A 91,838-nucleotide genomic window follows, 5' to 3' on the forward strand; every position below is an offset into this window, starting at 1 on the left:
ATCGTGGTCCAGAACGATGCCACCGGGGGGTTGTCCGACTCCTGAAGTGCCTCGCCCAGACGCATGAAGGTTGCCTCGAAATCCTGCGCCCCCTTCACCGGATCGACCCTCGTGGGATCCACCGACATCGCCGCGCCGACCCAGTGCTGCGCGGGCGCGACGCGAGTCTGCACCTGAACTGGTTGATCGTAAGAGCTGAGAATTTCCATACCGCGTTCTACGGCCGAATCTTGGCGGGCCCGCAGAATGTTGAGGTCGTCAATGAACCGGGTGAGGTGCTCAGCAGCGCGGTCCGGGTTGTCGACCACCTCTCGCACCTGCGCCAAGGACATCCCCATCTGACGCAATACCTTGATCATCGCGGCCCGGCGAAGCTGCCCGCCGCTGTAGCGCCGATAGCCGGTCTCTGGGTCAACGCTGCGCGGCTCGAGCAGGCCGTTCTCGTCATAGAAACGCAACGCTTTGATGGTGAGTCCGCTGGCATGTGCGAACCGGCCGATCGTCATCAAGAAAGGTCCTCCTGTCACTTAAGCCGACCAGAGCTCCAGCCGACCTCATCCCACGATCGGCGCTCCCGCAACAGGAGGGTCAAGCATTTCAGCCGTCAGTCAGATCCTCGATGGCCAGATCCGTTGGCATCAGGGTGTCGGCCAGCGAGGCTGCGTCGCAGCGCAGCGTCGGAAACGTCGACCTGGGGTCGGCTCGGCCTGGGCGCTACTTACACCCGTAGCCTGCTGTAGCGCCAGCCCGCACCCGGCGGATACAGCGGCGGCACCCGGTGGAAGGTCCGCACCAGCTCGGCCGGCTCGACCCACTGGGCCAGGTCGATCATGGGATAGTCGTGCCAGTGACCGATGCCCGAGGTGTGGGTCAGCAGGTGGTGCAGCGTGATGTCCCGCCACTCCCGCGGGCAGCCGTCGATCCACCGGCTCACGGGATCGTCGAGGGCCAGCGTGCCGGCCTCGACGAGCAGGAGCGCGGCGGCCGCGGTGAACTGCTTGCTCACGGAGGCGAGCTGATACCGCGTATCCGTGACGTCGTCCACGATGACGTCCGTGCCCTGCCGCACCAGCGTCTCGGCTCGCATCATGACATCGACGCTAGTCCCTCCCGATACTCTTGGCACTCCTGATGTCCCCCCGGCGGAAGTGGTCCTATGAGCGACGTGGAGGCCTCCGCGCTGGCCGCGGTCGACGAAGCGGCCATCGCGCGGATGCTGCTCGACCTTCTCGCCGTGCCGAGCGTCACCGGCACCGCGGCGGAGTCGGAGCTTCAGCACAGCCTCGCCCGGCACCTCGCGGTCGCCGATCTGGACGTCGACCTCTGGTCCATGGATCTGGCGGCACTGCGGGCACATCCCCAGTTCCCGGGTCTCGAGGCCCCGCGCACGGAGGCCTGGGGTCTCGTGGGCGCCACCACGGGCCGGGGCGACGGGCCGACGCTGATCCTGCAGGGGCACGTCGACGTCGTCCCGCCCGGCGACCCGGTGCGCTGGGCGGGTGACCCGTTCCGGCCGAGGATCGTAGGGGACGTGGTGCACGCCCGGGGCGCGTGCGACATGAAGGCCGGCGTGGTGGCGATCGTCGCGGCCCTGGCGGCGGTACGCGAGGCGGGCGCGCGGCTGCGTGGCCGGGTGGCGGTGCACTTCGTCGTCAGCGAGGAGGACGGCGGGCTGGGCGCGTTCGGCACCCTCGCCCGCGGCCACACCGGCGACGCCTGCATCATCACCGAACCGACCAGCGGCGCGGTCATGACCGCCAACGCCGGCGCCCTGACGTTCCGCATCGAGGTGCCCGGGCAGGCGACCCACGGCAGCACCCGGTACGCGGGCGTCAGCGCGATCGACGCGTACCTGCCGATCCACCGGGCGCTCGCCGCGCTCGAAACGCGCCGGAACGCCGACGCCCACCCGCTCATGTCCGACTACCAGATCCCGTACCCGCTGTCGGTCGGCACGGTCCGCTCCGGCGACTGGGCCAGCAGCGTCCCCGACCTGCTGGTGGCCGAGGGTCGACTGGGCGTGCGGCTGGGCGAAGAGCCGGCAGCGGCCCGGGCGGACCTCGAGGAGTGCGTGGCGGCGGCGTGCGCGGACGACCCGTGGCTGCGCTCCCACCCGGCCACGGTCACCTGGCCCGGCGGCCAGTTCGCGAGCGGCCAACTGCCGGCCGGGCATCCGCTGGCCGCCGTCGTCGGCACCGCGCACGCGGACGTCACCCGCGGCCCGCGACCGGCCGAGCGCGGCGCACCGTACGGCAGCGACCTGCGCCTCTACGCGGGCGCGGGCATCCCGACGCTGCAGTACGGACCGGGCGACGTGCGCCTGGCCCACGGCCCGCGCGAACAGGTCCGCGTCAGCGACATCGTCACCGTCGCCCGCACGCTGGTGCTCGCCACCTTGCGCACGGTGGGCGCGGAATAGCGACAGGGCCGGCCCCGCCCAGCGGGACCGGCCCCTCGGCGCCGGCTATCGGTGGACGATGACGGCGATACTCATGTAACTGGTGCTGATGATGTCGGCTCGGCCGTCACCGCTGACGTCCGCGACGGCGACGCCGTCCACGCTCCGCGCCACGTTGTCCATCTCGACCAGCCCGTACGCACCGAGCGTGCCGTCGGACCGCTGCGGGCTCACACTGACGGCCTGCCAGCTGTGGTGGGCCACCGCGAGGTCGGCGCGTCCGTCGCCGGTGAGGTCACCGATCGCCATCCCGGCCGGGATGTCATGGACCGGATACACCGACGGTACGGCCGTCGGCCCGCCGGAGCGGCCGGCGAAGACGTTCACGGCGCTGTTGGGGACGTTCGCGTCCGTCGCCATGACGAGGTCGACGCGCCCGTCCCCGGTCACGTCACCGACGGCGGCGCTGGCGGTCGGCCACCGGTAGCCGTCGGCGTCCGGCGCGACCAGATGGTGCGAGGCCGGCGCGAACGTGCCGTCCGCCCGCTGGAGCCGAACCCAGGTGCCCTTGCCGTAGAACTGGGCGACGTCCGGTCGCGCGTCGCCGTTGAGATCGGCGACGAACACCTGCTCGCCCGGTGCGCCCGTGTCGAACGGTCCGGTCAGGGTGACCGGGGCCGCGAACACGCCGCGCGACGCCTGCCGGTGGATCGTGACGGTGCCCGGCAGGACCGAGACGACGAGGTCGGTGCGCCGGTCGCCGTCCATGTCCGCCAACGCGACGTCGGCCGCGCCGCTGCCGCTCGCGGCGAGGACCGGCGCCGTCAGGTTTCCGGACCGTTGGTAGAAGAGGTCCACGCCGGCCCGGGTCGACAGCGCGGCGTCGGTGCGGCCGTCACCGTCGAGGTCGCCGACCGCCACCCGCACCTCACCACCGGCCTCGCCGTGCGCGACGATTCGCCGCGGGGCGCCGTAGCCGCGGTCGGGCTGCTGCGCGTAGACCAGCAGCGCGTTCACGTCGCCGTTGCCGAACGCGGATACGCCGACCAGGATGTCGGGCCGGCGGTCGCCGGTGACGTCGGCGACGGCGACACTGTCGGTGTTCGGTGCCCCGGTGGACAGATACCGTGGCGGAAGGAAGTCGGCGACCCCGTCCGCGCTCGCCATGGCGGGAAGCGCGGCGACCCCCGTCACCGCTGCCGCGACCACCGCGGTCACGCGCCATGCCCCGTAACGATTCACGTCGTCTCCTATCGACAGTGGACCTGAGGCCGGCTCCACTGCCCGGAAAGGATCGACGCGAAACGGCGGTATGCGCGAATCTTCGCTGGGTGCCGCGAATGATCAGAAAGCTAGACCGAGGCCACCGCCGCGAGGATGGCGTCGATCGTCACCTGCGGGCGCGAGACCATCGAGACGTGGGAGGCGTCCACGTCGGTGACCGTGGCGCCGGCGCGTTCGGCCATGCGGCGTTGGGTCGCCGCCGGGATCACGTGGTCGTCGTTGCCGACCACCGTCCAACTCGGCAGCGACTTCCAGGCCGGTACGCCGGACGGGGTGTTGTTGGCGCTCAGCGTGATCGGGCGCTGGCTCTGCACGATCAGCCAGCGGTCGGCCTCCGGCAGGTCCTGGGCGAAGACGTTGTGGACCGAGTCGGGCTTGAGGAACGCGTCGAGGTCGCCCTCCGGTGCGCCCGGGTAGCCGACCAGGTCCAGGACCGTGGTCGGGTCGGGGACCGCGAGGGCCGAACCCGAGTCGCCCAGGATCTGGAACACGGTCTCGCCCTCGTCGGGGGCGAAGGCGTCGATGTAGACCAGCGCCCGCACGTCGCCGCCGGCCTTCGCGGCGTTGGTGACCACGAAGCCGCCGTACGAGTGGCCGACCAGCACCACCGGCCCGCTCGTCCGCTGCTCCAGGCACGACGCGACGTAGGCGGCGTCGGTGGTGGGCCCGCGGAGCAGGTTCGGCAGCGTCAGGACGGTGTAGCCCTGCGTCCGCAGCGACGTCGCGACGGCGTTCCAACTGGACCCGTCGGCCCACGCGCCGTGCACCAGGACGATGGTGGGCCGGGCCATGGCGATCTCCCTCGCGTCGGCGGTAGCGGTCCGTTTCCGATCGTGCCACCGCACACCGGCGCCCGCGCTGGATCGGGGAACTACAGCCCGGCGGGGAAGGTGAAGGTCGACGGCGGAGACGCCTGCTGGGTAGACACCTGCCACTCCGTGCAGAATTGTCCCAGGCCGAACTCGGCCAGGACCGTGTGCTGGTTGAGGGCCAGCGGGCACGGTCGCCCGCGCCCGCCGGCGTGGTTTCAGGGCAGGTCGATCGGGCGCAGCACCCGGTCGATGCCATGGGCGATCTGCCGGTTGCCTTTGTTGACGTCGAACCTGTTGACGCGCGGGTCGCGGTCGCCGCGGTCGGCGTCGACCAGCCTGACCCGCTTCCACCAGTGGCCGTACACGTCGACCTTGATCGTGGATCCCGCGGCCGTCGTCAACCGCGCGCCGTCCGACTTCAGTGCCGCCGCACGGTTGATCGTGGCGCCCGGGACCACGTGGTAGAGCAGCACCGACTCGACGGTGTCGATGCCCAGCCCGGCCACCGCGGTGAACGACGCGCGCTCGCCCGGCAGCCGACCGGTGTGCTTCAGGTCGGCGACCAGCCGCTGGAAGGCGCGGTCGTTGGGGATGAACGCGGTCAGCGCCGTCTTTCCGTCGGCGAGCACACCGACGGCGCTGCCCGGCTTGGCCGCCAGCACGGCCCGCACCGCGGCGGCCAGGATGTCGTAGTCGCCGCCGTTGCGGTCGAAGCCGCTCGTGTCCGCGGTCAGCACCGCGGCGAGCGACCTGGTGCCCAACGGCTTGCCCTTGCCGTGCGCGTCGGCGGGGGCGGCGGCGAGCGCGGAGGTGACGAGCGCGACGGACGCGATGGCCGCGGCGCGCTTGCCGAGTCCGATGAACCTCATCGTCAGGGTGTCCCTTCCGAGTACGGGGGTGATGGCTGCGGTGCCACCACCCCGTACTTCGGACGTGCCGCCGATGGCGGATGCACCTAGGAGGTGAGGGTTCCGCGCAGGAGGCTGCGGCCCGAGTGCGCGGCGTCGCCGTCGTGGGGCTCGTCGCTGACGTCGACCAGGCGGTAGCGGTTCAGGTCGACGCCGGGCGGCACGGTCAGCACGGCGTCGGGCCGGTCCGACAGGTTGCCGACCGCGACCATGCGCGTGGGATCGTCGGGGTCGATCAGCCACACCTCGTGGAACCCGGTCGTCAGCGGCAGGTTCCGCACCTCGACGCGCATCTGGCCGGCGGACAGCACGCGTACGCTGCCGCCCGCGGTCGCCGGCACGGTCGGCAACGGGGACAGCGTCGCCCGCGCCGCCACCGTCTCGGCCGGGGCGCGGTGCAGCCACCGGTCGACCGCGACCGTTCCGGCGACCGCGAGCACCGCGGCCGCCGCCGCGGCGAGCACGGGCACCAGCCAGCGTGGGCGGCGCCGCCGCTCGGCCGGCGCGACGACAGCGGCGGGCGCGCCGGCCAGGTCGGCCTCGACGCGCTGCCAGATCCGCTCGGGCGGCGGCGGCAGGTCGCGTACCTCCTGGCTTTCCGCGCCCAGGCCGGCGACCGTACGCAACGTGTCGAGCTCGTGCCGGCAGGCCGTGCACCCCGTCAGGTGGTCGGCCTCCGTGGCCACCTCGGTCTCCTCAGAGAGCGCGAGAAGAACCAGCCGATCGGGATCGAGATGCCGCACCGTCCACCTCCCAACGGCGTCGCAGGTTCGCCAGCCCACGGCGGATGTGGCTTTTCACCGTACCGAGGGGGAGCCCGGTGACGGCCGCTATCTGCGGGTGGGTGAGGTCGTCGAAGAACGCCAGCTCCAGCGTGCGCCGCTGCTCGGCGGGCAGCCGGCCCAGCTCGTCGGCCACGACCAGCCGGTCGACGATGCGCTCGGGGAGCTCCGGCTGGTCCGCCGGGGCGACCTGCGCGCCGATGCTGCGGGCGACCCGGTCGTCGCGTACGGCCGACCGGATCCGGTCGATCGCCTTGCGCCGGGCGATCCCCAGCAGCCAGCCCAGGATCGTGCCCCGCTGCGGGTCGAACGAGTCCCGCCCCGACCAGGCCGCCACGAACGTGAGCTGCGTGACGTCCTCGGCGTCGGCGCGGTTGCCCAGCAGGCGCTGCGCGAGGTAGAGCACGGCGGCGCCGTGTCGCTCGTACGCGGTGCGCAGCGCCTTCTCGTCGCCGGCGCGCAGCCGCTCGGCGAGCTCGTCGTCGGTAATGGTCAACCTCCTCCCGGGCAGCCGTTCTCTGTTCCATTCGCTCCGCGGGCACCGGATGGACGCACCTTTCTTACCCATGCGCGTCGCATCCGCCACCGGTCGATCCTCCCTAGGATCAGACAGGACGGAGAGGCGGCCCCACGATGGCGAAGCGGTCGATGCTCCTAAGGCGGATCACCGGCAATGTCCCGCGGCGGATGGACACCCCAGGCGGCGCCCTCGGGTCGTCCGTGGACCCGGGCGCCACGGCGGTGGTCGTCGGCGGCGGGATCGCGGGCGTCACGGCCGCGCTGACGCTGGCCGAGCGCGGTGTGGCGGTGACGCTGCTCGAACGCGGGAGCCGCCTCGGTGGGCGGCTGACGACGTGGCCGATGCGCCTGCGCGACGGCACGCCCCAGGTGGTCGAGCACGGCTTCCACGGGTTCTTCCGCCAGTACTACAACCTGCGGGCCTTGCTGCGCCGCATCGACCCGGAGCTCGGCTTCCTGCGACCGCTCGGCCGCTATCCGGTCGTGTCCCGGCAGTGGCCGCCGGAGGAGTTCGCCGGCCTGTTCGGCCTGCCGCCGGTCAACCTGCTGTCGCTGCTCGCCCGCTCGCCGAGCCTGCGGCTGCGCGACCTGCGGCACGCGGACAGCCGGGCCGCCCTGCCGATGCTCGCGTTCGACATGGCGGAGACCTACCGCGAGTTCGACACGGTCTCCGCGGCCGCCTTCCTGGACAGCCTCGGCCTGACGACCCGCGCCCGCGCCATGCTGTTCGACGTCTTCGCCCACTCGTTCTTCAACCTCGAGGCGGAGATGTCGGCGGCGGAGATGCTCATGCAGTTCCACTTCTTCTTCGTACGCAATCCCGAGGGTCTCGACATGGACGCCCCGGACGCCGACTACGAGAGCGCGATCTGGTCACCGCTGGCGGAGCGGCTGGCCGCCCTGGGCGTGAAGGTCAACACGGACACGACGGTCGACCGGATCGAGCCGGGGTGGACGGTCAGCGTCACCGGTGGCGCCCGGGTCTCGGCCGACCACGTCGTGCTGGCGGTCGATCCGGCCGCGGCCCGCGAGATCGTCGGCGCGTCGCCGGAGGTCGTACGCGCCCACCCGGACTTCGGCGCCCGCGTCGCCGCGCTGCGCACGGCCCCGCCGTACGCGGTCGACCGCATCTGGCTCGACGGCGACGTCAACGCCGACCGGGCGACGTTCACCAGCGTCTCGGCGGAAGCCACGCTCGACTCCGTCACGCTCTACCACCGGGCCGAGCGGGAAGCACGCCAGTGGGCGGCCCGCACGGGTGGCAGCGTGCTGGAGCTCCACGCGTACGCGGCCCCGCGCGACGTGGACGCGTCCACCCTGGCCCGTCGCATGCGCGCGGAGCTCAACGCCATCTGGCCCGAGACGCGGGCGCTGTCCGTGTTGGACAGTGACCACCGGGTGGGGCACAACGCCCCGGCCTTCGACCTCGGCGGCGACGCGACCCGCCCGAGCACCCGGACGGGCCTGGACGGCCTCTACGTCGCCGGCGACTGGGTGCGGATGCCGTTTCCCTGCGCGCTCATGGAACGCGCCGCCGCCTCGGGCCTCCTCGCCGCCAACGCGATCCTCGACCACCACGGCGTACGCCCGGCGCCGGTCCTGTCGGTGCCGCCACGCGGATTCCTCGCCAAGCGCCGCGGCGGCTCATGAACGGTTACGTGCTCGTGGGTGGGTGGCCCGGGTCCGGCAAGACCACTTAATCGGTCAGGGCCGCAGGGCGACCGCCCGCATCGCGACGTCGACCGAGGCCTGGAGCTCTTCCCGGCTCGCGCCGGCCGCCGCGTGGACGGCGTGGCCCTCGCTCAGCGCCATCACGAACCGGGCCAGCGCGCGGGCGTCCACGCCCTCCGGGAGGTCGCCTTCCTCCGCCGCCCGGGAGAGGCGCTCCACGATCGCGGACTCGGTGGCCGCCCTGCCGGTGGCCAGGATCTCGGCGATCCGGTTGTTCTCCGGCGAGCAGGCCAGGCCACCCTGGATCGACAGGCAGCCGGCCGGGTGGTCGTCGGCGGTGAGGCCGTCGGCGCTGGCGCGCAGGAAGCCCTCGATGGCCGCGTACGCGGTGGGTGCGGCCAGTGTGGCGCGGGCCCGGGCCACCTGGCCCTCGTGGTAGCGGGCGAAGGCGCGCTCGAACAGCTGCTCCTTGCTGCCGAACGTGGCGTACAGGCTCGGCCTGTTGATGCCCATCGCGCTGGTCAGGGCGCTCAGGGAGGCGCCCTCGTAGCCGTGCCGCCAGAAGACGTCGGTGGCGCGTTCGAGGACCGTCTCCTCGTCGAAGGCCCGCGGTCGTCCGATGGCTGAAGTGCTCATGGCGTTCAGTCTACCGCTCGGTACAAAAGGTGATCGGGCTCACTACCGATCGGTACAGAAATTGCTACGGTGGTCGTGCAACCGACCGGTACAAAAATCCTCCCGGAGGAACCAGATGACCATCACCCTGATCACCGGCGCCAACAAGGGCATCGGCTTCGAGACCGCCAGGCAGCTTCTCGAACGAGGCCACACCGTGTGGCTCGGCGCCCGCGACGTCGAGCGGGGCGAGCGGGCCGCGGCGGCGCTGGGCGCGCGGTTCGTGCAACTCGACGTCACCGACGACGCCTCGGTGCGCGCGGCGCTCGCGACCGTCGACGCGGTCGAGGGCCGGCTCGACGTCCTGGTGAACAACGCGGGCGTGCTCGGCGCCGACGCCACCGACGGGCCGTCGGCGCTGCGCGTGTTCGACATCAACGCGGTCGGGGTCGTCCGGGTCACGGAGGCCGCCCTGCCGCTGTTGCGCAGGTCCGCGAACCCCAGGGTGGTCAACGTCTCCAGCAGCATGGGGTCGTTCTGGGCGGTCACCAACCCCGAGCGGCCGGAGTACGGCATGCCGCTCCCGCTCTACGCGGCGTCCAAGGCGGCGGCCACGATGCTCACCGTCCAGTACGCCAAGTCCCAGCCGGGCATCAAGTTCAACGCCCTCGAGCCCGGCACCACCGCGACCGACATGACGGCCGCGTTCGGGATCGGGCGGTCGGTGACGGAAAGCGCGAAGACCGTCGTACGCCTGGCCACGCTCGACCCGGACGGCCCGACGGGCACCTTCACGGACGAGTACGGCCACCTGAGCTGGTAGGGGCTACGCGGTCCAGTCGAGCCAGGCATCGCCGGCCGAGAGGACCGCGAGCCCAGATCGCGACGGCGGCGACGGGCACGGCCGGCGTCCAGAGTGGACGGGCGCGTAGCAGGGTGATCGCGAGCGCCAGCAGGGCGGCCCAGATGACGAGCAGGACACCCACCGCCCAGGCGGGGACGGCGAGCCCGCTGACCACGTAGAGGAACAGCACCGCGATGTGCCCGGCGATGCCGGTCCAGCCCACGACCCGGCCGACCGGGCTCGGCCGGACGGCTGATCCGGAGGAGTTCGTCATCCGCCCAGGATGACAGCGATCGTGTGACGAGCTGCCACGCAATGTCGACCAGCTCGACGGAGCACGAACGCATGATCTCGCTGAGCACCGGTTCACCGGCACTCTCGCCGATGCTCTGGTGACGCGATCAGTACTGGCCGCGGCCCACGACGGTGGCCGACGCCCGCAGCAGTGCCTCGGCCGTATGGCGTCCGTCGCCGGCGGCCCAGCGTACGACGACGGATCTGTGGAGCCGTGCGGCCAGTACTCGTTCGCCGGACGCGGTCAGGGCCGCGGTCGCGGTCCAAGATGGAGCGCCCACGCCGACGGCGAGCCACCGGCCGGGCTCGAGCGGCGGGACGACTCGGGTCGTGCCCGGACCGCCTACCACGACGGGCACGTCTTGTCCGATATGGAGTGCGCGGACGGCGCCCTGCACCGCGGTACCGATCTCGGCGTCCGTCCGGTCGCCGCCGGTGACGTCGACCGCCGTCTCGATCAACCCGTCCTCGGGCCGGCCGGGCTGCGCGGGCCGGGCGCTGCTGGACGGCGCGGGGCCGGCCGCGGCGAGCGTGGCGAGGACGTCGGCCAGCGTGACTCGGCCGCCTACACCGGTGCCCGCGATTGCCGACGGCTCGAACGCGTGCAACCGGGCTAGCGCGCGAACCGCGGGAGACAGGTAGCCGGTTGGCTGGGCGAGCGTCATTTCCCCTCCGCCAGCCGGTTGGGGTGTGACGCGAGCACCTCCACGGTGGCCGTGATCCAGGGCCACATGGGCAACGACGTGAGCGCCTCGTGCAGCGCGGTGGCCCCGGAGACCGACCACAGGCTCCACGACGCACGCCGCCCGGGTGCTCGCCAAAGCTCGCGCAGCATGCCCGAGCGCTGCAGCTCGTGCGCGCGCTCACGTTCCGCACGCCGCAGCGCCGACAGCTCGTCTTGGGAGACCTCGGCCGGCTCGGCGTACTCCAACCGCACCAGGTACTGCTCGGTGCTCACCAGGTGACCAGCTTCCGGACCTCGGACACGATCCGCGACACCGATGGGAGCCAGGCGTCCTCCAGCCCGGGGCTGTAGGGCACCGGCGTCTCGTCGGCACCGATCACGAGCGGCGGTGCGTCGAAAAGAGTGAAGTTGTCCGCGGTCATCCGAGCCACCAGCGACGCGCCCCAGGAGCCGCCGTGCGGCGCTTCCTGAACGACGGCGAGCCGGTGCGTGCGCCGCAGGCTGTCCGCCACCGCCTCGTCGTCGAACGGTACGAGCGTGCGCGGGTCGATCACGGTGGCGGAAATACCCTCCGCGGCCAGCTGGTCCGCTGCCTCCGCGGCGCGGTGGCGCATCTGCTGGATGGCGACGATCGTGACGTCCGTGCCCTCGCGCACGACGGTGGCCTTGCCAAGTGGGATCGCGAGGGTGTCTGCGGAGACCTCGCCCTTGAGCGCGAACAGGTTCTTGTGCTCGAACACCAGCACCGGGTCGTCGTCGGCGATCGCGGTGCGCAGCAGCCCGTACAGGTCTTCGACAGTGCCTGGTACCGCGATCTTCAGGCCGGGAATGTTGAGGAACCAGTTCTCCGCCGGCTGGCTGTGCTGTGCCGCGAACCCGGCTCCGGCGCCGTTGGCCATCCGTACGGTGACTGGCAGCCGCACCTGCCCGCCGGTCATGTACCGGTATTTGGCCAGCTGGTTGGCGAGCTGGTCGAAGCAAACGCCGGCGAAGTCGGCGAACATGATCTCGGCGATCGGACGCAGGCCGGTCATGGCCGCGCCGATCGCGGTGCCGACGATGGCTTGCTCGGAGATGGGTGTGTCGCGCACCCGCCGCGGACCGAACTCTTCGAACAGTCCGGCCGTCGTCTTGAAGGCCCCCCCGGCAGCGCCGACGTCTTCGCCGATCAGGAAGACGTCGGGGTCGGCGCGCATCGCGTCCGCGATGGCCACTGCGATGACCTTGCGGTAATTGATCTGAGTCATGCCGCCGCCCCATACACGTCCCGCAGCCGGCTCGCCGGGTCAGGCTCGGGCATGTCCATGGCCCGGCGTAGCGCCGCGTCGACCTCGGCGGCGGCCTCCCGCTCGACGTCCTCCGGTGGCGGATGGGCGCCGCCGGCCCGCATCGCGTCGCTCAGCAGCGTGATCGGGTCGCGGGCCAGCCACCGGTCGAGCTCGCCAGCCGGCCGGTACGTCGCCGGGTCGCTGCGTGAATGCCCGACCTGGCGATAGGTGTCGGCCTCGATCAGGGTCGGGCCCTGCCCGACCCGGGCCCGTGCCACGGCAGCCTCCATCACCGCATGGACGGCGACCACGTCGTTGCCGTCGACGTACTCGCCAGGCATGCCGTAGCCGGCGGCGCGGTCGGCGAGCCGGTCGATCGGGGTGGTCGAGCGCAGCGGGCTGTACTCGCCGTACTGGTTGTTCTCGATGAGGAAGACCACCGGGAGCCGCCAGACGGACGCCATGTTGAGCGACTCGTGGAAGGCGCCGATGTTGGTGGCGCCGTCACCGAAGATGGCCACCGATACGTCGCCTCGACCGTGGTAGGATGAGGTCAGTGCCGCGCCTACGCTGATGGGCAGGTGGGCGCCGACGATGGCGTTGCTGCCCAGTGCACCGACCGACACGTCGGTCAGGTGCATCGACCCGCCCTTGCCGCCACAGAGACCGCCCGCCCTGCCCAGGATCTCGCCGAAGCACGCGTCGAGCGGCGCGCCCTTGGCGATCACCGCACCGTGCCCGCGGTACGTGCAGGTCATCGTGTCGGAGGGCCGGAGCGCGGCGCAGGCACCCACTGAGACAGCCTCCTGACCCTGGCACAGGTGCGTGCTGCCGCGTACCAGGCCTCGGGTGAACAGGTCCATGACGGTGTTCTCGAACAGCCGGATCCGCCACATCTGGCGGAGGAGGTCGGCGGCGCCTTCGGGGGCGCCGCCGGCCAGCGATGCGGTGGCGGGGGACAGCTCGACGGGCATGGTTCCTCTTCGCTCTTCCTAGGAGGTCAGCCGTGCGGGGGGAGCGCACGAACCGGCGGGCCGGAACCCGGTCGGCAGGACCTCGATGCGTGGTGGTTGGCCATCGATGAGGTCGAGAAGCAGTCCGGCCGCGGCCCGGCCGATCGCGGCCGTATCGCGCGAGATGGTGGCCAGCGCCGGCGTGAGGAAGCCGGCGAGCGTCAGATCGTCACAGGTGACGAGGCTGACGTCGTGCGGAACGTGGACGCCGAGCTCGCGGGCCGCGTGCAGCACGCCGACCAGGATCTGGTTGCTGCCGGCGATGATCGCGGTTGGGGGTTCCTTGCCGCTGAGCAGCTCCATGGTGCTCTTGTATCCGTGCTCCGGGCTGAACGTGCCGTGCCGCACGGTCGCGTTGACCCCGGACCCGCGACAGGCCCGACGCAGCGCCTGCTGCCGCTCGCGGCTGGGGCGCACGGCGGCGCTGCCGTTGATGAGCGCGATCCTCTGGTGGCCTAGCGAGATCAGGTGGGCGACCGCCTCGCCGATGCCCCGCGCGTGGTCGGAGAGGACCGCGGACCGGACCGCCGGCAGCTCACGGTCGATGAGGACGACCCGCAGCTTCAGGCTCGACAGCGCCTCCGTGATGCCAGGATGGCCTTCGTCCGATACAGAGATGAGCATGCCGTCGACCCTGCGGCGAGAGAGCATGCGGATGCGATCCGCCTCCGTGCTCGGATCGCGGAACGCGTTGGTGATGAGGAGGCTGAAACCGCGGTCCTGCAGCCGGGTCTCCGCTGCCAATGCGATCTCGGCGAACAGGGGGTTGGAGATGTCCGAGACGATGAAGCCGATCGACATCGTCGCGCCTCGTCGCAGGCTCTGCGCCAGCATGTCCGGCTCGTAGCCGAGCGCGCTGACCGCATCGAGAACGCGGTTGCGCATGACCGCCGAGACGTCGGGATGGCCGGACAGCACGCGCGATACCGACGAGGGGGCGACGCCGGCCCGGTCGGCGACCTGCCGGATCCCCGTGCGACTGGCAGGGGAGGTGTCGGCCGCGGCGCCAAGGGGGGCGGCCGTCATCGCGTCCCCGCCGCCGGCGTCGACGTGTCGTCCTGGCAGGCGGACAGAGCGGCGCGCAACCTGTCCCGGAGGCAGACGGTCTCGGTGAGGTTGTCGACCTTGTCGCAGTCGCGCCATGACGCCCAGACATACTCCGTGGTGAGCCACCCGTCGTAGCCGACGTGGGTGAGCGCCCTGACCATCCGGGCCCAGTCGATCGTGTTCTCCGCGGCAGAGGCCTGCAGCAGGCCCGGTGCGCCACCGCGGGCCTGCACGTGCCGCACGTGCGGCAGCAGCGGCTCGATGTCGTCTTCGGTGGCGCCTGCGCAGACGAAGTGCGCGTAGTCGATGGTCAGCCCGAGGCCCGGACAGGCCGCGACCAGCGCGGCGGTCCGCCCGGGCGTGTCGATGATGCTCTCCACGTGTGGCTCGACCGACAGCCGGAGCCCGCGTGCCTCCGCCGCGCGTAGCATGGCGCCCAACGTCCCTGCCGCGCGGTTGATGCTCTCGTGCCACGGCTCGTCCGGGTGCGCGATGCCGGGGAGCACAGTCACGCCGCCGCTGCCCACCGCAGCGGCGAAGTCGAGGGCGGGCTCGAGCAGCCGCACCGCTTCGGCGCGGACGCCCTCGTCGGGGTGGCTCGGCGCGTACCGGGCGAAGTCGTCGGCAAGCTGGACGAAGACGTCGGCGACCACGAGCCCGCGCGTCTCGACCCGCTCGCGCACCTGTCCGGCCAGCCGCTCGACGCCAATGGTGGCCAGATGCTCCGGCCGGAGGTGGCTGCCCCCGGCGAAGAGACCGACATCGACTCCGGCAAAGCCCAGCCTGGCGATGAGGTCGAGCGCCGCCCGGTGGTCGACGGCTGGCCAGGTGTAGTCGGCGCAGGCAAGTCGCACCTTCAACTCCTCCCGTAAGGGCTTCTTGACACGCACACCTGGATGCGGTTGATTGGTGACCGTAGCAGGCTGGAAACGGTTCCGGAAGGGGTTGAGGATGAGGCGGGCATGCTTCACCTTCCTTTTACGACCAGGGTGCGAGTCGGAGTACGAACGTCGGCACCGGGAGGTGTGGCCGGAGTTGCAGGACGTGCTGCGCGCCTCGGGCGTACGCAACTACACGCTCTTCCGGCACGGCCGCACGGTCATCGCCTACTGCGAGTGCGAGCCGGACGCACCGACCGCTTTCGGCCTGGCGGGCGCCAGCGAGGTGAACGCCCGCTGGTCGGCCTGGTTCGAAGACGTCATCGAGGAGCTCACCGACTCCGACGGCAACCTCCGTTACGCCGCCGAGGTATGGCATCTGGATTAGCGTCCGAGCATTGGTCGGCCTTGCCGATCGCTCAGTAGGCCAGCCAGCCGCCGCTGACGTTGAGGATCGTGCCGGTGACGAAGGCGGACTCGGGGGAGGCGAGGAAGAGCGTGGGGCCGACGAGGTCTTCCGGCTGGCCGACGCGGCCCAGTGGGGTCGCCGCGACGATCGCGTCGATCGCCGCGCCGCTCAGCATCGGTGTGTCCACAATGCCGGGAGCGATGCCGTTGACCCGCACGCCGTAGGGGCCGTAGGTGCGCGCCAGGCCGCGCACCATCGTCGCTACGCCTCCCTTCGTGGTGGCGTAGACGACGCTCGCGCCGTAACCGCCGGTCCAGAACGACTGCGACGTGTACAGCACGATCGAGCCACCGCCCTGCTCCCGTTGTTGCTCGGCGACGGCGCGGGCGAGGAAGAAGGTCGCCTTGAGGTTGACGTCGTGCTGGTGGTCCCAGTCGGCTTCGGTCACGTCGGGCACCTCCTGGCGGCGCAGCACCGCCGCGGTGTGCACCAGCACGTCGAGCCCGCCGAGCCGGGCAGCGCACCCTTCGGCCAATGCCTGGGCGCCGTCCGCGCCGGACAGGCGGACCGGCAGCGTTGTGTGCCCGCCTCCGGGCAGGGATTCGGCCAGCGCGTCGAGCGCGTCGCCATCCACATCGGAGAGCGCCAGCCTGGCCCCGGCCCGGGCGAGTCCGTTGGCGAGCGCGTAGGCGATGCCACCGCAAGCGCCGGTCAGCAGGACCCGTCGCCCCGCGAGCGAGTGGGCGCCACGGTCGGGCTCGGTGGTCACCGCGCCACCGTCCAGCGCTCGACGAAGTCGGGGTCGAGCTCCCAGCCAAGACCGGGGGCATCGGTCAACACCAGCTCGCCGTTCTCCAGCGGGGGACGGTTCGCCACGAGGTTCCACCAGAACGGGTCCCGCTCGGGGTGGAAGCACTCGGCGTACGTGCCGTGCGGCACGCTCGCGAGCAGGTGGGTGGAGACCTGCGGCTCCTCGTGATGCCCCATCTGAACGTCGTACGCCGTGGCGATCGCGGCGGCGCGGCGCCACGCCGTAGGCCCGCCGCTCCAGGAGGCGTCGAAGTTGCAGACGTCGACCGCGCCTGACTCCATGAGGTCGCGGCAGCCGGACGGGGAGAGCTCGCTCTGCCCGGCGCAGACCGGGATGCCGCCGCGCATGCGTACGTCGCGCAGCGCGCGGCGGTCGTTGGCCCATTGCACCGGTTCCTCGAACCAGCGGATGTCCAGGTCGGCGACCCGCCGGCACAGGTCGAGCGCCTCGCCGGTGGAGTAGCCCTGGTTGGCGTCGATGGCGATGACAAAGCCGGGCCCGGCGGCCTCTCGCGCCGCTTGGATCCGCGCCGCGTCGACGGCGGGTGTCCGGCCGCCGACCTTGAACTTGATGCCGGCCAGCCCCACCTCCTGGTAGTAGGCGATCTCGTCGGCGATGCTGCCGAGCGGCTCGCCGTAGTAGCCGCCGATGGCGATGAGCGGGATCCGGTCGCGGTAGCCGCCCCAGAGGCGCCACAGCGGCTGCTCCAGCGCCTTGCCGACGGCGTCCCACACGGCCGTGTCGACACCGGCGACCGCGACCAGGCCGAGTCGGCGGTCGCGCAGGATGTTGAAGGTCGCCGGGTACGCCGCCTTCCACACCTGTTCTGTACGCATCGCGTCCATGCCCAGCAGGCGTGGGGCGATCTCCTGCTGGACGATCGCCTCGATGTCCAGCAGGGACTTGTCCTCGTCGCCGACGTACGCCTCGCCGGTGACTCCGGCGCTCGTGCGGATCCGGATGATCAAGGTGGCACGGTGGGTCATCCGGTAGTAGCTGCCCCGAAACTCACGGGCCAGCGGGGCGATCAGCGGGATCGTCTCGATGGACGCGATCGGAAGGCGGGCAGCGGGGCGCGCGGTCGTGGCTCCCTGGACGGGCGAGATCGATGACACCGAGGGGGCCTCCTGAACGCCCTGTAACGGCCAGTCCTGGAAACCATTCCAGGACCTCGTACGCCGGACGGTAGACCTGGCCAAAGGTTTCCCGCAAGCCCCCTGCGCTCCAAGAAGGCTGCCTATACCAGCCAGTATGTAACGATCACGTCGTCCTCGGTGTTCACACCCTTGACATCTGGTTAGCGCGCGGTCTACCAATAGCCAACTTGCGCTGGAATCATTTCCAGCGAATCCGTAAGGAGGCAGCCAGATGAGGCCGAGTCACCATCGGCGGCGAGTCAGAGGTGTCTCGCTGTCCTTGGCACTGGTCGCCGCGCTAGGCGTGGTCAGCGCCTGCGGCGGCGGGACGAACGATTCACCCTCCGCGACGCAGCAGACCGGCGCGAGCAGCGCCGCCGCGGGGGACAGCGGGCCACAGTTCGTCGACTTCCGGACCGTCGAGCCAGGGAGCGGCGCCGGCCTGAAGTTGGGCTACATCTCCCTGTCCGAGGCGGTGCCGTTCATCAAGCTGGTCAGCGACTCGATAAAGAAGCAGGCCGAGGCGGCCGGCGCTGAGCTGGTCTTCTGCGACAGCCAGGGCGATGCGGCCAAGGCCCTCGAGTGCGCCCGAAACTTCAAGACCCAGGGTGTGCAGGGCTACCTGAACTTCCAGCAGGACGCCAAGGCCGCCGCGGCCATCTGTCAGGCCGGTCCGCAGGTCCCGGTCGTGGCGATCGACATCCAGCAGGATCCCTGTCAGAAGGCGTTCATGGGCGCCAACAACGACCGGGCCGGCTTCATCGCCGGCGAGGCGGTCGGAAACCACGCGAAGAGCCAGTGGGACTGCCAGTACGACGGCTTCGTCTCGCTGGAGCAACCGGAGGCCGGCGCGGTCAACGAGGCTCGAATGGGTGGCTACCGCAAGGGTTTCGAGAGCGTCTGCGGGCCCGGCTCGGTCAAGAACCTCAAGAAGGTGAACGCGTTCCGGGTCGACATGGCGCGGACCGCGGTGGCCGATGTGTTGACCTCGCTGCCCGGCGCCAAAAAGATCATCGTGGTGGGGATCAACGACGACTCCATCCTCGGCGCGCTCGCCGCCGCTCGCACGGTGGGCCGCCAAGGCGATGTCTTCGTCGCGGCCCAGGGCGCGGACCCATCCTCGTGGTGCGAGATCAAGTCCAACCCCAACTGGATCGCGGACACGGCCTACTTCCCGGAGCGATACGGCGAGATCGGTATCCCCTACCTCATCGACCTGGTCAAGAACAAGTCTGTCCCGGCGAACCTGCTGGTCAACCACCAGGCCGTGACGAAGGACAACGTCGAGCAGCTGTACCAGCCGAGCTGCTGACCACGGAACCGAGGTGGAGGCGCCAGTGAGTGGAAGCAAGGCCCCGGTGCTCACCGCGCAGGGCGTACGCAAGTCGTTCGCGAGCGTGGAGGTCCTGCACGGGGTCGACCTGGAGCTGCATTCCGGCTCCATCACGGCCCTGCTGGGCGAAAACGGAGCCGGAAAGTCGACGCTGGTCAAGGTCCTCGCGGGAGACCACCAGCCGGACGCGGGCACGCTCGCGGTCGATGGCGTCACCGTCGACCGGTTGGATCCGCTCAAGGCTCGCCGCCTCGGTATCAGGATGATCTTCCAGGAGATGATCGACGCGCCGACCCTCACAGTCGCGGAGAACATCTCGCTCGGGCGGTGGGCCGGCTCGTGGGGACTCGTCTCGTGGCCGGCCATGCGTCGGCGGGCCCGCGAAGCCCTCGCGTTGCTGGGTGTCGCCCTCGACGTCGACCGTTTGGTCGGCTCGCTGTCCGTGGGGGAGCGGCAGATCGTGGAGATCGCCCGGGCTTTGTCCGACAAGGCCCGGGTGCTCATCCTCGACGAGCCGACCGCCGCGCTGTCGGCCACCGAGGTCGAGCGGCTGTTCACAGTCCTGCGCCGGCTCCGCGTCGAGGGCGTCGCGATGGTGTACATCACCCACCGCCTCGACGAGGTTTACACCATCGCGGATCGGGTGCAGGTGCTGCGCGACGGCCAGCACGTGCTCACCGAGGCCGTGGCCGACACCAACCGCGGCGAGCTGGTCAGCGCCATGGTTGGCCGGGACCTAGGCGCGGTCACCCGCCCAGGAAGAAGCGCGGTCTCCGCGGGGAAGCCCTTGCTCGCGTTCGCCGATGCCGGGGCGGGGAGGGCTTTCGAAGGTGTCACCTTCCACGTGCGGCCGGGCGAGGTGCTCGCGGTGTACGGGAAGCTCGGCTCCGGCATGGCCGAGGTCGCGGAGACGGTGTTCGGGCTCCGCCGCCTCTCCTCGGGCACCCTCACCCTGCCCGGCGGGAGGCAGGCGGTGCGTGGTCCCCGCCAGGCGATCGCCGCGGGCGTCGGCTACCTGCCGCCGGATCGGCAGCGGGAAGGCGCCTTCATGGCCCGTGGCGCTGGGGAAAACCTCGCCGCACCTTCCTGGCGGCGGATGTCCCGGGCCGGTTTCATCGGTCGCGGTGGCGAGCAGCGAGCGTATGACCACTGGCGAACCGCGCTCACCATCCGCGGCAGCGGCGGGGCGGCACAGACGATCGCCACGCTGTCCGGGGGCAACCAGCAGAAGGTCCTCCTCGCCCGATGGCTGGAACGCGGCGCCCGACTGCTGGTCCTCGCCGAGCCCACCCGTGGCGTCGACGTCGGCGCGCGGCAGGACATCTACGACACCGTCCGCACGGCCGCACGCGAGCGGGACATCGGCGTGCTCGTCGTCACCTCCGACTACGAGGAGGTCGTACAGCTGGCCGACCGGGCCCTGGTCATGGCACGGGGCCGCCTGGTGCGCGAGCTGGACGGCGACGAGATCACCACCTCCACCCTCATCGCCGCCGCCGGCGGCTGACTGCCGGGAGATCCCCACATGACCCAGCTGACGTCCGATCCGCAGGCCGCCGGGCCGCCGCCGGTCGAGACCACTGCCGTCCTGACCGCCACACGCCCAGGCCGGTCCCTGCCCGAACTGGCGGGCCTGCTGGTCGTACTGGTGGTGCTGATCGGATTCTTCGCCTGGCGCAGTCCCTACTTCTTCAACGTGGACAACTTCCTCAACATCCTCACCGCCATCGCGGTAACCGGGATCATCGCGATGCCGGGCACGATGCTGCTGGTGTCCGCCCAGGTCGACCTGTCGGTAGGCTCGGCGGCGGCGTTCTGCGGGGTCGTGCTGGCGGTGGTCGCGGAGAGCAGCGGCCTGGCCGCCGGCGTTCTCGTCGCGCTCCTGGCCGGGCTGGCGCTGGGCGTCGCCAACGGCTTCCTGGTCACGGTGGTCAAGGTCAACGCGCTGATCACGACGCTCGGTACGCTCGCCGTGCTGCGCGGCTTCACCCAGCTCACCGCCGACGGCCAGACCGTACTGCTGGGGATCGGGTTCGGCTGGCTCGGCACCGCCCGCCCGCTGGGCATTCCGCTGCCGGTCATCCTGCTGGCCGTGGTCGTCGCCGCGTCGTTCGTGGCCATGCGCTACACCGTCTTCGGCCGGTCGCTCTACGCCATCGGTGCCAACGCCGCAGCCGCGCGGCTCGTCGGCATCCGCAACCGGGCGGTCATCTTCGCCGCGTTCGTGCTCTCGGGCCTGGCCGCCTGCCTTGCGGGCCTCATCCTTACAAGCCAGCTCTCCGCGGCGTCGCCGATCGCCGCAAGCGGCCTGGAACTCAGCGTGATCACCGCGATCGTCCTGGGCGGAGCAAGCCTCTCCGGTGGGCGGGGCAGCGTCGGTGGCACGATCGTCGGCCTCGTCATCATCGGCGTCCTCAACAACGGGCTGATCCTGTTGAATGTCAACACCTTCTGGCAGGACATCGCGCGCGGAAGCCTACTCATCCTCGCGGTCTCCTTCGACCAGCTGCGCCAGCGCCTCCAACCCAACACACGCGGCTAGGGGAATCCTCATGACGCTTCGGCTTGGCGTTATCGGCGCCGGCTCCTGGGCCAACGCGGCACACCTGCCAGCCCTCGCGGCCCGCAAGGAGGTGGAGTTCGTGGCCGTGTCACGCAAGGGCGAGCCGGCACTGCGGCGGATACGCGAGCGGTACGGCTTCACCGAGGCGAGCGAGGACTACCGGGTCGTGGTGGACGCCGGCTGCGACATCGTCGTCGTGGCCAGCCCGGCGGCGTTCCACCACGAACACGCCAAGGCCGCCCTCATGGCCGGCGCTCACGTGTTGTGCGAAAAGCCTTTCACCATCGAACCGGACCACGCCCGGGACCTTGTCGAGACCGCCCGCCGTCACGACCGACAGCTGCTGGTCAGCTTCGGGTGGAACTACATGCCCATCGTGCGGCGGGCCAAGGAGCTGGTCGCGATCGGCGGCATCGGGCACCTGGAGCAGATGGCCATCACGATGTCCTCCCAGACCCGCGAGCTGCTCGCCGACCGGGGCGCCTACCCCGACGCCAGCGCCGACTCGGCACCAGAGCCAGCCACCTGGACCGACCCGGCGCTCTCCGGCGGCGGGTACGGACAGGCTCAGCTGGCACACGCGCTCGGCCTCGCCCTGCACCTCGTACCGGCCCGGGTGACCGAGGCGTTCGCCTGGATGTCGCCGTCTCCCAGCGCGGGTGTCGAGCTGCACGACGCGATCGCGCTGCGGTTCGACGGCGGCGGTGTCGGCACACTCGCCGGGGGCTCGGCCCACCTGGGCGCCGGCGGCAACAAGCACGCGCTCGCGCTACGGGCCATCGGCGACGAGGGCCAGCTACTGGTCGACGTCGAGCGGGAATGCGTCTGGCTGTACCGCAACGACGGAACCGACGAGCGTCTGGAGCTCGCCGCCGGCGACGGCGCATACGCGTTCGCCGGACCGGCCGACGCGCTCGTCGACGTCGCCCTCGGCCGCGTCGAGGAGAACCGGGCGCCGGGCGAGCTCGGCCAGCTCACCGTCGAGGCGCTCGACGCAGCGTACCGCTCGGCGGCCAGCGGCAAGCCGGAGGCGGTGCGGTGACCGGCTCGCGGATCGCCCGAGTCGAGGCATGGCCAGTCGCATACACCGAACCAAACGACCACGATGGACAGCGCTTCGTCACGATCGTGCGGCTGACGGCCGACGACGGGACCACCGGCTGGGGCGAGGCCGTGACGTTGTTTCGCGAGGCAGCGCTCGCCACGGCGGTGCTGGTGGACGGTCTGGCCGAGGTGGTCGTCGGCGCTGACGCCGGCCGGCCGGCCGCGCTGTGGCATGCGGTGAAGGAGCAGACCTGGTGGTACGGCGAGGGTGGCATCGCCACGTTCGCGCTGTCCGCCATCGACATCGCGGCCTGGGACCTGACCGGCCGGCTGCGCGGCGTGCCCGTCGTCGACCTGCTCGGTGGCGCGGTGCATGAGAGCCTACCGATCTGTGTCACCTCCCACGCCACCATGGCCGACCTGGGCGAGGAGGCCGAGCGGTTCGCCGGCTGGATCGACGAGCTGCGGGCGATCGGCTGCAAGGTCGGCTTCGGCAAGCGCGGCGAGGCCAACCTCGGCTTCGACCACGACCGGGACATCGCGTTCGTCCGCCGGCTCCGCGGCGCGATCGGCGACGAGCGGCAGATCATGATCGACCTCGGGGTGCGGGTGCGGTGGAGCGTCGCCGACGCTGTCCGCCGGGTACGCGGCTTCGAGGAGGAACGCGTCCACTGGGTCGAGGAGCCGCTGGGTGCGGACAACCCAGCGGGTTACGCGACCCTGAGGGCGAAAACGAACACGTTGATCGCGTACGGCGAGCGGGAGTGGACGGTGAGCGGCTACCGACGGATCGTCGACACCGGCACCGTCGACGTCGTCGGCATCGACGCCGGACGGGCGGAAGGGCTGACCGGCTTCATGCGGGCCAGCCAGTATGCCTCCTCGGCACAGCGGCAGGTCAACGCGCACGCGTTCGCTGGGCCGCTGTCATATGCGGCGGGCCTCGCCGCTTCCCTGGTATCCCCGACCTGCCACCAGATGGAGGTCGCGCCGCTGGTCAACTCAGCGGTCCGCGACCTCGCACCAACCTTGCCTCGCCCGAGCCACGGCCGGGTCACCGCCCTGCCCGGAGCCGGGCTCGGCGTCGAGATCGATGAAAGCGCTTTGGGTGCGATGCGCCTCGAGCCATAGAGAGGTAGGGCCATCACGGCCAATCTGACGCGTGAAGGCAAATTGTAAGCCGCGGCGGTGAAGCTGGTGGGCAACCGATCCGGTCCCGAGAAGGACCTGTAGCGCACAACACTGTGGACGGACGCGACACGGAGCCCGGGCGGCGCCGCACCTAGGCGTAGGCCTCGGTTGGGCAGCGGTCCAATGTGGCGTCACGCGATCCCACGGCTGGCCGTGCCACTGTCCGCATCCGCATCCCTCTGACCCCCACAGGAAGTGAGTCAGTGAATCTCTCTCCACCCAGAACGGGCACCCACCCCCGACGTGCGGCCCTGGTCAAGTCGACCGCCTTCGTACTCGGGCTCACCGTGATTCTCGGCACCGCATCGACCGGAGTCGGCTGGGCGGCCGACCCGCGCGTGGCGGTGACACCCAACGCCGGCCGACTGGCCGATGACATCCTTGATCCCACCGCCCATGCCCGCATCACCTATGAGGGTTCGGTCAACATCGCCAGCTTCCAGCAGGACGGGCTGTTGACCCACGGCAACTACCAGTACGTCGCCTGGTACCGGTCCGATGGCCGGGCGACCGTGTCCCGCCGCAGCTTGCCCGGTGGCAACTGGCAGAGTCTCGAGCTCGACGGGTTCCTCGACGCCAACGACTCGCACAACACGATATCGATGGCGGTAACGCCCAGCGACAACCGACTCCATATCGCGCTCGGCACCCACGCTGCGGCCCAGCTCTACATCCGCAGCGTTCCTGGCTTGGCCACCGGTAACGCGACCTGGTCGTCGCGTTCTTTCGAGGGGCTCCGCCGGGCACTGCCCGGCGCCAGCGGCGCGCCGACTACCTGGACCTACCCCCAGTTCGAGCTGGTCGGGGGCCGGATGCTGCTCACCTTCCGCGAGGGCGGCAGCAACAACGGGCGCCAAGCGCTCCTCCGCTACAACGACGACCCGGGCGGAACCTGGACTTTTCTAGGTCTTTTCACTGACTCCACCGGGTCCTACACGAGCCCGTTCGGCGCCAGTCCCAGCCGGAACATGTACCCGCACGGGTTCACGCGGAACCCGGTGAACGGCGACCTCGTCATGACCTTCACCTGGCGCGAGCAGAGCAGCGCATGGTGCCATCCGGGTGGGCTCGGCAACCACGACATCGGCTACGCCCGCAGCTCGGACGGCGGCCGGACCTGGGTCAACAACGGGGGCACCACAATCGGTACCACCGGCTCGGCCGACCGGATCGCGCTGTCCGACCCGCACGTCGTGGTGCCGATTCCGATCAATCAGGGCATGATCAACTCCGAGGCGCAGGCCTTCGACAGCACCGGCCGGATTCACGTGATGACGTCCCAGTTCAACGCTGCGGACCTTGCCAGGCTGGGCGGTTGCCACACGTCGACCTACACCCAACGCAAGCAGTACGCCAAGCCGTTCCACCACTGGCGTGAGGCCAACGGCACCTGGCGCACGATGGAGCTGCCTTTCTACAACAACAGCGCGGGGCGGACGAAGATCCTGTTCGATGCCCACGACACCGCCTACGTCGTGTTGCCGGACGGCCGCATCGTGGCCGCCACCGCGGCCACGAACTGGCAGGACTGGCGAGTCGTCTTCCAGGACTCCGCGGTGCGCCCGATCGCCGAACTGACCGTCGACCGGCAGCGACTGCGGCGGGACGGCGTTCTCAGCGTCGCCTACATCGAGCAGAGTGTTAACCACGCGCCGTCCGCGTTCCGGGTGGCGGACTTCCAGACCGCGCCGGGTCAGGGGAACCTGCCCCGGTCCACGGTCCCGGAAGCGGCTCCCGTTCCCTATCAGGGAAGCGCGCCTACCTTCCCGACCGCGACCGCCTCCAGCGCACAGCCGAACTACCCGGCCCCGCTGGCCGTCGACGGCTCCACCAGCTCCTTCTGGGTCAGCGCGGGCACCACCGAGGGTGCGGGTCCGCAGCCCTCTCGGCCGGAGACCCTGACCGTCAACTACGGGAGCGCACGCCGGATCACGGCGGTCACCGTGGTGCCGCGGGTGCCGTTCGGCCCAAGGGCGCTGACCTTGGAAGCCAGGGTCAACGGAGCGTGGCGAAGCCTGGGCGCGTTCAACCAGCCGGACGCGACCGCTACCTTCGACGTGGCAGACGTTGACGCCGACCAGCTCCGTCTCGTGATCACCGCGTCCTATGACGGAACCAAGCCGCCAGAACGAACCCGCAACGTACAGGTAGCGGAGGTGACGGCCAGGTAACCCGGAGGAGAGACGCGGATGTGACCGCCGAATGCGGGTCTGTAGGAACAACGGTGCAACTCCTGATCAAGGAGTTGCACCGTTGTCCTACCGTCTGAGTGAGGCCGAGGTCGCGGCCATTCTGGGCCGGCTCCCAGATGCGGCCTCCGCTAGATCCATACAATCTTGCGCCCCCATTCCCGGTGGAATGTGAAGGTAGGCCCTCGGCGAGGAACATGGACGTTGTCTTCGATCTCCCACGTCAGGCATACGGCCGCCGTCGACAGACGGGATCACGCGGATTCGCGACCGCGGCCGGAGCCGTCGCTGCCGAAGAGATCGCCCGCTGCCACAACAGCGGCGAGATCCCTCCAGCGGGCTCGGTCGCGGCGAGTTGCTGCCGCAGGACCAACGAACGGGACCTTCGCTGGCGGCCTCGTCGCCAGTTCACAGCGGGCCTCCCCAGCGGCTGAGGAAGGGAACGCAGAGAAAAACAACTACGATTACTGTCAGGATGATCGCAAGCACGGCCCTCACCGCTCACCGCCGAGGAGGACGCTTGACGGTAGCGCCGTCACACCAAATCGCCCGTCAAGAAAAGCGTCGCCATGGCGCACACCAGTGGCACCGACACCACAGCCAAGCCCATCACGACTCCGGTTCGAAGGTGTCGCATCAGCAGCACGAGCGGCAACATCAGTGTGTGAGACCGATATTGAGACAAGTTTGCGCCCACCACTAAAGGCACAATGAGTAGCAGCGGGCCGTATACCATTGCCAACGTCCTATCAAGTGTCGTGACCTGTGCGCGCGAAGCCGGTCTAACTACGGCGATGAGGGCGAGCCCCACCATGCTGGCGCTAAAAAGCAGCTCGGCGGAGACTATGTGCGGAGATCGGTCGAGGAGCGCCAGTACGGTGCGCACTGGATTATTTACGCCGTGCCCGTAGTTACCCTGGATCGACAGGTAAGCAGTAAACCGTCCAGTAGTAAAGAACAACAAGCCAAAGACGGCAAATGTTCCAACGCTAACCGAGCCTGCAACGTATGCCGCAGGGATGATCTGTCGCCAGGTCCTGTTCGGTGCGAGAAAGAAGAACGCAGCAGCGGCGGGCGCAAGAACCGCTGCGAGCGGGTACGCCATAGCCGCCGCGCCGCCTGCCAATCCTGCGATTGCCCAGTGGCCGCGTGTCAGCAGTGTGAAGGTGATCATTGTGAGCAGTACAGTCAGCGACATGGGAAATGTGGCATGGAAATACACACTGCTCGGCAATGCTGCCGCAACCGTCAGACAACCGAGATTTGCTGCGTTGACCCTAGCGTCAAGCAGCCGCCAAACAGCAACAAGAACCCCCAACGCGCACACCTCGGCCAGCAGCACGCCAGTAACGTCCAGGCCAAGCCCGGTGATTCTGGAAAGTCCATTGAGGACATAAGGAAAGAGGGGGAACCACCCTGCATTGCCACAGAGAGAACCTGCCGTTCCCACTGAGGGATTGATTTCTGAACAGGGCGCCGCATAGTAGCCATTGTGTGCGATGTCGAGATAAATACCGCCGTCCCACCGAATTCGAGACGCGGTGTCCAGCCAGTCGAAATCAGCCCTGGTTGCAGCCAACGCAAATACCAGATGCCTCGCCAGATAGGCGCCCACCGGAAGCAAGAACCAAGAACGAAGAAATCTGGAAACTTCTTGTGATTGTCTTGGAGTTGGTTGGGTCTCACTTAAGTAGATCGGACAGTTCGCCAAACCTGGTTCGCTGCGATCGGTACGCACGGACGGTCCAGCGCGCAATTGATTTCCTCCGGAAAGCTGAGAACGCTGCGACGTGCCCGTTCGACGGACTTCTTCCCGCGGATTTGCACCTTCAGGAAGGGGTGCTGATGGCGGGCTCGGGATCGCTATTCGTTGGTCGTCCCTCATCGTCAATGGGTGCCTGCACCCGGCCACCCAACCGTGAGAGTTCCTCCCCCACGACGGGGCCCTTGCTGGTAGCCGTTCCCAGCACGTTGCCGCCGGCAGCGTACGCCGTAACGGTGATTGACCCAGGCCCGGAGTAACCGTGGGCCGTCAGGTATGCCTCTTGCGGAAGAGGTTTACCGTCGCGTACGACCCAGAACAGAGTCCAGCCTGTCTCCCCATTTGCAATGATGGCGGCGTCGGATGTTTTTCCCTCCGATCCGACAGTGATGCGCTGCGCCGAGCCGCTGAATACCCCAACATCGAGCAGTTTGCCCGGTCCGAGGGGGAGTTGGGAGCTATCGAACCGATGACTCGAATGATCAGGACGCTTGCCGCTGATGTTGCCGTCGGCCGCGCGGGAGAGAACCGTCGTATCCCAGGAAACGACCATGGAGGTGGCCGAGTCACGAAACGCCACGGTCAGCGCAGGGTTCTCTCGTGTGCCTGCAAGGCCGAAGACGACCGCGTATTCGTTGCGCCCCGCTGTAAGTACAGCGCCGGTATCGACGCTTTCGCCTAGGAACGCGGGGCCATCAGTCGGTGAGATGGCCGTCACCGACCCGCCGACCCGCCCTACCTCCATGATTACGGATACAACGGGGAAGGCCAGGGCGCACACTGCCAACACGACTGACGCGGCCACTGCACGTCGTCGCCGCTGAATCTGACGGCCTCGCTGGCGAACGGCCGTTAGATCAATTGAACCCGCGACTATTACGGACCCCTCATTAAGCGCGTCCCGCAGGTCTTGGATCTCTCTCATCTTCCCTCCCGTTGGCTCGCGGAGACCGTCATGTCATCGGTTTTGAACTCGTGCGAAACACGCAGTTTGGCTAAGGCGCGTGCGTTGGTGCTCTTGACCGTTCCGAGTGAAATGCCGAGTTCACGGGCCGTTTCTTGTTCAGTCAGGTCGGCAAAATAGCGCAATATTACGACGCCGCGCTCACGACGAGTTAGCTCGCGTAACGCACGAGTTACGGTGTCACGATCCAAGACGTGGCTGTCATGGTCAGGAAGACCTATCTCCGGCAGCCGCTCGGCGGGTATCTCCGGTCGCCGCTTGCGTCTGCGCCACCAATCTGTGTGCAAGTTGACGATCGTTCGCCGCGCGTAACCGAATGCGTCGTCCGTGCGCACGCGGCCCCATGCCACATAAAGCCGTGCAACTCCCTCGGAAACGAGGTCATCGGCGGCCGACTGGTCACCGCCGCACAGCAGGGTGGCGAACTGCACCAGGCGGTAACCGTTGCCGCGGACGAACTCATCGAACCCGTCGTCGTCTCGCACAGACCCACCGTCCTTCCTTCTCCTTTAGTACGACGGCAGCGGTGCGGATGGTTGTGCGAGCGGGGGCACGCGACCAGAAAACCTTTCAGCGGGAGCCGGCGAACCGTCGTCCCGCGTCACGCAGACGGCTGCCGTCGACAGATGAGGCGACGCGGATTCGCGACCACGGCCGAGGCCCTCGCCGCCGAAGAAATCGCCCGCGGTGACAGCACCCCTCCAGCGGGCTCGGTCGCCGGTGAACGGGTGCTGCCGGTCGCCGCGTACTGGCGCACGAACGTGACGGTGCGACCGATCGGCCTGCTGCGCGAGGTCTCGCACTCGGCCGCGCACCGGGTCATCGACACCCTCGGCCCGCTGCTCGCCCTCGCACCCGTCCGCCGCCGGCCAGTCACCTACATGACGAGCTGGAAGGGGTTCATTGCTCAGCTGCAGTGCCAGACGACCGGTGCGGTGCCGCCGGGCCTGTGCCGATGCCGCGTTGCCGGCGATGATCTGTCCGTCGAGGCTGATCCCGTAGAGAGGCGTGTCAAGGGAAGCGGTGTTGTCGTCGAGACGGCGCAGTGTCAGCGTCTGCGGTCCGCCGAGCAGCACTGCACGTCGACCGTGACCCTTGGCGGTGATCTGGCCGTCGGTGCTGACCGAGGCGCCGCACGGCTGTGGTGAAGGGCGGCGACTGCCGGTCAGTTGGGGGGCGCCGAGAAGAGCTGTTCGACGTTGACGACTCCGGTGTGGGAGTGGGGCGGCACCTCGCGCTTCGCCTCCACACCGTGTCGTCGCGTTCCGGTGCTGCGTCTCACGTCTCCAGGGTGACGCTCACCCGCACCACGGCCGAGGTCGTCCGCACCACGATCAGGCGCCCGTTGCCGGCGGCGATGTGGCCCGCCGAGTCCTAGATGGCCCCGGACGGCGTGACGTCCGGGTCGTGGCCGGCGTCGCGGATGACGACCATCGACCGACGGACCGATGTCAGGCCACGAACGGCGGCCGGCGCCATTCCGTCCACGCGCGCAGGAGCCACTCGACCGGGCCGTACCGGAATCTGGCCATCCAGGCCCGGCTCACCACCAACTGTCCGCAGTAGACGACGATCGCGATGCCGATGGCGGCAGTGGGGCTGACCGTGCCGGCCAGGCCGAGCCCGACGCCGCTGAAGATCAGCACGGCGACCATGGACTGGCCCAGGTAGTTGGACAGCGCCATCCGGCCGGCGGGCGCGAGGGCGGCCACGATCCGGGCACCGCGCGGACCGTGGAAGAACCGCAGAGCGGTCGCCACGTACGCCGCGGCGAGCAGGGGAGCGGTGAGGATGCTGATGAGCAGCCCGGTCACGTTGTGGGTGCCGCCGCCGGCGGCGAAGACGATGCCACCGGCGATGCCGATCGGGTAGCCGACACGCTGGATGAGCCGAAGCTGCCGCTGGTAGGCGGTGGTGTCGGCGAGCGCCCGCCGCCGCCCGGCCGCCAGCCCCACCAGGAAGGCGAACAGGGCGAGCGGGCCTTGCACCGCCAGCGCCGACAGCATCGCCGGCATCGACCGCAGGTGCTCGCCGACGAGCGAGCCCAGGCCGCCGCGCAGTGCTTCGGTCGAGGCCGCGCCCGCCGCCTGGGCCGCGGCCGGGTCGGGGACCAGGTCGACGCCGCCGACGGCGGTCAGCGCGATCGCGAAGGCCACGACGCCGGTGATCACCGCGCCCGTGACCAGGGCCGTGCGCTCCCGTGTCCGGCGCATACCGAGCAGCACCAGGCCGAGCAACGCGTACGTGGTGAGAATGTCGCCCTGGAACAGCAGGACGGCGTGGACGAGGCCGATGGCGAACAGCCCCGCGAGCCGGCGGAGGAACCGCGGCGTGAACTCGACGCCGCGGCGCGCGGCGGAGTCCATCTGCAGGGTGAAGCTGTAGCCGAACAGGAAGGAGAAGACGAGGTACGCCTTCATGGTGACGAGGACGTCGACCAGCCGGGGGAGCAGCATCTCCAGCCCGGAGGCGTACTGGGGATCCGGCACCAGATGGAACGGGTAGCCCGACGCGAAGTAGGCGATGTTCACCACGAAGATGCCGAGCAGGGCGAGCCCGCGCAGGGCGTCGACGCCGGCGATCCGGTTGTCGGCCGGCGAGGCGCTAGCCACCCGGACGTTCTGCTGCGCGCGCTGCGGAAAGTTCGGCACGCTCCACACGCTAGGCAGCGCCGGTGCGGGTGGACAGCCGGTTGGCAGGCCGGTCGCGGGTACCGCTGGCCCTACCTCGTCAGTCCTCCGGTGCGGCCGGGGAACGTTCGGGCCGCTGTATCGGGGTCACCCGCACCGAGCGCGATGATCCCCGTCCGACTGCGGCACAGCGCGCGCACCCAGGCCCGGTGGGTGCCTTCACTCAGGCGCCGGGACTCCGCCTGCAGCGCGGCGGCCCGGTCGGGCGCACCGTGGCGCAGGGCGATCGCGCCCAGGATGCCCGCGGCGAGTGCCCGGTCGCCGTCGTCGCCGCGTTCCCCCAACAGCGACCGGGCCCAGGTGAGCGCGGCCTCCGCGCGTTCCAGGTCACCGCTCACGAACGCGGTGGCGCCGGTGCCGAGCGCCAGGTGCGCCGCCGCCCCGTCACCGAGGTCGGTCGCGTGCGCGGCGATCCGGTCCAGGTAGCGCGCGCTCTCCTCGAGGTCGCCGTTGCACCACCAGAACACCCAGATGGCCCAGGCGAGGCGGACGGCGTCGGCCCACTGGCGTTCGTCGACGAACCAGTTCATCGTCGCGTGCAGGTTCTCGTGTTCGGTCTCCAACCGCGCGAGGGCCGACGGTTCGCCGCCCAGCAGCGGTTCCAGCCGTTCGGCGAGCCCGAGGAAGTAGCGCGCGTGCGCCTGGTGCGCCGCGCGCCAGCCGCCGCTGTCGCGGAGCCGGTCCAGCGCGTACCCCCGGATGCTGCCGAGCATCCGGAACCGCCGCTCGCCGTGATGCTCCACCTGCTTGACCAGGCTGCTCTCGATCAAACCGTCGAGTGTGTCGACGGCGTCGATCCCGAAGATTGACTCGACCGCCGCCAGGTCGAAGCCGCCCGCGAACGCCCCGAGGTGGCAGAACAGGTGCTGTCCGGGCGGGTCCAGCAGGTGGTGGCTCCAGTCGATGGTGTCGCGTAGGGTGCGCTGCCGCACCGGGAGGTCGCGGGCCCCGCCCCGCAGGCAGCCGAAATCACCGCGCACCCGGTCGAGCAGGGCGGACGGCTGCAGCACGCGGACCTTCGCCGCCGCGAGCTCGATGGCCAACGGCAGGCCGTCGAGGCGCCGGCAGATCTCGGTCACGGCCGCGACGTTCTCCGGTGTCAGCGCGAAGTCCCGCCGGGCGGCCCGGGCGCGGTCGACGAAGAGCCGGACCGCATCCGTCGGTGCGTCCAGGGAGTCGGCGCCCGTCGCGGGCAGCGGCAGCGGGGCGACCTCCACCGCGTGCTCGCCGGTCAGCCGCAGCGGGGCCCGGCTGGTCACCAGCGCCGTGACCCCGGGCGCCGACCGGAGCAGGTCACTGACCACCGGGGCGGCATCGGCGACGTGCTCGAAGTTGTCGATCACGAGCAGCAGTGCACGGTCGCGCAGGTGAGCCTTGACGTCGTCGACCGGAGGCCGGCTCGTGCTGGTGTGCACGCCCAGCACCTGCGCCAGCGCCGCGCCGACGAGCTCGGGTGTGGTCACAGTGGACAGTTCGACGAACCGGACGCCGTCCGGGAACGCCTGGGTCAGCTGCCCGGCCAGCTCCGCGGCGAGCCGGGTCTTGCCGACCCCGCCCGGCCCGGTCAGCGTCACGAGCCGTACCTCGGCGGCGTTGAGCAGGTCTCCGAGCCGGCGCACCTCGGCGCCGCGGCCGACGATCGGGCTCGCCGGCGCGGGCACGGCCGCCAGCCGCGGATCGGGCTCCGGCGGCACCGCGGGCGCGTCGAACCGCTCGCTGAGCAGCCGGGCGAGGTCGTCGCGGACCAGGCGGTCCAGGTCCCCGGCGGCGCCGAAGACCCGGTACGACACGCGGGCGTCCCGCCGGATCCGCGCGAGCAGATCCGCGAGCCGCGGGTCGCGGTCCGGCGCGGGCTCCCTGACGTACACGAGCTTGGGCAGGTCGGCGGCGAGCGCGAACTCGCCGTCGGCGGCGTCGCCGTGGGCCTGCCAGTAGACGCCCACGAACACCTGACTCTGGGCGAGATAGGCGCGGTGGATGTCGCGGACCGGGTGAGGCCGCGCGCCACTCTCGGCCAGCACGGGGATCAGCCGGAGGCCTAGCACCGCGTCCTTGACGGCCGCGCGTTCGACGGCGAGTTCGTCGAGAGTGGAGCTGACGTAGACGCGGAGCCGGTTGTCGGGCGTTCGGATGGGAAGTGCGTCAGCCACTGCACTCGGCCGCCGCGTCGAGGATGAACCGGGCGACCGCCTCCGGCTCGGAGACCGGCAGCGCGTGCGAGGCACAGGGCACCTCGACCGTGGCGCGGGCGCCGGCGCGCTCCGCCATCAACCGCGCGGCCGCCGCGGGGATGGCACGGTCGAACTCGGGATGGATGAACCAGGACGGGATCGTCCGCCAGGCGGGCTCGCCCGACCCCTCGGTCAACGCGCGCGTGTTGAGCGGCCGCTGCGCGGCGGCCTCGACGGCGGCCTGTTCGGGGGACAGGTCGGCGGCGAAGTGCTCGTGGTACTCGTCCCGCTCCACGTACATGTCGGACGTGCCGTCGGGCAGCGGCACCTCGAGCAGGTGCTCCCCGAGCGTGGCCCCGCCGAACTTCAGGGTGAGGTCCGGGACGTTCTCGCCCTTCTCCGGCGCGAGCCCGGCCACGAAGACCAGCGCCTTGACGTCGTCGTTGCCGACGGCGGCATTGGAGATCACCGCGCCGCCGTACGAGTGCCCGACGAGCACGATCGGGCCGTCGACGGTGGCCAGCAGGGCACGGACGCTCGCGGCGTCACCCGTGAGGCTGCGGAGGGGGTTGGGTGCGGCGATCACGGTGTGACCGGCGCTCAGCAGGCGGGTGATCACCCCGCTCCAGCTCGCGGACTCGGCGAACGCGCCATGGACGAGAACGACGGTGGGTTTCACGATGCTGCTCCTCACGCCTCGGCGTGCACCATCCAGCATGCAATATATTGCGTGCTGACAGAGAGCGACAACGTGTGTACGACCACAAGCCCAGGGGCTAGGTCCGCAAGGTCTCCATCACCGGGCGGCGGGCGGCGACCAGTGCGGGCACCGCGGTCAGCGCGGCCACGGCCGACAGCACGCCGAGCGCGGTGGCGAGCAGCCACGCGACCGGTGGGTACGCGATCTCGTCCCGGCTGACCAGCGTGAGCAGCCCGAGGCCGGCCGGCACGCCCAGGGCGGCACCGGGAACGGCGGGGAGCACCTGGGCCACCGCGAGGCCCACGCTCGCCTGCGCGGGCGTGGCACCCAGCGTCCGCGCCACCGCCAGCGGCTGCCGGGCGTCGAGCACCGCGGTCCAGGTGCTGACGATCGCGTTGACGAGCGCGAGCCCGCACAGCGCGACCATGACGACGACCACGGCCTGGTCCTGCCGCTCGCCGCGAGGGTTGGCGAGCGCGGTGTAGCCGAGGTCGAAGTGCTCCACCCGGCCCCGGAGCACCAGCAGGCCCACGAGCGCGGTCGTCGTGATCAGGGTGTTGACCATGACCAGCCGGGCGCGGCGCGGGCGGCGGGCGTTGATCCGCACTCCGATCAACAGCGCGGTGGGCAGCCGCCGGGACAGCCAGATCCGCCACCGCCGGCGGCGGGGTGGCGTCGCCGCGTCGGCCAGCGCGTGCACCGTGCTGGTGGCCGCGGCCCGCACCACCGGCACGAGGGTCGCCGCCACCGCGATCGCGAGGGCGAGGACCGTCACGGCGATCACCGTACGCAGCGCCGGCGGTTGGGTGTTGATGGTGCCGATGAGCCCGGCGCTCGGGCGGATCAGCACCGGAGCGGCGAACCAGCCGGCGGCCAGGCCCGTGGCGGCGGCGGTCAGCCCGATCGCGAGGTACTCGGCGAGGTGGACGGCGGCGATCATCGCCGGTCCGGCGCCGACGGCCTTGAGCAGGCCCACCCGGCGGCGCTGGGCCATGATCCGGCCCGCGACGACACCGGCGACGCCGGCCAGCGCCAGGCCGCTGAGCAACCAACCGCCGACGAGCAACGTCAGCCGCGCGTCGCCGTACAACCGGCCGTTGAGGTCGCCGATCGACTGCCAGGTCCTGAGGTCGGGGCCGAGGCGGTAGGCCGCGCTGGCCGCCGGGTCGGCCAGCGTGAGGTTCAGCGTGTAGGACAGCGGCCGTCCGTCCGCGAGTCCGGCGATGTCCCGCTGGTCGACCCAGATCAGCCCGCCGCGCTCGACCAGGACGCTGCCGGGATGATGCCACCCGGCGTACGGATACGTCGGCCGCGCCGCGGTGACGGCTGTCCCCGTCACCCGCATCGGACGGCCCTCGACGCTGACCGTGTCGCCGGTGCTGATCCGCAGCGCGTCGGCGAAGGCCCGCTCGACGACGACACCGCCGGGGCGGACCCAGACGCCGTCGGTCACCGCGGGCCGGTCGACCGCCGCGGGCGCGGCGTCCCGGCCCTCGACGACGACGTGCGCGGTCGCGTCGTGCGCGGTCATCGTCAGGTAGGCGACCGGGAACGGTCCACTGTGGTTGGTGACGCCTGCCTCCGCCGGCCACGGTGCGAGGTCGTCCAACGCCGCCCGGCCGGTGGACAGCGGTGTCCCGACCACGTCCGGGCCCGCGGTGGCGGCCCGGGTCTGCGCGTACGGCCGGTCGGCGACCTCGCTCAGCGTCAGGCCCAGCGTCAGCGTGGCGGTGGCGGCGGTGATGGCGACGAGCAGCAGCAGGGTCTCGGTCCGCCGGCGGCGCAGGTCCCGCAGCAGCAGCCGGCAGACCAGCAGGAGGCGACCGGCCATCTCAGCGGCGTCCACCGTAGACGGTGCCGGCCAGCCGCGTGTCGTCGGCGAACGCGCCGTCGCGCATGGCGACCACCCGGTCGGCGACCGCGGCGATGCGGGCGTCATGGGTGACCACCACGAGCGTCTGGCCCGCCGCGCGCAGGTCCTCGAACAGTCGCAGCACCTCCAGCGTCGCGGCGCTGTCGAGGTTGCCGGTGGGTTCGTCGGCCAGCACCACCTGCGGCTCGTTGCTGAGCGCGCGGGCGATCGCGACACGCTGGCGCTGGCCGCCGGACAACGCCGACGGCAGGTGTGTGGCCCGGTCGGCGAGCCCGACCCGGTCGAGCAGGTGCAGCGCCCGCTGCCGGGCCCGGCGCGGCGGCCGGCCGGCCAGCAGCGCCGCCAACTCGACGTTCTCCACCGCGGTGAGCTCGTCCATGAGGTGGAACGACTGGAAGACGAAGCCGAGGCTGTCGCGGCGCAACCGGGCCAGGGCGCGCTCGCTCATCGTGTCGATCCGGTTGCCGGCCAGCCACACCTCGCCGGCGGTGGGGCGCTGCAACCCGCCCAGCAGGTGCAGCAACGTGGACTTGCCGCAGCCGCTCGGCCCCATCACCGCCAAGGTCTGCCCGGCCGGCACGTCGAGGTCGACGTCGTCGACCGCGCGCACCAGCCCGCTGTCCCGGCCGTACCGCCTGGTCAGTCCGCGTGTTCGCAACACCGTCGGGTCAGTCACGCCTGGTCCACACCCTCTCGCACGCTTCCAGCCAGTCCAGGTCGGCCCGCAGCCGGAGCACCACGCCCTCGAGCAGCAGGCCGGCGACCGGGTCGACCGACCGGTCGAGGGCGGCCCGCTGCGCGTCGCGCAGGCGGCGCAGCACCTCGCGCCGCTGCGTGTCGACCAGTGCCACGGGATCGGCCAGCCCGGCGGCCGCGGCGGACACGAGCTTGAGGTGGAACTCCGTGAGGTCCGGCTTCGGCCAGCTCACCTCGGTCAGCCAGGCGGTGACGCGCTGCTGCCCCGCGGGGGTGAGCGTGTGGACCCGGCGGTCCGGCCGGTCGGGCAGACCCGCGGACCGCTCCGCCGTCACCAGCCCCGCCCTGGCCAGTCGGCCGAGCGTCACGTAGATCTGCCCGGCGTTCATCGCCTCGCCGAGCGGACCGAGGGCGGCACGCAGGCGCGTACGCAGGTCGTACCCGTGTGCCGGCTCCTTCGCCAGCATCGCCAGCACCACGTCCTGCATCGGCACCCCCTCCGTGATCATCTATAGATAACGGCTAGCTATGCGCGCTGTCAACCGCGTCGGTTCGAGTAAGTTCCGCGCCACGGGGTAGGCCGGACGCATGGCGGAGAAGACCCGAGTGGTGGTCGTGACCGGTGCGTCCAGCGGGATCGGCCGGGCCACCGCGCTGGCGTTCGCCGCGCGTGGCGACGAGCTCGTCCTGGCGGCGCGGTCCTCGGTGGCGCTGCAGCGCATCGCGCGTGACTGCCGGGCGTTGGGCGCGCGCGTACGGGTCGAGCCGGTCGACGTCAACGACGCCGCGAGCCTGCGTGCCCTCGCGGCCGCGCCGGAACGGATCGACGTCTGGGTGCACACCGCCGCGGTGATGGCGTACGGGCGGTTCGAGGACCTGCCCCCGGACGTCTTCGAGCAGGTCGTGCGGACCGACCTCCTCGGTGCCGCGTCCACCGCGCGCGAGGCCCTGCGGCGGTTCCGCGCCCAGGGATCCGGGGTGCTCGTCCTCGGCGGCTCGGTCCTCAGCTTCGTCGCCGCGCCCTACATGAGCGCGTACGTCACCAGCAAGTGGGGACTGCGTGGGCTGGCGCGGGTGCTGCAGCAGGAGACCCGCGACGCCCCGGCCATCCACGTCTGCCTGATCGACCCGGGTGGCGTCGACACGCCGATCTACCGCAGCGCCGCGAACTACACCGGCTGGATCGGTCGGCCGCCACCGCCCGTCGACCCGCCCGAGAAGGTCGCCGCGGCGATCGTCGGCCTGGCCGACCGGCCGCGCCGCGCACGGTCCGTCGGGCTGGCCAACCGCTTCATGCGCATCGGGTTCGCCGCCATGCCTCCGGTGTACGACCGGCTCGTCGGCCCCCTGATGCGGCGCGCCGGCCTCTCCCGCGATCCCGTCGAGGCGCACACGGGCAACGTCTTCACGCCCCTGCCGAACCTCGACGACACCACCGCCGGGTGGGGTCGGCACTGGCTCCGGCCGGCCGGGGTGGCCGCCGTGACCGCGGTCGCCGCGGCCGTCGGCTGGCGGACGGTCGCGTCCCGCCGGTCGTCCTAACCGGACCGGGCCGCCTGCTCCCGTCCCCACCACTCGCCGAGGCGGCGGCGAAGCCGACCCCGGCGGTATCCACCGTGGACGGTGCCGGCCGGCGGGGAGTCGAAGAGCGCTCCGGAGCCGTGCGCGGCTCGGGTCGGGCGGATGAGCCCGATCGCCGCCCACCAGCCGACCAGCGACTCCGTGAGGCGCGGCGCCACCCGGTGGGAGGCCAGGATCGCGTACGAGACCACCCCGACCGTCGTCTGCCGGCGCGGGCTGCGGGCCTGGGCGAGGATCGCGGCCGCGAGGCGTTCCGGCGCGTACGCCGGCGGGATCGCGCGCAGCTCGTGGCCGGCGTGGTTGGCGGCCCGCACGAAGAACGGCGTGTCGACCGGCCCCGGCAACACCAGGCACACGTGGATGTCGCGCTCGCCGGCGACGGCCTGCCGCAGGTTCAGCGCCAACCCGCGGACGGCGAACTTGCTCATCGAGTAGAGCGGGATCATCGGGTTGAAAAACACGACAGCAACGATCCGACGATGACGAGTACGCCGCTTCCCTGGCGCCGGAACGCGTTCAGCGCGGCGCGGGCGCACAAGGTGGTGCCGAGGACGTTGACGTCCACGAGGCGGCGGATCTCGTCCACGGATTCCGAGCCGAACGGTCCCGCGATGCCGACGGACGCCGCCTCGACCCAGACGTCGACCCGCCCGTAGTGCTCCTCCGCCCGCGCCGCCAGCCGGTCCACGGCCGCCGGATCGGCGATGTCGGTGGGCACGACCAGCACCTGCCCACCCCGGCCCCGGCACTCACGGTCCACGTCGGCGAGCGCGTCCGCGTCGCGCGACACGAGCACGAGCCGCGCGCCGGCGGCCGCGAAGGCCCGCGCGGTCGCCCGGCCGATGCCGCTGGACGCGCCGGTGATCACGACAACGGCGTCCTGGATGGTCCTGCGCCTACGCATCACAACGGGTACCCGCGTCGACCCACGGAAAACTCGACACCATCGATCCCGTTCGGCACTGCCGGTGCGTACGACCGCAGGGGTCCCAGCGGTGTCGGACAGCGCGCTGACCAGCCGGTAACGTCGGTCAGGCACGATCCACCTGCGGGGGTGCGGTATGGGAGCAGTGGTCGGCGCGGGGGGCATCGACGCGATCCTGGCTGGCCGGGCGGTGTCGAGCGTCTACCAGCCCATCGTGGACCTGGCCCGCGCCGAGGTCGTGGCCTACGAGGCGCTGGCCCGCGGGCCCGCGGAGACCCCCTGGCACAGCCCGCAGACGCTGCTCGACACCGCGCGATCCGTCGGCCGGCTCGGTGAGCTCGACTGGGTCTGCCGGGCCGCCGCGTTCCACGGCGCGTTCGCCGCCGGGATCCCGCGCGCCCTGCCGCTGTTCGTCAACATCGAGCCCGTCTCGGCGCGGGTCGACTGCCCGGCGGACCTCCAGCCCGTCGTCGACCGGGCGACCGACGAGTTGCAGGTCGTCGTCGAGGTGACCGAGCGGTCGGTGACCGACGACGTCGCCGGCCTGCTCGCGGCGCTGGACGAGTGGCGGTCCGGCGAGAACCGGGTGGCGCTCGACGACGTCGGCGCCGACGCGGACAGCCAGGCGATGATGCCGCTGCTGGAACCGGACATCATCAAGCTCGACAAGGCGGTCACCCACGACCTGACCACCCCGCAGGCGGTACGGGTGGTCGACGCCGCGCGCGCGGAGGCCGCCCGGACGGGTGCGCTGATCCTGGCCGAGGGCATCGAGACGGCCGGCCAGCTCACCGCGGTCCGGGCGGCCGGCGCGACGCTCGGGCAGGGGTGGCTGCTGGGCCGGCCCGGCCCGCTGCCGGCCACGTTGCGCCCGCCCACCGTGCCGCTGCCGCCCGGCCGTCCGATGCGACCGGTGCGGGGCACGACGCCGTACGAGGTGGCCTCGGCCGGGCAGCGGACCGAACGCGCGTCGCGCCGCGACATGCTCAGCCTGAGCCGGACGCTGGAGGAGCGCGGCATCGCCGCGACCGAGCCGACCGTCCTGCTGACGTCGTTCCAGGAGGCGCGGCGGTTCGACGACGCCACCCGGCGCCGCTACGAGGCGATCGCGCGGGAGGGCATCTTCACCGCCGCCTTCGCCCTGGACATGCCGGCCCGGCCGGCCGGGCGGGTACGCGGCTGCGACATCCCGCGCGGCGACCCCCTCGCGGGCGAGTGGACGGTCATCGTGGTCGGCAGCCGGTTCGCGGGCGGACTCTTCGGCCGCCAGCACGGCGCCGACAGCTTCGACCTCGTCACCTCCACCGACCGCGAGGTCGTCCTCGCGGCCGCCGCGACCCTCACCCGCCGGCTGCGCCCCGCCTAGGCCTGGCCGTTCACGGCGAGTCGGGGCGTTTCGGAACTAACCTGACCATGTGCCGATGTCACGCTCGCGCCGCGGCGCCGCCGCTGCCGCCCTGGTCTGGCTGGTCGTCGCCGCGCTGACGGTGCTGCCGGGCGGTGCGGCCCGGGCCGACCAGCCGCTGCGGCTCAACGAGCAGCTCACCGACCGGTCGGACGTGCTCGGCGGCCGGGCGGGCGAGGCGGCCGGCGCCCTGCAGCGGCTGCGGACCACGACCGGCCTGCAGCTCTTCGTCGTCTTCGTGCACACCTTCAGCGGCCGCGGCGCGCAGCAGTGGGCCGACGACACGGCGATCCGCAGCGGCCTCGGCGATCGCGACGCGCTGCTCGCGGTGGCCACGCACGACCGCGAGTTCGCGTACTCGTTCCCCCGGAACTTCCCGCTCAGCGACGCCGAGCTGGCGTCCGTGGCGGCGACCGCCATCGAGCCGCCGCTCGCCGCGAACGACTGGGCGGGCGCGGTCGTCGGGGCGTCCGACGGCTACGCGGCGGCGCTGGCCGGCCAGCCCATCCCGACACCCGCGATCCAGCCCGGCCAGCCCGACCCGACGGGCGGCGGGGGCGGGCGGGGCGCGCTCATCGGCGGGCTCGTCGCCGCGGGCCTCGTGGTCCTGGGCATCGGCGCGTTCGCCCTCTACCGGCGCCGCCGCCGGACCGCCGGCCGCCGCCCGGCCGCGGAACCGGCCGGCACACCGACGCCGGCGCTGCACGAGCGGGCCAACTCGCTGCTGGTCGAGCTCGACGACGAGCTGCGCTCCAGCGAGCAGGAGCTGGCGATCGCCCAGGGACAGTACGGCGCGGAGGCCACCGCCGGGTTCACGGCCGCGCTGGAGCGCGCCCGCGCCGAGGTGGCGGAGGCGTTCCGGCTGCGGCTGACCCTCGACGAGCACACCGGCGACGACGCCGCCACCCGGACCGTCCTCACCGAGATCATCCGGCGCTGCGAGGAGGCCGACCGGCGCCTCGACGCGGAGGCCGACGCGTTCGACCGGCTCCGCGAGATCGAGCCCAACGTGGAATCGCTGTCGGCCGGGCTCGGCCGCCGCGCCACCGCGCTGTCCGCCCGGCTGTCCGCCGCCGAGGGCGCGGTCGCGGACCTGGGTCGCCGCTACACCGGCCCGGCGGTGACGACGGTCGCCGCCAACCCCACGCAGGCCCGGGAACGGCTCGGCTTCGTGACCACGGCGCTGGCCCGGGCCGACGCCTCGGCCGCCGCGGGTCGCCGCCCGGAGGCCGCCCTGGCGGTCCGGGCCGCCGAGGAGGCGGTACGCCAGGCCGAGACGCTGCTGGACGGGGTCGACGAGGCGGGCACCAACCTGGCGGCCGCCCGGGCCGCCGCCGACGCCCTGCTGACGGAGATCGACGCGGAGGTCGTCGAGGCCCGCGCCGCCCGCCCGGATCCCGACGGCGCCCTCACCACCGCGGCCACGGCCGCCACCGCGGTGACGACGTCCGTGCGGGCCGGCCTCGGCGCGGACCGGACGGACCCCGCAGCGGACCTGCGCCGGCTGCAGGAGGCCGACGCCCAGCTCGACCGGGCCCTGGCCGCCTCGCGGGACCAGGCGCAGCGGGCGGCCCGGGCCCGGACGCAGCTCGGCCAGGCCCTCCCGGTCGCGCGCGCTGAGGTCGCGGCGGCCGACCAGTACCTGACGACGCGCCGTGCCGCGCTCGGGCCCCAGCCGCGCACGCTGCTGGCCGAGGCGCACCGCCAGCTCGCCCGCGCCGAGGCGCTCGCCACCGACGACCCCGGTGCGGCGCTGGCGGCGGCCCAGGAGGCCGGCCGGTTCGCGAGCGCGGCCAGCCAGGCCGCGTACGCGGAGGTCGAGTCCTGGCAACCGGGCCCGTGGGGCCAACCCCGCTACGGCCGCGGCGGCGTCGGCGGCGAGGCGCTACTTGGCGCGATGCTCGGCGGCATCCTCGCGGGCGGCGGCGGCCGCTACCGCTCCCGCTCCGCGGGCTGGGGCGGCGGCTTCGGCGGCAGCGCGACCCGCTCCCGCCGCACGGGCGGCGGCGGCTTCGGCGGCGGCCGCCGCGGCGGCGGCGGCCGCTTCTGACGAGACCCGACACGCACGGCCCCGACGTCGGGCGAACAACCTGGCCCGAACCCGGACCAGCGTCCTGCCGACCCGGTCCTGCCGACGGTCCCGGAAGCCGCGCGGTAGAGCCGATCCGGCGAGGCCGCCGCGTCGGTCGCCCCCGGCGGGCAGCTCCTGGTCCTGCCGACCGTTCCGGAAGCCGCGCGGTAAAGCCGATCCGGCGGGGCCGCCGCGGTCTGTCGCCCCCCGGCGGGCAGTGCGGTCGGCGTCGCGCCGCGACCTCCTCGACGCCGGCCGTCCGAGCACTCAGCCCGTGGGCTGGCGGTCGCGGAGCGCGTTGAGGAGGGCCGCCGGCACGCGGGGGTCGCGGACCGTGACCGCGAAGCGGTGGCCGTTGGTCTGCTCGACGACCAGGCCCGGCCCGGAGCGGGTGACGAACGCCGAGCGCCCCGGGACCATGACGCGGTAGCCCCAGCCGCCCCAGCGCAGCGGGTCGATGTCCTCCACCGTGGCGTGGGCGATGCGGTCCAGCGCGATGACCTTGAACGGCAGGCGGAGCAGGCCCGCCGTGAGGCGCAGGCCGCGGCGGTCGACGCAGACCCGCACCTCGGCCAGCACGAGCAGTGCCGCGAGCGGCACCAGCAGCACCGTCCACATCCACGGCCGCGGCGCGCTCGTCGCCAGCGCGACCGCACCCACCAGGAACGCGACCGCGGTGGCGCCGACCAGCAGCCGGGAGCGCAGCACCGTCACCCAAGCGGCCTGCTGCGTGGGGCCGAGCGTCATCGGCGGTGGCGTGCCGTCCGCGGACCGGTCCCGGGGCGGCCGCCGCAGCGGGCCGGCCAGCGCGTAGAGCGCCACGCCGTAGGCGAGGCCGACGAAGAACCACGACAGCCGCCAACTGAGACGCGCGTCGTCCGGCGACCCCGCGGCGGCCGTCGAGGCCGCGGTCGCGAGCCAGAGCCCGGCCGACGCGCCGCCCACGCCACCGGCCGTGCCGAGCATGAACCGGGACCCGGGGCCGAACCGGCCGGCGGTGGCCGCCGCGCCCGTGCCCAGCGCGCCGGCGAGCAGGGCGAAGAGCAGCGTCACCGTCCACATCGTCGTCGCCGTGGTGAAGCCGTCCGGCCGGCCCGACGGACCCCAGTGCGTCGCCAGCGTCGACGGCAGGTCGGGCCAGCGCCCGGGTGAGGACGCCAGCACCACCGCGGCGGGCGCCCAACTCGCGATCGCGGCCAGCACGGGCCGGAAACGTCGTGTCATGGTCGTACCTCCTTGAGCATCGCGGTGATGTCGTCGTCGCCCAGGCCGAGCCGGCGGGCCTCGGCCACGAACGCCCGGGCCAGCTCCGCCAGCCGCATCCGGTCGGCGCTGACGTGGCCGCTGACCACCGCACCGCGCCCCCGGCGCAGGTCGATGAGGCCCTCGTCGCGCAACTGGGCGTAGGCGCGCAGGACGGTGTGCATGTTGACGCCGAGCGCGGCGGCCAGGTCACGGGCGGGCGGCAACCGCTCGCCCGCGGTCAGCTCGCCGCGGGCGAGGCCGCCCCGCACCTGGCCGGCGATCTGGTCGGCCAGCGGCAGGGGGGAGGCCGGGTCAACGGTGAACAACATGTTCGCATAGTAATAGAACAAGTGGCTCTACGCCAACCGAGCGGGTCGCAGCCACCACTGCGTACAGTGTGTCGGTGGCGGATTTACGGCAGCGGATCCTCGCGGACCTCGGCGTCCGGGCGACGATCGTTCCCAAGGTCGAGATCCGGCAGCGGGTCACCTTCCTCAAGGACTACCTGCGGTCGACCCCGGCCCGGGGCTTCGTGCTCGGGGTCAGCGGCGGCCAGGACAGCACCTTGACGGGCCGGCTCTGCCAGCTCGCCGCCGAGGAGGTGCGCGCGGAGGGCGGCGACGCCGTGTTCGTCGCGGTGCGGCTGCCCTACGGCGTGCAGGCCGACGAGGACGACGCGCAGACCGCGCTGGGGTTCATCCGGCCCGATCGCGCGGTCGTGGCCAACGTCAAGCCGGCCACCGACGACGTCGCGACCGAGGCGGCGCGGGCGCTGGGCCAGGCCGGGCTGCGGGACCTCGTCCGCGGCAACGTCAAGGCCCGCGAGCGCATGGTCGTCCAGTACGCCATCGCCGGGGAGCTGAACCTGCTCGTCGTCGGCACCGACCACGCGGCCGAGGCGGTGACGGGCTTCTTCACCAAGTACGGCGACGGCGGCGTCGACCTGACCCCGCTGACCGGCCTGACCAAGCGCCAGGGCGCGGCCCTGCTCCAGGAGCTCGGCGCCCCGCCCAGCGCCTGGGAGAAGGTGCCCACCGCCGACCTCGAGGACGACCGGCCCGCCCTGCCCGACGAGGTGGCGCTCGGGCTGACCTACGCCCAGATCGACGACTACCTCGAGGGTGTCGAGGTCGCGCCGGAGATAGCGGCGAAGGTCGAGTCGGTCTACCTGGCGACCCGGCACAAGCGCGCGGTCCCCGCGACCCCGCTCGACGACTGGTGGCGCTGACCCGGGCCGTCAGCGGGCGATGCCGAGGTCCGTCAACGTACGCGAGCGCAGGCTGTCGGCCTCGCGCAGGAACGCGCCGAAGTCCGCGCCCGGCAGGTAGGCGTCGGTCCAGCGGTTGCGCGCCACCGTGTCACCCCAGGCCGGTGCCGCCCGCAGGCCGTCGGCGATGCCCAGCAGCGCTCGCTCGTCGGCATCACCCAGCCCCGGCGGCGCCACCAGCCCGCGCCAGTTGAGGAACACGACGTCGACGCCCGCCTCCCGCAGCGTCGGCGCGTCCACCCCGGGCGTACGGGCGGCGCCCGTCACCGCGAGGACCCGCAGCTGGCCCGAGACGATCTGCTGGACGTACTCGCCGAGGCTGGACACCGCGACCGCCACCCGGCCCGCGAGCGCCGCCGCCAGCAGGGTCCCGCCGCCGTCGTACCGGACGTAGCGGACCGACCGCGGCGGGATCCCGAGCGCCCGCGCGACCAGCATCGGCGCGAGGTGGTCCGGCCCGCCGGTGGTGGAGCCGCCGCCCACGGCCAGCGTCGACGGCGCCGCGCGCCAGGCGGCCACGAGGTCGGCGAGCGTCCGCAGTGGAGAGTCGCGGGTCACCACGAACGCCTCGGGCTCCTCGACCAGCCGGGCGACCGGCGTGACGTCCGCGAGCGTCGGCGCGCCGGGCAGGGTGTGCTGGGCACCGACGAGCCCGAGCCCCATCAGCATGAGCATCGCGCCGTTGCCCCGCTCGTACACGAGCCGCTGGAGGCCCACCGCGCCGCCGGCGCCGGGCAGGTGGAAGATCTCGATGCCCCGCGCCACCCCGCTGACCTCGAGCGCGGTGCCGACCGCCCGCGCCGTCACGTCGTAGCCGCTGCCGGGCGCGTTGGGCACCATGAGCCGCAACGGCGGCGGAGCCGCCCGGTCGCACCCGGCCAGGGCGGCTACCGAGGCGGCGAGGAGCGTCCGGCGGCGCACGCCCACCATCCTCAGTCCTCGCCCGTGACCACCGCCAGCCGGTCCGCCCGCCGACCGCGGAACAGCTTGGGCAGGTGCGGCAGGGCGAGCGCGGCCACGGCGAGCAGCAGCAGCGCGAGCGTCAGCGGCCGGGTCACGAAGATCGACAGGTCGCCGTCGGCGAGCAGCAGCGCGCGCCGGAACTGGGTCTCCATCAGCGGTCCCAGGATCAGCCCGAGGATGGCGGGCGCGATCGGGAAGTCCAGGTGCCGCATGAGCATGGCGACCAGGCCGATGCCGTACGCGAGCAGCACGTCGACGATGTTCCCGGACACCGCGTACACGCCCAGCGTGGCGAACACGAGGATGCCGGCGTAGAGCAGCGGCCGCGGCACCTGCAGCACCTTCACCCACAGCCGGATGAGCGGGAGGTTGAGCGCGAGCAGCAGCACGTTGCCGACGAACAGCGACGCGATCAGCGCCCAGACCAGACTGCTCTGGGTCTGGAAGAGCTGCGGGCCCGGGGAGAGGTTGAAGTAGCTGAACGCGGCCAGCATGACCGCGGCGGTGGCGGAGGTCGGAATGCCGAGGGTCAGCAGCGGTACGAGCACCCCGGAGAACGACGCGTTGTTGGCCGCCTCGGGGCCGGCGACGCCCTCGATCGCGCCCCGGCCGAACTCGTCCTTGTTCTTGGCGCGCCGCTTCTCGTACATGTAGGACAGGAACGTGGGCAGTTCCGCGCCGCCCGACGGCAGCGCGCCGAACGGGAAACCGAGCGCGGTGCCGCGCAGCCACGGGCGCCAGGACCGGGCCCAGTCGGCGCGGGAGAGCCAGGCGAAGCCCGTCGCCGGCTCCAGCGGCACCGGCTTCTCGGGCAGGTCCCGCAGGCGCGAGGCGATGAACAGCGCCTCGCCGACCGCGAACAGGCCGACGATCACGACCACCACGTCGATGCCGTCGAGCATCGACGCGACGCCGAAGGTGAAGCGGGCCTGGCCCGTCAGCGCGTCGATCCCGACGACACCGAGGAACAGCCCGAACGTCAGCGACATCAGGCCGCGGACGAGCGACGCACCGACCACCGCGGTGACGGTGACCATCGCGAGCAGCGCCAGCGCGAAGTAGTCCGAGGCGCGGAACGACACCGCCAGCCGGGCCATCGGCTCGGTCACGAACGTGAGCAGGACGGTCGTGATGATCGCGGCGACGAACGAGCCGATCGCGGCCGTGGCGAGCGCGGCGCGGGCCCGGCCGCGCCGGGCCATCTGGTAGCCCTCGATCGAGGTCGCCACCGAGGCGGACTCGCCGGGCGTGTTGAGCAGGATCGAGGTGGTGGAGCCGCCGTACATGGCGCCGTAGTAGATGCCGGCGAACATGATCAGGGTGCCGGTCGGGTCGTCCAACTCGAGCGCGACGGGCAGCAGCAGCGCGATGGTCAGGGCCGGGCCGATGCCGGGCAGCATGCCGACCAGGGTGCCGACGGTGACACCGATGGCCGCGTACAACAGGTTCTGCGGCGTCAGCACCGTGCCGAAGCCGTCGACGAGGTCGGCGAACGCGTTCACAGCGGCAGCACCCCCGCCGGAAGCACGATGCCGAGCAGCTTGGTGAAGGCGAGGTAGACGGTCAGGGAGAGCGCGAGACCGACGATCGCGTCACGGGCGATCACCTCGCGGAACGGACGGGTGGAGAGCAACTGTGCCGCTCCGATGTAGAACGCGAGGGTGGCGAGCACGTAGCCGACCGCCGTGTACTTCAGGACGAACGCGTACGTGACGAGCAGCGCCAGCAACAGGAGCGGCGCCCGCCAGGCGGGGCGGGGTCCGTCGTCGGTCGCCGGGGTCCGGCGGCGCCAGGCGACGACCTGGGTGCCGAGATAGAGGCCGGCCACGACCACCCACAGCCCGGTGACCACGAGCGGTGCGAACGTCGGCCCGCCCAGCGTGACGCCGCGGTCGGCGCCGACGACCAGCGCCCGCGCGAACAGCGCCAGCCCGGCCGCGACGAGGACCACGCCGGCGGCGAGCCCGGCCAGCGGGCTCGCCTCCGGCCGACCTGGTTCGGTCACTGGCCAAGCCCGATCTCGGCGAGAACCGAGGTGATCCGGGTGCTCTCGGACTCGAAGTACGCCTTCGCCTCGTCGCCGGACTTGTAGAAGTCCTGCCACTTCTTCTCGGCGAGCGCCTGCTTCCACGCGTCGGAGGCGTGCAGCTTGTCGACCAGCCCGATCACCGCGGTCCGGTCGGCGTCGCTGATCCCGGGCGGTGCCACGACGCCGCGCCAGTTCAGCAGTTCCACCTCGTACCCGGCGTCCTTGATCGTCGGGGTGGGCGTGCCGGCCCCGACGTCCTCCGGCGCCGCGCCGGAGACGGCCAGCGCCCGCAGGTCGCCGGCCTTGACCAGGTCGGCGAACTCGCTGGCACCGGAGACCCCGACCGAGATGTCGCCGGAGAGCAGCGCGGCCTTGGCCTCACCGCCGCCCGAGTAGGCCACGTACTGCTTCGCCACCGTCTTCGCGTCGGCGCCGGCCGCCTTGGCCAGCAGCCCGACGAGGATGTGGTCGGTGCCGCCGGCCGAGCCGCCGCCCCATTTCACCGCGGTCGGGTCGGCCTTGGCGGCGTCCAGGAGATCCTTCAGGCTCTGGTACGGCGAGTCGGCGCGCACGACGACGACCTCGGACTCGGAGGTCAGCGTCGCGATCGGCGTCGTCCCGGTCAGGTTCACCTGCGACTTGTTGGTGACGACGCCACCGATCATCACGAGGCCGGTGATCATGAGCTGGTGGGCGTTGCCGGAGTGGCTGCTGACGAGCTCGGCCAGGCCGATCGTGCCGGCGGCACCGTTGACGTTGCGCACCTCCGCCGACTGTCCGTTGAGGAGGCTCGCGTCCTGCAACGCCTTCTGCATCGAGCGGGCGGTGGTGTCCCACCCGCCACCGGCGGCCGCCGGCGCCATGATCTGCAACGTCTTGCTCGGGTACGCCGCGGCGGCCGGCTCCTCCTTCCCACCGACCGACTGCTCCGCGCAACCGGCCGCGCCGAGGACGAGCGCGGACACCGCTATGCCGAGGAACCTTCTGCGCATCATGGGGGTGACGCTCCTGTCGCGGAGGGATGGCGGGCGTGCTACCGCGCACCATGCCCGAGCCCGCGGCGGCGGGTCACGCTTGTGGCCGCACAGGAACTTCTGGTCGTTTCGGTCGCGGCCGACGGAGCCCGCCTTTCGCCGGAACGGCCGGCGAGTACCCTCGGTCGACACACCGGCCGCGAGGAGCAGGCGTATGCGCTGGCAGCTCACCCTCACCCGGCAGCTCCTGCTGTTCCAGCTCGGCATCGTGCTGCTGGTCGTGGCCGCGGTCGCCGCGGTGTCATTGGCCGGGTCCGCCGCCGCGTTCCGGCGCGAGGAGGGCGGCCGGTTGCGGTCGATCGCGGCGAACCTCGCCGCCAACGAGACGGTCCGACAAGGTGTCGGCGACCCGCTCTGGCAGGAGCCGCTGGCGGGAGTGGCCGAGACCGCGCGCAGCGTCTCCGGATCCTCCTTCGTCGTGCTGACCGACGCGGGCGGGACCCTGCTGACCGGCCCGGACAGCGGTCGCCGGGCTCCGTTGGGCGACAGCTACGGGCTCGCCGGCCGCGGCTGGCTCGGGGTCGTGGACGACGGGTCCCGGTTCCTCGTCGCGCACGAGCCGATCCTGGACCCGGGCGACGCCCGCGTGCTGGGCCTGGTGATCGCCGGCAAGGCGTACCCGTCGTGGCCCGAGCTGATCGCGGCCGCCACCCCGGACCTGCTGACCTACCTGCTGCTCGGGTCCGTGCTCGGCGTCGGCGGCTCCCTGCTGCTGGCCCGCCGCGTGAAGCGGCAGACGCTCGGGCTCGAGCCGCGCGAGATCGCCGGGCTCGTCGAGCACCGCGAGGCCATGCTGCACGGCATCAAGGAGGGCCTGATGGGCCTGGACACCGCCGGCCGGGTGACGCTGGCCAACGACGAGGCGGTCCGGCTGCTCGGGCTGCCACCCGACGCCACGGGCCGCCCGCTGCGGGCGATCGTCGGCGCGCCGCTGGCCGACCTGCTGACCGGCGGCATCGACGAGCCCGACGCGGTCGTCGTGCAGGACGCCCGGGTGCTGGTGCTCAACCGGATGCCGGTGGTCGTGCGCGGCACCGCGGTCGGGTCGGTGACGACGCTGCGCGACCAGACCGAGCTGTCCTCGCTGGAGCGTGAGCTGGCCCTGAGCCGCACGGCGACCGACACCCTGCGGGCGCAGGCCCACGAGTTCACGAACCGGCTCCACACGATCTCCGGGCTGCTCCAGCTCGGCCAGCACGAGGAGGCGGTCACCTTCATCATCAGCGCCGGTGAGGCCCAGGAGGCCCTGAGCAACGAGGTGCAGTCGCGGATCGCCGACCCGGCCCTGGCCGCGTTGATCATCGCCAAGGCGAGCGTCGCCGCCGAGTTGCGGGTGAAGCTGGCCGTCCGGGCCGACAGCGGCATCCCCACGCCGCTGGACGACCAGCTCTCGGCCGACCTCGTCACGGTCACCGGCAACCTCGTCGACAACGCCATCGACGCGGTGTCGCCGGGCGGGCGCGTCGAGGTGGGTGTCCGCCACGACGGCACGGACCTGGTCGTCACGGTCTGGGACTCGGGCGCCGGCGTCGGCGGCGACCTCGCCGACCAGGTGGTCCGCAGCGGGTTCACCACCAAGGGCGGCGACGGTCACCGCGGCCTCGGCCTCGCGCTGGTGAGCCGGGTCTGCGCGGCCCGCGGGGGAGCGGTCACGGTCGACGGGCCGACGTTCACGGCGCGGCTGCGCGCATGATCCGGGTGCTGGTCGTCGACGACGACTTCATGGTGGCCCGGGTGCACACCGGGCTCGTCGAACGCGTGCCCGGGTTCACGGTCGTCGGGGTCGCGCACACGGGCGAGGACGCGCTCGCCGCGGTCGACCGGCTCGGTCCCGACCTCGTGCTGCTCGACATCTACCTGCCGGACGTCTCCGGGCTGGAGGTGCTGCGCCGGCTGCGGGAGAAGGCCAGCCCCGTCGACGTGCTGGTGGTGACCGCCTCGCGCGACGCGCAGACCGTCCGCGACGCCCTGCGGGGCGGGGTCGTGCACTACGTGGTCAAGCCGTTCTCGTTCGACACCCTGCGGGCGAGCCTGGAACGCTACGAGGCGGCGCTGCAAAGGTTCGCCGCGGCGGGCCCGGACACCACGGCGCAGACCGATGTGGACAAGCTGTTCGGCGCGCTGCGGGTGACCGACGTGACGCTGCCCAAGGGGCTCAACCCGACCACCGCGGACCTGGTGGTCTCCGTCCTGCGGGACAGCGAGACCGACCTGTCCGCGGCGGAGTGCGCGGAGCGGGCCGGGCTGTCCCGGGTCAGCACCCGCCGCTATCTCGAATACCTGGCCGGCACGGGCCGCGCGGAGGTGCGGCGGCGGTACGGCGGAACGGGCCGGCCGGAGCACCGCTACCGCTGGATCCGCTGACGGGTCCGTCGATATGGGCCGGGTGGCGCGCGGTCTCGGGCCAGAATCGGTCATATGGCGCGTACGGTGGCCCAGGCGATGGTCGGCACGCTCAAGGCGTCCGGCGTGCGGCGCGTCTACGGCATCCCCGGTGACTCCCTCAACGGCTTCACCGACGCCCTGCGCCGCGACGGCGGCCTGGCCTGGGAGCACGTCCGGCACGAGGAGGCGGGCGCGTTCGCCGCGGCCGGCGAGGCGGCGATCACCGGCGAGCTGGCCGTCTGCGCCGGCAGCTGCGGGCCGGGCAACCTGCACCTGATCAACGGCCTGTACGACGCCAACCGCAGCGGCGTGCCCGTCCTGGCGATCGCGGCCCACATCCCGGCCGAGGAGATCGGCAGCGACTACTTCCAGGAGACCCACCCGCAGAACCTGTTCGCCGAGTGCAGCGTCTACTGCGAGCTGGCCAGCATCCCGGAGCAGGTGCCGCGGCTGCTGGAGATGGCGATGCGGGCCGCGCTGCAGCGTCGGGGTGTGGCCGTGCTGGTCGTACCCGGTGAGATCTTCCTCGACGACGCCGTCGGTCGCTGGCCGACCGCCGTGCGCCGGGCACTCGCCGTCGTGCGGCCGGACGACGCGTCGCTGGCCGCGGCCGCCGAGGTGCTCAACCGGGCGCAGCGGCCGACCATCCTGGCCGGCGCGGGCTGTGCCGGCGCGCACGAGCAGGTCATCGCCGTCGCCGGCGCGCTGAAGGCACCGGTGCTGCACGCGATGCGGGGCAAGGAGCACGTCGAGCACGACAACCCGTACGACGTCGGCATGACCGGGCTCATCGGGTTCAGCTCCGGCTACCGGGCGATGGAGCACTGCGACGCCCTGCTCATGCTCGGCACCGACTTCCCGTACCGGCCGTTCTATCCGGAGGACGTGCCCGTGGTCCAGGTCGACGTGCGCGGCGAGCGCATCGGCCGCCGCGTGCCCGTCCGGGTGCCGCTGGTCGGCACGGTCCGCGACACCGTCGACGCGCTGCTCCCGCTGCTCACCCCGAAGGCGGACACGGCCCACCTGGACCGGATGACCGCCCACTACCGCCGCGCCCGGGCGCGCCTCGACCGCCTGGCCGAGCCCAGCCGCGGCGACCGCCCGCTGCACCCGCAGCACGTCGCCGCGACGATCGACCGGCTGGCCGCCGACGACGCGGTGTTCACCACCGACGTCGGCACCCCGTGCATCTGGGCCGCGCGCTACCTGCACATGAACGGCCGGCGCCGGCTGATCGGCTCGTTCAACCACGGCAGCATGGCCAACGCGCTTCCACAGGCGATGGGCGCCCAGGCCGTCGACCGCGGCCGGCAGGTGGTCGCCCTCTCCGGCGACGGCGGGCTCGCGATGCTCCTCGGCGAGTTGCTGACGCTGCGCCAGCAACGGCTCCCGGTCAAGGTCGTGGTGTTCAACAACGGCGCGCTGTCGTTCGTGGAGCTGGAGATGAAGGCGGCGGGCATCGTCACGTACGCGACGGAGCTCTCGGACCCGGACTTCGGCGCGATCGCCGCGGCGGCCGGCCTGTTCGGGGCGCGGGTCGAGCGGGCAGACCAGCTCGAGTCCGCGCTGTCGGAGGCGTTCGCGTTCGACGGGCCGGCGCTGGTCGAGGTGCGCACGGCGCGGCAGGAGCTGTCGCTGCCGCCCAAGCTCACCTATGGACAGATCAAGGGCTTCACGCTGTACGCGACGCGCACCATCCTGTCCGGCAACGCCGACGAGATCGTCGAACTGGCCCACACGAACCTGCGCCAGCTCGACCTGGAATAGTCGTTCACCCCGGACGCCTTAATTGTCGTATGACAAGAAATGGTTTCGATTGATCCATGTCCACCCCTAGACTCACGGGCCTGAGATCACGGGGGAGGGCGCCATGCTCGGACGTCGATCGGTTGTGCTCGCGTTGCTCGTGGCGCTGGGGGTGGTCCCGGCCACCGGGGCCGCGGCGGCCCCGCGCCGGGCCGACCTCACGGTCGCCGCCACCGTCGCACCGGCGACGGTCTCCACCGCGGGCGGCTCGGCCCAGCTCCGGGTCCCCGTGCGCAACATCGGCGGCGCCCCGGCCGCGGACGCCACCGTGCGGATCACGCTGCCGGCGGGCATCGGGCTCGAGGGCGACTCGGTCGCGTTCGCCGACTGGACCTGTGCCGTCGCCGGCCCCGTGTGGACCTGCACCCACCCCGGCCTTGTCGCAGGTGCCGCGGCCGAGACGCTCACCTTCCCGCTGACGGTGGCGCCCGGGTCCGACGGCGTCGTGCGCACCATCCCGGTCACCGTCGCGACCTCCACCCGGGAGGCCAGCACGCGCAACAACCGGGCGACCGCGGCCGTCCGCCTCGCCACGCCGGTCCCCGGTGACATCACCGTCGGGTTGACGGCCGTGCCCGCCGAGGTGGTGGTCGGCGACCGGATCGAACTGCGCGTCCAGGTGCGCAACTCCGGTGCCGGCGACGGCTGGGCCTACGTCAACGTCCCGTTGCCCGACGGCGTCGACTTCGTCTCGCCCAGCGGCACCGACGGCTGGGACTGCAACTTCGGCCGCGACGTGGAGACGGGCGTCCGCTCGTGGGGCTGCTCGTACACGAGCGGGTTGGCTCCCGGCGAGGCCGCCCTGCCCCTGCTGCTGTTCGCCACTCTCACCACGGGCACGCCGGGCAGCGTCCTGCCGTTCTCGGTGACCGCCCGCCCGCAGGAGGGCGAGCCGGACCTCGACGACAACGTCGCCCGCACGCAGGTCACCGTGGTCGAGCCGGCGGTCGTCAGCGGCGTCGTCTGGGCCGACCACGACGGCGACGGCCGGCGGGCGGCCGACGAGTCCGGCAGCGGCTACCGCGTCGGCGTGTGGCTCGTCCCGCTCGCGCCCGCCGACGGCGAACCCGCCGAGATCCCGGCCACCGTCGCGGCCGACGGCACCTACCGGGCGGCGGTCAAGCCCGGCGCCTACCGCGTGCAGGTGCGTCTGGACAACTGGGTGTGGGCGGACTTCACCGCGGCCGACGCCGGCGATTCCGACATCGTCACGGTGGACCACCAGACCTACCAGGTGGTGGGCGACAGCGCGGCGCTCGACCTGCGCGGCGGCACGGAGACGGTCGTCGACGCCGGCGCCCGCTACGTGAGTTGACGTAACGGGTTTCGACCCCGCGACGCTTTCCCACGGGGGGAGGCGCCATGTCCGCGGCAATCGACGTCAACGGCCTGATCGCGCTGGCCGATCAGGTACGCGCCGCGCCGGCGCGACGCCTGGAGCTGACCGCCGCCTGCGACGGCGTGGCGTGGCTCGCCCACGTCCCGGCCGCCACCGAGTCGTGCGTCAACCTCCTCGCCCAGAGCGACCCGCGGGCCCGCGAGATGCCCTGCGAGCTCGGCAGCAGCTCGATGGAGGTGCCCAGTGCCGTGGCGACCTTCCGCCGGTGGTGGCCCAAGGCGGTCATCGCCATGGGCGACCCGGGGCAGCCCGACCCGCGCGAGCCGTTGCGACCCGGCGTCGTGCTCTGGCGGTTCGACGGTGTCACCGCGTCGCCGGCGATCGGGCCGCCGAGCGCCACCGGGTCCGCCGCGATCGCGGCTCTCTTCGCCGGCCTGCCGTGGGAGCCACCGTCGCTGATGGTCGAGGCGGCCGCGCCGCTCGCCGACGTCGAGGTCGAGGACCTGCTGGCCAGCCTGGTGCATCCGCTGCGGCTGCCGTCCGGCCGGTGGGAGCGCTCGCCCGGTTCGTGGGAACGCTACCTGCAGGCGTGGTGCTGCCTGGGCCTCCTGCACCACCGGCCGGAGCAGCCGTGGCCGACCTCGGCCCGGCGGCGGCTGCTGGTCGAGCTCGCCTACGGTGTCGAGGACTGGGTCACCGAAGCGGCTCTCTACGCCCTGGTCGCGGCCGCCTGGGCCGACCCCGCCTGCCGCGCGGACGTCGCCGAGCTGGTCCGGACCCGATACAGCCTGATGCGCGCGGCGGCCGAGACCAGACCCCTGACGATCGGGGCCTCGGTCGCCCAACTGGTCGCCATCACCCCGGAAGCGCCGCCGCGACGACGGTCTCTGTTGGACAAGGTCAGGCGGCGGCCCACTTCCGGACAGCGGTGAAGCCGTCGGCCTGCTTCATCCAGAAGTAGCCGTAGGTCGGGACGCTGCCCAGGTAGCGACCGACCTGGTCGAGCAGGACCCTGGTGCCGGCCCGGTCGTGGTCGGCCAGGTAGTTGGCGAGCGCCAGCCAGTGCCGCAGCGTGGTGCCCCGGCCGGTCAGCCGGGGCTCGCCGGCGCCGCGCCACTTGGCGGCGCACCACTCGATCTCGGCGATCACCTCGGGCCGGCGGAAGTAGTCCATCTTGGCCCCCAGCGACTCCGGCCGCGCGTTGAAGCCGTGCTCCGTCAGCGCGTACTCGAAGTGGGCCAGCAGCGGCAGCATCGCCACCGAGGAGCCCACGGGTGCGGCGGTGGCGGGCTGCCGGGCCGCCGCGAACATCTGCTCGTGCGAGCCGTACCACTTCCGGCACAGGTAGGTGACGGCCACCAGGTGGGCCGCGAAGTTGAACGGGTCACGCTTGACCGCCTCGGCGGCCGCGGCCGCGAACTCGTCCTGCCGGCCGTGCCCGTCGGCGAGCATCGAGGTCATCAGGACCATCCACGGGTACGGGTCGTCCGGGTTGAGCTCCACCGCGCGCCGGCTGGCGTGCGCCGCCAGCGTGGAGAGGCGGTCGAACTCGTGGAACTGCTCGGCCGTGGTCTCGCGGGCGGACCCGGAGCCGCGCGCGTCGCCGGCGAGCTCGAGCAGGGCCTCGGCGCGCAGGATGGCGACGGTCGGATCGGCGGGTGCGGCGGCCTCCCAGGCGTCGAGCCACTGTGGCTGGTGCCCGGCGGCCTTGCCCAGCACCCAGAGCCGGCGGTCACGCAGCTCCCAGTCACGGCCGGTGACCGCGATCAGGTCGCGGGCGGCCGCCCAGTCACCGCCGAGCACGCGGTCACGCACAGCGCGTAGCTCGACATCGGCCTGGCTGTAGTCCAGATCCGGTTTGGGCATCCTGCGCAGCAGTCCGAACATGCGGGCGATCCTAGGGATCGACGCCGGTGCGCGCTGCCCCGCTGGCGCGTACCGGTCATGCTGAACTGGTGCGACTCATCCTGAACGTGCTCTGGTTCATCTTCGGCAGCGGCCTCCTGCTCGGCCTCGCCTACGGCGTGGCGGCCCTGATCTGCTTCGCGCTCGTCGTCACGATCCCCTTCGGCATCGCGTCGCTGCGGCTGGCGGTCTACTCGCTGTGGCCGTTCGGCCGCACGATCGTCACCCGCCCGGGCGCCGGCGTCCCGTCGGGCATCGCGAACATCCTCTGGGTGGTGCTGGCCGGCTGGTGGCTGGCGCTGGCCCACATCGTCGCGGGAGTCGCCCAGTGCGTGACGATCATCGGCATCCCGTTCGGCATCGCCAACTTCAAGCTGGTGCCGGCGGCCTTCTGGCCCCTCGGCCGCGAGATCGTCGACCTCGACTGACGGGGCTGTGACCCGGACCGCGCGGGCGGCCCGGGTCACGTCGCCTACCAGCCCACGGCGACCAGGAGCCACCGCGGGTCGGCGTGGGAGATGAACGAGGACTGTTCGGCGTAGTCGTCGTACGGGAAGCCGTAGGACAGGTTGTCGATCGCGCGGTCGTGCCAGAACTTCGCGTAGTAGTTCGCCGGCGGCGCCTGGTAGAAGGTCGCCGGGTTCGACCACTGTGACTGCGGCAGGTGCGCCACGTGGCGGTTGAGGGCCGCGCATCCCGCCGCGTTGTTCGCCAGCGGACCCGCGCACCCGAGTATGTCCGATGTGGACGCCGGCAGGCCGTTCGCCGCCGCGTACGCGGTCAGGTAGTTCTGATAGGCGCCACCGGCGCGGAACTGGGGTGAGTTGCCCGGCGACGGGATCCGGTACGGCGCCTGGATCGTCGCCAGGTGCTTGAACTCCGCCGGCACCGCGTCGGAGAAGCGCTGGAACGTGACCGCGCGGTCCTCGGCGAACGTCGCCTCCGTCTCACCGACCGCCGCGTCGTAGCCGTCGTCCGCGCGCAGCCGCATCGCCAGCTTCAGCGCGAACGCGTCGACCCGGGTCGTGTTGCCGTTGAACACGTTCGGCCCGACCGTGAACTCGATGAAGTCACTGTATTCGCTGGTCGGTGAGCCGAGGTGGAAGTACATCCGCCCGGCCGTGTTGGCCGGCATGTCGAAGTAGGGCTGCTCGGCGATCGAGTGCACCTGCCCGTTGTAGCTCCAGTAGACCTGGCTGTCGGGGTAGCGGCCGTTGGTCCGGTTCAGGATCTTGACCATGACCACGTTCTGCGCGGGCGGGATGGCGCTGGTGTCGCCCCAGAAGCCACCGGTCGGCGGCGGGTTCGTGGGCGGCGGCGTCGGACCGCTTTCGGTGGTACGCACGACGAACTCCCACAACGAATAGCCGTACGGCGTGGCCCGCAAGGTGCCGTTCATCCGCACGTAGCGACCCGAGCCACTCACGGCCAGGGTCTGCGTGCCGCCGGCGCCGGTCGTGGTCGAGTAGACCGTCTGCCACGGACCGTCCGGCCCGCCGGACACCTGGATCTGGAAGGCCCGCGCGAACGCCGGCTCCCACTGCAGGACGACCTGACAGAGCGTCCGGGTGCTGCCGAGATCAACGCGGATCCACTGTGGATCGGCGAAGGTGCTCGACCAGCGGGTCGCACCGTTGCCGTCGAATGCCGCCGACGCGGGCATGGTCGCGTTCTCGACCGTGGACGCCGCGGCCGGCCGGTTGAGCGCGGCGTTGCCCGAGCAGGTCGGCCCGGTGTCGATCAGGCCGTACACCTGGAACTCCCAGAGCGAGTACCCGTACGGCGTGCCGCGCGCGGTGGCGTTCATCCGCACGTACCGGCCGGCTCCCGTGACGGTCAACGCCTGGGTGCCGCCGGTCCCGGTGGTGGTCGAGTAGATCGTGGTCCACGGCCCGCCGGCGGCGGTCGCCACCTGGATCTGGAAGGCCCGCGCGTAGGCGGCCTCCCACTGCAGGACCACCTGGGAGACCTGGGTGATCGAGCCGAGGTCGACCTGGAGCCATTGCGGGTCGCCGAACGCGCTCGACCAGCGGGTGCCGGCGTTGCCGTCGACGGCGGCAGACGCGGGCGAGGCGGCGTTCTCGGTGGATGACGCGGTGGCCGGCTTGCCCTGGGAGACCAGGACGAGGGCGGCGTCGGCGGGCGACCGGGTGGTCGCGACGAGCAGCCCGGTGAGCAGGGTGGCCGCGGCGACCACGGCGAGCGCGGCGCGGCGGGATCGGGAAAGAGCCAGAGGCATGCGAAGACTCCTGCGGGGACGGAAGCAGGGGTGAGAGAGCGCTCTCAGGCGCAGACGCTCGTCCCCGAGGGGTGGCCTTGTCAAGAGGCAATTCGACAACGCCGAATATTCGTCCCCTTGACTGGCGAGCCGCGAGTCGTGAACCTGTTGGAGAGCGCTCTCCAAGTTCGTCCGTCCCCGAATAGGAGTGCACATGCCAGCCCCACCCCGCCGCCGGCTGCTCGTCGCCGGCGCGATCCTCGCCATGCTCGCCACCGGGGTCCCCGCGACCCCGGCCGTAGCCGCCGGCCCCCTGATCTCCCAGGGCAAGCCGGCCACGGCCTCGTCCACCGAGAACGCCGGCACCCCCGCCTCCGCCGCCGTCGACGGCAACCCCGGCACCCGCTGGTCCAGCGCCTTCAGCGATCCCCAGTGGCTCCAGGTCGACCTCGGCGCCACCGCCGCGATCGACCAGGTCGAACTCGTCTGGGAGTCGGCCGCCGCGTCCGCGTTCCAGATCCAGGTCGCCGCCTCCGCGACGGGCCCGTGGCAGACCGTCTACTCCACCACCACCGCGACCGGCGGCACCCAGACCCTCGCGGTCACGGGATCCGGCCGCTACGTCCGCATGTACGGCACCGCCCGCACCAGCGGCTGGGGCTACTCGCTCTGGGAGTTCCGTGTCTTCGGCACCACCGGTGGCGGCGGCCCCACCGACCCGCCACCTGCCGGCGGCACCCCGATCTCCGCCTTCAAGACCGTCAACGCGTCCTCGTACGAGGGCGGCAACGCCCCCGCCGCGGCCGTCGACGGCCGGACCACCACCCGCTGGTCGAGCCAGTACAGCGATCCACAGTGGATCAGCGTCGACTTCGGCGGCACCGCCAGCATCAACCAGGTCGTCCTCACCTGGGAGAGCGCCTACGCCTCCGCGTACCGCCTGGAGACCTCGACCAACGGCACCACCTGGACCAGCGTCTACAGCACCACCGCCGGCCGCGGCGGCACGGAACGGCTCGCGGTCACGGCGAGCGGCCGCTTCCTGCGCCTCTACGGCACCGCCCGCGCCACCGGCTACGGCTACTCGCTGTGGGAGTTCCAGGTCTTCGGCACCGTGGACACCAGCGCGACCAGCCCGCCGCTGCTCTCCGGACCGACCCGCCCGCCGGCGACCACCGGCCAGTTCGCGCTCAGCGCACCCGCCGACGGCGCGATGGTCACCACCACCCGCCGCCCGGCAATGTCCTGGGCCGCGGTCGGCGGCGCCACCCGCTACCAGGTCTGGATCAACGTCAGCCGCACCGACTACGACTTCGCCGCGACCGGCAACCTGATCGACCTCTACACCCGCGTCGCCGAGGTCACCGGGACGTCGTACACGCCGACCTGGGATCTATCGGATCGTTGGACCTACAAGTGGTACGTCACCGCCGGCAGCACGACCAGCGCCATCCGCCGGTTCAGCGTCTACGTGCCCACCCTCGAAACGGTCGCGGACGGCATCAACGTCGTGGCCGGCGCCCGCGACCTCGACCGCAACGGCACGATCGCGCCGTACGAGGACTGGCGCCAGCCGATCGAGACCCGGGTCAACGACCTCCTGGGCCGGATGACGGCCGAGGAGAAGGCGTACCAGATGTTCTACAACGCCCAGGCGTTCCCGCGCGCGGGCTGGCACTTCGGCCCGGCCGGCGCGGCCGACCTGCACGCCGCGCTGCTCGGCTCCTCGGGCACCCGGCTCGGCATCCCGTTCGTCTCGGCCGGCGACACCATCCACGGCTACCAGACCACCTACCCGACGCAGAGCGCGCTGGCCGCGGCCCGCAACTACCCGCTGCAGTACAAGCTCGGCGACATGCAGCGCCGCGAGCAGCTCGAGGTCGGCACCCGCGGTGTGCTCGGCCCGCTGGCCGAGGTCGGCACCAAGGTGCTCTACCCGCGCATCCAGGAGGGCAACGGCGAGAACGCGGTCGTGGCCGCGGCCCAGGTGCGGGCGCTCGTCGCGGGCCTGCAGGGCGGCCCGGAGCTCAACCCGCGCTCGGTGCTCGCCACGGTCAAGCACTGGCCGGGCGAGGGCGCGGGTGGCGAGGCGCTGATCGTCTACGACGGGGTCACCATCAAGTACCACCTGATCCCGTTCCGGGCGGCGATGGAGGCGGGCGCCGTCAACATCATGCCCGGGTACGCGGGATCGTCCTTCCTGGACCCCGGTGGCCCCGGGGCCGGTGACAGCGCGCCGATCCTCGCGTACCTGCGACAGAATCTGGGTTATCAAGGCCTGATCACCACCGACTGGCTGCCCTGGGGCGCGTGGGTCGGCGCGGCGCGGGCCGGCTCCGACGTGATGGGCGGCGCCGACCCGGGCGCGACCGGCTTCTCGATGGGCACCTTCATCAGTTCCGTGGGCGCGGCGCGGATCGACGACGCCGTGCGCCGGGTGCTGCGGATCAAGTTCCAGCTCGGCCTCTTCGAGAACCCGTACGGCGACCCGGTCAACGGCCCGTACCGGATGCACCAGCCGTCCTACACCGCCCTCGCCAACCAGGCGTCGCGTGAGGCCATGACGCTGCTGAAGAACGACGGTGCGGTGCTGCCGCTGCGACTGGCGGCCGGCGACACGGTCGTGGTCGCCGGGCCGCGCGCCACGGACACGTCCGCGTGCTGCATCTGGACCAGCTACTTCCACCAGGAGTACGGGTCGCTGACGATGCTGGACGCGATCCGGGCCAGGGGCGCGCAGGCCGGCGTGAACGTGGTCTCCGGCGACGCGCCGAACCCGAAGCTGGCGATCGTCGCGGTGGGGGAGGGTTCCTACACGCACGGGACGCAGTGGGTGAAGGAGCAGCCGTACCTGCCGCCGGACCAGCTCGCCCTGATCCGCAACTTCCGCGCCCGGGGGATCCCGGTGGTGGTCGCGCTGGTCATGCCCCGCCCGTACGTGATCACGGAGTGGCACGACCAGGCGAACGCGATCGTCGTCACCTACCGCGGTGGCGAGGAGATGGGGCCGGCGCTGGCCAGCCTGCTCTTCGGTGACTACGCGCCGACCGGCAAGCTGCCCTGGCAACTGCCACGCAGCCTGACCGACGTGCTCCGCCCGGGCGGCAGCGACGTGCTGGCGGACGCGACCGAGGCCTGGGACCTGCCCTACGACCTCGGCGCCACGGCCGCCCAGCGCACGACGCTGCGGTCCCAGATCGACGCCGGCCAGCAGCCGACGCCGACGGGCAACCCGCTCTACCAGTACGGAGCGGGGCGCACCGGCTTCTAGCCCGGTCGGGTCTCGGTCAGGGCGAGGTTGTGGCCGTCCGGGTCACGGAAGAACGTCATCCACAGCTCACCCGTGTCGTCCCGGTGCACCAGGTGCGGCTCGTCGAGGAAGGAGACCCCCTCCTTGGCGAGCCGCTCCCGCTCGGCGACCAGGTCGTCGACGGTGAAGTAGAGCGTCACCTTGCTGGCGAACGCCTCGGACTCGGGCACGCCGAGGTAGAGGCGGACGTCGCCGCTCTGGAAGAACGCCATCGACTGCCCCGGCACGTCGAAGAGGAACGGGATGCCGAGCACGTCCCGGTAGAACCGGACCGACCGCTCGAGCTCGCTCACGCTGACGTGGATCTGGGAAACCGCACCAACCGACATGCCTCTCAGCTCACCAGTCGTCGCTCAGCGTCGCAAGCGGACACCCGCGCGGACCGCGCCCACGCTCGCGGCGATGACGAGCGCGATGGCCAGCGCGTCGGTCAGGCCGAGCCGCTGGTGCAGCACGAGCCAGCCCGCGAGCGCCGCGAGGGCGGGCCCGAGGCTCGTCAGGACGGCGAAGGTCGCGGTGGGCATGCGGCGCAGGGCGGTCAGTTCCAACGTGTACGGCAGCAGCGAGGAGAGCACCGCGACCGCCGTGCCGAGGGCCAGCACGTGCGGGTGGAGCAGGGCCGCCCCGCCGTCGGTGACGCCCAGCGGCAGGGTCAGCACCGCGGCGGCGGCCATGGCGAGGGCCAGGCCGTCGAGCTTCGCGAAACGGGCGCCGACGCGGGCACTGAGCAGGATGTACGCGGCCCACATGGCGGCGGCGCCCAGGGCGAAGGCGACGCCGGCGAGGTCCAGCCGGCCGAGGCCGGTGCGGCCGAGGAGGGCGACGCCGGCGAGGGCGATGCCGGCCCAGGCCCAGCTCGCCGCCTTCCGGGCCGTGACGACCGAGAGCCCCAGTGGCCCGAGCACCTCGAGGGTCACCGCGAGGCCGAGCGGGATGCGGTCGATCGCGTGGTAGAAGAGCGTGTTCATGCCAGCCAGGGCGACGCCGAAGCCGCCGGCCAGGGCCCAGTCGGCGGCGCCGCGGCCGCGCAGCCGGGGCCGGCAGACGGCGAGCAGGACCACGGCGGCGATGGTCAGGCGCAGGGTGACGACGCCGCCGACGCCCGCCTGGGGGAAGAGCAGGGCCGCGACCGCGCTGCCGAACTGGACGGACAGGGCGCCGGCGAGGACGAGGGCCACCCCGCCGTCGGCGCGAGTCCGGGTCGCGGTCGGCGGGGTCAGCACGGCGGTCACGAAACGACGGTAAGGTCGGCCGCCGTACGCCCGGAAATGCCGATTTCCCTGGGCTTATGCTTCTAGGTTATGACCGTCGACCTCCGGCATCTGCGGGCCTTCCTGGCGATCGCGGACGAGGGCTCGATCACCCGCGCCGCGGCCCGGCTGCACGTGACCCAGCCGGCGCTGTCGCGGACGCTGCGCCAACTCGAGGAGCACCTGGGCGCCCGGCTGGTCGACCGGTCCACCCACCACCTGCGGCTGACCGCCGCCGGGCAGGCCTTCCGGGACCGCGCGGCGGCCGCGGTCGCCGCGGTCGACGACGTGCTCGACCCGGCCCGGGTGGGCAACGCGCCGCTGCGCCTCGGGCATGCCTGGTCGGCGCTCGGCGCGCTCACCACGCCGCTGCTGCGCCGCTGGCGGGAGCGTCATCCGGAAACGCCGCTGGAGCTGATGCGCATCGACGACCGCACCGCCGGCCTGGCCCGGGGCCGGGTCGACGTGGCGATCCTGCGGGGACCGGTGGACCTGCCCGGGGTGGCCGTCACGCCGCTGCTGCGCGAGGGCCGGGTGGCCGCGGTCCCGGCCGACAGCGCCCTGGCCGCGGCGGCCGCCCTCGGTCTCGACGATCTGGCGGACCAGCCGATCGCGGTCAACAGCCGCAGCGGCACGACGACACTGGAACTCTGGCCGCCGTCCCGCACCCCGGCCGCGACGGTCGAGGTGGCCAACACCGACGACTGGCTGGCGGCCATCGCCGCCGGCCGCGCCGTGGGCGTCTCCACCACGGCCACGGCCGCGATGTACCCGAACCCGGCGGTGGCGTACGTGCCGCTGGTCGACGCCCCGGAGATCACCGTCCACCTGGCCTGGCGCTCGCCACCGACGCACCCGGCGGTGGCCGACCTGGTCGCCCTCGCCCGGGAGGTCGCCGCAGCCTGATATGCGCGGAATTACGGCGCAAAGCCCACAGAATGGAGCGGTGAGCGCCGCGGGGGAGCTGGGCACGATCCGCACCAACGTGCCCGCCCGGCTCGACCGGCTGCCCTGGGCGCGCTGGCACTGGCTGATCGTGATCGGACTCGGCACCGTCTGGATCCTCGACGGGCTCGAGGTCACCATGGTCGGCAACCTCTCGGGCCAACTCGCCAAGCCCGACAGCGGCATCGACATCTCGCAGTCGCAGATCACGGGCCTCGCCGCCGCCCTCTACGTCGCGGGCGCCTGCACGGGCGCGCTCTTCTTCGGCTGGCTCACGGACCGCTACGGCCGCAAGAAGCTGTTCATCATCACGCTGGCCGTCTACCTGGTGGCCACGGGCCTGACCGCCCTGTCCTTCGAGGCGGTGGTTCTTCCTGTTCCGGTTCCTGACCGGCTTCGGCATCGGCGGCGAGTACGCGGCGATCAACTCGGCCATCGACGAGCTGATCCCGTCACGCCACCGCGGCCGGATCGACATCATCATCAACGGCACCTACTGGGCCGGCGCGGCCGCGGGCGCCCTGATCACCATCCCTTTGATCAACTTCCTGCCCACCGAACTCGGCTGGCGGCTCGCCTTCGCGGTCGGCGTCGCGCTCGGCCTGGTGATCCTGCTGGTCCGCCGCAACGTGCCGGAGAGCCCACGCTGGCTGTTCATCCACGGCCGCGACCAGGAGGCCGACACCCTCGTCGAGGGCATCGAGCAGGAGGTCGAGCGGGAGACCGGCGCCCGGCTCGATCAGCCCGACCAGTACCTGACGATCCGCCAGCGGCACTCGATCGGCTTCGGGACGATCGCCCGGACCATGGTCCGCAGCTATCCGAAACGGACAGTGCTCGGCTTCTCGCTCTTCGTCGGCCAGGCGTTCCTCTACAACGCGATCACGTTCGGCTTCGCGCAGATCCTGGAGACGTTCTTCGGTACGCCGTCCGGCAGCACCGGCTACTACTTCGCGGTGATCGCCGTCGGGAACCTGCTCGGGCCGCTGCTGCTCGGGCCGCTCTTCGACACCGTGGGGCGCAAGCCGATGATCGCCGGTACGTACCGTACCTGATCTCCTCTGTCTCGCTCCTGATCACCGCCTGGCTGTTCAACGAGGGCCATCTCAACGCCGTGACCATGACGGCCGCGTGGTCGTTCGTGCTGTTCTTCGCCTCCGCCGGCGCGAGTTCCGCCTACCTCACCGTCAGCGAGGTGTTCCCGATGGAGACGCGGGCGCTGGCGATCGCGTTCTTCTACGCCATCGGTACGGCTGCCGGCGGGATCACCGGACCCTTGCTCTTCTCGAAGCTGGTCTCGACCGGCGTCGTCACCGACACCGCCTGGGCGTTCACGATCGGCGCGATCCTGATGGGCCTCGCCGGCATCGTCGCGGCGTTCCTCGGGGTCAAGGCCGAACGCCGCGGGCTGGAAAGCATCGCGACACCGCTCACCGCCCAGGAGGCCTGAGAATGCCGTTCGACGCCCGGACCACCGCGGAAGAGGTGCTCGCCGGCGTCTCGCTGGCCGGGCGGCGGGCGCTCGTGACCGGCGGCGGGTCCGGCATCGGGCTCGCGACCGCGCGGGCGCTGGCCGGCGCCGGCGCCGACGTCACGATCGCCGTCCGCGATCCGGCGCAGGGGCGGGCCGCCGGGGTCCGGTGGGAGCTGCTCGACCTGTCCGACCTCGGCTCGGTGCGGGCGTTCGCCAACCGCTGGGTGGGGCCGCTGCACATCCTGGTCAACAACGCCGGGATCATGCGTACGCCCGAGGCGCACACCGCGGACGGCTGGGAGTCGCAGTTCGCCACCAACCATCTCGGACACTTCGCGCTGACCGTCGCCCTGCATCCGTGGCTGCTGGCGGCCGACGGCGCGCGGGTCGTCGCGGTCACCTCGGCGTCGCACCTGCGGGCGCCGGTCGACTTCGACGACATCAACTTCCGGCGTCGGCCCTACGACCCGACCGTCGCGTACGACCAGTCCAAGACCGCGAACATCCTGTTCGTGGTCGAGGCGGCGCGGCGCTGGCTGCACGACGGCGTGACCGTCAACGCGGTCAACCCCGGCGGCGTGCGGGGCAAGCTGCAACGGCACCTCTCCGAGACCGAACTGGCCGAGCTGGACTCGCGTGCGGCGGCGGGACCAGGGTGGAAGACCCCGTCGCAGGGGGCGGCGACCTCGGTCTACGTGGCCAGCGCGGTCTCGCTCGCCGGCGTGTCGGGCCGCTACTTCGAGGACTGCCACGAGGCCGGCCTCAACCAGCCCGGCACCTTCACCGGCGTGGCGCCGTACGCGATGGATCCGGCGAACGCGGCCCGGCTGTGGGAGATCTCCGCGGCGGCGGTCGGGATGGGGTAGCGCCTAAGCTGCCCGTCATGCACATCGTCCGATACCGCCTGGAGCACGACGACACCGCCCGGATCGGGGTGCGGTCCGACGGGGTGCTGCGCGCGCTGCCCGCCGTGCCGTCCATGGCCGCCCTGCTGCGCCTGCCGCTCGCCGACCTCCGTGGGGCGCTCGCCGCGCCGGGTGAGGTGGTCGAGGGAGCGGCCCTGCTCGCGCCCGTCGACGGCGGCACGGAGGTCTGGGCCGCCGGCGTCACCTACCTGCGCTCGCGCGAGGCGCGGATGGAGGAGAGCACGGAGGCCGACATCTACGGCAGGGTGTACGACGCGGCCCGGCCCGAGCTGTTCTTCAAGTCGGCGGCCTGGCGGGTGGTGGTCGACGGCGACCCGGTCGCCATCCGCGCGGACTCGGGCCTCGACGTGCCCGAGCCGGAGTTGGCGCTGGTGGTCAACGCTCTCGGCGAGATCGTCGGCTACCTGGTCTGCAACGACATGAGCTCCCGGTCGATCGAGGGGGAGAACCCCCTGTACCTGCCACAGGCCAAGGTGTACGCGGGCGCGTGCGCGCTGTCGGCCGGCATCCGCCCGGCCTGGGAGGTGGCCGGCGACGACCTGCCGGTCGCGGTGCGGGTCACCAGGGACGGCGTCGCGGTCTGGTCGGGCACGACCTCGACGGCCCGGATCAAGCGGCCGCTGGCGGAACTGGTCTCCTACCTGTTCGCGGCCGACAACTTCCCGGACGGCGCGGTCCTCTCGACGGGCACGGGCCTGGCCCCGGCGATGGACTTCACGCTGCGCCCGGACGACGTCGTCACGATCACGATCGACGGCGTGGGCGAGCTGACCAACCCGGTCGTGATGGGCAAGGAGCACTTCGCCCACCTGCGTCCCTGACCCGGTTCGACCGACGGCTCGGGCACCCGGATGAGGTGCCCGAGCCGTCGCCGCGCCCGCTCAGCCCCGCAGGCTCCACTGCTGGTTGGTGCCGCCGTGGCACGACCAGAGATGGAGCTTCGTGCCGTTGGCGGTGCCGTTGCCGCTGGCGTCGAGGCACAGCCCCGACAGCGCGCTGGTGATGGTGCCGTTCGTGTTGACGTTCCATTGCTGGTTGGACTGACCGTTGCAGTCCCAGATGATCGCGGCGGTGCCGTTCGCCGTTCCCCGGTTCGAGGCGTCCAGGCACTTGTCGCCGTACACGGTGAGCTGTCTGCCCGCGGTGTGGGTCCACCGTTGGTTGGCCCCACCGTTGCAGTCCCAGAGCTGAGCCTGGGTGCCGTTGGCCGTCGTGGTGCCGGGGATGTCGACGCAGCGCTGCGAGGCAACGCCGACCACCGTGACGCTGCCCGGACTGGTCGTACCCCGCGGCCCGGCCGCGGCCATCACGGACTGCGCGCCCGACGGCCAGTTGCCGTTGGTCACGGTGACGTTGCCGGAGACGACGTTGCCGCGGTCACCGTTGGTCACGTTCGTGCTGCCGTTGGTGGACCAGTTGCCGGTGACCGTGAAGTTGCCCATGTTCTCGGCGAACCAGTAGTTGGCGGTCGCCCAGGTGCCGGTCGACGAGAACACGTTGGTGCGGGCGGTGTAGTAGCGGGAGCCCTCGTCGAAGTAGACGCCGAAGTAGCCGTTGGTCCGTAGGCAGTAGTTGTCGCTGATCAGCCCGCCGGGGTTGGCCGACAGCGTGTAAACGCATCCGCCGTCGTTCATCTGCTGCATCACGTCGTGCACGTAGTTGCCGACCAACCGGTTGTTGGCCGCCGTCGTCGCCGTCGAGTAGCGCGGCTGGTAGTTGTAGAGACCACGGTCGGCGTAGTGGTTGCTGCCGCCGGCGTCGTTCGAGCCCCAGCCGTACCCGATGGACATTCCGGTGTAGGGCATGTTGTAGACCTCGTTGTGCAAGATCGTGGCCGTGTTGACGTACGTGGTGAGCACCGAGACGATGCCGCGGTACTCGATGCCCAGGTCGTGCAGGCGATTGTCGCTGATCGTGATGTCGCGGTTGACCATCCGTTGGTCGCTCGGGTGGTGGGCGTCGGCGCGGACGCCGCCGACCACGATGCCGCCGGCCGCGTTGCGGGCGACCTCCGAGCGGGTGACGGTGATGTTGCTGGCGCCGAGGCCGACGCCGCTCGTGTGACCGTTGGCGTCGTTGCCGATGCCGATGGCGGTCTGCCCGAGGTTGACGAACCGGGAGTCGCTGAAGGTGATGGTGTTGGCCGCGGAGACCTGCACGGCAGCCGGCATCTGCTGCCAGTTGGGCCGGGTCGCCTCGAACTGCGGGCAGCCGTTGTGGCAGGAGCTGAAGCTCGGCCAGCTCCAGTTGCCGGCGATGTAGGCGCCGGTCTGCTGGTCGACGTAACCCTGGTTGCTGCTCGCGCCCAGCCAGGTGGTGCCGGTGAAGGTGATACCGCGCAAGGCGAGGTGGTGGGCCGGGGCGGCGTAGGTGCCCCCGACGTTCACCAGGGACTGCAGCGTCGGCAGCTCGACGGCGACGCTGCCCATGTTCTGCCCGCCCAGCGGAATGTACGACAGCGCACCGGTGCCGGGGTCGAGATGCCACTCACCCGGCGCGTCCAGGAACTCGTACGCGTTGCTGAGATAAAGCGGGCCGGCCCGGTGCGGGCTGGTGAAGGTGTCGTACCCGAAGTTGTTGTTGCTCCACCCCGGTTGCTGCATCGTGATCATGTTGCCGCTGATGCTCTGCACCGAGACGTAACGGTCCGTGAACGAGTTGACGCTCTCCATCTGGACGCGGCTCTTGGCGGCCAGGTTGTTGAGATAGCCGAGCGCCGGGTTGGTGAAGCTGAGACCGGAGCTGGAGGCGGTGAAGTCAGCCCGGTTGACCTGGGTGCGGGCCCGGGTGGCGAGCGCGCCGTCGACGTAGAGCTGCCGGCTGTCGATCCCGGCACCGACGTTGGCGCGCCAGATGTTCCGCCCCTGGTCGGCGAGCGTCCACCCGGTGACGGCGCGCGCGCCGCTGATCACCGGTTGGGCGGCCGGGGCCGCCTGCCAGGTCACGGTGTAGCCGTTGGATCCGGAATCGGCGGCCGAGAACCGCAACGGCGTGGCGAGCCGGTAGGTGCCGCCGGCGAGCTGCACCACGATGTCGCCGGTCATCGCGCCGGCCAGCGACCGGACGCGGGACTGCGCCGCGGGCAGCGAGCACGGTTGCGCGGACGTGCAAGCCGTGTCACCCCCCGACGGTGCGGCGTACAGGGTGGTGGTCGCCGCGCGGGCGGGGGCGGCCGGTGCGACCAGCACGAGGGCCGCGGCGGTCAGGGCGGTGACCGCCGCGGTCGACGCCGGCCGACGAACGGCGGCGGGTGAGGATCCGAACATGGGACCTCCTGATGCGTGATGGGACGGGAAGGGCGGTGCCGTCCTCCGCCGGGTCACCCGGAGTCAGACCGCGACGCCGCCCGGTGCGGGTGGCGCGGCCAGGTGCCGGACCCCGGCCGGCGCCGGCCGGTGAGCGGCGGTGGCCAGCAACCGGCGCCCCGCGTCGACGGGCCGCACGTTGGGGCTGTCGGCCGCGTTCCCGTCGACGAAGCGGGCCGATGCCGCCACCGCCGGCTCGTCGATCTCGAGCCCGAGGCCGGGGGAGTCGCCGAGCACGAAGGCGCCGTCCTCGACGGAGACGTCGAGCGAGACCCCCACCGGCGGCCGCAGGTCCTGCAACTCGCTGGCGAGGTGGTTCGGAACGGCCGTCGCCGCGTGCAGCAGGCCGATCGGGGTCGTGCCGATGGGGCTGACCGGCAGGTCATAGGCGTGCGCCAGTGCCGAGACCCGCAGGAAATGGGTGATCCCCCAGACCGCGGCCGTCTGCACGATGTCGACCGCCCCGGCCGTGATCAGCGGGCGGAACTGCTCGAGTCCGGTGAGGTTCTCGCCCGTGGCGACCGACGCCCGGACCCCGCGCCCGACCGCGACGAGGCCGTCGACGTCCCACCGCCGAACCGGTTCCTCGATCCAGATGAGGTCCACGGCCCGCTCGATCTCGTGGACGTGCCGCACGGCCTGCTTGCGGGTCCAGCACTCGTTGGCGTCGAGCATCAGGCCGGGTCGCCGCCCGTGTGCGGCGTCGGTCAGCAGGTCGCGCACCAGGAGCAGACGGCGCAGGTCGTGCTCGACGTCCAGGCCGCCTTTGAGCTTGGCCGCCCGCAGCCCATGCTCGGCGTAGTCGGCGTAGGTGGTCGCGAGGTCGGCGTCGGTCAGTCCGATGTCGAGGCCCGAGGCGTAGGCGGGGACCGCGCGGTCGCGGCCGCCGAGCATGCGCCAGAGCGGTTCACCGGCCGCGCGTGCCTTGATGTCCCACAGCGCGGTGTCGAGCGCACCGATGGTCCCGAAGACCGCACCGGCGTGACCGGCCTTGAACGTCTGGCGCAGCATGCGGTCGTACAGCGCCGCGACACCGCGTGGGTCCTCGCCCTCGATGGCCGCGAAGACGGTGTCGAGGTGGCTGTGGGGGCCCAGCCCGATGCCCGTGATCCCCTCGTCGGTGTCGACCATGATGATCGGCACCGGGACACCGCCGTCGGCGAAGACGCCGTTGGCGTCACCGACGGCGCGACCCCACTCGTGGACCGTCGTCAGTGTCCGAAACCCGGTGATACGCATGTCAGCCTTTCGTGGCGCCGGCGGTGACCCCGTCGGCGATCTGGCGCTGGAGGAACAGGTAGAGCAGCAGGACGGGGGCCGCGGCGATCAGCACGCCCGCCGCGAAGGTGGGGATGTCGGCGGAGTACTGGCCGCGCAGGGCGGTGACGCCGACCATGAGGGTGCGATGCTCGGCCGACGGCATCATCAGCAGCGCGATGAGCACGTCGTTCCAGCAGAAGAGGGCGTTGAGGATGCCGACCGAGAGCAGGGCGGGGGCGCCGATCGGCAGCATGATCCGCCGGTAGACGCCGTACAGGGTGTTGCCGTCGATCCGGGCCGCGTCGATGATCTCCGGTGCGACGGTGCGGTAGTAGCTGGTCATCAGGAAGACCGTGAACGGCAGGAACTGCGCCACGTAGGCGAGCACCAGGCCGGCGTACGTGTCGATGAGCCCGGTGTCGGCCATCACCCGGGCCAGCGGCACCATGATCACCTGGAACGGGACGAAGAGCGCCGCGAGGCAGCCCAGGAAGAGCACCGACGAGCCGCGGAACCTGATCTGGCTCAGCGCGAAGCCGGCCATCGAGCCGAGCAGGAGCAGCAGGACGACCGCGGCGGTGACCACGATGACGGAGTTGAGGAAGTAGCGCCCCATGCCGACGCTGCTCCACGCGCCGGTGACGTTGTCGAAGCGGACCGCGTCGGCGACCGAGAACCGGTCCAGCACGTACTCCCGCCGGGTCTTCATCGCGACGTTGCCGGTGAACAGCAAGGGATAGATCGTCGCCAGCGCGAGCAGCCCCATCGGCAGGGCCAGCAGCCAGCGGGTCAGGCGGGCATGCGACATCAGGACTCCTTCACGGCGCGGCGGAGCAGGCTGAGCTGCAACAGGCCGACGACGAGCATGATCATGAAGAGCACCGTCGAGGCGGCCGAGGCGAGCGCCGGGCGGTTGAACTGTCCCTGTTGGATCCAGATGTAGTACTCGGGAAGGTAGGTCGAACCCTCCGGCCCACCGCTGGTCATCACGTAGAGCAGGCCGAACATCGACGTCAGCATTCCGATCATGGTGGTGACGAAGACGAACTGGATCGTCCGCGACAGCCCTGGAACGATCACGTGCCAGATGACCTGCCCGAGTGACGCGCCGTCGACCCGGGCCGCGTCCAGCAGGGCACCGTCCAACGTGGCGAAGCCGGCCAGGAAGACGACCAGGGCCATCCCGAACGTCGCCCAGATGTGCACACCGACCACCGCGAACATGGCGATGCCCGGGTCGCCGAGCCAGTCGACGGGTCCGAGCCCCACCTTCGCGAGGAGGGCGTTGAGCGGCCCGTCGAACGCGAGCAGGAGGTTGAAGATCGCGCCGACGATGACCGGCGACAGCACGGCCGGGAAGAAGTAGACGCTGCGGAAGAACCGGTGGCCGGGCACCCGCAGGTAGATGAACGTCGCCAGCAGGCCCGGGATGGCGACGGCGATCGGCAACAGCAGGACCAGCAGGCCGACGTTGCGCAGTGCGGTCCGGAAGAGTGGGTCGCCGAACAGGTCCGCGTAGTTGTCGAAGCCGACCGGCGCGCCGTTCCGCTCGCCGTCGCCGGTGAACGAGAAGTTCACGCCCAGGCCCAGTGGCCACAGCCGGAGGGCGACGATGATCAGGATCGCGGGTGCGACGAGCACGTACGGCGCGAGTCGCTCGCCGCGCGGGCCCCGGCGGGCCCGGCGGCGTGGCGCCGCGGCGGCCGAGGGGGGCGGCGACTGGGCGGACCGGCCGCCGGCCCGCCCGGCCGAAGCCGGGCGGAGCGGCGGATGGGTGCGGTTGGACACGGGCTCAGGCCGGCTTGTCGGAGGCCGCGAGTTGCCTGACCGCCTCGTCGACCGTGACGGAACCACTGAGCAGCTGCTGGGACAGGCGGCCCATCAGTTCGATGGTCTGCGAGGAGAGTGCGACGTGCAGCGCCGGCTTGCCGGCCTCGAGGTCGGCGACGATCGTCGCGACCGCGGGCCCGGCCGTGGAAACGTCGATCGTGGTGTCGGAGGCGATGGCGCCGGCGTCGGCGTAGAAGGACGCGAGTGCGTCCGTGGCGGTCAGTGACCGGACGAGGTCGGCGGCGACCTTGGGGTCCTTCGTCCATCTGGCCACCGCGTACCCGATGCCGCCGTCGTAGGGAAGGTTCGGGGTGGCGCCCTCGGTCACGACGGGAGCGGTCATGACGCCGACGTTCGCCGGCTCGAGGAACTCGTTGAAGTCCTTCCAGTGCCCGATGTCGGACATCAGCCCGATCATGTGGGCCGCCTTGCCGGCCTGGAACGCCGCGAAGGCGTCGTTGAACATGGCCGTCGAGTTCGCGCCGTCCGTGTTGAGGCCGGCGTCGTTGACCTCTTTCCACAACTGGAAGAGCCGCTTGACGTCGGGTGCCTGCCAGTCGCGTTTGCCGGCGATCCAGTCGTCGTACTCCCGCGGGGTCAGGATCCCGGAGCCCAGGCCCGACATGAAGAACTGGATGCCGATGCCTTCCTTGTTGCCCTGCGCGAAGCACCTGGCGCCGGCCTTGACGATGGCGGCACAGTCCGCGAGCAGCTCCGTCCACGTCGCGGGCGGGCGCTCGGGGTCGAGTCCCGCCTTCTTGTAGAGCGCCTTGTTGTAGTAGATCGGGTGCCCCTGCAGGGTCACCGGTGCGGCGTAGGTCCTGCCGCCCTTGCCGAACGCGTCCCAGCCGGCCAGCCGCTGCCGGTCGGGTGCGACGAACTCGTCCAGCGCGACGAGCGAGTCCACCCGGTCACGGATCTGGCCGCCGCCGTTGAAGAGCATCACGTCGGGGCCCTTCCCGGACTGGATCGCCGCGCCCAACAGCGTGTAGTACTGGTCGAACGGCTGGGCGACGAACTCGACCTCGACGTTGGGGTGTTTCCTGGCGAAGTCGGCCTTGGCCTTCTGGACGTAGGAGGCGGCGGTCGCGTCGCCGGACTTCCAGTCCCAGACGACGAGCTTGCCGCCCGCCGCGCTCTTGTCCTCGTCCTTGGGTCCGGACGCGCTGCCGCACCCGGCCGTTGCCAGAACCGCTATCAGTGCCGGCCGAGCTGCTGACGCTGCCACCGGCGACGACGGCGCGGGCCAGAGCCAGGAACCGGACGCGTCCGCTGACCCCCTCCATGTCGCCCGAGACGCCGTCGATCGCCACCGTCGCGTTGTCCGGGCTGGACACCGTGGTGCGTTGCGGGCTGTCGAACCGCGCCGAGAACGTGATGGCGCCGGACCGGTCGGCGGTCAGCCGCACGACGATCACCTGGTCCGGCGCGCTCGCGATCACGTCACGCTGGTGGCGCACGCCGTCGCGGAGGTAGGACGTCGACGCCGTCGCGGTCGTCAGATCGAGCTGCCGGAGATGTTCGGAGACTCCGCCGCCACCGGGAAAGGTGAGCCGCAGGTCGCCGACCGTCTGGTACGCGAGCTGGCCCGCCGGCCGTCCGCGCATGGCCTGGTCGACGAGAGCCTGTGCCTGGCTCCATTGGTTGGCGAAGACCAGCCGCCGGATCTCGGCCAGCGCGGCGGCGCCCTGCGCGTTGCTGGAGTCGTAGGGCCCCCCGGCCCACACCGTGTCCTCGTTGAGCTGCAGGCGTTCGACGTCGACGTTGCCGAACACCATCGCACCGAGGCGTCCGTTGCCGATCGGCAACGCCCGCAGCCAGTCCGTGCCGGCGCCTTCGTCGTACCAGAGCGCGAGGTCGTTGGCGGCCCGGACCGCCGCGGGAGCGGCGGACGCGGCGCGCGGGTGTGCGAACCAGGGGGTCGGAAGCGCGGCCGCGCCGGCACCGGCCGCTCCGAGTCGTAGCAGGTGTCGCCGGGTCAGATCAGGCATTCGATCTCCAAGACGGGCCGGGGGGACATGGCCGTTTCCACTGGTGTCTACGCGCGGGCCCAGCGCTGGTTGGCACCGCCGTGGCAGCCCCAGACGATGACCGCGGAGCCGTTGGCGGTGGCGCCGCCGTTGACGTCCAGGCACAGCCCGGTCTGCGCGCTGCTGATGGTGCCGTTGCCGTTGAACACCCACTGCTGGTTCGCGCCGCCGTGGCAGTCCCAGATCTGCGTGCGGGTGCCGGCGGCCGCGTTGACCGGGGCGTCGAGGCATTTGCCCAGGACCCGCAGGGTCGCCCCGTTCCGGGTGAACTGCTGGTTGGCGTTGCCGTGGCAGTCCCAGACCTGGACCTGTGCCCCGTTGGCCGAGGAAGCCTGGCTGACGTCGAGGCAGCGCGCGGACGCCTCGTTCCGCAACCGGTTGCCGCTCGGGTCCGGTGGCGGAGTGGTCGGATCCGGCGGCGGAGTGGTGCCCCCGAACTGCGCGAAGAACCGCCACACCTCGGTCTTGGTCCACGTCCTGGCACCGTCTTCGCAGCCCGAGCAGCCGTCGACGGGACCTGGCCCGTGGCCGCCGTCGAAAGCGGCCCACTGCACGGGGTATCCGGCCCGGCACGAGTAGAGCGTGGTGATGTGCGACCCGCTGCCCGGACCCGGCTCGCGCGGGCTCTGGGCGGCGCAACCGTTGGCGCGCACGAACGTGTCACGCAGCGAACGTCCCGCGGAGATGTTCAGGACGTTGTCCGAGATCCCGTGGATCCCGAAGTAAGCGATCGGCTGGGTGCCGCCGGCGCATCCGCTCAGCTGCGCGCCCGCGTAGACGGCGACGGCCCGGAAGACGCCGGCGCGGGCGCACGCGAGCGCGTAGCTCATGCCGCCCCCGTAGCTGAAACCCATGGCGAACCGCTGTGCCGTGTCGACGCACAGGGCGTCTTCGATCCGCCTCGTCAGGTCGTCCACGAACGTGATGTCCTGGCCACCGGAGTTGGCCCAACCGTTGCCGATGCCCTGCGGCGCCACGAGGATCGCGGTGTTGTTCGACTGTTCCGACATGCCGTAGTAGGACCAGGAGCTCCCGCTGCTTCCGCCCGAGGCGACGTCGTTCATCGTGCCGCCGCGCCAGTGGAACGCGAAGATCAACCGGTACGGGTTGGCGCTGTTGTAGTTGGCCGGCACCCGCAGGACGAAGCTGCGACTCTGGCCGCCGCTCTGGATCGTGTGCGTCCCGCTGCTCAACGCCGGAGCCTTGCCGCAGCCGGCCGTCGCCGCCAGGGGAACGGCGTCCGCGGCGGCGAGCCGGCTGCCCGTGATGCTCGTAGCGGCCAGAACGATTGTCCCGGCAACCGCGAGCAGCGCGCGCCAACGATGCCGACTGATGCCCTGAGGCATGGTGTCCTCCGTTCTCTCTGGGTTGGCCAGCAGCGGGCGCCCGGGCGGTCCCGGGCGCCCGACCGCTCAGCGCTGCAGGGTCAGCAGGCCCGGCCGGTACGGCAGGAGGCCGTAGTCGCCGCCCGAGTTGGGGGAGCGGCCCTGGTAGAGCAGTTGCAGGTTGCAGGGGTCGACCGTCATGGTCTGGTCGGCGTTGCCGCGGATCAGCTCACCGTGGCTGATGTCGTTGGTCCAGGTGGCGCCGCTGTTGGCCTTGCCGGCGAACGGGTTGCTCTCCGTCGCGGCCTGCGGTGTCCACGAGCCGTTCAGGCTGGTGGCCGTGAACGAGCGGAAGTACCGGCCCTGCGCACCGATCGCCTCGACGAGCATGAGGTAGCGGGTCTGGCCCTGGAGCTTGTAGACCTGGACCGCCTCGAACAGGTTGTTCGTGGTGTCGGTCATGATCGTCGTGTACGACGAGCCGAAGTTGCCGGGGAAGTTCCCGATCGGCATGCTCGCGCGGTAGATCCTGCCGTTGTCCCCGGCGAAGAACAGGTACATATTGGTGCCGTCACCGATCAGGGCCTGGTCGATGGGGCCCGTGCCGGAGTTGGAGATGCTGCCGGTGAACAGGGTCTGTGCCGCCGACCAGCCGTTCGGGTTGGTGGGGTCGCTGGAGGTCCGGTAGGAGAACGCCGGCCCGCCCCACTGGTAGGCAAGCACCCAGATGTTCTTCGGCGCGAAGTAGAAGAGTGAGGGTGCGACGGTCGCGTTGGACATCGTGTTCTGCGCGGCGGAACCCATGTCGGACCAGTTCGAGAAGAGGCTGAAGTTCATCGAGCCCCACCGCGTCCCGGTGTCGTGGGTCGTCGCGTAGACGAGGTGCCGCCCGTTGTACGGCGCGTACGTGAAGTCCTTGAGCGACACCCAACCCGACTTCGGGGTCGCCAGCGGCCCGGTGGACGTCCAGCGGTACGTCGACGGGAGGTCGCACCCGCCCGGCGGCGGCGTCGTGGGGCCGCCCCCGCCGTCGACGCGGACGAGTTGCCACTGCTGGTTGGCGCCGTTCCAGTCGTCGTACTGCACGATGCTGCCGCCGTCGGCGGTCGAGGCGCCCTGGACCTCCACCACCCGGTTGCTGTTGCGGTTGACCAGGCGTACGTACCCGTCGCTCGAGTCGGCGAGCCGGAACTGCTGGTTGGCCGCGTTGTTGTCGCTCCACTGCACGATGGCGCCGCCGTTCGCGGTCGACCAGTTGTAGACGTCGAGCACCTTGCCGGAGAGCCGTGACTTCAGCCGGTAGTAGCCGCCGCCCGAGTCGACGAACTGCCACTGCTGCTGGTTGCCGTTGTTGCGGGCCCACTGGACGATCCGGGCGCCGTCGTTGGTGGCCAGGTTGTAGACGTCCAGGGCCTTGCCGCTGTTGCGGTTGACCAGCACGTACCAGGCGCTGGTGTCGACCGTCGCCGCGGCGGCGGGTGTCGCCACGACCGCCGCGGCACCCGCGCCGACCAGCACCGCCGCGACCCCGGCGGCGACGACCCGCGGCACCCACCAACGGCGTCGCGATACCGGCACGGCCGGTGGGCTACTGGCGAAGACTGACATGGTCCTCCTCCTTGTGTTGACGATGGCGATGCGGTCCGGCTGCCGGCTTCCGCGGGTGCCCTGCCCGCGGAAGCCGGCGATCACCAACCAGCCGGTCGGCGTCCTACTGGCTGGCGACGTCTGCCGGTCATGACGCGGACGCCCAACGCTGGTTCGCCGCGGCGGTGCAGGTCCAGAGCAGCACGAGGGTGCCGTTCGCGGTCAGGTTCCGGTCGACGTCCAGGCAGAGTCCCGACTGCTCACCGCGTACGGTGCCGTCGGAGCCGAAGCTCCAGCGCTGGTTGGCCCCGCCGTTGCAGTCCCAAATCTGTGCCTTCGCCCCGGCCGCCGCGTTCAACGGCGCGTCCAGGCACTTCCCGAGCGCGCGGACGGTCTGCCCGTCGCGCGTCCAGCGCTGGTTGGCCCCGCCGTTGCAGTCCCAGACGACCGGCTGTGTGCCGTTGGCGGCGTTGCCCTGCGGCACGTCGAGGCACCGTCCCGACGCCGCGCTCACCAGGGTGCCGGTGCTCGCCGGCGGCGCCGTGCCACCGCCGGACACCCGGTAGACCGCCGTCCCGTGGGCCGGCACGGTCGCGGTGACGGCGCCGGTGGTGCTCGTGGTCGCGCCGGTCCACGCGTCCCGCAGCGTGAACGACGACCCGGTCTTGCCGATCGCGGCCGCGCTGGTCGCGATCGTGGTTGTCGCGCCGCTCTGGTTGAACAGGGCGACCGCGACGTCGCCGTTCGCGAGGCGTTTCGCCAGCACGCGGCGGCTGCTGTCGCCGCTGACCTGGCGGGCCTGCAGGGCCAGCGGATCCTGGTTGATCGCGATCAGGTCCTGGTTCTTCAGGATCGCCTGGGTCGCCGACGTCATGGACCGCACGTCGTTGCCCGCGATCAGCGGCGCCGCCAGCATGGCCCAGAGCGCGAAGTGGCTGCGCATCTCGGTGTCCGACATCCCGCCACGGCCGACCTCGAGCATGTCGGGGTCGTTGAAGCCGCCCGGCCCGGCGTAGTCGGCCAGCGGGACGGTGACGTTGACGATGTTCTGGATGCCCATCGGGTATCCGTTGGCCTGCCCGGTGTCCCAGGCGTTGGTGATGTCCTCCGTGGTGCGCCACAGGTTGGCCACGTCACCCCAGTTGCGCTGGGGCCCGGTCTTCGCGTGGATGCTGTTGGGGTTGATGCTGTAGACGATCGGCCGGCCGGTGGCGGCCAGCGCGTCGCGCATCCTGGCGAACGTCGCCACCTGGTCCTGGATCGTCCCGTTGGGGGAGCACCAGTCGTACTTCAGGTAGTCCACGCCCCAGGCGGCGAACTGCCGGGCGTCCTGCGCCTCGTGGCCCTGGCTGCCGGTCGCTCCGGGATAGACGCCGAAGTACTGCGCGCAGGTCCGGTCGACCGGCACCTGGTAGAGCCCGAACTTCAGCCCCCGGGCGTGCAGGTAGTCACCGAGCGCCCGCATCCCGCTCGGGAAGCGGGTCGGGTCGCCCTGCAGGTTGCCGGCCGAGTCGCGGTTGGGGTTGAACCAGCAGTCGTCCACGACGACGTACTGGTAGCCGAGGTCGCGCATCCCGCTCGCGACGATCGCGTCGGCCATCTGCCGGATCAGCGTCTCGTTGATGTTGCAGCCGAAGCTGTTCCAACTGTTCCAGCCCATGGGTGGCACGCGGGCCACGCCGTTGGCCAGTGCCGTGGCGGTCGGCGCGCGCAGCGCCACGGCGGCGCCTCCGACGAGCAGGAGGGCGAGCACCAGGGCCGCGAGCCGGCGGAGTCGTGTCATCGCGTTCCCCTTCATCCGACGCGGACGAGCTGCCACTGCTGGTTGGCGCCGCCCCAGTCGGCGTACTGCACGACGTTGCCGCCGTCGGCCGTCGACGCGCCCTGCACCTCGACCGCCTTGCCGCTGTGCCGGCTGATCAGCCGCACGTAGCCGCTCGCGTCGGCGACCCGGAACTGCTGGTTGGTGCCGCTGCCGTCGGCCCACTGCACGATCGCGGCGCCGTCGGCGGTCGAGAAGTTGTAGACGTCGAGGACCTTGCCGGAATGTCGCGACCGCACCCGGTAGTAGCCGCCGCCCGAGTCGACGAACTGCCATTGCTGCCAGGCGCCGTCGTTGCGGGTCCACTGGTTGATCCGGGCACCGTCGGTCGTCGCCCGCCCGTACACGTCGAGCGCCTTGCCGCTGTTGCGGTTGACCAGCACGTACCACGCGCTCGGGTCGACCGGGCCGGACGGGTTGCCGCCGCCGCCGGCGTTGAGGGCGGTGAGCACGGCCTCGTACGCGGCCTTCTTGTTGCCGTTGCCGTCGAAGAGCAGCGGGTTCTGCCCGGTGCGCCAGGAGTCGGTGTCGCGGATGCCCCAGACGGTGATCCCGGTGCAGCGGGTGACCGCGAGGCAGGCCCGGGTGACGGTGCCGTAGACGCTCGCCTGGTTGGACCCGGCGATGTCGAGCTCGGTGATCTGCACGTCGACCCCGAGGTCGGCGAAGCGCTGCAGGTTGGCCTGGTAGTCGCCGGGCACCGAGTTGGTCAGGTGCGACTGGAACCCGACGCAGTCGATGGGGACGCCGCGGGCCTTGAAGTCGCGGACCATGGTGTAGATGCCGGTCGACTTCGCGTTGACGCCGTCGGTGTTGTAGTCGTTGTAGCAGAGTTTGGCGGCGGGGTCGGCGGCGCGGGCGAGCCGGAAGGCGACCTCGATCCAGTCGTTGCCGGTGCGCTGCAGGTTGGAGTCACGCCGGCCGCCGCCGCTTCCGTCGGCGAACGCCTCGTTCACCACGTCCCACGAGTGGATCTTCCCGCGGTAGTAGGTGGCGACCTGGGTGACGTGGTTGTTCATCGCGTTGCGCAGGGCCGTGCCGGACATGTTCTGCGCCCACCCGGGCTGCTGGGCGTGCCAGAGCAGGGTGTGGCCGCGTACCGACTTGCCCTGGGAGCGCGCGTGGTTGACGATCCGGTCCGCGCTGCCGTAGCTGAAGCTGCCCTGCTGCGGCTCGGTGTAGGACCACTTCATCTCGTTCTCGGGCGTAACGCTGTTGAACTCGCGGTCGAGGATCGTGGTGTACGCGCCGTCGCCCAGCTTGCCGGCCGAGACCGCGGCCCCGAAGTAGCGGCCCTTCTCGGCGGCCGAGGCGCCGAGCGTGCTGGCGGCCTGCGCGGTGCCGGCGAGGCCGACGGTCAGGGCCGCCGCCAGCCCGGTGGCCGCGACCGACCACCACGTACGTCTCGATCTGCTCGTCATGTCGATGCCTCCGATCAGGGGGTGGTGAGGTCGAAGCGGCGGACCGTGACCGCGCCGCCGAGCGCCTGGGTCGCGTAGTTGAACATCGCGAACCGGTAGCCCATGAAGAACTGCCAGGTGTTGTTGAGGGTGAAGGCGGGTCCGAGGCTCGTGAAGGTGGATCCGTCGGTGCTGTACGAGAACCGGGCCTGGCGGCCGGAGCCGGGGCGGACGTCGGCGTTCACCCGCAACCAGATCCGGCCTCCGGAGACCGGCGCGCTCGCCTGCTCGGTGCCGGTGCCGGTGGTGTTCCAGCCGCTGTTCATGGTCAGGCCATTGGTCATCGACACGCGGGTGGTGCCGTTGTCGCGCCGCACGCCGATCCACGCCGAGGAGTCGCGCAGCATCGCGAGGCCGGCCCGGTCGCCGTTGGTCATCGTCGCGTAGTCGAGCTCGATCGTCGCGGTCGACGACGGACCCTGGATCCGGTGCGTGAGCGTGTTGCGGGCCGCGTACAGGTCGTTGGTGACCGTCGCCGTCCCCAACCGCAGCCCGCTGCCGGCCGACCACCTGCTGTTGTCGGGGTTGTGGTTCCACTCCCACCGGTGGCCGAGCGTCGGGGAGCCGAAGGTGTCGGGGCCGATCATCGAGGCCACGGTCCGACCCGACGCGGGGATGGTCGGCTTCGGGTACGAGGTGCCCCAGGCGCCGTTGACGGTTCGCACGCTCGGCCAGCCGTCGGCGCTCCACGAGATCGGGGCCAGGGCGGGCATGCGACCGCCGGGGTACGCGTCGACGAAGGCCATGTAGTACCAGTCGCCGTTCTGCGTCTGCACGAGCCCGCCCTGGTGCGGCACTCCGCCGCCGGCGATCGGGCCGGGCATGTCCAGCAGCACCTGGCGCATCTCGTACGGGCCGAACGGGCTCGACGACTTGAGGACGTACTGGCCGTTGGCCGGGCGGGTGAGCCAGATGTAGTAGCTGCCGTTCCGCTTGTAGAACCGGGCGCCCTCCAGCGTGCCCACGCTCGACGGCGTCTGGAACACCTGCTGGCTGCGGACCTGGCTGAACCCGTCGCCGGAAAGCTGGGCGACGCTGATGGTCGAGTTGCCGTATGCGACGTACATCGTGTCGTTGTCGTCGACCAGCAGCCCGGCGTCGTAGTAGCAGTTGTTGATCTGCGCCCGCTTCTGCCACGCGCCGTCGACGGCCGCGGCCGTGTAGACGTAGGTGCGGTTGAACTCCACGCAGCCGAGCCAGTAGTAGGTGCCGTTGGAGCGCCGGTAGTTGAGCGTCGAGGCCCAGATCCCCTTCACGTACGCCCGCCCGCCGGTCAGGTCGTACGCGCCGGAGCCGAAGTCGAGGCTGGGCACGGAATGCCCGGCGTACTCCCAGTTGACGAGGTCGTAGGAGCGCAGGATCGGCGCGCCCGGCGAGTAGTGCATGGTGGACGCCGAGTAGTAGTACGCGTCGCCGACCCGGATGATGTCGCCGTCGGCGAAGTCCTGCCAGACGACGGGATTGGCGTAGGTGCCGCCCCCGCCGCTGCCCGAGCCGACCTGGACGAGTTGCCACTGCTGGTTGGCGCCGCCCCAGTCGGTGTACTGCACGACGTTGGCACCGTCGGCCGTCGACGCGTTCTGCACCTCGACGGCCTTGCCGCTGTTCCGGCCGATCAGCCGGACGTGGCCGCCGGTGGAGTCCGCGAGGCGGAACTGCTGGTTGGTGCCGTTGCCGTCGGCCCACTGCACGATCGCCGCGCCGTCGGCCGTCGAGCGGTTGTAGACGTCGAGGACCTTGCCGGAGTGGCGCGACTTCAGCCGGTACCAGCCGCCGCCCGAGTCGACGAACTGCCACTGCTGCTGTGCGCCGTCGTTGCGGGCCCACTGCGTGATCCGCGCGCCGTCGTTGGTCGCCAGGTTGTAGACGTCGAGCGCCTTGCCGCTGTTGCGGTTCACCAGCACGTACCACGCGTTGGTGTCGACCGTCGCGGCGCTCGCGTCGGTGACACCGACAGCGGCGAGCAGGACGGTCGTGGCGACCACTGCCAGTGCGCGAAGCGAGACATTCATGTTAGCGCTCACATTCGGTGTCGTACGGCGTCAGAGCAGGGTGGAAACGAAGGGGAGTAACCGCTCACATCGAGTGCGACCGATGTTGCCAGATGGTTTCGGAAAGTTTCAAGAGGTGTACCGGAAGCCGGGCGGGGACCATCTGGAATGGATGTCGTAACAGAAAACCGGCGCGATTGTTTCTGTTACGAACGGTGTCCCGCCGTGGTCGCTATCCGGCCAACGGCGCGCGGACGACGAAAGCGGTGTCCGCCTGGAAACCCGCACTTCCGTCGGCGCGGTCCACCCACAGTTCGCCGTCGCGGTGGCGCAGGAACCATCCGGGATAGTTCGACGACTCCAGCGACACGGAGCCGGGCAGGGAGCCGGCGCGGGCGCAGAAGGTGGCGTCGCCGCGAAAAAGCGGGGACCGCTCTTCCGGAGCCGACCGCAGCCGCCACGAGGAATGCCGCAGGTACCAGCCGGCGGCCGTGCGCAACGTGAAGCACCGCGCGTCGGCGATGCCGGAGGTCACCTCGAACGTCGCCTGCCGGCGCAGCGCCGTCGGGCCGGCGGCGTCGACCCGGACCAGCACGCCGAGGTTCCGGGCGGTCGCGGCGTAGCGTCCGGGGCTGTCGGCCGCCTCGAGCGAGATCGGCCCGAGCGGGAGGGCCGCCGCGGCCGCCGTCGCCGGTGGCGGCGCGGGCGCGGGCGGGGGCGGGGCGGCCGGCGACCACGGCACCGTGGCGGCGACGACGGCGACCAGCAGCCCGCCGGCCGCGGTCAGGGCCAGCGGATGGTGCGCGAGCGCCGCCATGGCCTTGGCGAGCAGCGACGACTTCACCACACCGCCCGGGACGCCTCCGTCGCTCAGCACCGCGGCCGCGAGGCCGGCCGGCACCGGCAGCAGGGCGTGGTCGAGCAGCCGCTCGGTCGGCACGAGGCCGGCCGACGCCCGCGCGCAGGCCGCGCAGGTGCGGACGTGCCGGGCCAGCCGCTTGCGCCACAGCGGGCTCGGCGTCCCGTCCCAGCCCGCGGACAGTCGCGGACACGGCGGGACCGCGTCGAGGGCGGCGACCACCGATCGGCTCAGCTCGAGCTGGTCCCGCATGCGCTGCAGGCGCACCCGCACGTGGGCACCGCGTACGCCGGTCGCCTCCGCGAGCTCCTCCCGGGTGAGCTGCCCGATCTGCTCCAGCCACCACAGCGACAGCAGCATGCGGTCGGCCGGGTCGAGCCAGCGCCCGGCCCGCGCGACCTGGCGGCGCTGCTCGGAGAGCGCCGCGTGCAACAGCGTCGGGTCCTCGCGCGGGACGTCGAGCGCCTCGTCCAGGGGTGCGACCCGCGCGCCGTACGTGCGCCGCCGGTGCAGGTGCGTGCCGACCTGGCGCACCGCGATCGCCATCAGCCACGCCCGGAACTGACCCGGGTCGCGCAGCATCGGCAGGTCCCGGACGGCCCGCAGCATCGTGTCCTGCACGACGTCGTCGAGGTCGGGGTCACCGTGCAACGCGCGGGCGACGACCGTGTAGACCAACGGCAGCGCCCGCGCGGCGAGCTCCTCGCGCGCCTGTCGATCACCACCGCGCGCCGCGACGACCACACCGGTCAGGTCCGTGTCGACTGCCGGCATTCGCACCGGATCCCTTACGGCTTGCGGGCGACGGCGCCGAACACGTCGACCTCGGGCGGCAGGTCGCCCCGCTCCGGCCGCCAGCGGGAGCAGGACACCACGCCGGGTTCCAGCAGCTCGAGGCCGTCGAAGAAGCTCGCGAGCTGGTCGGGCGTGCGCAGGTAGATCGGCGCCCCGCCGGCGTCGTTCCACCGCCGGACGGCCTCGTCCATCCGCGGGCCGGAGATCGCGTTGGTGGGATGCTGCAGCGTCACGTAACTGCCGGACGGCACGGCGTCGAGCAGGCGCTTCAGGACCGCGCGTACGTCCTCGTCGTCCTGCGTGTAGTGCAGCACGCCCAGCAGCATCAGCGCGACGGGTCGGGTGAAGTCGAGCGTCGCGCCGGCCCGCTCCAGGATCGGGTCGGGGTCGCGCAGGTCGCCGTCGAGATAATCGGTCACGCCCTCGGGCGAACTCGTCAACAGCGCCCGCGCGTGCACGAGCACGAGCGGGTCGTTGTCGACGTAGACGACGCGCGTCTCGGGAGCGATCCGCTGCGCGACCTCGTGCGTGTTGTCGGCGGTCGGCAGCCCGGTGCCGATGTCGAGGAACTGCCGGATCCCCGCGTCGGCGACGAGATGCCGCACGACCCGGCCGAGGAACACGCGATCGTGACGGGCACAGTCGACGATCTCGGGCAGGACCTCACGGATCTGATCGCCCACCGTACGGTCGACCTCGAAGTTGTCCTTGCCACCGAGCCAGTAGTTCCAGATCCGAGCCGAGTGCGAAACCGAGGTGTCGATGCCATCGACCACGGCGCTCTCCTCACGTCAGTCGACTGTCGCGGTCAGACCTTCGCCGCCGCGGCCCTCCGCGACGAGGGTATCGATTCGCGTCCCTACCGTGGGGAGCCCGCCGTCGCCGAGGCGTTGACCGGTGCGCATGTCGACGAGCTGGCGGATGACCGCGCGGTGTGCGGTCAGATCAGCCGGACCCGGCGGGTACGTGGCCTGCCGCAGTCCACACCGCGGCCGCCTCCGGCCGTTCTCCGACGAGCCGCGGCGGGCCCAGGAGTTCCAGCGTCGCGCGATGGCGGGCGAACGCCTCCCGCGCACCGCCGTACAGGATGGGGGCCGTGCCGGTCTCCACCATCTCGGGCGAGGCCTGCAACCCCGCGTCGAGGTACCGCGCGCCGAGTTCCTCGACGCGCCGCGCGGTCAGCTTCGCCTCGTCCGCCGTGCCGGTGAACATGCCGACGATCGTCCGGCCGGACAGGTCCGGGTCGAGGCCGGCGAGACACTCCCGCACCGCCGCGTGGTCGGTAACCTCAAGGTCGCTTGAGGTCAAGGCTCGGTGGGGCAACCGGGAGGGCACCGGAACAGTCCGGGTCGGACGGTCGCTTCTCCGGTGGCTCGGTCGGGGCGATCACCGCGGCGAAGTGCCGGTCGTGCGGGTCGATGCCCAGCCTGACCCCCACGCCGGAGTAGCCGCTGCGTAACCGCCAGATTTCCGGAACGTTTCCGAAACTCATTGACGCCGCGACCCGCCCACTCCTACCGTCCCCATTGACGGGGCTCAATGACCGTCGATGGGACGCACCGAGGAGGAAGCAGAGACATGACCGACACGTCCACCAGACCGCGCAGGCGCGGCCGCATGCGGCTGCTCCTCGGCGCCGCGTGTGCCGCGGCGCTCACCGTCGGCGGGTTGGGGATCGCGCCCCACGCGTACGCCGAAGCCGACCGGACCGTCAGCTCGAACTCGACCGGCACGCACAACGGGTTCTACTTCTCGTTCTGGAAAGACAGCGGCAACGCGAGCATGACCCTGCGCGCGGACGGGCGGTACTCCAGCAACTGGGGCAGCGGCACCAACAACTGGGTCGGCGGCAAGGGCTGGGCCACCGGCAACCGGCGGACGATCAGCTACTCCGGCAGCTACAACCCGAACGGCAACAGCTATCTCGCCCTGTACGGCTGGACGCGTAACCCGCTCATCGAGTACTACGTCGTCGAGAACTTCGGCACCTACAACCCGAGCAGCGGCGCCACCCGGATGGGCTCCGTCACCACCGACGGCAGCACCTACGACATCTACCGCAGCCAGCGGGTCAACCAGCCCTCGATCGACGGCACCGCCACGTTCTACCAGTTCTGGAGCGTCCGCCAGCAGAAGCGCACCGGCGGCACGATCACGACCGCCAACCACTTCGACGCCTGGGCGCGCTCCGGCCTGAACCTCGGCACGAACCACAGCTACCAGATCATGGCGACCGAGGGCTACCAGAGCAGCGGCAGCTCCGACATCACCGTCCGCGAAGGCGGCGGCGGCAGCAACCCCGGGACCCCGACCAACCCGCCCGGCGGCGGCAACTGCACCGCGACGCTCTCCGCCGGCCAGCAGTGGGGCGACCGGTTCAACCTGAACGTCGCCGTCAGCGGCACCAGCAGCTGGGTCGTCACGCTCAACCTCAACGGCGGCCAGAGCCTGCAGAACAGCTGGAACGCCTCGGTCAGCGGCACGAGCGGCGCCATCACGGCGAGACCGAACGGCAACGGCAACAACTTCGGAATCACGGTCATGGCCAACGGCAACTGGACGTGGCCGACAGTGACCTGCCGGACCGGCTGACCCCCGACAGCGCACCCCAGTGGCGCGGCGGCGCGACCCGCCGCGCCACGGCTGCGTCCACCTCCACAGCGGACAGTAATCGCGCGATTACTCTGACGGCGAACCAGTTACCTTCGCTTGGAGGCTCATGTGGAACAGATCCATGCCGGCACACCGTGGTGGCGGCGCCTGCTCCTGATCGTCGTGGCGACCGTGGCGTCGCTGGCGATGGTGCAGGCCGGCGCCGCCGCGTACCCGAAGCCGAAGCCGACCATCGTCCTCGTGCACGGCGCGTGGGCCGACGGGTCGTCCTGGAACGGGGTCACGTCCCGGCTGCAGGATCTCGGCTACGACGTCCGCGTTCCCCCGAACACCCTGCGCAGTGTCGACACCGACTCCGAGACCGTCGCGGACTTCCTGGAGACGCTGCGCGGCCCGATCATCCTGGCCGGACACTCGTACGGCGGCACCGTCATCACCAACGCCGCCACCGGCAACCGCAACGTCAAGGCGCTCGTCTTCGTGGACGCGTTCGCACCCGCGCAGGGCGAGAACGTCTTCGAGCTCTCCGGGCCCAACTCCGCGCTGTCGGGCGACCCGACCACGCTGTTCGACTTCGTCCCGTATCCACAGTCGCCGCCCGGTGACGTCGACCTCTACCTCAAGCAGAACGTCTTCCTCCGGGACTTCGCCAGCGGCGTGCCCACCCGGATGGCGAAGCTGCTCTACGCGGCCCAGCGGCCGCTGGCCCTGAGCGCCGCCCAGGACGGGTCGGGCGTGCCGGCCTGGCAGACCATCCGGTCCTGGTACGTGCTCGGGACCCAGGACAAGATCATCCCGCCGGACCGGCAGCGGTTCATGGCGGAGCGGGCCAACTCGCGGATCACCGAGGTGCGGTCGGGCCACCTGTCGCTGGTCACCCACCCGGGCGTCGTCACCGGCGTCATCCTCCAGGCCGTCCGCGCCACCAGCTAGCCGGCCGCCCGACGTCGATCGGGGTCGGGTCCGCGCGGACCCTAGTCGCTGAGGTCGGTGACCACCGCGGCGTGGTCCGACGGCCAGACCCCGTCGACCGCGGTGGTGGCCGCGCGGTGGGCGCCCAGCACCCGGCCCGCGCGGTGGCTGCTCTGGCGGACGTGGATGTAGTCGATCCGGGCGCTCGGCGCCACCCAGGCCGCCGCGTGCGGGTTGGCGCGGTCCCAGGTGAAGCCCGGGTCGCCCGGGTCGGCGAACCACCACACGTCCAGGAGGCGCTGGTCCGGCACGTACCCGACGGTCAGCTCACCCACGAAGCGCCGCAGCTCGTCGGACTCCGGCATCGCGTTGAAGTCGCCCGCCACGACCGCCGGGTGGCCGTCGCGGGGGAGCGTCGCCACGTGCCGGGCCAGCCAGTCGAGCTGTGCCGACCGGCCCGCCGAGCCCGACAGCACGCTCAGGTGCGTCGTCACGAACGGGATCGTCCCGTGTGGAGCGTCGATCAGGCAGCTCAGCGCCGCGCGGCTCGGGTCGCCGGGCAGGTCGTATGCCTTCTCCGCGCGGATCGGCCAGCGGCTGAGCACGGCGACCCCGTTGCGCAGCAGGGGACCGCCGTCGACCCGGACGCGCCACGTCTCCTGGTCGCTGCCCGCGCCGAACACCCAGTGCAGGCCGAGCTCGTCGGCCAGCCAACCCGCGAGGTTGCGGTCGCCGTCGGCCCACACCTCCTGCAGGGCCAGCACGTCGGGCCGCTGCTCGCGCAGCACGTGGCGGATCGCCGGCCGGCGCCGCTCCGGCTCGCCGAACCGCCACCACAGGTTCCACGTCATCACCCGCACCCGATCACCGTCGCACACCGGCGCCCGCCAGTGCCGGCTCCACCCCGGAACGGGCCTCGTCGACCAGGGCGGGGTCGGGGGCCACGCCGACCTCCCGCGGGAGCGCATCGACGGGCGGGTCGGCCAGTAGATCTTCGGGGCGGCGTTACGATGCGGGACGTGCCGAACAACCCACGCGCCGGGCAGCCGGCCGAGCCCGGTGACCTGATCGACGTCGACGCCGTCCTGGGCGCCTACCACGACCTGCACCCGGACCCGGCGGTCCCGGCCGAGCGGGTCGCCTTCGGCACCTCCGGCCACCGCGGCTCGAGCCTGCGCAAGGCGTTCAACGACGACCACATCGCGGCGACGAGCCAGGCGATCGTGGAATACCGCGCCGCGCAGGGCACGACCGGCCCGCTCTTCCTCGGCCGCGACACGCACGCGCTCTCCGAGCCGGCGACGATCACCGCGCTGGAGGTCTTCGCGGCCAACGGCGTGACCGTGCTGATCGACAGCCGCGACGGGTTCACCCCGACGCCGGCCGTCTCGCACGCGATCCTGACCTACAACAAGCGCGGTCCCGCGGCGCGCGCCGACGGCGTCGTCGTGACGCCCTCGCACAACCCGCCGGACGACGGTGGCTTCAAATACAACCCGCCGAACGGTGGGCCGGCCGACACCGACGCGACCGGCTGGATCCAGGACCGCGCCAACGAACTGCTCCGCGACAAGCTTTCCGGTGTACGGCGGATGCCGTACGGCCGGGCCCGGGCGGCGGAGACGACGCAGGAGTTCGACTTCACCGCGTCCTATGTGGACGACCTGCCGGCGGTCGTCGACCTGGCCGCGATCCGCGACGCCGGCGTGCGGATCGGCGCCGACCCGCTCGGCGGTGCGAGCGTCGCCTACTGGGCCGAGATCGCCGAGAGGCACGGGCTCGACCTGACCGTGGTCAACCCGGCCGTCGACCCGCGCTTCGCGTTCATGACGCTGGACTGGGACGGCAAGATCCGGATGGACTGCTCCTCCCCGTACGCCATGGCCTCCCTGATCGCGAAGCGCGACCTCTACCAGGTCGCCACCGGCAACGACGCCGACGCCGACCGCCACGGCATCGTCACGCCGGACGCGGGCCTGATGAACCCCAACCACTACCTGGCCGTCGCGATCGACTACCTGTTCCGCAACCGGGAGGGCTGGCCCGCCGACGCCGCGGTCGGCAAGACGCTGGTCTCGTCGTCGCTGATCGACCGGGTCGCCGCGGACCTGGGGCGCCGGCTGCTGGAGGTGCCGGTCGGCTTCAAGTGGTTCGTGCCGGGCCTGCTCGACGGCTCGGTCGGCTTCGGCGGCGAGGAGAGCGCGGGCGCGTCGTTCCTGCGCCGCGACGGTGGGGTGTGGACGACCGACAAGGACGGCATCATCCTCTGCCTGCTGGCCTCGGAGATCATCGCCAAGACGGGGCGCACGCCGTCGGAGCACCACGCCGACCTGGTGGCCCGGTTCGGCGACCCGGCGTACGCGCGCGTCGACGCGCCGGCGACCCGCGAGCAGAAGGCGGTGCTGGGCAAGCTCTCGCCGTCGCAGGTCACCGCCACGTCGCTGGCCGGCGAGCCGATCACCGAGATCCTGACGTCGGCTCCCGGCAACGGCGCGGCGATCGGCGGCCTGAAGGTCGCGACGGAGAACGGCTGGTTCGCCGCCCGCCCGTCCGGCACCGAGGACGTCTACAAGATCTACGCGGAGTCGTTCAAGGGCCAGGAGCACCTGGCCCAGATCCAGGAGGAGGCCCGCGGCGTCGTCGGTGCCGCGCTCGGCGCCTAACGCAACCTTGAAAGGGTGGCGTCGTCCTCCCGGCCGGCGTAGAAGCGGTCGAGGACGGTGCGGAACACCGGCTCGCCGGGCGCGGCGTGGGCGAAGAGCGTCATCGACGAGCGCAGCTTCAGCGCGTCGACCGGGCCGAGGATCCGGTCGGCGTCGTCGGCCGCGCCGTCGGCCAGCGCGGCCGCGCACTCCCGCAGGCGCGGCCCGAGCACCGGGTGAGCCAGGTAGGCACGGGCCTCGTCGAGACCGGAGATCGCGTACGCCTGCGCCATCGAACTGCGCCCCAGCCCGGCGACCTGCGGAAACACGAACCACATCCAGTGGCTGCGCTTGTTGCCGTCCCGCAGCTCGGCGAGCGCGTGCGGGTAGACCCCTTCCTGGGCCTCGACGAAACGATTGAGCCGGTACGGGTCGTCGTCAGTCACGGCCCCAGCCTAGGCCGCCGCTCCTCCCGCTCAGAGCAGGCTGCTCAACGCGACCTCGTACTCCGAGCGATCCTGCGGTGGTGTCCTGGCCGCGGCGTAGCTCAGCACCACGACGCCCGTGCGGTGGACGTCGGGCGCGGAGCCGGCCTCGAACTCCTGGGCGCTCGCCTCGTCGGGGAACACGTAGACCGAGACCGCGTCGGTGGTGACGAGCTCGGCGCAGCGGGCCGCGCCGGAGGCGCAGTTCTCGGAGTTGTCGCGGGGTGCCGGCACCGGCAGGCCGGCGGCGGCGAACGCGTCGACGACGTCCTGCGCGCTGGGCGCCCCGTCGGC

At 71.7% G+C, this 91,838-nt stretch carries 82 protein-coding genes and 4 pseudogenes; 31 read left to right on the plus strand and 55 right to left on the minus strand.

The genetic code is table 11. The annotated features are described in order from the left end of the window. Both Asi02nite_RS19655 and Asi02nite_RS19660 read right to left on the minus strand, forming a co-directional pair. The coding region (locus tag Asi02nite_RS19655) for a MerR family transcriptional regulator (protein ID WP_203714968.1) at positions 1 to 506 on the minus strand (506 nt) is incomplete at its 3' end. Between the two features lie 227 nt (positions 507 to 733). Continuing rightward, positions 734 to 1,087: pseudogene (locus Asi02nite_RS19660) on the minus strand (serine hydrolase domain-containing protein); the annotation flags it as partial. A gap of 69 nt (positions 1,088 to 1,156) precedes the next feature. Between Asi02nite_RS19660 and Asi02nite_RS19665 the strand changes: the two are divergent. Next, a complete protein-coding gene (locus Asi02nite_RS19665) occupies positions 1,157 to 2,419 on the plus strand; it encodes an ArgE/DapE family deacylase (protein WP_203714969.1) in 1,263 nt (420 codons plus the stop codon). A 45-nt stretch (positions 2,420 to 2,464) separates the two neighbouring features. On the opposite strand, the gene Asi02nite_RS19670 is transcribed toward Asi02nite_RS19665, so the two are convergent. From Asi02nite_RS19670 to Asi02nite_RS19690, 5 genes are all read right to left on the minus strand, one after another. Beyond that, complete coding sequence (locus tag Asi02nite_RS19670; RefSeq protein WP_203714971.1) at positions 2,465 to 3,640, minus strand: FG-GAP repeat domain-containing protein; 1,176 nt, start codon at positions 3,638 to 3,640, stop codon at positions 2,465 to 2,467. Between the two features lie 110 nt (positions 3,641 to 3,750). After that, positions 3,751 to 4,473 carry an alpha/beta fold hydrolase gene (locus tag Asi02nite_RS19675; protein WP_203714973.1) on the minus strand — a complete coding sequence of 241 codons (723 nt, stop codon included), beginning with the start codon at positions 4,471 to 4,473 and terminating at the stop codon, positions 3,751 to 3,753. A 236-nt stretch (positions 4,474 to 4,709) separates the two neighbouring features. Beyond that, positions 4,710 to 5,363: a fasciclin domain-containing protein gene (locus Asi02nite_RS19680; RefSeq protein ID WP_203714975.1), complete on the minus strand. Its 654-nt coding sequence runs from the start codon at positions 5,361 to 5,363 to the stop codon at positions 4,710 to 4,712. An 86-nt stretch (positions 5,364 to 5,449) separates the two neighbouring features. Then, positions 5,450 to 6,088 (minus strand): anti-sigma factor, encoded by a 639-nt coding sequence (locus tag Asi02nite_RS19685; protein WP_239126829.1) that lies wholly within the window; start codon positions 6,086 to 6,088, stop codon positions 5,450 to 5,452. A gap of 10 nt (positions 6,089 to 6,098) precedes the next feature. After that, positions 6,099 to 6,680 (minus strand): RNA polymerase sigma factor, encoded by a 582-nt coding sequence (locus Asi02nite_RS19690; protein WP_239126830.1) that lies wholly within the window; start codon positions 6,678 to 6,680, stop codon positions 6,099 to 6,101. A 191-nt stretch (positions 6,681 to 6,871) separates the two neighbouring features. On the opposite strand from Asi02nite_RS19690, the gene Asi02nite_RS19695 reads away from it, so the two are divergent. Then, positions 6,872 to 8,353, plus strand: coding sequence for an FAD-dependent oxidoreductase (locus Asi02nite_RS19695; protein WP_275410365.1), 1,482 nt, complete (start codon positions 6,872 to 6,874; stop codon positions 8,351 to 8,353). Positions 8,354 to 8,407: 54 nt separating this feature from the next. On the opposite strand, the gene Asi02nite_RS19700 is transcribed toward Asi02nite_RS19695, so the two are convergent. Continuing rightward, positions 8,408 to 9,010 carry a TetR/AcrR family transcriptional regulator gene (locus tag Asi02nite_RS19700; protein WP_203714980.1) on the minus strand — a complete coding sequence of 201 codons (603 nt, stop codon included), beginning with the start codon at positions 9,008 to 9,010 and terminating at the stop codon, positions 8,408 to 8,410. 115 nt (positions 9,011 to 9,125) lie between these two features. On the opposite strand from Asi02nite_RS19700, the gene Asi02nite_RS19705 reads away from it, so the two are divergent. Continuing rightward, positions 9,126 to 9,812 carry an SDR family NAD(P)-dependent oxidoreductase gene (locus Asi02nite_RS19705; protein ID WP_203714982.1) on the plus strand — a complete coding sequence of 229 codons (687 nt, stop codon included), beginning with the start codon at positions 9,126 to 9,128 and terminating at the stop codon, positions 9,810 to 9,812. On the opposite strand, the gene Asi02nite_RS19710 is transcribed toward Asi02nite_RS19705, so the two are convergent. From Asi02nite_RS19710 to Asi02nite_RS19740, 7 genes are all read right to left on the minus strand, one after another. Next, the gene (locus Asi02nite_RS19710; RefSeq protein WP_203714983.1) at positions 9,781 to 10,107 is read right to left on the minus strand and encodes a hypothetical protein; all 327 of its coding nucleotides are present in this window, start codon (positions 10,105 to 10,107) and stop codon (positions 9,781 to 9,783) included. The genes Asi02nite_RS19705 and Asi02nite_RS19710 overlap by 32 nt on opposite strands. 127 nt (positions 10,108 to 10,234) lie before the next feature. Continuing rightward, positions 10,235 to 10,792 (minus strand): E3 binding domain-containing protein, encoded by a 558-nt coding sequence (locus Asi02nite_RS19715; protein ID WP_203714984.1) that lies wholly within the window; start codon positions 10,790 to 10,792, stop codon positions 10,235 to 10,237. Continuing rightward, a complete protein-coding gene (locus Asi02nite_RS19720; RefSeq protein WP_203714986.1) occupies positions 10,789 to 11,085 on the minus strand; it encodes a muconolactone Delta-isomerase family protein in 297 nt (98 codons plus the stop codon). Before Asi02nite_RS19720 ends, Asi02nite_RS19715 begins: the two co-directional genes overlap by 4 nt. Continuing rightward, the gene (locus Asi02nite_RS19725; protein ID WP_203714987.1) at positions 11,082 to 12,059 is read right to left on the minus strand and encodes an alpha-ketoacid dehydrogenase subunit beta; all 978 of its coding nucleotides are present in this window, start codon (positions 12,057 to 12,059) and stop codon (positions 11,082 to 11,084) included. The genes Asi02nite_RS19720 and Asi02nite_RS19725 overlap by 4 nt, the downstream gene beginning before the upstream one ends. Beyond that, on the minus strand, positions 12,056 to 13,054 hold the full coding sequence (locus tag Asi02nite_RS19730; RefSeq protein WP_203714988.1) for a thiamine pyrophosphate-dependent dehydrogenase E1 component subunit alpha: 999 nt from the start codon (positions 13,052 to 13,054) through the stop codon (positions 12,056 to 12,058). Before Asi02nite_RS19730 ends, Asi02nite_RS19725 begins: the two co-directional genes overlap by 4 nt. 18 nt (positions 13,055 to 13,072) lie before the next feature. Further along, complete coding sequence (locus Asi02nite_RS19735) at positions 13,073 to 14,119, minus strand: LacI family DNA-binding transcriptional regulator (RefSeq protein ID WP_203714989.1); 1,047 nt, start codon at positions 14,117 to 14,119, stop codon at positions 13,073 to 13,075. Further along, entirely contained in the window at positions 14,116 to 14,994 is an 879-nt protein-coding gene (locus Asi02nite_RS19740) for a sugar phosphate isomerase/epimerase family protein (protein ID WP_203714990.1), read from the minus strand. The genes Asi02nite_RS19735 and Asi02nite_RS19740 overlap by 4 nt, the downstream gene beginning before the upstream one ends. Before the next feature lie 97 nt (positions 14,995 to 15,091). On the opposite strand from Asi02nite_RS19740, the gene Asi02nite_RS19745 reads away from it, so the two are divergent. Then, entirely contained in the window at positions 15,092 to 15,406 is a 315-nt protein-coding gene (locus Asi02nite_RS19745) for an L-rhamnose mutarotase (protein WP_203714991.1), read from the plus strand. A 31-nt stretch (positions 15,407 to 15,437) separates the two neighbouring features. On the opposite strand, the gene Asi02nite_RS19750 is transcribed toward Asi02nite_RS19745, so the two are convergent. Together Asi02nite_RS19750 and Asi02nite_RS19755 are read right to left on the minus strand one after the other, a co-directional pair. After that, positions 15,438 to 16,196 carry an SDR family NAD(P)-dependent oxidoreductase gene (locus Asi02nite_RS19750; RefSeq protein WP_203714992.1) on the minus strand — a complete coding sequence of 253 codons (759 nt, stop codon included), beginning with the start codon at positions 16,194 to 16,196 and terminating at the stop codon, positions 15,438 to 15,440. Further along, complete coding sequence (locus tag Asi02nite_RS19755; protein ID WP_203714993.1) at positions 16,193 to 17,353, minus strand: mandelate racemase/muconate lactonizing enzyme family protein; 1,161 nt, start codon at positions 17,351 to 17,353, stop codon at positions 16,193 to 16,195. The genes Asi02nite_RS19750 and Asi02nite_RS19755 overlap by 4 nt, the downstream gene beginning before the upstream one ends. 301 nt (positions 17,354 to 17,654) lie before the next feature. On the opposite strand from Asi02nite_RS19755, the gene Asi02nite_RS19760 reads away from it, so the two are divergent. The 6 genes from Asi02nite_RS19760 (at position 17,655) to Asi02nite_RS19785 (ending at position 25,676) form a co-directional block, all read left to right on the plus strand. Next, entirely contained in the window at positions 17,655 to 18,686 is a 1,032-nt protein-coding gene (locus Asi02nite_RS19760; protein WP_203714994.1) for a sugar ABC transporter substrate-binding protein, read from the plus strand. Between the two features lie 25 nt (positions 18,687 to 18,711). Further along, on the plus strand, positions 18,712 to 20,214 hold the full coding sequence (locus Asi02nite_RS19765) for a sugar ABC transporter ATP-binding protein (protein ID WP_203714996.1): 1,503 nt from the start codon (positions 18,712 to 18,714) through the stop codon (positions 20,212 to 20,214). 18 nt (positions 20,215 to 20,232) lie between these two features. Beyond that, entirely contained in the window at positions 20,233 to 21,249 is a 1,017-nt protein-coding gene (locus tag Asi02nite_RS19770) for an ABC transporter permease (protein WP_203714998.1), read from the plus strand. A gap of 10 nt (positions 21,250 to 21,259) precedes the next feature. After that, the gene (locus Asi02nite_RS19775; RefSeq protein WP_203715000.1) at positions 21,260 to 22,312 is read left to right on the plus strand and encodes a Gfo/Idh/MocA family protein; all 1,053 of its coding nucleotides are present in this window, start codon (positions 21,260 to 21,262) and stop codon (positions 22,310 to 22,312) included. Beyond that, complete coding sequence (locus Asi02nite_RS19780; protein ID WP_275410367.1) at positions 22,309 to 23,445, plus strand: mandelate racemase/muconate lactonizing enzyme family protein; 1,137 nt, start codon at positions 22,309 to 22,311, stop codon at positions 23,443 to 23,445. Before Asi02nite_RS19775 ends, Asi02nite_RS19780 begins: the two co-directional genes overlap by 4 nt. Positions 23,446 to 23,630: 185 nt before the next feature. After that, entirely contained in the window at positions 23,631 to 25,676 is a 2,046-nt protein-coding gene (locus Asi02nite_RS19785; RefSeq protein ID WP_203715002.1) for a BNR-4 repeat-containing protein, read from the plus strand. A gap of 553 nt (positions 25,677 to 26,229) precedes the next feature. Here Asi02nite_RS19785 and Asi02nite_RS19790 read toward each other — a convergent pair. The 3 genes from Asi02nite_RS19790 to Asi02nite_RS19800 all read right to left on the minus strand — a co-directional run bounded on the left by Asi02nite_RS19790 (position 26,230) and on the right by Asi02nite_RS19800 (position 28,905). Continuing rightward, positions 26,230 to 27,432, minus strand: coding sequence for a hypothetical protein (locus Asi02nite_RS19790; RefSeq protein WP_203715003.1), 1,203 nt, complete (start codon positions 27,430 to 27,432; stop codon positions 26,230 to 26,232). 91 nt (positions 27,433 to 27,523) lie between these two features. Further along, the gene (locus Asi02nite_RS19795; RefSeq protein ID WP_203715004.1) at positions 27,524 to 28,174 is read right to left on the minus strand and encodes a hypothetical protein; all 651 of its coding nucleotides are present in this window, start codon (positions 28,172 to 28,174) and stop codon (positions 27,524 to 27,526) included. A 203-nt stretch (positions 28,175 to 28,377) separates the two neighbouring features. Beyond that, on the minus strand, positions 28,378 to 28,905 hold the full coding sequence (locus Asi02nite_RS19800) for a SigE family RNA polymerase sigma factor (protein WP_203715005.1): 528 nt from the start codon (positions 28,903 to 28,905) through the stop codon (positions 28,378 to 28,380). A 237-nt stretch (positions 28,906 to 29,142) separates the two neighbouring features. On the opposite strand from Asi02nite_RS19800, the pseudogene Asi02nite_RS19805 reads away from it, so the two are divergent. Further along, positions 29,143 to 29,295: pseudogene (locus tag Asi02nite_RS19805) on the plus strand (transposase family protein); the annotation flags it as partial. Positions 29,296 to 29,871: 576 nt separating this feature from the next. Here the strand turns inward: Asi02nite_RS19805 and Asi02nite_RS19810 are convergent. The 6 genes from Asi02nite_RS19810 to Asi02nite_RS19835 all read right to left on the minus strand — a co-directional run bounded on the left by Asi02nite_RS19810 (position 29,872) and on the right by Asi02nite_RS19835 (position 37,059). After that, positions 29,872 to 31,071, minus strand: a complete 1,200-nt coding sequence (locus tag Asi02nite_RS19810) for a DUF418 domain-containing protein (protein ID WP_239126832.1) — start codon at positions 31,069 to 31,071, stop codon at positions 29,872 to 29,874. A 71-nt stretch (positions 31,072 to 31,142) separates the two neighbouring features. Beyond that, positions 31,143 to 33,260, minus strand: a complete 2,118-nt coding sequence (locus Asi02nite_RS19815) for an ATP-binding protein (protein ID WP_203715006.1) — start codon at positions 33,258 to 33,260, stop codon at positions 31,143 to 31,145. Further along, entirely contained in the window at positions 33,253 to 33,960 is a 708-nt protein-coding gene (locus tag Asi02nite_RS19820) for an alpha/beta fold hydrolase (protein ID WP_239126833.1), read from the minus strand. The genes Asi02nite_RS19815 and Asi02nite_RS19820 overlap by 8 nt, the downstream gene beginning before the upstream one ends. 97 nt (positions 33,961 to 34,057) lie before the next feature. Then, positions 34,058 to 35,812, minus strand: coding sequence for an FtsX-like permease family protein (locus Asi02nite_RS19825; protein WP_203715008.1), 1,755 nt, complete (start codon positions 35,810 to 35,812; stop codon positions 34,058 to 34,060). Between the two features lies 1 nt (position 35,813). After that, positions 35,814 to 36,530 carry an ABC transporter ATP-binding protein gene (locus Asi02nite_RS19830; protein WP_203715010.1) on the minus strand — a complete coding sequence of 239 codons (717 nt, stop codon included), beginning with the start codon at positions 36,528 to 36,530 and terminating at the stop codon, positions 35,814 to 35,816. Beyond that, entirely contained in the window at positions 36,523 to 37,059 is a 537-nt protein-coding gene (locus Asi02nite_RS19835; RefSeq protein WP_239126834.1) for a PadR family transcriptional regulator, read from the minus strand. Before Asi02nite_RS19835 ends, Asi02nite_RS19830 begins: the two co-directional genes overlap by 8 nt. Before the next feature lie 79 nt (positions 37,060 to 37,138). Here Asi02nite_RS19835 and Asi02nite_RS19840 point away from each other — a divergent pair, with 79 nt between their 5' ends. Then, entirely contained in the window at positions 37,139 to 38,092 is a 954-nt protein-coding gene (locus Asi02nite_RS19840; RefSeq protein WP_203715016.1) for an SDR family NAD(P)-dependent oxidoreductase, read from the plus strand. Here Asi02nite_RS19840 and Asi02nite_RS42355 read toward each other — a convergent pair. Together Asi02nite_RS42355 and Asi02nite_RS42360 are read right to left on the minus strand one after the other, a co-directional pair. Beyond that, complete coding sequence (locus Asi02nite_RS42355; RefSeq protein WP_275410368.1) at positions 38,089 to 38,592, minus strand: SDR family NAD(P)-dependent oxidoreductase; 504 nt, start codon at positions 38,590 to 38,592, stop codon at positions 38,089 to 38,091. The genes Asi02nite_RS19840 and Asi02nite_RS42355 overlap by 4 nt on opposite strands. Beyond that, on the minus strand, positions 38,574 to 39,035 hold the full coding sequence (locus tag Asi02nite_RS42360; protein ID WP_275410369.1) for an SDR family NAD(P)-dependent oxidoreductase: 462 nt from the start codon (positions 39,033 to 39,035) through the stop codon (positions 38,574 to 38,576). Before Asi02nite_RS42360 ends, Asi02nite_RS42355 begins: the two co-directional genes overlap by 19 nt. Before the next feature lie 157 nt (positions 39,036 to 39,192). On the opposite strand from Asi02nite_RS42360, the gene Asi02nite_RS19850 reads away from it, so the two are divergent. Next, positions 39,193 to 40,422 carry a sensor domain-containing phosphodiesterase gene (locus tag Asi02nite_RS19850; protein WP_203715018.1) on the plus strand — a complete coding sequence of 410 codons (1,230 nt, stop codon included), beginning with the start codon at positions 39,193 to 39,195 and terminating at the stop codon, positions 40,420 to 40,422. Positions 40,423 to 40,477: 55 nt separating this feature from the next. After that, a complete protein-coding gene (locus Asi02nite_RS42365) occupies positions 40,478 to 42,511 on the plus strand; it encodes a TPM domain-containing protein (RefSeq protein WP_203715021.1) in 2,034 nt (677 codons plus the stop codon). A gap of 288 nt (positions 42,512 to 42,799) precedes the next feature. Here the strand turns inward: Asi02nite_RS42365 and Asi02nite_RS19860 are convergent, their stop codons facing one another. Further along, entirely contained in the window at positions 42,800 to 43,756 is a 957-nt protein-coding gene (locus Asi02nite_RS19860) for a DUF1648 domain-containing protein (RefSeq protein ID WP_203715022.1), read from the minus strand. After that, positions 43,753 to 44,106, minus strand: a complete 354-nt coding sequence (locus Asi02nite_RS19865; protein WP_203715024.1) for a GntR family transcriptional regulator — start codon at positions 44,104 to 44,106, stop codon at positions 43,753 to 43,755. Before Asi02nite_RS19865 ends, Asi02nite_RS19860 begins: the two co-directional genes overlap by 4 nt. A 74-nt stretch (positions 44,107 to 44,180) precedes the next feature. On the opposite strand from Asi02nite_RS19865, the gene nadE reads away from it, so the two are divergent. Then, positions 44,181 to 45,005, plus strand: a complete 825-nt coding sequence (nadE, locus tag Asi02nite_RS19870; RefSeq protein WP_203715031.1) for an NAD(+) synthase — start codon at positions 44,181 to 44,183, stop codon at positions 45,003 to 45,005. A 9-nt stretch (positions 45,006 to 45,014) separates the two neighbouring features. Here nadE and Asi02nite_RS19875 read toward each other — a convergent pair whose 3' ends face one another. The 4 genes from Asi02nite_RS19875 to Asi02nite_RS19890 are packed head-to-tail and all read right to left on the minus strand — an operon-like array spanning position 45,015 to position 49,031. Continuing rightward, positions 45,015 to 45,974, minus strand: coding sequence for a tripartite tricarboxylate transporter substrate binding protein (locus Asi02nite_RS19875; RefSeq protein WP_373312289.1), 960 nt, complete (start codon positions 45,972 to 45,974; stop codon positions 45,015 to 45,017). 2 nt (positions 45,975 to 45,976) lie between these two features. Next, complete coding sequence (locus tag Asi02nite_RS19880; protein WP_203715033.1) at positions 45,977 to 47,509, minus strand: tripartite tricarboxylate transporter permease; 1,533 nt, start codon at positions 47,507 to 47,509, stop codon at positions 45,977 to 45,979. After that, positions 47,506 to 48,012, minus strand: coding sequence for a tripartite tricarboxylate transporter TctB family protein (locus Asi02nite_RS19885; RefSeq protein ID WP_203715034.1), 507 nt, complete (start codon positions 48,010 to 48,012; stop codon positions 47,506 to 47,508). Before Asi02nite_RS19885 ends, Asi02nite_RS19880 begins: the two co-directional genes overlap by 4 nt. After that, the gene (locus Asi02nite_RS19890) at positions 48,009 to 49,031 is read right to left on the minus strand and encodes a Bug family tripartite tricarboxylate transporter substrate binding protein (protein ID WP_239126836.1); all 1,023 of its coding nucleotides are present in this window, start codon (positions 49,029 to 49,031) and stop codon (positions 48,009 to 48,011) included. Before Asi02nite_RS19890 ends, Asi02nite_RS19885 begins: the two co-directional genes overlap by 4 nt. Positions 49,032 to 49,224: 193 nt before the next feature. On the opposite strand from Asi02nite_RS19890, the gene Asi02nite_RS19895 reads away from it, so the two are divergent. From Asi02nite_RS19895 to Asi02nite_RS19915, 5 genes are all read left to right on the plus strand, one after another. Further along, entirely contained in the window at positions 49,225 to 50,763 is a 1,539-nt protein-coding gene (locus Asi02nite_RS19895) for a sensor histidine kinase (RefSeq protein ID WP_203715035.1), read from the plus strand. Continuing rightward, the gene (locus tag Asi02nite_RS19900) at positions 50,760 to 51,434 is read left to right on the plus strand and encodes a response regulator (protein WP_203715036.1); all 675 of its coding nucleotides are present in this window, start codon (positions 50,760 to 50,762) and stop codon (positions 51,432 to 51,434) included. Before Asi02nite_RS19895 ends, Asi02nite_RS19900 begins: the two co-directional genes overlap by 4 nt. Before the next feature lie 54 nt (positions 51,435 to 51,488). Then, entirely contained in the window at positions 51,489 to 53,222 is a 1,734-nt protein-coding gene (gene poxB / locus Asi02nite_RS19905) for a ubiquinone-dependent pyruvate dehydrogenase (protein ID WP_203715037.1), read from the plus strand. A gap of 103 nt (positions 53,223 to 53,325) precedes the next feature. Continuing rightward, positions 53,326 to 54,576, plus strand: coding sequence for a DUF11 domain-containing protein (locus Asi02nite_RS19910; protein ID WP_203715038.1), 1,251 nt, complete (start codon positions 53,326 to 53,328; stop codon positions 54,574 to 54,576). A 47-nt stretch (positions 54,577 to 54,623) separates the two neighbouring features. Next, on the plus strand, positions 54,624 to 55,532 hold the full coding sequence (locus tag Asi02nite_RS19915) for a hypothetical protein (protein ID WP_203715040.1): 909 nt from the start codon (positions 54,624 to 54,626) through the stop codon (positions 55,530 to 55,532). On the opposite strand, the gene Asi02nite_RS19920 is transcribed toward Asi02nite_RS19915, so the two are convergent. After that, a complete protein-coding gene (locus Asi02nite_RS19920) occupies positions 55,501 to 56,487 on the minus strand; it encodes a hypothetical protein (protein ID WP_203715041.1) in 987 nt (328 codons plus the stop codon). The genes Asi02nite_RS19915 and Asi02nite_RS19920 overlap by 32 nt on opposite strands. Before the next feature lie 65 nt (positions 56,488 to 56,552). Between Asi02nite_RS19920 and Asi02nite_RS19925 the strand changes: the two genes are divergently transcribed. Further along, entirely contained in the window at positions 56,553 to 56,933 is a 381-nt protein-coding gene (locus Asi02nite_RS19925; protein WP_203715078.1) for a YccF domain-containing protein, read from the plus strand. A gap of 44 nt (positions 56,934 to 56,977) precedes the next feature. On the opposite strand, the gene Asi02nite_RS19930 is transcribed toward Asi02nite_RS19925, so the two are convergent. Beyond that, positions 56,978 to 58,744 (minus strand): discoidin domain-containing protein, encoded by a 1,767-nt coding sequence (locus Asi02nite_RS19930; protein WP_203715042.1) that lies wholly within the window; start codon positions 58,742 to 58,744, stop codon positions 56,978 to 56,980. A gap of 193 nt (positions 58,745 to 58,937) precedes the next feature. Here Asi02nite_RS19930 and Asi02nite_RS19935 point away from each other — a divergent pair, with 193 nt between their 5' ends. After that, positions 58,938 to 61,994 carry a discoidin domain-containing protein gene (locus Asi02nite_RS19935; RefSeq protein WP_203715043.1) on the plus strand — a complete coding sequence of 1,019 codons (3,057 nt, stop codon included), beginning with the start codon at positions 58,938 to 58,940 and terminating at the stop codon, positions 61,992 to 61,994. On the opposite strand, the gene Asi02nite_RS19940 is transcribed toward Asi02nite_RS19935, so the two are convergent. After that, entirely contained in the window at positions 61,991 to 62,362 is a 372-nt protein-coding gene (locus Asi02nite_RS19940) for a VOC family protein (RefSeq protein WP_203715048.1), read from the minus strand. The genes Asi02nite_RS19935 and Asi02nite_RS19940 overlap by 4 nt on opposite strands. A 24-nt stretch (positions 62,363 to 62,386) precedes the next feature. Next, complete coding sequence (locus tag Asi02nite_RS19945; protein WP_239126837.1) at positions 62,387 to 63,265, minus strand: EamA family transporter; 879 nt, start codon at positions 63,263 to 63,265, stop codon at positions 62,387 to 62,389. A 69-nt stretch (positions 63,266 to 63,334) separates the two neighbouring features. Here Asi02nite_RS19945 and Asi02nite_RS19950 point away from each other — a divergent pair, with 69 nt between their 5' ends. The 6 genes and pseudogenes from Asi02nite_RS19950 to Asi02nite_RS19965 all read left to right on the plus strand — a co-directional run bounded on the left by Asi02nite_RS19950 (position 63,335) and on the right by Asi02nite_RS19965 (position 67,449). Next, on the plus strand, positions 63,335 to 64,189 hold the full coding sequence (locus Asi02nite_RS19950; RefSeq protein ID WP_203715050.1) for a LysR family transcriptional regulator: 855 nt from the start codon (positions 63,335 to 63,337) through the stop codon (positions 64,187 to 64,189). A 178-nt stretch (positions 64,190 to 64,367) separates the two neighbouring features. After that, positions 64,368 to 64,574 (plus strand): annotated as a pseudogene (locus Asi02nite_RS42370) (MFS transporter); the annotation flags it as partial. Positions 64,575 to 64,650: 76 nt separating this feature from the next. Then, positions 64,651 to 65,283 (plus strand): MFS transporter, encoded by a 633-nt coding sequence (locus Asi02nite_RS41705; protein WP_275410372.1) that lies wholly within the window; start codon positions 64,651 to 64,653, stop codon positions 65,281 to 65,283. Between the two features lie 65 nt (positions 65,284 to 65,348). After that, positions 65,349 to 65,678, plus strand: a complete 330-nt coding sequence (locus Asi02nite_RS41710; protein ID WP_239126838.1) for an MFS transporter — start codon at positions 65,349 to 65,351, stop codon at positions 65,676 to 65,678. 2 nt (positions 65,679 to 65,680) lie between these two features. After that, positions 65,681 to 66,568, plus strand: a complete 888-nt coding sequence (locus Asi02nite_RS19960; RefSeq protein WP_203715052.1) for an SDR family NAD(P)-dependent oxidoreductase — start codon at positions 65,681 to 65,683, stop codon at positions 66,566 to 66,568. Between the two features lie 17 nt (positions 66,569 to 66,585). Next, entirely contained in the window at positions 66,586 to 67,449 is an 864-nt protein-coding gene (locus Asi02nite_RS19965; RefSeq protein WP_239126839.1) for a fumarylacetoacetate hydrolase family protein, read from the plus strand. A gap of 60 nt (positions 67,450 to 67,509) precedes the next feature. Here the strand turns inward: Asi02nite_RS19965 and Asi02nite_RS19970 are convergent, their stop codons facing one another. The 14 genes and pseudogenes from Asi02nite_RS19970 to Asi02nite_RS20035 all read right to left on the minus strand — a co-directional run bounded on the left by Asi02nite_RS19970 (position 67,510) and on the right by Asi02nite_RS20035 (position 86,227). After that, positions 67,510 to 69,894: an RICIN domain-containing protein gene (locus Asi02nite_RS19970; protein WP_203715054.1), complete on the minus strand. Its 2,385-nt coding sequence runs from the start codon at positions 69,892 to 69,894 to the stop codon at positions 67,510 to 67,512. 63 nt (positions 69,895 to 69,957) lie between these two features. After that, the gene (locus tag Asi02nite_RS19975) at positions 69,958 to 71,172 is read right to left on the minus strand and encodes a mandelate racemase/muconate lactonizing enzyme family protein (RefSeq protein WP_203715055.1); all 1,215 of its coding nucleotides are present in this window, start codon (positions 71,170 to 71,172) and stop codon (positions 69,958 to 69,960) included. 1 nt (position 71,173) lies between these two features. Next, entirely contained in the window at positions 71,174 to 72,001 is an 828-nt protein-coding gene (locus Asi02nite_RS19980; RefSeq protein WP_203715056.1) for a carbohydrate ABC transporter permease, read from the minus strand. Next, positions 72,001 to 72,981, minus strand: coding sequence for a carbohydrate ABC transporter permease (locus Asi02nite_RS19985; RefSeq protein WP_203715057.1), 981 nt, complete (start codon positions 72,979 to 72,981; stop codon positions 72,001 to 72,003). Before Asi02nite_RS19985 ends, Asi02nite_RS19980 begins: the two co-directional genes overlap by 1 nt. Before the next feature lie 4 nt (positions 72,982 to 72,985). Next, positions 72,986 to 74,251: an ABC transporter substrate-binding protein gene (locus Asi02nite_RS19990; protein ID WP_239126840.1), complete on the minus strand. Its 1,266-nt coding sequence runs from the start codon at positions 74,249 to 74,251 to the stop codon at positions 72,986 to 72,988. Between the two features lie 37 nt (positions 74,252 to 74,288). Then, positions 74,289 to 75,014, minus strand: a pseudogene (locus Asi02nite_RS19995) (glycoside hydrolase family 95 protein); the annotation flags it as partial. 47 nt (positions 75,015 to 75,061) lie between these two features. After that, a complete protein-coding gene (locus tag Asi02nite_RS20000; RefSeq protein WP_203715058.1) occupies positions 75,062 to 76,399 on the minus strand; it encodes a ricin-type beta-trefoil lectin domain protein in 1,338 nt (445 codons plus the stop codon). A 66-nt stretch (positions 76,400 to 76,465) separates the two neighbouring features. Next, positions 76,466 to 77,986 carry a non-reducing end alpha-L-arabinofuranosidase family hydrolase gene (locus tag Asi02nite_RS20005; RefSeq protein WP_203715059.1) on the minus strand — a complete coding sequence of 507 codons (1,521 nt, stop codon included), beginning with the start codon at positions 77,984 to 77,986 and terminating at the stop codon, positions 76,466 to 76,468. A gap of 127 nt (positions 77,987 to 78,113) precedes the next feature. Then, the gene (locus Asi02nite_RS20010) at positions 78,114 to 79,748 is read right to left on the minus strand and encodes a glycoside hydrolase family 27 protein (RefSeq protein ID WP_203715060.1); all 1,635 of its coding nucleotides are present in this window, start codon (positions 79,746 to 79,748) and stop codon (positions 78,114 to 78,116) included. 11 nt (positions 79,749 to 79,759) lie between these two features. Continuing rightward, positions 79,760 to 81,208 (minus strand): glycoside hydrolase family 10 protein, encoded by a 1,449-nt coding sequence (locus tag Asi02nite_RS20015; protein ID WP_203715062.1) that lies wholly within the window; start codon positions 81,206 to 81,208, stop codon positions 79,760 to 79,762. Between the two features lie 14 nt (positions 81,209 to 81,222). After that, a complete protein-coding gene (locus Asi02nite_RS20020; protein ID WP_203715063.1) occupies positions 81,223 to 83,259 on the minus strand; it encodes a family 43 glycosylhydrolase in 2,037 nt (678 codons plus the stop codon). Positions 83,260 to 83,470: 211 nt separating this feature from the next. Further along, the gene (locus tag Asi02nite_RS20025; protein ID WP_203715064.1) at positions 83,471 to 84,871 is read right to left on the minus strand and encodes a sigma-70 family RNA polymerase sigma factor; all 1,401 of its coding nucleotides are present in this window, start codon (positions 84,869 to 84,871) and stop codon (positions 83,471 to 83,473) included. Between the two features lie 14 nt (positions 84,872 to 84,885). Beyond that, entirely contained in the window at positions 84,886 to 85,668 is a 783-nt protein-coding gene (locus Asi02nite_RS20030; protein WP_203715065.1) for an SAM-dependent methyltransferase, read from the minus strand. Positions 85,669 to 85,837: 169 nt separating this feature from the next. Beyond that, positions 85,838 to 86,227 carry an NAD(P)-binding domain-containing protein gene (locus Asi02nite_RS20035; RefSeq protein ID WP_275410371.1) on the minus strand — a complete coding sequence of 130 codons (390 nt, stop codon included), beginning with the start codon at positions 86,225 to 86,227 and terminating at the stop codon, positions 85,838 to 85,840. 243 nt (positions 86,228 to 86,470) lie between these two features. Here Asi02nite_RS20035 and Asi02nite_RS20040 point away from each other — a divergent pair, with 243 nt between their 5' ends. Beyond that, on the plus strand, positions 86,471 to 87,484 hold the full coding sequence (locus Asi02nite_RS20040; RefSeq protein ID WP_239126841.1) for a glycoside hydrolase family 11 protein: 1,014 nt from the start codon (positions 86,471 to 86,473) through the stop codon (positions 87,482 to 87,484). A 129-nt stretch (positions 87,485 to 87,613) separates the two neighbouring features. Continuing rightward, the gene (locus Asi02nite_RS20045) at positions 87,614 to 88,438 is read left to right on the plus strand and encodes an alpha/beta fold hydrolase (protein WP_239126842.1); all 825 of its coding nucleotides are present in this window, start codon (positions 87,614 to 87,616) and stop codon (positions 88,436 to 88,438) included. Positions 88,439 to 88,479: 41 nt separating this feature from the next. On the opposite strand, the gene Asi02nite_RS20050 is transcribed toward Asi02nite_RS20045, so the two are convergent. After that, positions 88,480 to 89,268 (minus strand): endonuclease/exonuclease/phosphatase family protein, encoded by a 789-nt coding sequence (locus Asi02nite_RS20050; RefSeq protein WP_203715067.1) that lies wholly within the window; start codon positions 89,266 to 89,268, stop codon positions 88,480 to 88,482. A gap of 159 nt (positions 89,269 to 89,427) precedes the next feature. Here Asi02nite_RS20050 and pgm point away from each other — a divergent pair, with 159 nt between their 5' ends. Further along, on the plus strand, positions 89,428 to 91,080 hold the full coding sequence (gene pgm, locus Asi02nite_RS20055; protein ID WP_203715068.1) for a phosphoglucomutase (alpha-D-glucose-1,6-bisphosphate-dependent): 1,653 nt from the start codon (positions 89,428 to 89,430) through the stop codon (positions 91,078 to 91,080). Here pgm and Asi02nite_RS20060 read toward each other — a convergent pair. Together Asi02nite_RS20060 and Asi02nite_RS20065 are read right to left on the minus strand one after the other, a co-directional pair. Continuing rightward, complete coding sequence (locus Asi02nite_RS20060) at positions 91,077 to 91,505, minus strand: DUF1810 domain-containing protein (protein ID WP_203715070.1); 429 nt, start codon at positions 91,503 to 91,505, stop codon at positions 91,077 to 91,079. The two genes, pgm and Asi02nite_RS20060, sit on opposite strands and share 4 nt — an antisense overlap. 30 nt (positions 91,506 to 91,535) lie before the next feature. Continuing rightward, the coding region (locus Asi02nite_RS20065) for a hypothetical protein (RefSeq protein ID WP_203715071.1) at positions 91,536 to 91,838 on the minus strand (303 nt) is incomplete at its 5' end.

The organism is Asanoa siamensis (assembly GCF_016862555.1).
GTDB classification, from domain to species: Bacteria; Actinomycetota; Actinomycetes; order Mycobacteriales; family Micromonosporaceae; genus Asanoa; species Asanoa siamensis.

Coding starts and splice junctions, on each gene's coding strand:
- Asi02nite_RS19665 (WP_203714969.1), top strand. CDS start 1,157: ATGAGCGACGTGGAGGCCTCCGCGCTGGCCGCGGTCGACGAAGCGGCC.
- Asi02nite_RS19675 (WP_203714973.1), bottom strand. CDS start 4,473: ATGGCCCGGCCCACCATCGTCCTGGTGCACGGCGCGTGGGCCGACGGG.
- Asi02nite_RS19680 (WP_203714975.1), bottom strand. CDS start 5,363: ATGAGGTTCATCGGACTCGGCAAGCGCGCCGCGGCCATCGCGTCCGTC.
- Asi02nite_RS19695 (WP_275410365.1), top strand. CDS start 6,872: ATGGACACCCCAGGCGGCGCCCTCGGGTCGTCCGTGGACCCGGGCGCC.
- Asi02nite_RS19700 (WP_203714980.1), bottom strand. CDS start 9,010: ATGAGCACTTCAGCCATCGGACGACCGCGGGCCTTCGACGAGGAGACG.
- Asi02nite_RS19705 (WP_203714982.1), top strand. CDS start 9,126: ATGACCATCACCCTGATCACCGGCGCCAACAAGGGCATCGGCTTCGAG.
- Asi02nite_RS19710 (WP_203714983.1), bottom strand. CDS start 10,107: ATGACGAACTCCTCCGGATCAGCCGTCCGGCCGAGCCCGGTCGGCCGG.
- Asi02nite_RS19715 (WP_203714984.1), bottom strand. CDS start 10,792: ATGACGCTCGCCCAGCCAACCGGCTACCTGTCTCCCGCGGTTCGCGCG.
- Asi02nite_RS19725 (WP_203714987.1), bottom strand. CDS start 12,059: ATGACTCAGATCAATTACCGCAAGGTCATCGCAGTGGCCATCGCGGAC.
- Asi02nite_RS19730 (WP_203714988.1), bottom strand. CDS start 13,054: ATGCCCGTCGAGCTGTCCCCCGCCACCGCATCGCTGGCCGGCGGCGCC.
- Asi02nite_RS19735 (WP_203714989.1), bottom strand. CDS start 14,119: ATGACGGCCGCCCCCCTTGGCGCCGCGGCCGACACCTCCCCTGCCAGT.
- Asi02nite_RS19745 (WP_203714991.1), top strand. CDS start 15,092: ATGAGGCGGGCATGCTTCACCTTCCTTTTACGACCAGGGTGCGAGTCG.
- Asi02nite_RS19770 (WP_203714998.1), top strand. CDS start 20,233: ATGACCCAGCTGACGTCCGATCCGCAGGCCGCCGGGCCGCCGCCGGTC.
- Asi02nite_RS19775 (WP_203715000.1), top strand. CDS start 21,260: ATGACGCTTCGGCTTGGCGTTATCGGCGCCGGCTCCTGGGCCAACGCG.
- Asi02nite_RS19825 (WP_203715008.1), bottom strand. CDS start 35,812: ATGGCCGGTCGCCTCCTGCTGGTCTGCCGGCTGCTGCTGCGGGACCTG.
- Asi02nite_RS19835 (WP_239126834.1), bottom strand. CDS start 37,059: ATGATCACGGAGGGGGTGCCGATGCAGGACGTGGTGCTGGCGATGCTG.
- Asi02nite_RS19840 (WP_203715016.1), top strand. CDS start 37,139: ATGGCGGAGAAGACCCGAGTGGTGGTCGTGACCGGTGCGTCCAGCGGG.
- Asi02nite_RS42360 (WP_275410369.1), bottom strand. CDS start 39,035: ATGCGTAGGCGCAGGACCATCCAGGACGCCGTTGTCGTGATCACCGGC.
- Asi02nite_RS19850 (WP_203715018.1), top strand. CDS start 39,193: ATGGGAGCAGTGGTCGGCGCGGGGGGCATCGACGCGATCCTGGCTGGC.
- Asi02nite_RS42365 (WP_203715021.1), top strand. CDS start 40,478: ATGTCACGCTCGCGCCGCGGCGCCGCCGCTGCCGCCCTGGTCTGGCTG.
- Asi02nite_RS19860 (WP_203715022.1), bottom strand. CDS start 43,756: ATGACACGACGTTTCCGGCCCGTGCTGGCCGCGATCGCGAGTTGGGCG.
- Asi02nite_RS19865 (WP_203715024.1), bottom strand. CDS start 44,106: ATGTTGTTCACCGTTGACCCGGCCTCCCCCCTGCCGCTGGCCGACCAG.
- Asi02nite_RS19875 (WP_373312289.1), bottom strand. CDS start 45,974: ATGGTGGGCGTGCGCCGCCGGACGCTCCTCGCCGCCTCGGTAGCCGCC.
- Asi02nite_RS19890 (WP_239126836.1), bottom strand. CDS start 49,031: ATGATGCGCAGAAGGTTCCTCGGCATAGCGGTGTCCGCGCTCGTCCTC.
- Asi02nite_RS19895 (WP_203715035.1), top strand. CDS start 49,225: ATGCGCTGGCAGCTCACCCTCACCCGGCAGCTCCTGCTGTTCCAGCTC.
- Asi02nite_RS19900 (WP_203715036.1), top strand. CDS start 50,760: ATGATCCGGGTGCTGGTCGTCGACGACGACTTCATGGTGGCCCGGGTG.
- poxB (WP_203715037.1), top strand. CDS start 51,489: ATGGCGCGTACGGTGGCCCAGGCGATGGTCGGCACGCTCAAGGCGTCC.
- Asi02nite_RS19910 (WP_203715038.1), top strand. CDS start 53,326: ATGCTCGGACGTCGATCGGTTGTGCTCGCGTTGCTCGTGGCGCTGGGG.
- Asi02nite_RS19915 (WP_203715040.1), top strand. CDS start 54,624: ATGTCCGCGGCAATCGACGTCAACGGCCTGATCGCGCTGGCCGATCAG.
- Asi02nite_RS19920 (WP_203715041.1), bottom strand. CDS start 56,487: ATGTTCGGACTGCTGCGCAGGATGCCCAAACCGGATCTGGACTACAGC.
- Asi02nite_RS19930 (WP_203715042.1), bottom strand. CDS start 58,744: ATGCCTCTGGCTCTTTCCCGATCCCGCCGCGCCGCGCTCGCCGTGGTC.
- Asi02nite_RS19935 (WP_203715043.1), top strand. CDS start 58,938: ATGCCAGCCCCACCCCGCCGCCGGCTGCTCGTCGCCGGCGCGATCCTC.
- Asi02nite_RS19940 (WP_203715048.1), bottom strand. CDS start 62,362: ATGTCGGTTGGTGCGGTTTCCCAGATCCACGTCAGCGTGAGCGAGCTC.
- Asi02nite_RS19950 (WP_203715050.1), top strand. CDS start 63,335: ATGACCGTCGACCTCCGGCATCTGCGGGCCTTCCTGGCGATCGCGGAC.
- Asi02nite_RS41710 (WP_239126838.1), top strand. CDS start 65,349: ATGACGGCCGCGTGGTCGTTCGTGCTGTTCTTCGCCTCCGCCGGCGCG.
- Asi02nite_RS19960 (WP_203715052.1), top strand. CDS start 65,681: ATGCCGTTCGACGCCCGGACCACCGCGGAAGAGGTGCTCGCCGGCGTC.
- Asi02nite_RS19965 (WP_239126839.1), top strand. CDS start 66,586: ATGCACATCGTCCGATACCGCCTGGAGCACGACGACACCGCCCGGATC.
- Asi02nite_RS19970 (WP_203715054.1), bottom strand. CDS start 69,894: ATGTTCGGATCCTCACCCGCCGCCGTTCGTCGGCCGGCGTCGACCGCG.
- Asi02nite_RS19975 (WP_203715055.1), bottom strand. CDS start 71,172: ATGCGTATCACCGGGTTTCGGACACTGACGACGGTCCACGAGTGGGGT.
- Asi02nite_RS19980 (WP_203715056.1), bottom strand. CDS start 72,001: ATGTCGCATGCCCGCCTGACCCGCTGGCTGCTGGCCCTGCCGATGGGG.
- Asi02nite_RS20000 (WP_203715058.1), bottom strand. CDS start 76,399: ATGCCTCAGGGCATCAGTCGGCATCGTTGGCGCGCGCTGCTCGCGGTT.
- Asi02nite_RS20005 (WP_203715059.1), bottom strand. CDS start 77,986: ATGTCAGTCTTCGCCAGTAGCCCACCGGCCGTGCCGGTATCGCGACGC.
- Asi02nite_RS20010 (WP_203715060.1), bottom strand. CDS start 79,748: ATGACACGACTCCGCCGGCTCGCGGCCCTGGTGCTCGCCCTCCTGCTC.
- Asi02nite_RS20015 (WP_203715062.1), bottom strand. CDS start 81,208: ATGACGAGCAGATCGAGACGTACGTGGTGGTCGGTCGCGGCCACCGGG.
- Asi02nite_RS20020 (WP_203715063.1), bottom strand. CDS start 83,259: ATGAATGTCTCGCTTCGCGCACTGGCAGTGGTCGCCACGACCGTCCTG.
- Asi02nite_RS20025 (WP_203715064.1), bottom strand. CDS start 84,871: ATGCCGGCAGTCGACACGGACCTGACCGGTGTGGTCGTCGCGGCGCGC.
- Asi02nite_RS20040 (WP_239126841.1), top strand. CDS start 86,471: ATGACCGACACGTCCACCAGACCGCGCAGGCGCGGCCGCATGCGGCTG.
- Asi02nite_RS20050 (WP_203715067.1), bottom strand. CDS start 89,268: ATGACGTGGAACCTGTGGTGGCGGTTCGGCGAGCCGGAGCGGCGCCGG.
- pgm (WP_203715068.1), top strand. CDS start 89,428: ATGCGGGACGTGCCGAACAACCCACGCGCCGGGCAGCCGGCCGAGCCC.